At 72.5% G+C, this 115343-nt stretch carries 105 protein-coding genes and 1 riboswitch (2 of these 106 running past the window's edge); of the genes, 79 read left to right on the forward strand and 26 right to left on the reverse strand.

The features are described from left to right. Window positions 1-638, forward strand: the end of a protein-coding gene (gene aspS / locus ACTHAM_RS07275; RefSeq protein WP_440685858.1) for an aspartate--tRNA ligase. Its footprint begins 1135 nt before the window's first position; the window shows 638 of its 1773 coding nt (coding positions 1136-1773); its start codon lies beyond the left edge, outside the window; its stop codon occupies window positions 636-638. Then, complete coding sequence (locus ACTHAM_RS07280; RefSeq protein ID WP_440685860.1) at window positions 635-1417, forward strand: GNAT family N-acetyltransferase; 783 nt, start codon at window positions 635-637, stop codon at window positions 1415-1417. The genes aspS and ACTHAM_RS07280 overlap by 4 nt, the downstream gene beginning before the upstream one ends. Window positions 1418-1429: 12 nt before the next feature. Here ACTHAM_RS07280 and ACTHAM_RS07285 read toward each other — a convergent pair whose 3' ends face one another. Both ACTHAM_RS07285 and ACTHAM_RS07290 read right to left on the reverse strand, forming a co-directional pair. Then, window positions 1430-1780, reverse strand: coding sequence for a hypothetical protein (locus ACTHAM_RS07285; RefSeq protein ID WP_440685862.1), 351 nt, complete (start codon window positions 1778-1780; stop codon window positions 1430-1432). 4 nt (window positions 1781-1784) lie between these two features. Continuing rightward, window positions 1785-4028, reverse strand: coding sequence for an MMPL family transporter (locus ACTHAM_RS07290; RefSeq protein WP_440685864.1), 2244 nt, complete (start codon window positions 4026-4028; stop codon window positions 1785-1787). Window positions 4029-4113: 85 nt separating this feature from the next. Here ACTHAM_RS07290 and ACTHAM_RS07295 point away from each other — a divergent pair, with 85 nt between their 5' ends. The 30 genes from ACTHAM_RS07295 to nusB all read left to right on the forward strand — a co-directional run bounded on the left by ACTHAM_RS07295 (window position 4114) and on the right by nusB (window position 35981). Then, window positions 4114-5496, forward strand: a complete 1383-nt coding sequence (locus tag ACTHAM_RS07295; RefSeq protein WP_440685866.1) for a replication-associated recombination protein A — start codon at window positions 4114-4116, stop codon at window positions 5494-5496. A 165-nt stretch (window positions 5497-5661) separates the two neighbouring features. Continuing rightward, a complete protein-coding gene (gene rpsD / locus ACTHAM_RS07300) occupies window positions 5662-6288 on the forward strand; it encodes a 30S ribosomal protein S4 (RefSeq protein ID WP_440685868.1) in 627 nt (208 codons plus the stop codon). A 174-nt stretch (window positions 6289-6462) separates the two neighbouring features. After that, window positions 6463-6831, forward strand: coding sequence for a DUF948 domain-containing protein (locus tag ACTHAM_RS07305; protein WP_440685870.1), 369 nt, complete (start codon window positions 6463-6465; stop codon window positions 6829-6831). Then, the gene (locus tag ACTHAM_RS07310; protein WP_440685872.1) at window positions 6831-7193 is read left to right on the forward strand and encodes a hypothetical protein; all 363 of its coding nucleotides are present in this window, start codon (window positions 6831-6833) and stop codon (window positions 7191-7193) included. Before ACTHAM_RS07305 ends, ACTHAM_RS07310 begins: the two co-directional genes overlap by 1 nt. 39 nt (window positions 7194-7232) lie before the next feature. Next, a complete protein-coding gene (alaS, locus tag ACTHAM_RS07315; protein WP_440685874.1) occupies window positions 7233-9920 on the forward strand; it encodes an alanine--tRNA ligase in 2688 nt (895 codons plus the stop codon). A gap of 1 nt (window position 9921) precedes the next feature. Further along, window positions 9922-10512, forward strand: coding sequence for a Holliday junction resolvase RuvX (ruvX, locus tag ACTHAM_RS07320; RefSeq protein WP_440685876.1), 591 nt, complete (start codon window positions 9922-9924; stop codon window positions 10510-10512). Continuing rightward, complete coding sequence (mltG, locus tag ACTHAM_RS07325; RefSeq protein ID WP_440685878.1) at window positions 10509-11720, forward strand: endolytic transglycosylase MltG; 1212 nt, start codon at window positions 10509-10511, stop codon at window positions 11718-11720. Before ruvX ends, mltG begins: the two co-directional genes overlap by 4 nt. Continuing rightward, window positions 11717-12595: a shikimate dehydrogenase gene (locus ACTHAM_RS07330; RefSeq protein WP_440685880.1), complete on the forward strand. Its 879-nt coding sequence runs from the start codon at window positions 11717-11719 to the stop codon at window positions 12593-12595. Before mltG ends, ACTHAM_RS07330 begins: the two co-directional genes overlap by 4 nt. Before the next feature lie 167 nt (window positions 12596-12762). Next, a complete protein-coding gene (locus tag ACTHAM_RS07335) occupies window positions 12763-14436 on the forward strand; it encodes a GspE/PulE family protein (protein WP_440685882.1) in 1674 nt (557 codons plus the stop codon). Window positions 14437-14553: 117 nt separating this feature from the next. Beyond that, window positions 14554-16134, forward strand: a complete 1581-nt coding sequence (locus tag ACTHAM_RS07340) for a type IV pilus twitching motility protein PilT (RefSeq protein ID WP_440685884.1) — start codon at window positions 14554-14556, stop codon at window positions 16132-16134. Beyond that, window positions 16134-17363 carry a type II secretion system F family protein gene (locus ACTHAM_RS07345; protein WP_440685887.1) on the forward strand — a complete coding sequence of 410 codons (1230 nt, stop codon included), beginning with the start codon at window positions 16134-16136 and terminating at the stop codon, window positions 17361-17363. The genes ACTHAM_RS07340 and ACTHAM_RS07345 overlap by 1 nt, the downstream gene beginning before the upstream one ends. A 164-nt stretch (window positions 17364-17527) precedes the next feature. Beyond that, window positions 17528-18001 carry a type II secretion system protein gene (locus ACTHAM_RS07350; protein ID WP_440685889.1) on the forward strand — a complete coding sequence of 158 codons (474 nt, stop codon included), beginning with the start codon at window positions 17528-17530 and terminating at the stop codon, window positions 17999-18001. Between the two features lie 93 nt (window positions 18002-18094). After that, a complete protein-coding gene (locus tag ACTHAM_RS07355; RefSeq protein WP_440685891.1) occupies window positions 18095-20011 on the forward strand; it encodes a prepilin-type N-terminal cleavage/methylation domain-containing protein in 1917 nt (638 codons plus the stop codon). After that, a complete protein-coding gene (locus tag ACTHAM_RS07360; RefSeq protein WP_440685893.1) occupies window positions 20008-20760 on the forward strand; it encodes a PilW family protein in 753 nt (250 codons plus the stop codon). Before ACTHAM_RS07355 ends, ACTHAM_RS07360 begins: the two co-directional genes overlap by 4 nt. Then, window positions 20760-22649, forward strand: a complete 1890-nt coding sequence (locus ACTHAM_RS07365) for a pilus assembly PilX family protein (RefSeq protein WP_440685895.1) — start codon at window positions 20760-20762, stop codon at window positions 22647-22649. Before ACTHAM_RS07360 ends, ACTHAM_RS07365 begins: the two co-directional genes overlap by 1 nt. A 157-nt stretch (window positions 22650-22806) precedes the next feature. Next, a complete protein-coding gene (locus tag ACTHAM_RS07370) occupies window positions 22807-24498 on the forward strand; it encodes a hypothetical protein (RefSeq protein ID WP_440685897.1) in 1692 nt (563 codons plus the stop codon). Next, window positions 24491-25150: a PulJ/GspJ family protein gene (locus ACTHAM_RS07375; RefSeq protein ID WP_440685899.1), complete on the forward strand. Its 660-nt coding sequence runs from the start codon at window positions 24491-24493 to the stop codon at window positions 25148-25150. Before ACTHAM_RS07370 ends, ACTHAM_RS07375 begins: the two co-directional genes overlap by 8 nt. An 8-nt stretch (window positions 25151-25158) precedes the next feature. Beyond that, window positions 25159-26700: a hypothetical protein gene (locus ACTHAM_RS07380; RefSeq protein WP_440685901.1), complete on the forward strand. Its 1542-nt coding sequence runs from the start codon at window positions 25159-25161 to the stop codon at window positions 26698-26700. Window positions 26701-26716: 16 nt separating this feature from the next. Beyond that, window positions 26717-27526 carry a prepilin peptidase gene (locus tag ACTHAM_RS07385; protein ID WP_440685903.1) on the forward strand — a complete coding sequence of 270 codons (810 nt, stop codon included), beginning with the start codon at window positions 26717-26719 and terminating at the stop codon, window positions 27524-27526. A gap of 140 nt (window positions 27527-27666) precedes the next feature. Beyond that, window positions 27667-28731, forward strand: a complete 1065-nt coding sequence (gene pilM, locus ACTHAM_RS07390; RefSeq protein ID WP_440685905.1) for a type IV pilus assembly protein PilM — start codon at window positions 27667-27669, stop codon at window positions 28729-28731. Then, window positions 28728-29426 carry a PilN domain-containing protein gene (locus ACTHAM_RS07395; protein ID WP_440685907.1) on the forward strand — a complete coding sequence of 233 codons (699 nt, stop codon included), beginning with the start codon at window positions 28728-28730 and terminating at the stop codon, window positions 29424-29426. Before pilM ends, ACTHAM_RS07395 begins: the two co-directional genes overlap by 4 nt. Before the next feature lies 1 nt (window position 29427). Further along, on the forward strand, window positions 29428-30228 hold the full coding sequence (locus ACTHAM_RS07400) for a hypothetical protein (RefSeq protein ID WP_440685909.1): 801 nt from the start codon (window positions 29428-29430) through the stop codon (window positions 30226-30228). Between the two features lie 73 nt (window positions 30229-30301). Continuing rightward, window positions 30302-31492 (forward strand): chorismate synthase, encoded by a 1191-nt coding sequence (gene aroC, locus ACTHAM_RS07405; RefSeq protein ID WP_440685911.1) that lies wholly within the window; start codon window positions 30302-30304, stop codon window positions 31490-31492. Further along, the gene (locus ACTHAM_RS07410) at window positions 31489-32055 is read left to right on the forward strand and encodes a shikimate kinase (RefSeq protein ID WP_440685913.1); all 567 of its coding nucleotides are present in this window, start codon (window positions 31489-31491) and stop codon (window positions 32053-32055) included. Before aroC ends, ACTHAM_RS07410 begins: the two co-directional genes overlap by 4 nt. Further along, the gene (gene aroB / locus ACTHAM_RS07415) at window positions 32055-33182 is read left to right on the forward strand and encodes a 3-dehydroquinate synthase (protein ID WP_440685915.1); all 1128 of its coding nucleotides are present in this window, start codon (window positions 32055-32057) and stop codon (window positions 33180-33182) included. Before ACTHAM_RS07410 ends, aroB begins: the two co-directional genes overlap by 1 nt. A gap of 83 nt (window positions 33183-33265) precedes the next feature. After that, the gene (locus ACTHAM_RS07420; protein WP_440685917.1) at window positions 33266-33721 is read left to right on the forward strand and encodes a type II 3-dehydroquinate dehydratase; all 456 of its coding nucleotides are present in this window, start codon (window positions 33266-33268) and stop codon (window positions 33719-33721) included. 38 nt (window positions 33722-33759) lie between these two features. Then, window positions 33760-34404 carry a hypothetical protein gene (locus ACTHAM_RS07425; protein WP_440685919.1) on the forward strand — a complete coding sequence of 215 codons (645 nt, stop codon included), beginning with the start codon at window positions 33760-33762 and terminating at the stop codon, window positions 34402-34404. A gap of 54 nt (window positions 34405-34458) precedes the next feature. Beyond that, window positions 34459-34872, forward strand: coding sequence for a hypothetical protein (locus ACTHAM_RS07430; protein WP_440685921.1), 414 nt, complete (start codon window positions 34459-34461; stop codon window positions 34870-34872). Between the two features lie 127 nt (window positions 34873-34999). Then, window positions 35000-35563, forward strand: coding sequence for an elongation factor P (gene efp / locus ACTHAM_RS07435; protein ID WP_440685923.1), 564 nt, complete (start codon window positions 35000-35002; stop codon window positions 35561-35563). A 1-nt stretch (window position 35564) separates the two neighbouring features. Beyond that, window positions 35565-35981: a transcription antitermination factor NusB gene (gene nusB, locus ACTHAM_RS07440; protein WP_440685925.1), complete on the forward strand. Its 417-nt coding sequence runs from the start codon at window positions 35565-35567 to the stop codon at window positions 35979-35981. A gap of 98 nt (window positions 35982-36079) precedes the next feature. On the opposite strand, the gene ACTHAM_RS07445 is transcribed toward nusB, so the two are convergent. Further along, complete coding sequence (locus tag ACTHAM_RS07445; protein ID WP_440685927.1) at window positions 36080-38311, reverse strand: putative bifunctional diguanylate cyclase/phosphodiesterase; 2232 nt, start codon at window positions 38309-38311, stop codon at window positions 36080-36082. 238 nt (window positions 38312-38549) lie between these two features. Between ACTHAM_RS07445 and pyrR the strand changes: the two genes are divergently transcribed. From pyrR to ACTHAM_RS07565, 24 genes are all read left to right on the forward strand, one after another. Beyond that, complete coding sequence (pyrR, locus tag ACTHAM_RS07450) at window positions 38550-39173, forward strand: bifunctional pyr operon transcriptional regulator/uracil phosphoribosyltransferase PyrR (protein WP_440685929.1); 624 nt, start codon at window positions 38550-38552, stop codon at window positions 39171-39173. Then, a complete protein-coding gene (locus ACTHAM_RS07455; RefSeq protein ID WP_440685931.1) occupies window positions 39170-40219 on the forward strand; it encodes an aspartate carbamoyltransferase catalytic subunit in 1050 nt (349 codons plus the stop codon). The genes pyrR and ACTHAM_RS07455 overlap by 4 nt, the downstream gene beginning before the upstream one ends. After that, window positions 40216-41538 (forward strand): dihydroorotase, encoded by a 1323-nt coding sequence (locus ACTHAM_RS07460; protein ID WP_440685932.1) that lies wholly within the window; start codon window positions 40216-40218, stop codon window positions 41536-41538. Before ACTHAM_RS07455 ends, ACTHAM_RS07460 begins: the two co-directional genes overlap by 4 nt. Further along, a complete protein-coding gene (locus ACTHAM_RS07465; RefSeq protein ID WP_440685934.1) occupies window positions 41538-42089 on the forward strand; it encodes a PH-like domain-containing protein in 552 nt (183 codons plus the stop codon). The genes ACTHAM_RS07460 and ACTHAM_RS07465 overlap by 1 nt, the downstream gene beginning before the upstream one ends. Then, window positions 42086-43240, forward strand: coding sequence for a glutamine-hydrolyzing carbamoyl-phosphate synthase small subunit (gene carA, locus ACTHAM_RS07470; RefSeq protein WP_440685936.1), 1155 nt, complete (start codon window positions 42086-42088; stop codon window positions 43238-43240). Before ACTHAM_RS07465 ends, carA begins: the two co-directional genes overlap by 4 nt. Then, window positions 43240-46587, forward strand: a complete 3348-nt coding sequence (gene carB, locus ACTHAM_RS07475; RefSeq protein WP_440685938.1) for a carbamoyl-phosphate synthase large subunit — start codon at window positions 43240-43242, stop codon at window positions 46585-46587. Before carA ends, carB begins: the two co-directional genes overlap by 1 nt. Further along, the gene (gene pyrF / locus ACTHAM_RS07480) at window positions 46584-47498 is read left to right on the forward strand and encodes an orotidine-5'-phosphate decarboxylase (protein ID WP_440685940.1); all 915 of its coding nucleotides are present in this window, start codon (window positions 46584-46586) and stop codon (window positions 47496-47498) included. The genes carB and pyrF overlap by 4 nt, the downstream gene beginning before the upstream one ends. Window positions 47499-47781: 283 nt before the next feature. After that, complete coding sequence (gene mihF / locus ACTHAM_RS07485; protein ID WP_440685942.1) at window positions 47782-48093, forward strand: integration host factor, actinobacterial type; 312 nt, start codon at window positions 47782-47784, stop codon at window positions 48091-48093. A 72-nt stretch (window positions 48094-48165) separates the two neighbouring features. Then, window positions 48166-48735: a guanylate kinase gene (gmk, locus tag ACTHAM_RS07490; RefSeq protein WP_440685944.1), complete on the forward strand. Its 570-nt coding sequence runs from the start codon at window positions 48166-48168 to the stop codon at window positions 48733-48735. 102 nt (window positions 48736-48837) lie between these two features. Further along, window positions 48838-49104 carry a DNA-directed RNA polymerase subunit omega gene (rpoZ, locus tag ACTHAM_RS07495; protein WP_146951887.1) on the forward strand — a complete coding sequence of 89 codons (267 nt, stop codon included), beginning with the start codon at window positions 48838-48840 and terminating at the stop codon, window positions 49102-49104. 9 nt (window positions 49105-49113) lie between these two features. Next, complete coding sequence (coaBC, locus tag ACTHAM_RS07500; RefSeq protein ID WP_440685947.1) at window positions 49114-50331, forward strand: bifunctional phosphopantothenoylcysteine decarboxylase/phosphopantothenate--cysteine ligase CoaBC; 1218 nt, start codon at window positions 49114-49116, stop codon at window positions 50329-50331. Window positions 50332-50419: 88 nt separating this feature from the next. Beyond that, window positions 50420-51628, forward strand: coding sequence for a methionine adenosyltransferase (gene metK / locus ACTHAM_RS07505; protein ID WP_440685949.1), 1209 nt, complete (start codon window positions 50420-50422; stop codon window positions 51626-51628). Between the two features lie 11 nt (window positions 51629-51639). After that, the gene (locus tag ACTHAM_RS07510; protein WP_440685951.1) at window positions 51640-53742 is read left to right on the forward strand and encodes a primosomal protein N'; all 2103 of its coding nucleotides are present in this window, start codon (window positions 51640-51642) and stop codon (window positions 53740-53742) included. Window positions 53743-53764: 22 nt separating this feature from the next. Beyond that, on the forward strand, window positions 53765-54403 hold the full coding sequence (locus tag ACTHAM_RS07515; RefSeq protein WP_440685953.1) for an HAD family hydrolase: 639 nt from the start codon (window positions 53765-53767) through the stop codon (window positions 54401-54403). 35 nt (window positions 54404-54438) lie between these two features. Beyond that, window positions 54439-55434, forward strand: coding sequence for a methionyl-tRNA formyltransferase (gene fmt / locus ACTHAM_RS07520; protein ID WP_440685955.1), 996 nt, complete (start codon window positions 54439-54441; stop codon window positions 55432-55434). Beyond that, window positions 55431-56942 carry an RsmB/NOP family class I SAM-dependent RNA methyltransferase gene (locus ACTHAM_RS07525; RefSeq protein ID WP_440685957.1) on the forward strand — a complete coding sequence of 504 codons (1512 nt, stop codon included), beginning with the start codon at window positions 55431-55433 and terminating at the stop codon, window positions 56940-56942. Before fmt ends, ACTHAM_RS07525 begins: the two co-directional genes overlap by 4 nt. A gap of 30 nt (window positions 56943-56972) precedes the next feature. Further along, entirely contained in the window at window positions 56973-57632 is a 660-nt protein-coding gene (gene rpe, locus ACTHAM_RS07530) for a ribulose-phosphate 3-epimerase (protein ID WP_440685959.1), read from the forward strand. 99 nt (window positions 57633-57731) lie between these two features. Next, window positions 57732-57864, forward strand: a riboswitch (FMN riboswitch). Between the two features lie 206 nt (window positions 57865-58070). Then, complete coding sequence (gene ribD / locus ACTHAM_RS07535) at window positions 58071-59126, forward strand: bifunctional diaminohydroxyphosphoribosylaminopyrimidine deaminase/5-amino-6-(5-phosphoribosylamino)uracil reductase RibD (RefSeq protein WP_440686145.1); 1056 nt, start codon at window positions 58071-58073, stop codon at window positions 59124-59126. Further along, complete coding sequence (locus ACTHAM_RS07540; RefSeq protein ID WP_440685961.1) at window positions 59126-59749, forward strand: riboflavin synthase; 624 nt, start codon at window positions 59126-59128, stop codon at window positions 59747-59749. Before ribD ends, ACTHAM_RS07540 begins: the two co-directional genes overlap by 1 nt. Then, window positions 59746-61257: a GTP cyclohydrolase II gene (gene ribA / locus ACTHAM_RS07545; RefSeq protein WP_440685963.1), complete on the forward strand. Its 1512-nt coding sequence runs from the start codon at window positions 59746-59748 to the stop codon at window positions 61255-61257. Before ACTHAM_RS07540 ends, ribA begins: the two co-directional genes overlap by 4 nt. Beyond that, the gene (gene ribH / locus ACTHAM_RS07550; protein ID WP_440685965.1) at window positions 61254-61748 is read left to right on the forward strand and encodes a 6,7-dimethyl-8-ribityllumazine synthase; all 495 of its coding nucleotides are present in this window, start codon (window positions 61254-61256) and stop codon (window positions 61746-61748) included. The genes ribA and ribH overlap by 4 nt, the downstream gene beginning before the upstream one ends. After that, a complete protein-coding gene (locus ACTHAM_RS07555; protein ID WP_440685967.1) occupies window positions 61745-62008 on the forward strand; it encodes a phosphoribosyl-ATP diphosphatase in 264 nt (87 codons plus the stop codon). The genes ribH and ACTHAM_RS07555 overlap by 4 nt, the downstream gene beginning before the upstream one ends. Window positions 62009-62096: 88 nt before the next feature. After that, window positions 62097-62945, forward strand: coding sequence for an ATP phosphoribosyltransferase (hisG, locus tag ACTHAM_RS07560; protein WP_440685969.1), 849 nt, complete (start codon window positions 62097-62099; stop codon window positions 62943-62945). 51 nt (window positions 62946-62996) lie between these two features. Continuing rightward, window positions 62997-63449: a PH domain-containing protein gene (locus ACTHAM_RS07565; protein ID WP_440685971.1), complete on the forward strand. Its 453-nt coding sequence runs from the start codon at window positions 62997-62999 to the stop codon at window positions 63447-63449. A gap of 33 nt (window positions 63450-63482) precedes the next feature. Here the strand turns inward: ACTHAM_RS07565 and ACTHAM_RS07570 are convergent, their stop codons facing one another. After that, a complete protein-coding gene (locus ACTHAM_RS07570) occupies window positions 63483-64643 on the reverse strand; it encodes a DUF3866 family protein (protein ID WP_440685973.1) in 1161 nt (386 codons plus the stop codon). A gap of 33 nt (window positions 64644-64676) precedes the next feature. On the opposite strand from ACTHAM_RS07570, the gene ACTHAM_RS07575 reads away from it, so the two are divergent. From ACTHAM_RS07575 to ACTHAM_RS07620, 10 genes are all read left to right on the forward strand, one after another. Continuing rightward, the gene (locus tag ACTHAM_RS07575) at window positions 64677-65720 is read left to right on the forward strand and encodes a helix-turn-helix transcriptional regulator (protein ID WP_440685975.1); all 1044 of its coding nucleotides are present in this window, start codon (window positions 64677-64679) and stop codon (window positions 65718-65720) included. After that, window positions 65713-66690 carry a helix-turn-helix transcriptional regulator gene (locus ACTHAM_RS07580; RefSeq protein ID WP_440685977.1) on the forward strand — a complete coding sequence of 326 codons (978 nt, stop codon included), beginning with the start codon at window positions 65713-65715 and terminating at the stop codon, window positions 66688-66690. Before ACTHAM_RS07575 ends, ACTHAM_RS07580 begins: the two co-directional genes overlap by 8 nt. 9 nt (window positions 66691-66699) lie before the next feature. Next, complete coding sequence (locus ACTHAM_RS07585) at window positions 66700-67029, forward strand: hypothetical protein (RefSeq protein WP_440685979.1); 330 nt, start codon at window positions 66700-66702, stop codon at window positions 67027-67029. Between the two features lie 93 nt (window positions 67030-67122). Then, a complete protein-coding gene (gene tatA / locus ACTHAM_RS07590; protein WP_440685981.1) occupies window positions 67123-67386 on the forward strand; it encodes a Sec-independent protein translocase subunit TatA in 264 nt (87 codons plus the stop codon). A 44-nt stretch (window positions 67387-67430) separates the two neighbouring features. Then, window positions 67431-68246 (forward strand): twin-arginine translocase subunit TatC, encoded by an 816-nt coding sequence (gene tatC, locus ACTHAM_RS07595; RefSeq protein ID WP_440685983.1) that lies wholly within the window; start codon window positions 67431-67433, stop codon window positions 68244-68246. Then, entirely contained in the window at window positions 68243-69157 is a 915-nt protein-coding gene (locus tag ACTHAM_RS07600) for a diacylglycerol/lipid kinase family protein (protein ID WP_440685985.1), read from the forward strand. The genes tatC and ACTHAM_RS07600 overlap by 4 nt, the downstream gene beginning before the upstream one ends. Before the next feature lie 53 nt (window positions 69158-69210). Beyond that, window positions 69211-72093 carry a DEAD/DEAH box helicase gene (locus tag ACTHAM_RS07605; RefSeq protein WP_440685987.1) on the forward strand — a complete coding sequence of 961 codons (2883 nt, stop codon included), beginning with the start codon at window positions 69211-69213 and terminating at the stop codon, window positions 72091-72093. A gap of 63 nt (window positions 72094-72156) precedes the next feature. After that, window positions 72157-73809: an amidohydrolase gene (locus tag ACTHAM_RS07610; protein ID WP_440685989.1), complete on the forward strand. Its 1653-nt coding sequence runs from the start codon at window positions 72157-72159 to the stop codon at window positions 73807-73809. A 434-nt stretch (window positions 73810-74243) separates the two neighbouring features. After that, window positions 74244-75818, forward strand: coding sequence for an apolipoprotein N-acyltransferase (lnt, locus tag ACTHAM_RS07615; RefSeq protein ID WP_440685991.1), 1575 nt, complete (start codon window positions 74244-74246; stop codon window positions 75816-75818). After that, window positions 75815-76603 (forward strand): polyprenol monophosphomannose synthase, encoded by a 789-nt coding sequence (locus ACTHAM_RS07620; protein WP_440685993.1) that lies wholly within the window; start codon window positions 75815-75817, stop codon window positions 76601-76603. Before lnt ends, ACTHAM_RS07620 begins: the two co-directional genes overlap by 4 nt. Window positions 76604-76623: 20 nt before the next feature. Here ACTHAM_RS07620 and ACTHAM_RS07625 read toward each other — a convergent pair whose 3' ends face one another. Next, window positions 76624-76968, reverse strand: a complete 345-nt coding sequence (locus tag ACTHAM_RS07625; RefSeq protein ID WP_440685995.1) for an RNA polymerase-binding protein RbpA — start codon at window positions 76966-76968, stop codon at window positions 76624-76626. 234 nt (window positions 76969-77202) lie between these two features. Between ACTHAM_RS07625 and ACTHAM_RS07630 the strand changes: the two genes are divergently transcribed. Further along, window positions 77203-78150 (forward strand): aldo/keto reductase, encoded by a 948-nt coding sequence (locus ACTHAM_RS07630; protein WP_440686147.1) that lies wholly within the window; start codon window positions 77203-77205, stop codon window positions 78148-78150. A gap of 27 nt (window positions 78151-78177) precedes the next feature. Here the strand turns inward: ACTHAM_RS07630 and ACTHAM_RS07635 are convergent, their stop codons facing one another. Together ACTHAM_RS07635 and ACTHAM_RS07640 are read right to left on the reverse strand one after the other, a co-directional pair. Further along, window positions 78178-78663, reverse strand: a complete 486-nt coding sequence (locus ACTHAM_RS07635) for a hypothetical protein (RefSeq protein ID WP_440685997.1) — start codon at window positions 78661-78663, stop codon at window positions 78178-78180. 140 nt (window positions 78664-78803) lie between these two features. After that, window positions 78804-79271, reverse strand: a complete 468-nt coding sequence (locus ACTHAM_RS07640; RefSeq protein WP_440685999.1) for a heme-degrading domain-containing protein — start codon at window positions 79269-79271, stop codon at window positions 78804-78806. A gap of 99 nt (window positions 79272-79370) precedes the next feature. On the opposite strand from ACTHAM_RS07640, the gene ACTHAM_RS07645 reads away from it, so the two are divergent. The 4 genes from ACTHAM_RS07645 (at window position 79371) to ACTHAM_RS07660 (ending at window position 84998) form a co-directional block, all read left to right on the forward strand. Continuing rightward, window positions 79371-81755 carry an ATP-binding cassette domain-containing protein gene (locus ACTHAM_RS07645; RefSeq protein WP_440686001.1) on the forward strand — a complete coding sequence of 795 codons (2385 nt, stop codon included), beginning with the start codon at window positions 79371-79373 and terminating at the stop codon, window positions 81753-81755. 66 nt (window positions 81756-81821) lie between these two features. Continuing rightward, window positions 81822-82283 carry a MarR family winged helix-turn-helix transcriptional regulator gene (locus ACTHAM_RS07650; protein WP_440686003.1) on the forward strand — a complete coding sequence of 154 codons (462 nt, stop codon included), beginning with the start codon at window positions 81822-81824 and terminating at the stop codon, window positions 82281-82283. A 54-nt stretch (window positions 82284-82337) separates the two neighbouring features. Continuing rightward, a complete protein-coding gene (locus ACTHAM_RS07655; RefSeq protein ID WP_440686005.1) occupies window positions 82338-83333 on the forward strand; it encodes a hypothetical protein in 996 nt (331 codons plus the stop codon). Between the two features lie 651 nt (window positions 83334-83984). Next, on the forward strand, window positions 83985-84998 hold the full coding sequence (locus ACTHAM_RS07660) for a LacI family DNA-binding transcriptional regulator (protein ID WP_440686007.1): 1014 nt from the start codon (window positions 83985-83987) through the stop codon (window positions 84996-84998). An 11-nt stretch (window positions 84999-85009) separates the two neighbouring features. Here the strand turns inward: ACTHAM_RS07660 and ACTHAM_RS07665 are convergent, their stop codons facing one another. The 3 genes from ACTHAM_RS07665 to ACTHAM_RS07675 form a co-directional block, all read right to left on the reverse strand. Further along, window positions 85010-86962: an alpha-L-arabinofuranosidase C-terminal domain-containing protein gene (locus ACTHAM_RS07665; RefSeq protein WP_440686009.1), complete on the reverse strand. Its 1953-nt coding sequence runs from the start codon at window positions 86960-86962 to the stop codon at window positions 85010-85012. A 413-nt stretch (window positions 86963-87375) separates the two neighbouring features. Continuing rightward, complete coding sequence (locus ACTHAM_RS07670) at window positions 87376-88161, reverse strand: DUF4184 family protein (RefSeq protein ID WP_440686011.1); 786 nt, start codon at window positions 88159-88161, stop codon at window positions 87376-87378. A 178-nt stretch (window positions 88162-88339) separates the two neighbouring features. Beyond that, entirely contained in the window at window positions 88340-88933 is a 594-nt protein-coding gene (locus tag ACTHAM_RS07675; RefSeq protein ID WP_440686013.1) for a VanZ family protein, read from the reverse strand. 165 nt (window positions 88934-89098) lie between these two features. On the opposite strand from ACTHAM_RS07675, the gene ACTHAM_RS07680 reads away from it, so the two are divergent. Then, window positions 89099-89734 carry a maleylpyruvate isomerase family mycothiol-dependent enzyme gene (locus tag ACTHAM_RS07680; protein ID WP_440686015.1) on the forward strand — a complete coding sequence of 212 codons (636 nt, stop codon included), beginning with the start codon at window positions 89099-89101 and terminating at the stop codon, window positions 89732-89734. A gap of 51 nt (window positions 89735-89785) precedes the next feature. Here ACTHAM_RS07680 and ACTHAM_RS07685 read toward each other — a convergent pair whose 3' ends face one another. The 5 genes from ACTHAM_RS07685 to ACTHAM_RS07705 all read right to left on the reverse strand — a co-directional run bounded on the left by ACTHAM_RS07685 (window position 89786) and on the right by ACTHAM_RS07705 (window position 95253). Further along, on the reverse strand, window positions 89786-90238 hold the full coding sequence (locus ACTHAM_RS07685) for a MarR family winged helix-turn-helix transcriptional regulator (RefSeq protein ID WP_440686017.1): 453 nt from the start codon (window positions 90236-90238) through the stop codon (window positions 89786-89788). 148 nt (window positions 90239-90386) lie between these two features. Beyond that, on the reverse strand, window positions 90387-90875 hold the full coding sequence (locus tag ACTHAM_RS07690; protein WP_440686019.1) for an N-acetyltransferase family protein: 489 nt from the start codon (window positions 90873-90875) through the stop codon (window positions 90387-90389). Between the two features lie 35 nt (window positions 90876-90910). Further along, window positions 90911-91102 (reverse strand): hypothetical protein, encoded by a 192-nt coding sequence (locus tag ACTHAM_RS07695; protein WP_440686021.1) that lies wholly within the window; start codon window positions 91100-91102, stop codon window positions 90911-90913. 82 nt (window positions 91103-91184) lie between these two features. Next, window positions 91185-91835 (reverse strand): MBL fold metallo-hydrolase, encoded by a 651-nt coding sequence (locus ACTHAM_RS07700; protein WP_440686023.1) that lies wholly within the window; start codon window positions 91833-91835, stop codon window positions 91185-91187. Window positions 91836-91851: 16 nt separating this feature from the next. Further along, entirely contained in the window at window positions 91852-95253 is a 3402-nt protein-coding gene (locus ACTHAM_RS07705; RefSeq protein WP_440686025.1) for a pyruvate carboxylase, read from the reverse strand. A 170-nt stretch (window positions 95254-95423) separates the two neighbouring features. Between ACTHAM_RS07705 and ACTHAM_RS07710 the strand changes: the two genes are divergently transcribed. Then, on the forward strand, window positions 95424-96194 hold the full coding sequence (locus ACTHAM_RS07710) for a ParA family protein (RefSeq protein WP_440686027.1): 771 nt from the start codon (window positions 95424-95426) through the stop codon (window positions 96192-96194). 87 nt (window positions 96195-96281) lie between these two features. On the opposite strand, the gene ACTHAM_RS07715 is transcribed toward ACTHAM_RS07710, so the two are convergent. From ACTHAM_RS07715 to ACTHAM_RS07750, 8 genes are all read right to left on the reverse strand, one after another. After that, window positions 96282-96857 (reverse strand): MerR family transcriptional regulator, encoded by a 576-nt coding sequence (locus tag ACTHAM_RS07715; protein WP_440686029.1) that lies wholly within the window; start codon window positions 96855-96857, stop codon window positions 96282-96284. 202 nt (window positions 96858-97059) lie between these two features. Then, the gene (locus ACTHAM_RS07720) at window positions 97060-97572 is read right to left on the reverse strand and encodes a bifunctional nuclease family protein (RefSeq protein WP_440686031.1); all 513 of its coding nucleotides are present in this window, start codon (window positions 97570-97572) and stop codon (window positions 97060-97062) included. A gap of 78 nt (window positions 97573-97650) precedes the next feature. After that, window positions 97651-98436, reverse strand: coding sequence for a transcriptional regulator FtsR (ftsR, locus tag ACTHAM_RS07725; protein ID WP_440686149.1), 786 nt, complete (start codon window positions 98434-98436; stop codon window positions 97651-97653). A 43-nt stretch (window positions 98437-98479) separates the two neighbouring features. Continuing rightward, window positions 98480-98971 (reverse strand): FHA domain-containing protein, encoded by a 492-nt coding sequence (locus ACTHAM_RS07730; RefSeq protein ID WP_440686033.1) that lies wholly within the window; start codon window positions 98969-98971, stop codon window positions 98480-98482. Between the two features lie 149 nt (window positions 98972-99120). Continuing rightward, a complete protein-coding gene (locus tag ACTHAM_RS07735; protein ID WP_440686035.1) occupies window positions 99121-100314 on the reverse strand; it encodes a DUF881 domain-containing protein in 1194 nt (397 codons plus the stop codon). Continuing rightward, window positions 100311-100643, reverse strand: coding sequence for a small basic family protein (locus ACTHAM_RS07740; RefSeq protein ID WP_440686037.1), 333 nt, complete (start codon window positions 100641-100643; stop codon window positions 100311-100313). The genes ACTHAM_RS07735 and ACTHAM_RS07740 overlap by 4 nt, the downstream gene beginning before the upstream one ends. A 34-nt stretch (window positions 100644-100677) precedes the next feature. Next, window positions 100678-101598, reverse strand: a complete 921-nt coding sequence (locus tag ACTHAM_RS07745) for a DUF881 domain-containing protein (protein WP_440686039.1) — start codon at window positions 101596-101598, stop codon at window positions 100678-100680. Between the two features lie 62 nt (window positions 101599-101660). Next, window positions 101661-102218, reverse strand: coding sequence for a CDP-alcohol phosphatidyltransferase family protein (locus tag ACTHAM_RS07750; RefSeq protein ID WP_440686041.1), 558 nt, complete (start codon window positions 102216-102218; stop codon window positions 101661-101663). A gap of 155 nt (window positions 102219-102373) precedes the next feature. Here ACTHAM_RS07750 and ACTHAM_RS07755 point away from each other — a divergent pair, with 155 nt between their 5' ends. Further along, the gene (locus ACTHAM_RS07755; protein ID WP_440686045.1) at window positions 102374-102787 is read left to right on the forward strand and encodes a CoA-binding protein; all 414 of its coding nucleotides are present in this window, start codon (window positions 102374-102376) and stop codon (window positions 102785-102787) included. A 296-nt stretch (window positions 102788-103083) separates the two neighbouring features. Next, window positions 103084-104907: a DEAD/DEAH box helicase gene (locus ACTHAM_RS07760; protein ID WP_440686048.1), complete on the forward strand. Its 1824-nt coding sequence runs from the start codon at window positions 103084-103086 to the stop codon at window positions 104905-104907. Window positions 104908-104934: 27 nt separating this feature from the next. Here ACTHAM_RS07760 and ACTHAM_RS07765 read toward each other — a convergent pair whose 3' ends face one another. Continuing rightward, window positions 104935-107721, reverse strand: a complete 2787-nt coding sequence (locus tag ACTHAM_RS07765; RefSeq protein WP_440686050.1) for a substrate-binding domain-containing protein — start codon at window positions 107719-107721, stop codon at window positions 104935-104937. Between the two features lie 121 nt (window positions 107722-107842). Between ACTHAM_RS07765 and ACTHAM_RS07770 the strand changes: the two genes are divergently transcribed. From ACTHAM_RS07770 to ACTHAM_RS07780, 3 genes are all read left to right on the forward strand, one after another. Then, window positions 107843-108859 (forward strand): LacI family DNA-binding transcriptional regulator, encoded by a 1017-nt coding sequence (locus tag ACTHAM_RS07770; RefSeq protein WP_440686052.1) that lies wholly within the window; start codon window positions 107843-107845, stop codon window positions 108857-108859. Between the two features lie 187 nt (window positions 108860-109046). Continuing rightward, entirely contained in the window at window positions 109047-111368 is a 2322-nt protein-coding gene (locus ACTHAM_RS07775) for a glycoside hydrolase family 6 protein (RefSeq protein ID WP_440686054.1), read from the forward strand. Window positions 111369-111499: 131 nt separating this feature from the next. Further along, window positions 111500-113269, forward strand: a complete 1770-nt coding sequence (locus ACTHAM_RS07780; RefSeq protein ID WP_440686056.1) for a cellulase family glycosylhydrolase — start codon at window positions 111500-111502, stop codon at window positions 113267-113269. Window positions 113270-113369: 100 nt separating this feature from the next. On the opposite strand, the gene ACTHAM_RS07785 is transcribed toward ACTHAM_RS07780, so the two are convergent. Next, complete coding sequence (locus ACTHAM_RS07785; protein WP_440686058.1) at window positions 113370-114431, reverse strand: threonine aldolase family protein; 1062 nt, start codon at window positions 114429-114431, stop codon at window positions 113370-113372. 159 nt (window positions 114432-114590) lie between these two features. On the opposite strand from ACTHAM_RS07785, the gene ACTHAM_RS07790 reads away from it, so the two are divergent. Continuing rightward, window positions 114591-115085 (forward strand): DUF6328 family protein, encoded by a 495-nt coding sequence (locus ACTHAM_RS07790; RefSeq protein ID WP_440686060.1) that lies wholly within the window; start codon window positions 114591-114593, stop codon window positions 115083-115085. Between the two features lie 17 nt (window positions 115086-115102). Here the strand turns inward: ACTHAM_RS07790 and ACTHAM_RS07795 are convergent, their stop codons facing one another. After that, on the reverse strand, window positions 115103-115343 hold the final stretch of the coding sequence (locus ACTHAM_RS07795) for a TetR family transcriptional regulator (RefSeq protein WP_440686062.1). The gene runs 362 nt beyond the window's last position; only the last 241 of its 603 coding nucleotides appear in the window; its start codon lies beyond the right edge, outside the window; the stop codon is at window positions 115103-115105.

Consider the following 115343-nt stretch of genomic DNA (forward strand, 5'->3'; position numbering starts at 1 on the left):
GCGACGCGGTGTTCTTCGCGGCCGGTGCCACCGACGACGCCCGCGCCCTGCTCGGTGCCGCGCGCCTGGAGATCGGCCGCCGCGGTGGCCTGATCGACCCCGACGCGTGGGAGTTCGTGTGGGTCGTCGACGCACCCCTGTTCAAGCCGTCCGGCCAGGACGACGACGTGGACCTGGGCAGCTCCGCCTGGACGGCCGTGCACCACGCGTTCACCTCACCCACCCCGGACTGGCTCGACCGGTTCGAGGAGAGCCCCGGCGAGGCCCTGGCGTACGCGTACGACATCGTCTGCAACGGCAACGAGATCGGTGGCGGCTCGATCCGTATCCACCGACGTGACGTGCAGGAGCGGGTGTTCCGCGTCATGGGCATCGGACCGGACGAGGCGCAGGAGAAGTTCGGGTTCCTGCTCGACGCGTTCCAGTTCGGCGCCCCGCCGCACGGCGGGATCGCCTTCGGCTGGGACCGCATCCTGACGCTCCTGACCGGCTCGGAGTCGATCCGCGACGTCATCGCGTTCCCGAAGTCCGGTGGCGGCTACGACCCCCTGACCGGTGCCCCGGCGCCGATCACGGTCGAGCAGCGTCGCGAGGCCGGCGTCGACGCGAAGCCCAAGGCCCCCGCAGCCACCGCATGAGCCGCTGGTTCGACGTCCTGCCGCCCCGGTGGCGGCAGGACCGGCTCGTCGCGTCCGACCGCCAGCGGTTGACGGGCGCCCAGGTGCTCGAGGTCTCCGACGAGGTGCTGGTCCTGGCGCAGGCCAGGCGCCGGGGTGCCGCGGTGGTCGGCTACGGGACGGGCGGTGCGGCGGCGTCAGCCGTGGTCTCCCTCGTGGACGCCGGTCTGCTCGGCGCACCCGTCGACTGGTTGTCGCTGCCTCGTGATGTCGACCTGCCCGAGGCGACCGCGGCGCGGCTGCAGGTGCAGGCGCTGCCCGGCTGGGACTGGTGGTCCACGACCACCGTGCCCCCGGTACAGGGTCCGCAGGATCGGGTGGAGCGCCTGACCGACGCCGACGCGACGCTGGTCGTCGACTGCCTCGCCGAGGCCAACCCGGGGTCCGAGGCCGACCCGTCCGGCGCGGACGGTGCCGGCTGGTGGGGTGTGCGCGACGGTGACCGCCTGATCGGGGTGATCGGCGCCGCCGTGCGTGCCAGCGACGACCCGCAGCGCAGCACCTGGCACCTGCAGGGGCTGGGTGTCCGTGCGGAGGCCCGGGGTCGTGGTCTGGGACGGGCGCTGACGTCCGTGGCCACGCGTGAGGGCCTCGCCGCCGGCCTGCCGTGGGTGTCGTTGGGGATGTGGGCCGACAACGTCGCGGCCTCGGCCCTGTACGGCTCGCTGGGGTTCCGCACCGACCACCAGCGACGCTCGTACCGTCCGGTCAGCGGTCGGGAGTCCGCGCGGCCCGTGTGAGTCGCGGTCCGGTCACCACCGGGACGGTGGCTCCTGGTCGCCGCCGAGACCCAGGTGGCGCCCGGACGGTTCGTCGAGCTCGGGCACGCCGGCGGCCTGACCTGGTCCGGCGTCGACGGGCAGCACGTGCGGGCGCGCCGCGAACGACCGCTTCCACATCGCTGCGACGACCGCGCCGGCGCCGGCGACGACGAGGGCGAGGTTGAGCAGCCACAGCGCACCCGCCCGGTCCCCGCTGCGCGCGGCGCGCAGGACCTCGAGCAGGACGGGCGCCACCAGCAGGCAGGCCACCGCGGTGGCCGCGCGGGCCTGCCACCGCAGGCGCAGGTAGCGGGCGCGGTCGACGGGCAGTGGCGACGGCATGAGGTCAGTGGGTGATCGCGAGGCGTTCGTAGAGGCGTCGCAGCGGCCGCGGGGCCCACCAGTTGGCCCGTCCGAGGATGGTCATGGTCGCGGGGACCAGCAGCAGGCGCACGATGGTCGCGTCGATGAGGACGGCGACGGCCAACGCGAAGCCGACCTCCTTGATGACGAGCAGCTGGCCCGCGACGAACCCGGCGAACACGGCGATGATGATGGCCGCAGCCGAGGTGATGATGCGGCCGGAGCGCTGCAGGCCGAGCCGGACGGCCTCGTCGTTGCTGGCACCGGCGTCGTGCAGCTCCTTGATGCGCGACAGCAGGAACACCTCGTAGTCCATCGCCAGGCCGAAGCCGAAGGCGATGACCAGGGCCACGACGTACGTCTCGATGCCTCCGGTGGAGGTGAACCCGAGCAGCCCCGACAGGTGCCCGTCCTGGAACACCCAGACGAGCACGCCCAGCGAGGCCGCGAGCGAGACGACGTTGGTGAGCAGTGCCTTGATGGGGATCGCCACGGACCCGGTCATGAGGAACAGCAGGATGAGGGTGGCGGCGGCGACGATCCCGGCGGCCCAGGGCGCACGCTCCACGAGGGCCGCGGTGAAGTCGGTCTGGGCTGCGGCCGGGCCGGTGACCCAGTTCGGGAACCCGGGGTCGAGCGCGCGCACGGAGTCGACGACGTCGCGGGCGACGGCACCCCCCGGGTCGCTCGTCGCAGGGCGTACGCCGATCACGACGTACGAGCCGAGCACGGCGGGCGGGTCGACGGAGGTCACGTCGTCGAGCTCGGCGAGCTCGGCCGTCCACGCCGTCGCCTCCTCGAGGGTGGTCTCGGCCACGATCGTGACGGCGGCCGAGGAGGAGGCCGGGTAGTTGCGCTCGAGGGCTTCGAGGTAGTCGCGCTGCTGGGAGTCGGCGGGCAGCAGCTCGGTGGTGGAGTTGCGCAGCTCGAGGTGGGCGATGGGGGAGGCGAGGACTCCCAGCACGACCATGACCACGGTGACGACGAGCCACGGCCGGCGCTGCACCCGTGCGGCGAGGCGGGAGAACGCACCTTCCTCGGACTCCACGTCGGCCGTCCGGGCCAGCACGGCGCGCAGGCCCGGGATGCGGGAGATCAGGCCGGGGCGGGCGAGCCGGCGGCCGGTGAGCACGAGCAGTGCGGGCACGAGGGTGAGCGCCGTGGCTACGGCCACGACGATCACGGCGATCGCGGCGGCCCCGATGGCACGCAGGATCTGCGGTTCGAACACCAGGAGCCCGCAGATGGCCACGGCCACCGTGATCGCGGAGAACGCCACGGTGCGGCCGGCGGTCGCCATGGTGCGTTCGACGGCGCTGAGCACGGCGCCGTCGCCGCGTCGGCGGCGGGCCCCGGAACCGTCGTCGTCGTCGACCAGGTGGTGCAGCTCCTCACGGAACCGGGACACGATGAGCAGGCCGTAGTCGATGGACAGGCCCAGCCCGAGCAGCGTGACGACGTTGACCACGGAGGAGTCGAGCTCGGTGAGGTAGCTCATGGCCAGCAGGGCGCCCAGCCCGCCGGCGATCGAGGCGAGCGCCCCGGCCATGGGCAGCGAGGCGGCCAGGAACCCGCCGAAGACGAGCACCATGATGAGCAGGGCGACGGGCAGCGCGATCGTCTCGCCGATCCGCAGGTCCTCGGCCACCTGGGCGGTGATGTCGTCGACGATCAGGGTCTCGCCGCCGACGATCCCGCTCGCGGCGGGCGCGACCGCCTCGAGCTCGCCCGGCACCTGGCCGAGGCGCTGCGCGACGGCGTCCAGGGCGGCGTCGACGACCTCGGGGGATGCGGCGGGGTCCGTCTCCACCACGACGAGGAACCCTTGCCCGTCGGCGGCCAGCAGGGGTGCGGCGGCGGGGTTGGCGATCGTGTCGGGCAGGGCGTACGGGTCGATGACGGAGGCGACCCCGTCGATGGCGGTGAGGTCGTCGCGGGCCGGGGCCATGATGTCGGCGACGCCCTCGGTCTCGGGCGGGACGCCGTCGACCACGAGGGTGAGCGAGCTGCCGACCTGCTGGTTCTCGGCGAGGATCTCGTCGGCGATCGCGCTCTCCGAGCCCGGCACGGACGGTGCGCCGGTGGTGAGCCGGTCGAAGAGGGTCTCGCCGTGCACGCCGCCGACGGCCAGCGCGAGGCAGGCTGCGGTGAGGACGAGCCAGACGAGTGCGCTCAGGCGGGGGTGGTGGGCGACGGCGCTGCCGAGACGTGCGAACACGCCGGTCATCGTCGCAGGTCGTCCCCCTGGTGCGCACCAGGGGCCGCCCGGGTGGTCGTGGCGCTGTGGGTCGGGGTGCGTAGGCTCGGCCGTCATGGACCTGTTCGAGACGCTGACCACGACGACCGACGGTGTGCCCGCCGTGGTCGCCGGTGCGCCTCTCGCGGTCCGGATGCGTCCGCGGACGTTGGACGAGGTCGCAGGCCAGGAGCACCTGCTGGTCGCGGGCTCGCCCCTGCGTCGGCTGGTCGAGCCGGCCACCGAGGCGGCCCGTCGTGCGGCCCCGACCTCGGTGGTGCTGTGGGGGCCGCCGGGCACCGGCAAGACGACCCTGGCGTACCTGGTGGCGGCCACCTCCGGTCGTCGGTTCGTCGAGCTGTCCGCGGTGACGGCGGGCGTCAAGGACGTCCGCGCGGTGATCGAGGACGCGCGCCGTCGGCTGGCCGGTGACGGCACGGAGACCGTGCTGTTCGTCGACGAGGTGCACCGGTTCACCAAGGCGCAGCAGGACGCGCTGCTGCCCAGCGTGGAGAACCGGTGGGTGACGTTGGTGGCGGCGACCACGGAGAACCCGTCGTTCTCGGTGAACTCCCCGCTGCTGTCGCGTTCGTTGCTGCTGACGTTGCAGCCGTTGGGCACGGACGACGTCCGGCGCCTGGTGCGGCGCGCGGTGCAGGACGAGCGGGGCCTGGCGGGTGCGGTCCGGCTGGAGGTGGACGCCGAGGAGCACCTGCTGAGGCTGGCGGGTGGTGACGCCCGCAAGGCGTTGACGATCCTCGAGGCGGCGGCCGGGGCGGCACTGTCGGGCACACCGGACGGCGACCCCGCCTCGGGTCCCGCCGTGGTCGACCTTCCGACGGTGGAGCGGGCCATCGACGTCGCGGCGGTGCGCTACGACCGTGACGGCGACCAGCACTACGACGTGATCAGCGCGTTCATCAAGTCGGTGCGCGGTTCGGACGTGGATGCCTCGCTGCACTACCTGGCGCGGATGATCGCCGCAGGGGAGGACCCCCGGTTCATCGCGCGCCGCATCGTCATCTCCGCCGCCGAGGACGTCGGCATGGCCGACCCGTCGGCTCTGCAGACCGCGGTGGCGGCGGCGCAGGCCGTCGCGCTGATCGGCATGCCGGAGGCCCGGATCATCCTGGCCGAGGCGGTGGTGCACCTGGCCACGGCTCCCAAGTCGAACGCCGCGTACCTGGGCATCGACAGGGCGTTGGCGGACGTGCGGGCCGGTCGCATGGGTGCGGTGCCCGCTCACCTGCGCGACGCGCACTACGCGGGCGCCAAGGGGCTGGGCCACGGCGCCGGATACCTGTACGCGCACGACGAGCCGCACGCGATCGCCGCGCAGCAGTACCTGCCGGACGACCTGGTGGGCACCCGGTACTACGAGCCGTCCGACCGCGGTTACGAGCGGGCGGTGGCGGATCGCCTGGAGCGCATCCGTGCGGTGCTGGACGGACACGACTGATCCGGCGTGTAAGATCGAAGGGTTGTCCAGCCGCCGTGTGCCTTGCACCGGCACGCCGGACGATCCCCTGGGGCCCTAGCCGCACGAGTTCTCGTGCACATGGTCGGCCCCACGCCCGCCGGAGACCTTCGCGGGTGTGACGTCTACACGACAGGAAGTACAGCTGTGAGCAGTGTGACCCGCGCTCGTCGCCAGGTGCGCCTTTCCCGCGCACTCGGCCTCGCGCTGACGCCCAAGGCCGTCAAGCACTTCGAGAAGCGCCCCTACCCGCCCGGCGAGCACGGCCGTGCCCGTCGTCGCACCGAGTCGGACTACGCCGTCCGTCTGCGCGAGAAGCAGCGTCTGCGCGCCCAGTACGCGCTGCGCGAGAAGCAGCTCGCCCGTGCGTACGAGGACGCCCGCAAGGCCCCGGGCCTGACCGGTGAGGCGCTCGTCGAGGACCTCGAGACCCGCCTGGACGCGCTCGTGCTGCGCGCCGGCTTCGCCCGCACCATCCTGCAGGCGCGTCAGGTCGTGGTGCACCGCCACATCCTCGTCGACGGCAAGATCGTCGACCGTCCGTCCTTCCGCGTGAAGGAGGGCCAGACCCTGCAGGTCAAGCCCAAGTCGCAGACGACCGTGCCGTTCCAGGTCGCGGCCGCCGGCGCCCACCGCGACGTGCTGCCGGCCGTCCCGGGCTACCTCGACGTCCAGCTCGAGAAGCTGTCCGCCGTGCTGGTTCGTCGCCCGAAGCGCGCCGAGGTCCCGGTGACCTGCGAGGTCCAGCTGGTCGTCGAGTTCTACGCTCGCTGACCTGACCTCCCCGGGGGTCACCCCCAGGCCGTCGAACGCCCCGTGCTGCGCCCTGGCGCACGCGGGGCGTTCGCGTACGCGGACGCGTCGTCCCGCTCACCCTCCGGGTAGGGTTTCCACGCGGGTCGCTTCCGGCCCCGTTCCTCCAGGCAGCAGTCGAGAGAGAGGCGTCGTATGTCGCTCGGTGACGTCGCAGGCATGATCTCGGCCGTCGCGTTCGTGGCGCTCGTCGGCTTCCTCGCCCTGCCGCTGGTCAAGTTGGGCAAGGTGCTGGACGAGACACGGGCTTCCGTCAAGGAGCTCACCGACCACACGGTGCCCGTGCTCGACGAGACCGCCGCCGTGGTCGCCTCGACGGGCAGCCAGCTCGAGAAGGTCGACACGGTGACCACCGCGGCCGCGCAGGTCTCCGAGAACGTCTCGGCGTTGACGTCGCTGTTCGCGGCGACGGTCGGCTCGCCGATGATCAAGGTCGCGGCGTTCTCCTACGGCGTGCGTCAGGCGCTGAGCGGTGTCACCGCGCGCGGGGCGCGGAGGCGCTGATGCGACGGCTGCTGTGGGTGGGTGTCGGCGTGGCCGCGACGGTGCTCGTCGTGCGCAAGGGTCGGGCGCTGGTCGAGGCGTACGTCCCGGCGGGGGCGACGCAGGCCGTCGACGGCGCGGTCCGGTTCACCCAGGTGGCGCGCACCGCCCGTGAGGCGTTCACCGTGGGCATGGCCGAACGCGAGCAGCAGCTGCGGCACGACCTGCTGGGCGACGTCGACGTCGACGAGCTGCGCGAGCGCCGCGCGGCCACGCGCGCACGCCCGTCCGCCGATCGCCGCCGGTCGCCGGTGGTCTCGCCCACGTGGGCCGAGCACCCCGTCGAGGACCCGGACGACGACGACGGCTACACCTTCTTCTGATCTGCTGAACGTCACCACCACACGAACGACGAGGACGACATGCGTACCGCCGAGATCCGCCAGCGTTGGCTCGACTACTTCGAGGGCCAGGGTCACACCGTCGTGCCGTCGGCCCCGCTCATCTCGCCCGACCCGTCGACGTTGTTCGTCATCGCCGGCATGGTCCCGTTCATCCCGTACATGCTGGGTGAGCAGACCGCCCCGTGGCCGCGTGCCACGAGCGTGCAGAAGTGCGTGCGGACCCTCGACATCGAGGAGGTCGGCAAGACCACCCGGCACGGCACGTTCTTCCAGATGAACGGGAACTTCTCGTTCGGCGACTACTTCAAGGAAGGCGCCATCACGTACGCCTGGGAGCTCATCACGAGCCCGCAGAGCGCCGGTGGCTACGGCTTCGACCCCGACACCATCTGGGTGACGGTGTTCCACGACGACGACGAGGCCGTCGCGCTGTGGAAGAAGATCGCCGGTCTGCCCGACGAGCGCATCCAGCGCCGGGGCATGAAGGACAACTTCTGGTCGACCGGCGCCCGGGGGCCGGCCGGCCCGTGCTCGGAGATCTACGTGGACCGCGGCCCGGAGTTCGGTGCCGAGGGCGGCCCCGTCGTCGACGAGGACCGCTACCTGGAGATCTGGAACCTGGTCTTCATGCAGTACGAGCGGGGTGACGGGGGCGGCAAGGAGGACTTCCCGATCCTCGGGGAGCTCAAGCAGAAGAACATCGACACCGGCATGGGCCTGGAGCGGGTCGCGTACCTGCTGCAGGGCGTCGACAACATGTACGAGATCGACGAGGTGTTCCCCGTCATCGGCGCCGCGCAGGAGCTGTCGGGCCGGCGCTACGGCGCCAACCATGAGGACGACGTGCGCATGCGGGTCGTCGCCGACCACGTGCGTTCCGGCCTGATGCTCATGGGTGACGGTGTGACGCCGTCGAACGAGGGTCGCGGCTACGTGCTGCGCCGCCTGCTGCGCCGGTCCGTGCGGGCCATGCGCCTGCTCGGTGTGGAGGACCTGGCCCTGCCGTCGCTGCTGCCTGTCAGCAAGGACGCGATGGCGGCCTCGTACCCGGAGCTGGCGCGCGACTTCGAGCGGATCAGCCAGGTCGCGTACGCCGAGGAGGACACGTTCCGTCGGACGCTGGCCGCGGGTACGACGATCCTGGACACGGCGGTGCGCACCGTGAAGCAGGAGGCTGCGGCGGCGCCGGTGCTGTCCGGTGAGCAGGCGTTCGCGCTGCACGACACGTACGGGTTCCCGATCGACCTCACGCTCGAGATGGCCGCCGAGCAGGGTGTCTCGGTCGACGAGAAGGCGTTCCGCGACCTCATGCAGGCGCAGCGGGAGCGTGCGCGTGCGGACGCGCTGGCCAAGCGGGCCGGCCGCGCCGACACGCAGGCGTACCAGGAGCTGCACCAGACGCTCTCGGAGGAGACCGCCAAGCCGGTGACCTTCGTCGGCTACACCGACGCCTCGTCGCGCGGCCGTGTGGTCGGGCTGCTCGTCGACGGTGTGCCCGCGCCGGCGGCAACCGCGCCGGCGGACGTCGAGGTCGTGCTGGACGTGACGCCGTTCTACGCCGAGATGGGCGGTCAGCTGGCCGACACCGGCACGATCGTGCTCGACGGGGGCGCCCGGATCGAGGTCGACGACGTGCAGGCGCCCGTCAAGGGTCTGTCCGTGCACCACGGTCGTCTGGTCGACGGCACGGTGGCGTTCGGCGAGTCCGGTACGGCGACGATCGACATCGTGCGCCGTCGGGCGATCGCCCGCGCGCACACCGCCACGCACATGGTGCACAAGGCGCTGCAGGAGTCGCTCGGGTCGACCGCGACGCAGGCCGGCTCGGAGAACGCGCCCAGCCGCATCCGGTTCGACTTCCGGTCCGGCCAGGCCGTGCCGCAGGGCGTCCTGGGTGAGATCGAGGAGCGCGTCAACGTCCGCCTGCAGGACGACCTGGAGGTCACCGACCAGGTGATGCCGATCGCCGAGGCGCGTGCGCTGGGTGCGATGGCCCTGTTCGGCGAGAAGTACGGCAACGAGGTCCGCGTCGTGTCCATCGGCGGCGACTGGTCGCGCGAGCTGTGCGCCGGCACGCACGTGCAGCGCTCGGGTGAGCTCGGCCTGGTGACCCTGCTCGGTGAGTCCTCGATCGGCTCGGGCGTGCGGCGCGTCGACGCGCTGGTGGGCGACGGTGCGTACGGGTTCCAGGCCAAGGAGCGCGCGCTCGTCGGGCAGCTGTCCGGGCTGCTCGGCGCCCGCCCCGACGAGCTTGCCGACCGCGTGTCCTCGCTGCTGACCCGCCTGAAGGAGTCCGAGAAGGAGCTGGCCGGCATGCACCAGGCGCGGCTGCTGGCCGCGGCCGGTGAGCTCGCCGAGGGTGCCCGCACCGTCGGCGACGTCCGTCTGGTCACGTTCGACGCCGGGGATGTGGCCTCCGCCGACGACGTGCGCTCGCTCGTGCTCGACGTGCGCAGCCGGCTGGGGGAGTCCGCGCCCGCCGTGGTCGCCATCGGCGGCACGAGCAAGGGCCGACCGGTGGTCGTGGTGGCCACCAACGCGGCCGCCCGCGAGAAGGGCGTGCGGGCTGGTGCCCTGGTGCGGACCGCCTCGGGTGTGCTCGGCGGCGGCGGTGGCGGCAAGGACGACCTGGCGCAGGGCGGTGGCACGGACGCCGCGCGCCTGGGTGAGGCGCTCGAGGCGGTCGCGAACGGCGTGGGCGTCTGAGGTGGCCGGCTCGGTCGACGACGGCACCGTGACCCGCGGGTCGCGGCTTGCCGTCGACGTCGGCACCGTCCGCGTGGGGCTCGCCGCGAGTGACCCTGACGGGCTGGTGGCGACGCCGGTCGACACCCTCGCTCGCGTCAAGCCGTCCCGGGCGCGCCCGGTGCCGAGCGACGTGTCGCGGATCGTGGACGAGGTGCGCGAACGAGGTGCAGCACTCGTGTACGTCGGGCTGCCCCGTCACCTCTCGGGTGCCGAAGGGGCCTCCTCGGCGTATGCGCGCGCGTACGCTGTCCTCCTGGCGCAGGCCGTCGCACCCGTCCCGGTGCGTCTGGTCGACGAGCGGATGAGCACGGTGTCCGCCCATCAGGCGCTTCACGCGTCCGGACGGTCCGGACGTCAGCACCGGCAGGTCGTCGACCAGGCGGCCGCGGTGGTGATCCTGCAGTCCGCGCTGGACGCGGAGCGTGCGACGGGGCGTCGTCCCGGCGAACGGGTCGATGTCGACACGGAGCACGCCCGCCCGGTGCGCGGGGGGACCGCAGGTGACAGCACGCACGACGGCACGCACGACGCTGGAGAGACTTCGACGTGACGAACGGCAACACCCCCCGCTGGGCGACGACGCAGCGACCGCAGGAGGTCCACGACCTCTTCGGCGGTCCTCCCGCCGACCCCTCGACGCCGCCCCTGCCGTCTCGACGGGCCCGCAACCGTGGTGCTGCCCGGCAGGCGCGTGAGCGCAAGCAGCGCCGCCGCCGCTCGATCCTGGTGCTGCTGCTCGTGCTCGTGCTGCTCGGCGGTGCCGGTTACGTCGGTGTGAGCGTTCTCGGTCTCGACCTGGGCTTCGGCAGCAGCGGCGGCTCGTCGTCGGTCGAGGACTACCCGGGCCCCGGCCACCCGTCGGCCCAGGTCGTCATCCCGGCGGGTGCGACCGGTGCCGACATGGGCGCCGTGCTGGTCGACGCCGGCGTCGTGGCCACGCAGAAGGCGTTCACCAAGGCGTTCGCCGCGAACCCGGACGCCCCTTCCATCCAGCCCGGCACGTACAACCTGCTGCTGGAGATGAAGGCGTCCGACGCGGTCGTCGCGCTGCTCGACCCGGCCAGCCGGGCGACCATGAAGCTGACGATCGCCGAGGGGCTGACCGCGAAGCAGATCGCCGCGAGGATCACCGAGGTCACGCTCATCCCGGCGGAGGAGGTCGCGGCCGCCCTGGCAGACCCCGCGCAGTTCGGCCTGCCCGCCGAGGCCGGTGGCCAGGTCGAGGGTTGGTTGTTCCCGTCGACGTACGACGTCGAGCCGGGAGCCAACGCGGTGAGCGTGCTGCAGCAGATGGTCGCGAAGACGGTCGCGGTGCTCACCGCGAAGGGCGTTCCGAACGATCAGTGGGAGACGGTGCTGAACAAGGCGGCGCTGATCGAGCGTGAGGCCAAGCGTGACGAGGATCGTCCGGTGATCGCGGGGGCGATCAACAACCGCCTGGACATCGACATGCTGCTGCAGATCGACTCGACGATCTCCTACGGACTCGGCGTCACGACGGCTCCCACCCCAGAGCAGCGCCGAGACGAGAGCAACCCTTACAACACCTATGCGCACTTCGGACTGCCTCCGACGCCAATCGCGTCGCCTGGGGAGAAGTCGATCGACGCCGTGCTGGCACCGGCTGACGTCACCTACCTGTTCTGGTGCACCGTCAACTACGAGACCGGCGAGACGGTGTTCTCCGACACACTGTCCGAGCACAACGCGGCGATTGGCCAACTCGAGGAGTGGCTCGCCGCGAACCCCGGTTGGTGAGCGGCGGCCTGCGCGTGCGTCGTGCAGCGGTTCTCGGGCATCCGATCGCGCACTCGTTGTCGCCGGTGCTGCACCGGGCGGCGTACGCGGCGCTCGGGTTGGAGGGCTGGCGGTACGACGCGATCGACGTGACCGAGGAGCAGCTGCCGCAGTTCGTGCGGGAGCTGGGCGGGTCGTGGGTCGGGCTCAGCCTGACCATGCCGCTGAAGCAGACGGTGATCGGGTTGCTCGACCACATCGAACCGCTGGCTGAGGTGGTCGGTGCGGTTAACACGGTGCTGGTGCAGGCAGGTGGGTCGACGCCGGTGCTCACGGGGGCCAATACCGACGTGCACGGGCTGGTCACCGCCCTGGGCGAAGGCCTGGGGTCGACAGCGCCGGTCGCTGGCCGGACCGCGGCGGTGCTGGGTGCGGGGGCCACGGCGGCCTCGACGCTGGCGGCGTTGGCGCAGCTCGGCTGCGCGACCCCCGTGGTGCACGTGCGCGCGGTGTCGCGTTCCGGGAGCCTGCTGCGTGCCGCGCACCGGATGGGTGTCGAGCCCGTCGTCCGCACCCTCGACACGGCCCCGGCAGCGATTGTGCGCGCGGACGTCGTCGTGTCGACCCTGCCGCCGCATGCCGCTGACGCACTGGCGGTCGAGCTGCTCGCGGCAGGCGCCCGTCCGGCCGGGGTGCTGCTCGACGTGGCGTACGACCCACGCCCGACAGCCCTGCAGGCCGCCTGGGTGGCGCTCGGCGGTGTCGCCGTGCCGGGGGAGCGGATGCTGCTGCACCAAGCCGCCGAGCAGGTCCGGCTGATGACCGGTCGGCCCGGTCCGGTCGAGGCGATGTCCGCCGCACTCGAGGCGAGCCTGACGGACACCGCGCACGGCTGAGCCGCTCTGACCTGGCCCGACGCGTCGGGGTGAGGTCGGTGCTCGCCGGACCCGGACAACCCGGACCTCACCCGGTCGAATCGCCCAGACCCCTCAGGATGTGCCGTTCACCTGCCGATGCTCCCGACGACCCGTCCGTCGGGTCGGTGATCGGGAGGAGTGCACGCGTGAAGCAGCTCGGGGAGATCCTGCTCGAGGAAGGCCTCGTCACGGAGGGCCAGCTGTTGGCGGCCCTCGACGAGACCGTGGTGGGCGGGTCGTCGCTCGGACGCACGCTCGTCGAGCTGGGGGTGCTGACCGAGGGCCAGCTGGTCAAGGCGCTCGCGTCGCAGGTCGGCATGGACTACGTCGACCTCGACGAGTTCGCGGTGGACCGCGCCGCGGTCGCGATGGTGCCGGGCGCGTTGTGCCGTCGGTACACGATCCTGCCGGTGGCCATCGAGGGTGGTGCGCTGGTGCTCGCCACCGCCGACCCGGGCAACGTGGTGGCTGTCGACGACGTGCGCAGCATGTCGGGCATGTCGGTGATCTCGGTGGTCGCCACCTACGACAACCTGGTGCGCGCCATCGACCGGTTCTGCCGGGCCGACGACGAGATGGAGGACCTGTCCTCTGCGTTCGAGGACGAGACGGCGGCGGCCGACACGGACCTGTCGAAGATGGGCGAGTTCGTCGACGACGACGCCCCCATCGTGCGGTACGTGAACCTGCTGGTCACGCAGGCGATCACCGACCGTGCCTCGGACATCCACATCGAGCCGACCGAGAACGACCTGCGGGTGCGGTACCGGATCGACGGTGTGCTGCACGAGACGCAGCGGTCGCCGAAGCAGATCCAGGGCGGCGTGATCAGCCGCGTGAAGATCATGAGTGACATCGACATCGCCGAGAAGCGCAAGCCGCAGGACGGCCGCATGTCGGTGGTGCACAACGGGCGCAAGATCGACCTGCGCGTGGCGACCCTGCCGACCGTGTGGGGCGAGAAGATCGTCATGCGAATCCTCGACAACTCCACGGCGAGCCTGGACCTGCGGGACCTGTCGTTCCTGGACCACAACTACGAGACGTACCGCGAGGCGTACACCAAGCCGTACGGGATGATCCTGGTGACCGGGCCGACCGGTTCGGGAAAGTCGACCACCCTGTACGCGACGTTGAACGCCGTGTCGCGGCCCGAGATCAACGTCATCACGGTCGAGGACCCGGTCGAGTACCGGCTGGCGGGCATCAACCAGGTGCAGGTGAACCCGAAGGCGGGGCTGACCTTTGCCGGGGCGCTGCGCTCGATCCTGCGTTCCGACCCCGATGTGGTGCTGCTCGGTGAGATCCGTGACCACGAGACGGCGCAGATCGCGATCGAGGCGGCCCTGACCGGTCACCTGGTGCTCTCGACCTTGCACACCAACGACGCGCCCTCGGCGATCACTCGTCTGACGGAGATGGGCATCGAACCGTTCCTCGTGGGGTCGGCGCTCGACGCCGTGGTGGCGCAGCGGCTCGCGCGGCGGCTGTGCTCGAAGTGCAAGGGCGCGTACCAGCCGACGCCGGAGGAGATGGCCGCGGCACGGTTCCCGTGGATGGACGGCGAGCCGATCCCGGAGCTGTTCCGGCCGGTGGGGTGCGTGGCGTGCTCGAAGACCGGGTACAAGGGCCGGCTCGCGCTGCACGAGGTCATGCGGGTCACCGAGGACATCGAACGGCACGCGGTCGCGCACTCCTCGAGCGCCGACATCCAGGCGACCGCCGTGAAGCAGGGCATGGTCCCGCTGCGCGACGACGGCTGGCACAAGGTGGCGCTCGGGCAGACGTCCATCGAGGAGATCCTGCGCGTCGTCGCATGACGGACACCTCAAGTCGGGCGTCTGCCCGGCCGATGAGAGTGCAGAGCACCGGGCACGGGCGCGCCCAGCGTCCGGTCGGCACAGCAGGCCGCCGGATGACCACGTGGAGGAAATGACGTGAGCGAGTCCTACCAGCACCCCACGGGGGAGCCGACGCGGCCTCTGCCGCCGTACCGTCCCGCCGGACCGCAGGTGGGTGTGGGCGCCGCTCCCGGTGCGGGTCAGCCGGTGTTCTCGCCGGTGCCGTCGCAGAGCCAGGTGCCGCACCCGCAGCAGCCTCCGGCGCCCTCGCCCCAGGCCCCGCCTGCACCGCAGTACCAGGCCCAGCCGCAGTACCAGGCGCAGCCGCAGCCCGTGTACGGGGCGGGGATTCCGGGTGGTCCGTCGCCGGTGTTCCAGCCGGCACCTGCCGCTCCTCCGGCACCCCCCGCGCCTGCGCGTGCCGCCGCACCGCAGCAGTCGGTGCCGCAACCGTCCGGTGCGCCGAGTGCGCCGACGCGCGCCGCCGAGGCACCGCGTGGCGCGAGCCGTCCGGGGCGTCTGGGTCTCGGCCAGGAAGCCGAGGTCAGCGACCTGGTGATCGATGACGTGCTGGCCGAGATGGTGCGGTTGGGCGCCTCGGACGTGCACCTGACCTCGGGTGCGCCGCCGATGGTGCGCGTCTCGGGCTCGTTGCACCCGCTCGAGGGCTTCAAGCCGATGCTGCCCGAGCCGTTGCGTCGCACGCTGTTCGGGATCCTCACGCAGAAGCAGCGGGAGACATTCGAGGCCAACCTTGAGCTCGACCTGTCGTACGCGGTGCGCGGGTTGGCGCGGTTCCGCGTGAACCTGTACCAGCAGCGCGAGTCGATCGGTGCCGCGTTCCGTGTGATCCCGTACGAGATCAAGCCGCTCGAGGAGCTGGGTGTGCCGCCCGTCGTGGGCATGTTCGCCGGGATGCCGCGCGGGCTGGTGCTGGTGACCGGTCCGACCGGTTCGGGCAAGTCGACCACGCTGGCCGCGATCGTCGACTTGGCGAACCGCACCCGCGAGGACCACATCATGACGGTCGAGGACCCGATCGAGTTCTTGCACCGGCACAAGAAGTCGATCATCAACCAGCGTGAGGTGGGCGCGGACACGCACTCGTTCGCGAACGCGCTCAAGCACGTGCTCCGGCAGGACCCGGACATCATCCTGGTCGGTGAGATGCGTGACCTGGAGACGATCTCCGTGGCCCTGACCGCCGCCGAGACCGGTCACCTGGTGTTCGCGACCCTGCACACGCAGGACGCTGCGCAGACCATCGACCGTGTCATCGACGTGTTCCCCGCGCACCAGCAGTCGCAGGTGCGCACGCAGCTGGCCGGTGCGTTGCAGGGTGTGGTCTGCCAGACGTTGTGCAAGCGGTCGGACACGCCGGGGCGTGCGGTGGCCACCGAGGTGCTCGTCGCGACGCCGGCCATCCGGAACCTGATCCGTGAGGGAAAGACGCACCAGATCTACTCGTCCATGCAGGCGGGCGCCCAGCAGGGCATGCACACGATGGACCAGCACCTGGCGGACCTGGTGAAGACCGGGAAGATCTCGTACGAGGTCGGCCTGGAGAAGTGCCACCACGTGGAGGACTTCAACCGACTGACGGGCCGGTTCTCCGGTACGTCCCAGGGCGCCGCGGCGATGGCCGCCGGCGCGGGCTTCGGAGGGCAGGCGTTCTGATGGCGACCGCGGCGAAGACATACGAGTACGCGGTCCGGGACCGCGCCGGCAAGCTCGTCAAGGGCCGGGTCGAGGCCCCGAACCAGGCGGCGGTGGCCAACCGGCTGCGCGAGATGGGCCTGGCGGCGGTCTCGATCTCCGAGGTCAGCACGGGCGGCCTGAACGCCGAGATCAAGATCCCGGGCATGTCGGACAAGATCTCGCTGAAGGACCTGGCGATCATGGCCCGCCAGTTGGCCACCATGATCGACTCGGGTCTGTCGTTGCTGCGGGCGTTGGCGATCCTGGCCGACCAGACCGAGTCGAAGCCGCTGGCCAAGGTGCTCGCGCAGGTGCGCAACGACGTCGAGGTCGGTGTCTCGTTCTCGGCGGCGCTGCAGAAGCACACGGCCGTGTTCCCGCCGCTGATGATCAACATGGTCAAGGCCGGTGAGGTCGGCGGGTTCCTCGACGAGGTGCTGGTCTCGGTGGCCAACAACTTCGAGGCCGAGGTCAAGCTGCGCGGCAAGATCAAGTCGGCGATGACGTACCCGGTGGTCGTCTTCGTGATCGCCATCGTGGCCACCATCGGCATGCTGCTGTTCATCGTGCCGGTGTTCGCAGGCATGTTCACCAGCCTGGGCGGCGAGCTGCCGCTGCCGACCAAGATCCTCATGATGTGCGCCACGTTCGTGAAGTGGACGATCATCCCGACCATCGTCGGACTGGCGATCTTCTCGGTGTGGTGGGGAAAGCACAAGAACGACCGTGGAATTCGCGAGCGGGTCGACCCGCTCAAGCTGAAGCTCCCGGTGTTCGGCAAGCTGTTCCAGAAGATCGCGGTGGCCCGCTTCACCCGCAACTTCGGCACGATGATCCATTCGGGGGTCCCGTTGCTGCAGGCGCTGGACATCGTGGGGGAGACCAGCGGCAGCCTGGTCATCGAACGTGCCGCCAAGGCCGTGCAGGAGTCCGTGCGGCGCGGTGAGTCGCTGGCCGGCCCGCTGTCGCAGCACCCGGTGTTCCCGCCGATGGTGGTGCAGATGATGGCCGTCGGTGAGGACACCGGCGCCCTGGACACGATGCTCGGCAAGGTCGCGGACTTCTACGACCAGGAGGTCGAGGCGACCACCGAGCAGCTCACCAGCCTCATCGAGCCCCTGATGATCGTGGTCATCGGCGCGATCATCGGCACGATGGTCATCGCCATGTACATGCCGATCTTCGGCGTGTTCGACCTCATCCAGTAGCGGACGCTCCGGGCATTTCGGTAGGCCGTTCGGGTGATTGTGCACGTGTCCGATTCGTCCACTCAAGCCGGGTGTTCGGGCGGTCGATGAGACGAGTGCACCACTCGAACCGGCCCCGGCCGGACTGCTGTTGACACCGAACCGTACGAACCCCAGGAGCAGACGTGATCGCTCGTATCCGCAAGTCCATGAACGAGAAGGACCAGGGCTTCACCCTGATCGAGCTCCTCGTCGTCATGATCATCATCGGGATCCTCGCCGCGATCGCGATCCCGGTGTTCCTGAACCAGCGCAAGAAGGCCGAGGACTCCGCGGCCAAGGCCGACGTGTCGACCCTCGGCAAGGAGATCGCCACCTACTTCGTGGACTGGGATGGGACGACCACCCCGGTCGTCACGTCCTCTAGCGGCAAGTACGCAATCGCGGCGGGTACCGGTGGCACCGCAACGAACATCGGGAACGCGAGCAAGAAGGTCGTGCTTGGTGACGGCGTCGAGATCCTCGGTGCCGCAGCGGACACGACGTGGTGCATCGACGTGACCAACCCGTCCGGCGACAAGGCCGTTGTCGGCTTCAAGTACTCGGCCGCCGGTGGGCTCGAAGAGGGCATGTGCGCCGCCGCCGCACCCACCCCGTGATCTGAGTAGCTGAACAGCGGGGCGGGCGGGAGGACCCGCCCGCCCCGCTGTGCTTCGTAGCCCGATGCACACCCCCGACGCGAGGAGCGAGCAGTGAAGATCCGCAGGGACGAGCAGAGCCCCACCAGGCGGCCGCTCGACGCCGGCTTCACGCTCATCGAGATCGTCATCGCCATGGTGATCTTCGGCGCGATGGCCACGGCCGTCGTCGGGATCATCCTGCAGGCGCAGTCCCTCGGGGTGAGCAACCGCAACCGGGTGGCGGCATCGAACCTGGCCGCCCGTGAGCTGGACCTGGTCCGGCAGGAGTTCGCGGCCACCAAGACCGCGCCGGTCGCCCTGGCGAACGCCGGGTCGGTGACCAACCCGCATCCTCTGGCCGGCGGTACCGCCGGCAGCCCGTTGATCGTCGACGGCACCGCGTACACGGTCGTGCGCAGCGCCCAGTGGAACATCACGGGCACCGGCGCGTCGGCGTGCGAGGGCGGCTCGCTCGTCAGCTACCCGACCCTCGGTGTGACGGTGAGCGTCACCTGGCCAGGGATGGGGTCGGTGCAGCCGGTCGTGCAGACCGCGGCGCTCGCACCGGACAAGACCACGGGCATCCCGACCACCTCCTCGTTCATCGCGGCGAAGGTCGTCGACCAGGACGCGCAGCCGCTGGTGGGCGTGCCGGTCACGGCCACCGGGGGCAGCAGCACCACCGGCACCACGGACGCCACCGGGTGCGCCGTGATCCAGGTCGACCCCGCCGCCGACCCGGGGACCACGTACTCCGTGACGGTCGCCGACGCCTCGTACGTCGACATCTCCGGGGCCACGAACCCGAGCAAGTCCACCGGCCAGCTCAAGCGCGGGTCGCTGTACGCCGGTGCCGGTTTCGCCGTGGCGCACGGCGGGACCATCACCCTGAACCTGGTGCGTGCGGACGGGCAGCCGTTGTCCTCGGCGCAGGTCGCCGGGTCGACGGTGTCCCTCGTCGCTCCTGAGTTCTCCGGTTCGAGCAGCGTGAAGCAGTTCACCGTCACCGGGACGACGACGGTGCTGAGCGGGTTGTGGCCCACCAAGTACGGCGCGTTCTTCGGCACCACGGAACCGGCCGGTGGCTACACCGCGTACACGCTCGACCCGGGCGGGTCGTTGACCATCGACGTCGTGTTCGAGATGGCGTCGGCCCCGGTGGCGAACATCCCGGCGGGGACCTCGTCGATCGTCGCCGTGCCTGCCGGCACCGCCACGACCTGTGCCGTCGGGCAGGGGGTGACCCTGCCGGCCGGCTCGCCGACCGCCACCGTGTCGCTGCTGCCGGGCACGTACGACCTGTACGCGACGGGTCTGGGCTTCAGCTGCTCGCCCGGCCCCACCGCGGTGCCTCTCGCCGCAGGTCCGAACGACGAGGTCGCCTGGGGGTCGACGACCCTGCAGCTCTCGTCCGTGCCGTCCGGCGGCACCCTGTGGGCGCTGAACCGCGCCGCGTCGGGTGTCACGGCGAACACGTGCCCTGGTGGCGCGGGCGCCGGCGCGGTGAATATCGACGGTGCGCGCTCCGGCGCTGTCGCCCTGCCGGCGGGCAACTGGTGGGTCTACCAGACCGCCGGTGCTGCGACGGGTGCCTGCACCAGCTATCCCGACCTGATCAACCCGGTCCCAGTCGCGTACAACCAGGCGAACACCCGCGTGTGGACATCGACACCGCCTACGACGAACCTCACGCTCAAGAAGATGACCTCCGGCCGTCTCTTCGTCGTCAGCACCGCGACGGTGACCTGCACCGCGTCGAAGATCACCACCACCGGGCAGGCCTACTCCGTGGGGACGGCCACGAACTCGGTCACGAGCCTGACCCAGGCCGTCCCGCGTCCCTCGAGCGGAACCACGACCTACTACGCCTATCAGTGGAACACCGGCTCCTCGCAGTCGAACAAGTGCTCCGCCGTCGGCAGGTTCATCGTCGGCCCGTCCAGCGCCGACCTGTCCAAGGACGCGGACTCCAGCGTGGTGGGCCCGTGAACCGCCGGCTGCGCCGCGGCACGCGTGAGGACGGCATGTCGCTGCCCGAGCTGCTCATCTCGATGATCTTGCTGGGCGTGGTGCTGATCGCCGTCACGTCGTTGTCGATCGGGTTCATGCGCACCAACCAGCAGAGCATCAACCGCCAGGACCAGATCGACACGGCCCGCACGGCGACCGAGCGGATGAGCAAGACCCTGCGGACCGCGGTGATGCCGAGCCAGCTCAGCTCGGCGTGCGTAGGCACGTGCGCGGTCGAGGCGTTCGTCAAGGGCGAGGACTACGCCGTCCAGTTCTACGCGAACCTGAACAACGCCGGGAACACGATCGGGCCGAGCCGGGTCACCTACACCGTGGTGACCGACGGTGACGGTGTGCGCAGCCTCGTGGAGAAGGTCCAGCGGCCGGACTCGAACGTCCCGACGGCGACCGGCTACGCGTACTGCGACGCCGAGGCGGTCGGCGCGAGTGCGGACTGCCGCGAACGGCTGACCACACGGACGCTCGCCGAGGGGCTGGTCGAGGACACCCCGCTGTTCACCTACTACCAGGGGTCGAGCGCGACGCCGATGTCCCCGGCCGCGAGCGGCGGCAGCCTCACCGCGGCGAACCTCGCCAAGGTGCTCGCGATCGAGCTGCACGTGACGGTGCAGCAGCAGGGCTCGGTCGAGACCCGTCCGACGACGTACATCCAGAGGATCACCCTGCCGAACGCGCAGGCCGTGCTCCGCCAGAAAGAGGTTCCGTGATGCCTGGCTCCGGGGTGCTGCGCAGGGTCCGTGGTGACGGCGACGAGGGCATGGCCCTGGTGCTGGTCGTCGGGTCGATGCTGGTGCTGGCGATGCTCGCCTTCACCGCCCTGGCCTTCACGATGGCCAGCCAGCGGTTCGCGCGGTACGACCAGGACTACACGAGTGCGATGAGCGCGGCGCAGAGCGGCGTCGACGACTACATCTCGCGACTGAACAGGTCCGAGGCGTACACGGCCAAGATTGACTGCGCCAACCCGGCCATGCAGGGTCCGACCACCGCGACGAACACCTGCGGGTGGAATGCCGGCACCGCGCCGGGTTGGTCGCCGGTGGACGGCACCCGCACGGGCGAGCTGGATGCGTTCTTCCACTACACGGTCGACGCCTCGCGCGTGACGACCGAGGGCACCGTGACGCTCACGGTGACGGGCCGCGCCAACGGCGAGTACCGCACCATCGAGGCGGCTGTCGGCAAGGGCGGGTCGACGGACTACGTGTACTACACCGACTTCGAGTCGGCCGACCCGTCGAACGTGCAGGCGTACCCCAGTGGCACGTCGGCGGCGTGCGGTGGCAGCGGGTACGACGCGGCGAAGTACTGGTGGGAGGGTCGCAGCGGGGCCGGGTGCTCGGAGATCACCTTCGCCTCGGGTGACACGCTGCAGGGCACCGTGTTCAGCAACGACTCGGTGCTGGCTGCCGGGCCGAAGTTCACCGACGGGTTCCTCACGGCCAACCCGGAGTGCCAGACCGTCACGACCAGCACGGCCTCCAGCAACTGGAAGTGGTGCCTGCGCAAGGACTCCGGGACGTACAGCACCGCGGACTTCAACGGTGTGCTGCCGCAGTACCACGAGCCGCTCTACCTGGACGACACGTCGGCGGCCTTCGCCGGCTTCCCGGGCTGCCACTACTTCGGGTCCACGCGCATCGTCTTCAACTCCGACGGCACCATGACCGTGTGGAACAAGACGGTGAACAACGGTGGCACGGCTCCGACGGCGTCCGGCGCCAACGGAGGCACTGAGCCGTCGTGCGGATCGCTCGCGCAGCTCGACTCGGCCTCCGGTGCGACGGTGAGCGTCCCGACTGACCTGGTGATCTACGTGGGGTCGGCTCCCGCGTCGGTCGACCGCCGCAAGTGCTACGGCGGCGAGATCGGCGGGGCGACGGGTGCGACGCTGCCGCTCGGCTCGTACAAGTCGACGACCCCGGTCACGCCGGTGCAGTCGACAGCCTCGTACACCTACGACACGAACATGAACGAGACGACGAAGTACTGCGCCGAGGGCAACGTGTACGTCGAGGGCGTGCTCAAGGGCCGGGTCACCGTCGCCGCGGCCCAGTCCGTCGTCGTCACGGGTGACATCGTCCTCGCGGGTGGGCTGACCGGCACGGACATGCTCGGCCTGGTCGCGACCAACAGCGTCGAGGCGTTCCACCCGTGGGTGGCCACGTACAGCCCCACGAAGGTCAACCCGGGGTGCAGCTCGAACTGCGCCTACAAGTGGGCCGAGTCCACGGCGAGCACCACGAACAGCTCGGTCTGGCCGCGCCAGTACAACGACCCGACGGGCGCGACCTCGGTGTCGGGCCTGCAGATCATGGGCTCGATCCAGACCCTGCAGCACTCGTTCTACGTGCAGAAGTACAAGGAGGGCGCGTCGCTGGGTCTGCTGCAGGTCAACGGGTCGATCGCCCAGCGTTGGCGTGGCATCGTCGGCACGGGCTCCGGCGCGGTCTCCTCGACGGGGTACCTGAAGAACTACGTGTACGACACGCGGCTGAAGTACGCAGCGCCGCCGTACTTCCCGCGGTGGGTCAACGCCCAGTGGTCGCAGCGGTACTTCGGCGAGATCACCACGCCGCCGGAACTGCGGGGCTGACCGCGCGTCGGCGTGGAGAGTGAGAGTCGGGGGAGGCCTGCGGTCGTCGGGCCGCCCCCGACTCTCATCCGCTTCTCATCAAGTCGCAGGTCAGCGCTGTCGACACTCCTGATGGCCGGGTGCTCAGGGGGCATCCGCCGGACATCGGGGGGCGGCTGTGCGATTGCCGAAGTCACCATGGGAGCGTGTCCATGGTGCGCGGGAGGATGACGGGTTCACGCTCGTCGAGGTCCTGCTCGCGATGTTCCTGATCGTGGCGATGATGGTCGTGACGATCGGCGTGCTGCTCTCGTCGCTGGTGACGATCGCCGTGGCCAAGCAGCGGCAGTCCGGTGCGGCACTGGCCACCCAGTCCATCGAGTCGATGAGAGCGCTTCCGTACGCCACGGTCACCGCCGGGAGCGCTTCCGGGTGCGACGCGTCGCTGGGCCTGAGCGCGACCACGGACTACGTCGGCGGGTCAGGTGCCGGTGTCGTGTTCGCCCCGGCGCGCACGGTGCTCGACATCCCCGCCGAGACCCTCGTGGTCAACACGCAGTCGCCGTGCGCGTTCACCACCACGGTCGATGCCACCACCTACACGGTGCGGCAGTACGTCACACGGTCCGCCACCTCCGACGCGTTCGCCCTGACGGCCATCGCCACCTGGACCAAGAAGGACGGCAAGGCGGGCACCTCCGTCGAACGGTCGGAGACGTTCTCGCCGGGTGGGTGTCTGCAGGACTCGCTTCACCCGTTCTCGGGCCCGTGCCAGGCCGCGTTCTCGGCCCGTGGGGGCACCGACGCGATGAGCGTGAGCGTCACCCCCGTCGACGCCGCAGGCGTCCCGCAGACCCCGGACCCGACGCTCACGCTCGTGCTGCCCGCCGCCAGCAGCACGCTCGAGGTCGAGCAGTCCGTGGCCCTGACCTCGACGGCCGTCGCGGCCGGAGGTGTGGACTCGACGGGGGTCGCGAGTTCCCCGCCGCAGGTGCTCACCGCGGGATCCGACCCCACCTCCACCGTGCAGCAGACGTTCGCCGGCGTGGTGTCCGCACCCGGCCGCAGCACGACCTCCGCGCTAGGCCCCAGTGCGCTGACCGCCTCGACCGGCCCGACCACCGGTTCGCTCGGCGGCGCCGTGTCGGCCGGCAGCGGCACGTGCCTCATGCCGAACCTCGCCGGCTCCACCTCGGCCGTCTCGACGGGCCCCGCCGGTGCGCTGCGGCCCTGCGCCGTGACCAACCTGGTCAGCGGTGCCAGGGCGTCGCTGGACCTGGGCGGCACCGACCTGTTCACGGCCTCCGGTGTGCGCACGTCCGCAGGAGCCGCGCAGGTCTACAAGGGGACGAGCGCAGGGGTGTGCGGTGCGACGGCCCCCGGCTGCGCCCGGGCCAGTGCCGCACGGTCCATCGGCACAGCCCAGTTCCTGCCCACGATCGCCCCCGTGGGGCTGTGGCAGCTGACCGGCCTGAGCGAGGCCGCCGTGGCGGAGCGTGGTGCCCCCACGCCGACCCCGACCCAGGCGCGCACCGGCACGTTGCGGCTCTGGGACGGCGGCGGCTACACCGACGTGCCCCTGGCGGGCCTGAACGCCACGTACGTGTGGGACGAGACCGGCACCGGGTTCGCGCCCGTCACGGACGCCGGCCTGACGGTCACGGGCACGCTCGTGGTCACCGCCGGCGGCAGCACGCTGGGTGGCCCGACCGGCTGCGCCGACGAGGCCTGCGTCGTGCAGTCCGACAGCGGTTCGATCAGCGGCCGCTTCACGGTGACGGAGACGGCCACGGGGCAGGCCTGGGCCGTCGACGTCCAGCTCGGCGGGGCCACCGCCGTCGCCGCCTACCAGGAGGCCCCCGTTGCGTGACGCCCGCACCACCCGCGCCCGCGACGACGCCGGCTACACCCTCACCGAGCTGCTCGTGGCGATGGGTGTCTTCTCCGTCGTCATCGCGCTGGCCACCTCCGGGCTGATCTCGCTGCTGACCACCACCCGGGGTGCGACCGACCGCGCCGACGCGCAGGCCGAGATCCGCCTCGGGCTGGCCGACATCGGCAAGCAGATGCGCTCGGGCAACGTCCTGTTCAGCCCCAAGGACGAACCCGGTTACGTGCCCTCGTGCCAGAGCGCCGCCGACGGGTCGGACACCGGGACCTGCATGCGGATCTACACCCAGACGTTCGGCACACCCCGGTGCGTGCAGTGGCAGGTGCTGCAGGTCGAGCCCGGCGGCGGGGGAGCGCAGCTGCGCACCCGCAGCTGGTCGATCGACTGGCAGACCACCGGCGACGTCTCGGACTGGCGGACCGTGGCCCGCGGTCTGAGCCTGGACGCCGGCCACCTGCCGTTCACCCTGCAGGGCGCCGCGACGCCGTACGACCGCCGGCTCCTGGAGATCACCCTGCTCGCCCACGACGACGACAAGGACCGTGACGTGTCCATCGAGTCGTCTATCTCGGGACGCAACACCAGCTACGGCTACGACACCGGGCAGTGCGTCCCGGTCCCCGCGGAATGAGGACACCGATGACCAGCCTGATCACGCACGTGCGGCGGCGGCTGCACGCGCCCGGCGCGGGCGAGGACCGCGAGGCCGGCATCGCGATGGTCCTGGCCGTGGCCGTCATCGTGTTCGCCACGCTGGCCGTGGCCACCCTGGTCACCGTGGCGATCGCGGAGAACGGCATGAGCGGTCGTGAACGCCAGCGCGCGGTCTCCATCGCCAGCGCCGAGGGGCAGGTCGACAGCCTCGTGTCCCGGATCCACTACGCACCGCTGAGCACCCTGCAGGACGGTGTCCTGTGCGGGGCGATCCCGGCTTTCGTGAGCGACATCGGACCCGACGAGCTGACCATCGACTCCCAGATCACGTACTACGACGCCGCAGGTGCCCCCGTGGCCTGCGCGGCGGTGCGCACCGGTGCCGTCGAGGCGGCCACCGCCGCCGTCCGCGCCACCTCCACCTCGACTCCCGTGGCGCAGCAGATGCCGGCCGTGCGGACCTTCGAGACCGTCGTGCGCCTCAAGCTGCAGACCGACCTCAACAAGGCCGTGTTCGGCAACTCCTCCGTGGTGATCAACAACAACCTGACCGTGATCGCCGGCTCCTCCGGAAGCCAGAACGGCGACGTCTACTCCAACGGCGACCTGAGCTGCAAGGGCTACGTGTACGGCTCGATCTACGCCCAAGGAGCCACCACGCTCGAGCACGACTGCCGGTACGTGGCCGGCAACGTGATGTCGGTCGGGAACGTGCTCGTACAACCCAACGACAAGACCGTCATGGGCGACATCACCTCGTCCGCGGGCAACATCGCGCTGAACAACCTCGGCACCTCCAGCGGACGGGTGCTCAACGGCAAGGCACGGGCGTGGGGCTCCGTGACCGGCGACGTGTGCTCGGCGTCAGCCGTGCTCGACAAGTGCCACGGGTACCAGGTGGTCGACGCACCACCCACCGCCCCGTTCCCGCAGCTGCTCGGCGACTCCACCTGGACCACACCGGTCTCCTCCGGTGGTGCCGGCTACACGTTGCGGACCTTCGCCAGCTGCGACGCCGGGTACGACCAGGCGGGCTCCCTCGCACGGTGGCTTGCGACCAACGGGCCGACGCTGACCGCCCCCGTGCTCATCCGGATGCCCGCTGGCTGCGTGGTCAACTTCACCAACATGGCCGGGCACGAGATCGTCCTGGCGCAGGACGTCGCGATCTGGGCGGCCTCCGGCTTCAACATCAACGGCCAGCCGACCTTCTCGGGCGTGGCGGGATCGACGAAGAACCTCTACCTCATGCAGGACTACGCGACGCCCAACTGCTCCCGGACCGGCATCGAGATCAACAACGGGCTCATCGCGAAGAACAACATCCGGGTGCTCATGTACACGCCGCACAAGTTCTACTCGCCCTCCGGCACCAGCCAGCTCAACGGGCAGATCTACGCCGGCTGCGCCGTCGACATGAACAACAGCATGAACCTGACGTACGACAGCCTTCCCGTCTGGGGTGTGCAGAACAAGGACGCGCTGTCGTACAAGGTCGAGATCGTCGCGAAGCGTGAGACCGCATGACATAGTGGCGGGCGCCATGACGACGAACACCGATGCCGCCACCCTCGCCCTGACGGCGCTGCTGCTGCTCCCGCTCGGGCTGGCCGTCGGCTCCTTCCTCAACGTGGTGGTCTGGCGCGTGCCCCAGGGGATGTCGGTCGTCCGCCCGCCCAGCGCCTGCCCCCGCTGCCAGCACCCGATCCGCGGCCGCGACAACGTGCCGGTGCTCTCCTGGCTCCTGCTGCGCGGCCGGTGTCGCGACTGCCAGGCGCCGATCTCGATCCGCTACCCGCTGGTCGAGGCCGCCACCGGCATCCTGTTCGTCGCGACCGGCCTGTTCGCGGGGCCCACGTGGGTGCTGCCGGCCCTGCTGTACCTGGTGTCGATCTCGGTCGCCCTGGCGCTGATCGACATCGAGACCCGGCGACTGCCCGACGTGATCGTGCTGCCGTCGTACGTGGTCGCCCTCGCCCTGCTGACCCTCGCCTCGTGGAACCCGGGCGGCGAGGCCGACTGGGGCGCGCTGCTGCGTGCACTCATCGGCTGCGCAGCGATGTACACGCTGTACTTCGTCCTCGTGTGGGTGTATCCCGCGGGGATGGGCTTCGGCGACGTCAAGCTCGCAGGGGTGCTGGGCCTGTACCTGGGGTGGTTCGGCTGGTCCGCGCTCGCCTTCGGCTGGTTCGCCGCCTACCTGCTCGGTGGGCTGTTCTCCATCGGCCTGCTGGTCGCAGGGCGCGCCGGACGCAAGTCGGCGATCCCGTTCGGGCCGTGGATGCTGCTCGGGGCGCTCGTCGGCATCGCCGCCGGCGAGGCGGTCGGGCAGTGGTACCTCGGCCTGCTCTGACCGCCCGGGCGGCCACCCACGGTCCTGGCACCCACCGGTGACGACCTCGGCAGAAGTGCCCGCACAGGCCCCTCAAGTAGCAGGTCGGTACACCCGATAGGACGAAGGAACGTTCCCCCTCGTCTGTCGGAAGGACCTCCGTGGCCAGCTCACGAGTCATCGGCCTCGACATCGGCTCGACGTGCGTGCGCGCAGCCGAGCTCGAGTTCGGCAATGGCGGACCGGCCGGCAAGACGCCGGCGACCCTGGTGCGGTACGGACAGGTGCCGTTGCCGCTCGGTGCCGTGCGCGACGGCGAGGTGACGCAGCCGGAGACCGTGTCCAGCGCCCTGCGCCAGCTGTGGCAGCAGGCGAAGTTCGACTCCAAGGACGTCGTCCTCGGCGTCGGCAACCAGCGGGTCGTCGTCCGTGACCTGGACCTGCCGTGGATGCCGCTCCCGCAGCTCAAGGCGTCCCTGCCGTTCCAGGTGCACGAGATGCTCCCGATGGCCGCCGACGAGGCACTCCTCGACTTCTACCCGACCAACGAGTACGACGGCCCGCAGGGCCGCACCGTGCACGGCATGCTGGTCGCGGCGCAGCGCGACACCGTCAACGCCAACGTGCTCGCGGTCGAAGGTGCCGGCCTGCGCCCCCGCATGGTCGACCTCAACGCGTTCGCCCTCGTCCGCTCCCTCGCCCGTGGCGACCTGGGCCGGGCGACAGCCGCGTTCGTCGACATCGGCGCGAGCATCACCACCGTGGTCATCACGGCCCAGGGGACACCCCGCCTGGTCCGGTCGCTCGCGACCGGCGGGCAGAACGTCACCGCCGCCGTGGCCAGCACGATGGGCATCTCCGCCGCCGACGCCGAGGCCGTCAAGCGGGAGGTCGGCATCGGCTTCGCCACCGACCCCGAGCGCGCCGGTGCAGCCGAGGCGATCTCGGCCGTCGTGCGCACCCTCGTGGAGAGCGTCCGCAACACGTTCGTCTACTACTCCAGCAACAACGCCGGAGCAGCGATCGACGTGGTCGTCATGACCGGTGGCGGTTCGCACCTGCCCGGCCTCGGGCAGTACCTGTCCAGCGCGAGCCGGCTCCCGGTCACCCTCGGTGACCCGCTCGCCGGTCTCCGGTCGGCCAAGACCGTCCAGCGCGGCGCGCTGAACGGTCAGGAGTCGCTCCTCGCCCTGCCCGTCGGACTCGCCTATGGAGTTGCCGCATGAGTGCCGTGACCACGTCCCAGCGGCGCAAGGGAGGCGGGGCCCTCACCGGGACCGGCGCCTTGCCCCAGGTCAACCTGCTGCCGCCCGAGGTCAGGGCCGCGCGCGGGCTGCGCGCCACCAAGCGCTGGCTCGGGCTCGGGCTGGTCGCGACGCTCGCCCTGTGCGTCGCCGGTTACGGTGCCGCGCTGATCTCCGGCGGGCTGGCCGACGCCGAGCTCGTCGAGGCCCAGGCGGAGACCGCCCGACTGCAGTCCGAGCAGGCGCAGTACGCCGAGGTGCCCGTGGTGCTCAACGCGCTGGCGCAGGCCACCGCGGCACGCCAGCTGGGTATGTCGACCGAGGTCCAGTGGAAGCCGTACATCGACGCGATCGCCGCGGTACTGCCGGCGGGTGTCAGCATCGAGACGTTCACGGTGACGGCCGCGACCCCGATGGCAGCAGCCGCCGCCCCGTCGGACCCGCTGCAGGCCGCCGGGATGGGCTCCATCCAGTTCACCACGCGCTCGTCGACGGTTCCTGACGTCGCCGCCTGGGTCGACGCACTCAACTCGGTGCCCGGCTTCTCCTCGGCGTGGGTGGGTTCCTCGACGTTGACCAGTGACGAGTCCGGTGCCTACTACGCGGTGTCGTCGGCGGTCGTGGTGACCACCGACGCGTTCTCGCTGCGGTTCGCGCAGACCGAGGGGGAGGGCTGACATGGGCGGCGCCAAGAAGACCACCTGGATCGGTGGCACGATCGTCGTCGGACTGCTCATCGTCGTGGCCGCCTGGTTCCTGGCCATCTCACCGGCACTGACGTCGGCGGACGAGGTCCGGGCACAGGCCGAGCAGGCACGGCAGCAGAACGAGCTGCTCGAGCTGAAGCTCGTCCAGCTGAAGGCCGACTTCGAGAAGCTCCCCGAGTACAAGGCGGAGCTCGCGGGTCTGCAGACGCAGATCCCGACCGACGCCGCACTGGCGGAGTACTTCCGGCAGGTCGACCAGATCGCCACCGGCCACTCGGTGACCATCACGGCGTTGACGCCCTCGACCCCGACGGCGGTCACGCTCGCGGCCTCCACCGAACCGGCCCCGGCCGAGACCACCGAGGCGACGGAGACCACCGACGGCTCCACCGACGCGACCGGTACGGCCACCTCGACCGACACCACCACCGCCGCAGGGGCGGTCCCGACCGGGTTCGTGGCCATCCCGCTGTCGTTGACCGTGCTGGGCACGTACGACAACACGGTCGCCTTCCTCAACGACCTGCAGAACGCCACGCCCCGTCTCTTCCTGGTCTCCGGTCTGACCGGGACGTCGCAGAAGGAGGCAGAGGCCTCCGGCGGCAAGCCGGCGACCGCCCCGGGAGACCAGGAGCTCGTCGTCACGGGGTACGTCTACGTGCTCCCGGACGCGCTCGGCATGGCGGCAGCCCCGGCCACCGACGAGCCTGCTCCGGCTCTGCCCGGTGCCGTCGCGGGGAAGAACCCGTTGGTGCCGATCACCGGACGCTGATCGCACGACCGATCCAGGCCCACCTCCTGAGCACGAGCCCGGGAGGTGGGCCTCGTCATGGCAGGATCGGCCCATGCTGCGTTGGTTGACCTCTGGTGAGTCCCACGGCCCGGCACTGGTCGGCATCCTCGAGGGTGTCCCGGCAGGTGTGGAGGTCCGCACGACGGACGTGCAGGACGCCCTGGCGCGCCGTCGGCTCGGGTACGGCCGCGGCGCACGGATGAAGTTCGAGCAGGACGAGGTCCGGCTGCTGGCCGGTGTCCGGCACGGGTTGACGCAGGGCGGCCCGGTGGCGATCGAGGTCGGCAACACCGAGTGGCCCAAGTGGGTCGAGGTGATGTCGGCCGACCCCGTCGACGACCCCGAGGTCCTGCAGCGGGCCCGGAACGCGCCGCTGACCCGGCCGCGCCCCGGCCACGCCGACCTGGTGGGTATGCGCAAGTACGCGTTCGACGACGCGCGCCCGGTGCTGGAGCGGGCCAGCGCCCGCGAGACGGCCACCCGGGTGGCGCTGGGTGTCGTCGCGGCGCAGCTGCTGGAGCAGGCGGCGGGTATCAGGCTGGTCTCGCACGTGGTGGGCATCGGCCCTGTCGCGGTGCCCGAGGGTGCTGTGCTCCCGACCGCGGACGACGTCGCGGTGCTGGATGCCGACCCGGTGCGCTGCTTCGACCCGACCACGTCGGCGGCGATGGTCGCCGAGATCGACGAGTGCCACAAGGACGGCGACACGCTCGGCGGGGTCGTCGAGGTCCTGGTCTACGGGCTGCCGTCCGGGCTCGGCTCGTACGTGCACGCCGACCGGCGGCTCGACGCCCGGCTGGCGGGTGCCCTGATGGGCATCCAGGCCATCAAGGGTGTCGAGGTCGGTGACGGCTTCCGCACGGCGACGCGGCGCGGTTCCGCGGCGCACGACGAGATCGTCCGCGACGAGGCCGGACGGATCGTGCGGCGCACCAACCGTGCCGGTGGCCTCGAGGGCGGGATGACCAACGGCGAGATCCTGCGTGTGCGCGCGGCGATGAAGCCGATCTCCACGGTGCCGCGGGCGCTGGCCACGGTCGACACGGCGACGGGGGAACCTGCGCGCGCCCAGCACCAGCGCTCCGACGTGTGCGCGGTACCCCCTGCGGCCGTGGTGGCCGAGGCGATGGTGGCGTTGGTCGTCGCCGATGCCCTGCTGGAGAAGACGGGCGGTGACTCGGTGGCCGAGGTGCGCCGCAACCTGGAGGCGTTCCTCGCCGCCGTCCCCGAGCTGCTGCGGTGAGCGCGCCCCGCGTCGTCCTGGTGGGCCCTCCGGGTGCCGGCAAGTCGACGGTGGCCGCGGCGCTGGCCGACCGGTGGCACCTGCAGGTGCGTGACACGGACGCGGACGTCGAGGCGGTCGCCGGCAAGTCGATCGCGGACCTGTTCGTCGAGGACGGCGAGCCGCACTTCCGTGAGCTGGAGCGGGCCGCGGTGGCACGTGCGCTCGACGAGCACGAGGGTGTGCTGGCGCTGGGGGGTGGTGCCGTGCTCGACGAGTCGACGCAGGAGGCTCTGGGCCTCTACACGGCGGGCGGCGGGGTCGTGGTGTTCCTCGACGTCTCGCTCGCGCACGCCGCACCCCGGGTGGGGTTGAACCAGGCTCGTCCGCTGCTGCTCGGCAACCCGCGGGCCCGTTGGCAGGCGCTCATGGAGGCGCGGCGGCCGGTGTACGAGCGGCTGGCGACGCTGCGGGTGTCGACCGACGGTCTGCGGCCGGTGGATGTCGCCGAGCAGATCGAGCAGGGACTGGCCGCGCTGCGTCAGGGTGCGGCGGGCGACGACGAGCAGGGGAGCGGGCACTGATGAGCGGGACGACCCACCGGGTGACGGTGCACGGCGAGACGCCGTACGACGTGGTCATCGGGCACCATCTGCTCGGCGAGCTGCCGGCGGTGCTCGGCGAGGGCGTCCGCCGGGTGCTCGTGGTGCACCCGGCGGCGTTGGCCGTCTCGGCGGATGCGGTGCGGGCCGACCTGCTGGAGCACGGGTACGAGGCGTTCCTGGCCGAGGTGCCCGATGCCGAGGCGTCGAAGACCGCCCAGGTCGCAGCGTTCCTGTGGGGGGTGCTCGGTCAGGCCGACTTCACCCGCTCGGATGCGATCGTCTCCGTGGGCGGGGGTGCGACGACGGACCTGGCCGGGTTCGTGGCGGCCACGTGGCTGCGCGGCATCCGGGTGGTGCACCTGCCGACCACGGTGCTGGCCATGGTCGATGCGGCCGTGGGTGGCAAGACGGGCATCAACACAGCCGAGGGCAAGAACCTGGTCGGCGCGTTCCACCCTCCGGCCGCCGTGATCTGCGACCTGGAGACGTTGTCGTCCATGGCGCCGTTCGACTTCGTGGCCGGTCTGGCGGAGGTCGTCAAGGCGGGCTTCATCGCCGACACGCGGATCCTCGACCTGGTCGAGGCGAACGTCGAGCTGCTCAAGGATCCCGTGGCCGCGTCGGCGTCCCCGGTGCTGGCCGAGCTGATCGAGCGCGCCGTGGCCGTGAAGGCAGCGGTCGTGGGGGAGGACCTCAAGGAGGCGGGCCTGCGCGAGATCCTCAACTACGGGCACACGTTCGGTCATGCGGTCGAGCACGTCGAGCGGTACCAGTGGCGGCACGGCGCGGCCGTCTCGGTGGGCATGGTGTTCGCCGCCGAGCTGGCGCGGCTGGCCGGCCGGCTCAGCGACGACGTCGTCGACCGCCACCGCTCCGTGCTGACGTCGTTGGGTCTGCCGACCGCGTACCGGGGTGACCGCTGGGAGCGGCTGCTGACGGGCATGCGGCGCGACAAGAAGACCCGCGGCGACCTGCTGCGGTTCGTGGTGCTGGAGGACCTGGGCAAGCCCGTCCGGCTCGAGGGTCCCGACCCGACCTTGCTGGCGGCGGCGTACGCCGAGGTGAGCGAGGGCGCGGCACCGGTCGGGACGACGGTCTCTCTCTGACGCGCTCCGACGCGAGCTGACCCTCTGACGCGCCCGGCGTGCGCGCGCCGCAGGTGACGGGTGCCGCCGGTAGCCTTCGGGCCATGACGCGCGTGCTGGTCCTCAACGGTCCCAACCTCGGTCGGCTCGGTGTCCGTGAGCCCGAGGTGTACGGCTCTGCCTCGTACGCGGACCTGGTCGAGGCGGCGCGCACGTGGGGCGACGAGCTGGGGCTTGCTGTCGAGGTGCGCCAGACGGACGACGAGTCCGAGCTGGTCGGCTGGTTGCACGAGGCCGTCGACGCAGGGGTCCACGTGGTGCTCAACCCGGCGGCGTTCACGCACTACTCGTACGCGTTGCGGGATGCGGCGGCGCAGGTCACCACCGCGGGCCTGCAGCTGGTCGAGGTGCACCTGTCCAACCCGTACGCCCGGGAGGCGTTCCGTCACGTGTCGGTGATCGGTCCGGTCGCGACGGGCACCGTGGCGGGCTTCGGCTTCGAGTCGTACGCACTGGCACTCCGCGCGGTGGCGGCGCGTACGAGCGCGAACAGCCACTAAGGGTTGTTCTTGCCCGAACAACCTGACATGGTTGTGAAATGTTCGTCGTGACGATCGACCAGCAGGGAAGTCGCGTGGTCGGCGACCGTGTCGAGCCGTTCCTGGCCGACCTCGCCGCGACCACCGCCAGCAGTGACGGCATGCCTGGCGCCCGACCGGTGCGCGGGTTCGAGCGCACGGTCGGCGACGAGGTGCAGGCCGTCTTCGAGGACGCCGCCGCGGTGGTCGACCTCGTGCTGCGCGTGCTGCGCCGCGGCGGTTGGTCCGTCGGGGTGGGCGCAGGGCCCGTCGACCTGCCGCTGCCGGAGAGCACCCGGGCCGGCTCGGGTGCGGCGTTCGTCCTTGCCCGCGACGCCGTCGAGGCCGCCAAGAGCCGGGTCCGCACGGTGCCGCTGGCGGTGCGCGGCCGTGACGCGACCGCGGCGTTCGACACCGAGGCGCTGCTCGTCCTGACCGCAGCCGTCGCAGCGCGCCGCAGCGCCGAGGGGTGGCAGGTCGTCGACCTGCTCGACGAGCTCGGACGCGATGCACGCCAGGAGGACGTCGCAGCCCGCCTGGGCATCAGCCAGCAGGCCGTCAGCAAACGGCTGCGCGCCGCCTTGTGGGCCGAGGAGTGCGCGGCGCGCCCCGCCGCCGCGCGACTCCTGGAGCGGTCCGAGGCGCGCGAGCGCGAGGGGCGGTAGCGTGCACGCGCAGCCCTGCCGTCGGCGGGCGCGACGTCGTCCGCGGGAGGGTTCGTGACGCTGGGCCTGGCAGTGCCGGTCGTGATCCTGCTGCTGGCGGTCTCCACGCTGGGTGGCTGGCCCGTCACCCGGGCCGTGCTGCACCAGGCCTCCCGGTCCGCCGACGCGGGCGAGGCGCACGCCGCGGCGCAGGAGGCCGACGAGAGCGACGGGCCCGAGGGGGAACGGGCGCAGACCGTGCTGCGCGGCGGCACCTGGATCGGGTTCCTCGAACGTCTCGCGGTGACCGGCAGCCTGATGATCGGCCAGCCCGAGGTCGTCGCGGTGGTCGTCGCCGTCAAGGGTCTGGGCCGTTACCCCGAGCTGCGGCAGAACCCCGGTGCGTCCGAGCGGTTCGTCATCGGGACGCTCGCCTCGCTCGTCTGGGCGGCGGCCCTCGGGTACCTGGGTCGGTGGCTGCTGGTCTGACCGGTACGATGGTCGGCGGTTCGCTGACCGGTATCACCTGCTGCGCGCCGTGCGCCGCACGTGCACAGCGCCTCGCACCCTCGCCGGTCGGCACACAAGCCTCACACCTCGACAGGAAGCGACGATCGTGGCGACCACCAACGACCTGAAGAACGGCACCGTGCTGCGCATCGACGGCCAGCTGTGGACCGTCGTGGAGTTCCAGCACGTCAAGCCCGGCAAGGGTGGCGCGTTCGTCCGCACCAAGCTCAAGAACGTCCTGTCCGGCAAGGTCGTCGACAAGACGTTCAACGCCGGCCTGAAGGTCGAGACGGCGAACGTCGACAAGCGCGACATGCAGTACCTGTACAAGGACGGCACGGACTTCGTGTTCATGGACACGGACACCTACGACCAGCTGAACATCTCCGAGGCGGTCGTCGGCGACGTCGCGCACTTCCTGCTGGAGAACCAGAACGCGCTGGTCGCCACGAACGAGGGCGTCCCGCTGTACGTCGAGCTGCCGCCGTCGGTGACCCTGCTGGTCACCTACACCGAGCCGGGTCTGCAGGGCGACCGCTCGTCGGCCGGCACCAAGCCCGCCACGCTCGAGACCGGCTACGAGATCCAGGTCCCGCTGTTCCTCGAGGCGAACACCAAGGTCAAGGTGGACACGCGCGACGGCAGCTACCTGGGCCGTGTGAACGACTGAGGTGGGCGCCCGTACCAAGGCTCGCAAGCGCGCGCTCGACGTCCTGTTCGAGGCCGAGCAGCGCGAGGTCGACCCCGTCACCCTCCTGGCCCAGCGCATCGCCGAGCCGGGCACGCAGAGTGCGCTGCCCCAGTACGCGGTGGACCTCGTCGAGGGGGTCGTGGCGCACTCGGCACGCATCGACGAGGTGATCTCGACGCATGCGCACGGGTGGACGATCGAGCGGATGCCCGCGGTCGACCGTGCGCTGCTGCGGCTGGGCACCTGGGAGATCCTGTTCAACGACGAGGTTCCCGACGCGGTGGCGGTCGACGAGGCCGTCGAGCTGGCCAAGTCGCTGTCGACCGACGACTCGCCCACGTTCGTCAACGGTCTGCTCGGACGCATCGTCGACCTGAAGCCCACCCTGCTGGCCTGAGGTCGCCTGCGCCGCAGGAGAGCCCGCATCGACGCCGTCCACCCTCAGGTGGGCGGCGTTCGTGCGTTCCCCGGGGTCCGGGCGGTGCGCCCCGACGGTCAGAACGTCGAGCGCGGGACCAGCGCGCTCGGGCGGGGCCCGCGGATCGGCACCGTCGCCGCCGCCCGGCCCAGCATGTTGCCCTGCACGTGCGGCACGCCCAGCTCGACCAGCGCCGTGAGCTCCTCGACGCCCTCGACCCCCTCGGCCACGATGTCCAGCTCGTGCGCGCGCGCCAGGTCGACGATCGTGCGCAGCACCGCCCGACCGCGCTCGGTGCTGACCTCCTTGACGAACGAGCGGTCGATCTTGAGCACGTCGACGGGCAGGCGGGCCAGCCGGGCCAACGAGCTGTAGCCCGTGCCGAAGTCGTCGAGCGCGATGCGCGCCCCGCGGGCCCGCAGCGCCTCGAGCGCCGGGACGGCCGAGGAGGTCCGCAGGATCGTCGACTCCGTGATCTCCAGGGTGAGGTGCTCCCAGAACGCCTCGCCCCACGCCTCGGACACCTGCTCGAGGAAGTCCGGCTCGGCCAGCTGCCGGGCCGCGACGTTGACGGCCACGGGCAGCTGGAACCGCTCGAGCGCACGCCGGGCCTGGCGCAGCACCGACAGCCCGATCGGCACGATGAGCCCGGTGTCCTCGGCGAGCGGCAGCCAGTCGGCCGGCAGGAGCATGCGCCCGTGGTGGTCCCACCGAGCCAGGGTCTCCACGGCCACGACCTCGAGCGTCCGGGCGTCGGCCACCGGCTGGAAGTACGCGGTGAACCGCTCCTCCCGGACGGCGTCCTCGAGCTCCGTGCGCCGGTGCCGCTCGGAGGCGACCCGTCGGCGCAGTGCGCGGTCGAACACGCGGTACCCCGAGGCGGTGCGCTTGGCCTCGAGCATGGCCGTGTCGGCCTGCCGGAGCAGACCGTCGGGGTCGATCACGTCGCCCGGGTCCCAGGCCGCCACACCGACGGTCAGCTGCGCATCGAGGGTCTCGGCGGGGCCGAGGGCGCCGAAGTCGTGCCGCAGCGCGCGAGCCAGCGCGAGCAGGTCGTTGTCCGCCGGTGCGCGCGGGACCACCAGGACGAACTCGTCGCCGCCGAGGCGACCGACGAACCAGCCGTCCTGGCAGGCGCCCTGCAGGAAGTCGCCGACCCGCACCAGCAGGTCGTCCCCGCGGGCGTGGCCGTGCGTGTCGTTGACGCGCTTGAACCCGTCCACGTCGCTGTAGACGAGCGCGACCCGGGTGCGTTCGACGTTCGCCTGCTCGAGCGTCTCGGCCAGGTGCTGGTCGACCGCGTGCCGGTTGGGCAGCCCGGTCAGCGCGTCGGTGAACGCCGTGCGGCTCAACCGGTGCGCGAGTGCGTGCCGTTCGGCGGCGGCCGAGACGATCTGGGCGAGGTCGAGCAGGAACGACCGCGCGGCGGGGGAGCGGTGCGTTCCCTCGGCGGAGTGCAGCTCGGCGACGAACCGGCCGTGGGAGAGCGTGCGCAGCGACCCCTCGAGCGTGGGGTCACCCAGCAGCTCGCGTGCCGTGTCGACAGCTCGGGCCAGCAACGTCTCGGGTTCCTTGACGAACCAGGCCGTGTTGGACAGGCGCGCCACCGCCTCGTGCAGCTGGCGTTGGCGTACCGCGCGCCGCTGGGTCCGCCGCATACGGCGCAGCGCGAACACCTCGAGCACCACGGCCAGCGGGAGCGGCCACAACCCCAGCAGGGCAGGTCCCGCGGACGAGTCGGGCATCGCCGTGCCGAGCGTGAGCGCCACGACCGAGACCGTGCCGCCGATCACGAGCACGAGCCCGCGGGCGCTCATCGACCGGCTGCCGCTCGCGACGGCCAGGTAGCCCACGACGACCGCGATCGGGATGACGAGAGTGGCGACGCCGACCTCCGGGCGCAGCACCATGTCCGGCACCGCGCTGGTCGCCTCGGCCGGGAGGGCCGCGAGCGCCGACCAGGCCACGCGCACCACGAGCAGCGACCCGGTGACCAGCAGCCAGGCCCGCACCGGGGGACCCTCGGTGAGGGCGCGTGTGGTCGGCAGGGCGAGGAGCGCGATCGCCGCGACCAGCAGGACCCGCACGAGCTCGACGCCGGTGGTGAGGGCGGGTGAGTGGATCATCGGCAGCATGCCGCCGCGAAGCAGCTCCGCGGCGATGACGGCCGAGGAGCTCAGTGCGCCGAGGGCGCCGACGTCCCGCTGCTCGCCGCGCCACCACAGCCAGTGGGAGGCGCAGAAGCCGCTCACGACCCCGGCACCGAGCAGCTGGAGGATCGAGACCCACGTCAGGGAGGGTTCCAGCACGTCACTCTCATCGGTCGCTCGAGGGCCGGGGTGAAGGACTCGGCCGGGTGACGGGCTTGTCCGTCGGGGTTCGCGTGCCACGGTACCGGTCTGTCGGTCGTGACGATCGCGACTGCGCGGGGTGGGGGTGTCCACGTGGCGGGTCCTGGTCGGTGTGCGGGGGGCGGCGCGTTACTCTGAACGCCGACAGACATTCCTTTAAGGCCCGTCCAGTGAGGCGGGGAAGGAGGGTCGCCGGATGAGTTCTGGCACACCTGCACCTGGAGCACCCGTACCCGCGACCGCGTCGACCGTGGTTCTCGGTCCGCCGGAGATCGCCCGCGCACTGACGCGTGTGGCGCACGAGGTCCTGGAGCGCAACAAGGGTGCCGCTGACGTGGTGCTGCTCGGCATCCCGACGCGTGGCCTGCCGTTGGCTCGTCGTCTCGCCGAGCGTCTCGTGGCCGTGGAGCCGGGGCTGGCCGGTGTCGATCCGGCGTCGCTGGTCGGCAGCCTCGACGTCACGATGTACCGCGACGACCTGGCGTACCACCCGACGCGCAGCATCGGTTCGACCCAGGAGCCCGCCGGTGGCATCGACGGGAAGGTCGTCGTGCTGGTCGACGACGTCCTTTACTCCGGCCGCACCATCCGGGCCGCGCTCGACGCGCTGAACGACCTGGGTCGGCCGCGGGCGGTGCAGCTCGCCGCCCTGGTCGACCGGGGTCACCGTGAGCTGCCGATCCGTGCCGACTACGTGGGCAAGAACCTGCCGACCTCGCACAGCGAGCGTGTGCGGGTGCTGCTGGACGAGGTCGACGGGCGGGACGCGGTGCTCATCGAGGGCGAGCGTGCCGGTGTCGTCGAGGGGGGTGCGCGATGAGGCACCTGCTGTCGGCGGCCGACCTGGACCTGGCCGAGGCCGTGCGCGTGCTGGACACCGCGGGGCAGATGGCGGCGACCCAGGCGCGGGAGATCAAGAAGCTGCCGACGTTGCGTGGTCGCACGGTGGTGAACCTGTTCTTCGAGGACTCCACGCGGACGCGGATCTCGTTCGAGACGGCCGCCAAGCGCCTGTCCGCCGACGTCATCAACTTCTCCGCCAAGGGTTCGAGCGTGTCCAAGGGCGAGTCGCTCAAGGACACGGCTCTGACGTTGCAGGCCATGGGTGCCGACGCGGTCGTGATCCGGCACCAGTCCTCGGGTGCGCCGCACACCCTGGCCCGCTCGGGCTGGACGCACGGCGCGGTGGTCAACGCCGGCGACGGGACGCACCAGCACCCGACGCAGGCGCTGCTCGACGCGTTCACGTTGCGCCGGCACCTGGTGGGTGACGGCGGTCGGGCGGACGTGTCGGGCCGGGACCTGGCGGGTCTGAAGGTCGCGATCGTGGGTGACGTGCTGCACAGCCGGGTGGCCCGCTCGAACGTGCAGCTGCTGCACACGCTGGGCGCGCAGGTCACCCTGGTGGCCCCGCCGACCCTGGTGCCGGTGGGTGTGGGTGCGTGGCCGGCGCGGGTGTCCTACCACCTGGACGAGGTCGTCGAGGAGGTCCAGCCGGACGCGATCATGATGCTGCGCGTGCAGCGCGAGCGGATGTCCAGCGCGGGTGGCGGGTTCTTCCCGAGCCCGTTGGAGTACACCCGCGGCTACGGCCTCGACGCGCGCCGCCTGGCGGCCATGCCGCAGCACGCGATCGTGCTGCACCCGGGGCCGATGAACCGCGGGCTGGAGATCTCGGCGGATGCGGCGGACTCTCCGCGGGCGGTCATCGTGGAGCAGGTGGCCAACGGTGTGGCGGTGCGCATGGCGGTGCTGTACCTGCTGCTGGCGGGCGGTGGTGCCGGTGCTGGTGCGGTGACCGGCGGCGGTTCCGGGACGACGACGGGCAGCGGCCCGGTGGTGGACGAGACGAAGGTGGAAGCATGAGCACGAGGTACCTGCTGCGAGGGGTCGCGCCGCTCGGCGGGCCCGAGACCGACGTGCTGCTGTCCGACGGGGTGATCGCCGCGCTGGGCGCCGACGCCGGCGACCAGGCGCAGGACGCCACGGTGGTCGAGGGGGCCGGCCTGGTGCTGCTGCCGGGCCTGGTGGACCTGCACACCCACCTGCGCGAGCCCGGGCGTGAGGACGCCGAGACGGTCGAGTCCGGCACCCGTGCGGCCGCGCTGGGCGGGTTCACCGCGGTGCACGCGATGGCCAACACCGACCCGGTGCAGGACACCGCGGGTGTGGTGGAGCAGGTGTGGCGACTGGGTCGCGATGCGGGCTGGGTCGACGTGCACCCGGTGGGGGCGGTGACCGTGGGCCTCGGGGGTGAGCGCCTTGCCGAGCTGGGTGCGATGGCGCAGTCCGCCGCGCACGTGCGGGTGTTCTCCGACGACGGCAAGTGCGTGCACGACCCGGTCGTCATGCGCCGCGCCCTGGAGTACGTCAAGGCGTTCGACGGTGTGGTCGCCCAGCACTCGCAGGAGCCGCGGCTCACCGAGGGTTCCCAGATGCACGAGGGTGTCGTCTCGGCCGAGCTGGGGCTCGCGGGCTGGCCGGCCGTCGCGGAGGAGGCGATCGTCGCCCGTGACGTGCTGCTGGCCGAGCACGTCGGTTCCCGCCTGCACGTGTGCCACCTGTCGACCGCGGGCTCCGTGGAGATCGTCCGCTGGGCCAAGTCCCGTGGCATCGACGTCACCGCCGAGGCCACACCGCACCACCTGGCGCTCACCGACGAGGAGGTGCGCGGGTACGACCCGGTGTTCAAGGTCAACCCGCCGCTGCGGACGCAGGCCGACGTCGACGCGGTGCGTGACGGTCTTGCCGACGGCACGATCGACATCGTCGCCACCGATCACGCGCCGCACACGCGTGAGGACAAGGACTGCGAGTGGGCGGCGGCCGCGTTCGGCATGACCGGTCTGGAGACCGTGCTGTCGGTCGTGCAGCAGACCATGGTCGACACCGGGCGGTTCACCTGGGCGGACGTGGCTCGGGTGCTCTCGACCGCGCCGGCGCGCATCGGTCGGGTCACCGACCAGGGTCGTCCGATCGCCGTGGGGGAGCCGGCCAACCTGGTGCTGGTCGACCCGGCCGCGCGCCGGGTGGTGGTCCCCGAGGAGCAGGCCTCCAAGAGCGTCAACTCGCCGCTGCGCGGTCGTGAGCTGCCGGGCCGTGTCGTGGCGACGTTCCTGCGGGGACGCGCGACGGTGCTGGACGGCGTGGCCGTGCCCGCCACGAGCGCAGCAGGAGCCCGCTGATGCCCACCCCGGTCTCGATCACCCTGCTGGCGCTCCTGCTCGTGCTCGCCCTGCTGGGCATGCGTGCCGGGTGGCGTGCGCGGACCCGCCGCACGGCCGACCTGGTGGGCGCGCTGCCGAGCGCACCGGCTGATCTGGGCTCTGCCCGCACCGAGTCCGTCGAGGCCGTCTACGTGTCCTCGACCCGTGCCGGCGACTGGCTGGACCGTGTCACCGCGCACGACCTGGGGGAGCGCAGCAACGCCCAGGTGCAGGTGTGGGACGCGGGCGTGACGATCGCCCGCGAGGGCACCACCGACGTCTTCGTCCCCGCGGCCGCGCTGCGCGCCGTCGGCACGGCGCCTGGCATCGCCGGCAAGGTCGTGGGTCGCGACGGGATCGTGCTGCTGACCTGGCAGGGCGACCCGTCGGACGAGCGAGGGCTCGACACAGGCATCCACCCGCGCCACGCGGCCGACCGGGAGGTCCTGGTCGACGCGGTGCGCGCACTCATCGACGCCACGGCCGGTGCGCACGCGCCCGTGCCGACGCAGCAGGAGGAGACGGCATGACCGACGCAGTGCTCGTGCTCGAGGACGGCCGCACGTACCGGGGCCAGGCCTACGGTGCGGTCGGGACGACGCTCGGCGAGATCGTCTTCAACACCGGGATGACCGGTTACCAGGAGACGCTCACCGACCCGTCGTACCACCGGCAGATCGTCGTGATGACCGCGCCGCACATCGGCAACACAGGGGTCAACGACGAGGACCAGGAGTCGGCCCGCATCTGGGTGGCCGGCTACGTGGTGCGCGACCCCGCACGGCGCGCCTCGAACTGGCGCTCCGCACGCACGCTCGACGACGACCTGCAGAACCAGGGTGTCGTCGGCATCAGCGGCATCGATACGCGTGCCCTCACGCGGCACCTGCGTGAGCAGGGAGTCATGCGCGCCGGGATCTTCTCCGGTGAGGCGCTGCTGGTCGACGGTGAGCGGCGCAGCGACGAGGACCTGCTGGCCCACGTGCTCGCCGCGCCGCAGATGGCCGGTGCGGACCTGGCGGGCGAGGTCAGCACGCAGCAGCCGTACGTCGTGGAGCCGGCCGGTGAGCCGGTCGCCACGGTCGTGGCGGTCGACCTCGGCATCAAGGCGATGACCCCGCAGCGCATGGCCGAGCGGGGCATCCGCGTGCACGTGGTGCCCTCGACGGCGACGATCGAGCAGGTGCTCGCGCTCGCGCCGGACGGCGTGTTCTTCTCCAATGGTCCCGGTGACCCGGCGGCCGCCACGCATGAGATCGACCTGCTGCGCGAGGTGCTCGACCGACGCATCCCGTTCTTCGGCATCTGCTACGGCAACCAGCTGCTGGGCCGGGCGTTCGGCTTCGGCACCTACAAGCTCGGCTACGGGCACCGCGGCGTGAACCAGCCGGTGGTCGATCGTGCCACCGGCAAGGTGGAGATCACGGCGCACAACCACGGCTTCGCGGTCGACGCCCCGCTCGACGGGCCGACCACCGCACCGCACGACGGGGGCCGCTACGGCCGGGTCGTGGTCTCGCACGTGGACCTCAACGACGACGTCGTGGAGGGTCTGCAGGCGCTCGACCTGCCGGCGTTCTCGGTGCAGTACCACCCGGAGGCCGCTGCGGGTCCGCACGACGCCGCGTACCTCTTCGACCGCTTCCTCGACCTCATGAACGAGAAGAAGGGTGCCGCCTGATGCCCCGGCGCACAGACATCAGCAGCGTCCTGGTGATCGGGTCCGGCCCGATCGTCATCGGCCAGGCCTGCGAGTTCGACTACTCCGGGACGCAGGCGTGCCGCGTGCTGAAGGAGGAGGGCCTGCGGGTCGTCCTGGTGAACTCCAACCCGGCCACGATCATGACCGACCCGGAGTTCGCCGACGCGACGTACGTCGAGCCGATCACCACCGAGGTGCTCACCTCGATCATCGCCAAGGAGCGCCCCGACGCGCTGCTGCCGACCCTGGGCGGGCAGACGGCTCTCAACGCCGCGATCGCGCTGCACGAGGCCGGGGTGCTCGAGGAGTACGGCGTCGAGCTGATCGGGGCGAACATCGCCGCGATCCAGAAGGGCGAGGACCGCGAGCAGTTCAAGCAGGTCGTCGAGGTGTGCGGCGGGGAGTCGGCCCGCTCGGTGATCGTGCACGGTCTGGACGAGGCCCTGGCGGCCGTCGACGAGCTGGGCTACCCGATGGTGGTCCGTCCGTCGTTCACCATGGGCGGCCTGGGCTCGGGTATCGCGTACGACGAGGCGGACCTGCGCCGGATCGTCGGCCAGGGCCTGCACTACTCGCCGACCACCGAGGTGCTCCTGGAGGAGTCGATCCTCGGCTGGAAGGAGTACGAGCTCGAGCTCATGCGTGACAAGCACGACAACGTCGTGGTCGTGTGCTCGATCGAGAACGTGGACCCCGTGGGCGTGCACACCGGCGACTCGGTGACCGTGGCCCCCGCCCTGACGCTCACCGACCGTGAGTTCCAGAACCTGCGGGACATCGGCATCGCGGTCATCCGTGAGGTCGGCGTCGACACCGGCGGCTGCAACATCCAGTTCGCGGTCGAGCCGGACACGGGCCGCATCGTCGTCATCGAGATGAACCCGCGCGTGTCGCGCTCCTCGGCGCTGGCGTCGAAGGCCACGGGCTTCCCGATCGCGAAGATCGCCGCGAAGCTGGCCGTGGGCTACACGCTCGACGAGATCCCCAACGACATCACGGGGTCCACGCCGGCCTCGTTCGAGCCGACGCTCGACTACGTCGTGGTGAAGGTCCCGCGCTTCGCGTTCGAGAAGTTCCCGGCCGCGGACCCGACGCTGACCACCACGATGAAGTCCGTCGGCGAGGCCATGGCGCTGGGCCGCAACTTCACCGAGGCGCTGGGCAAGGCCTTGCGGTCGCTCGACACGAAGAACGCCTCGTTCCACTGGGACGGCGCCGCGGCCACGGGGGAGGAGCTCGACGCCCTGGTCGCCTCGATCGCCCGACCCACCGAGCGTCGCCTGGTCGACGTGCAGCAGGTGCTGCGGGCGGGCGTCCCGCTGGAGACCGTGTTCGACCGCACCAAGATCGACCCGTGGTTCCTCGACCAGATCCAGCTGGTCAACGAGGTCGCGCAGGCCACCGCGGACGCCGCCGCGCTCACGCGCGACGTGCTGATGCACGCCAAGCGGCACGGCCTGTCCGACGCGCAGATCGCCCAGCTGCGTGGCACCACCGAGGACGCCGTGCGTGGCGCCCGGCACGCCGTGGGCCTGCGACCGGTCTACAAGACCGTCGACACCTGCGCGGCGGAGTTCGCGGCCAGCACGCCGTACCACTACTCCTCGTACGACGAGGAGACCGAGGTCGCCCCCCGCGAGCGCCCCGCGATCCTCATCCTCGGCTCCGGTCCCAACCGCATCGGGCAGGGCATCGAGTTCGACTACTCGTGCGTGCACGCCGCCCTCGCCCTCAAGGGCGAGTTCGAGACCGTGATGATCAACTGCAACCCGGAGACCGTCTCGACGGACTACGACACCTCGGACCGTCTGTACTTCGAGCCGTTGACGTTCGAGGACGTGCTCGAGGTCTACCACGCCGAGCTGGCCGCCGGTCCGGTCGCGGGGCTCATCGTGACGTTGGGCGGCCAGACGCCGCTGTCGCTCGCGCACCGGCTCGAGGCGGCCGGCCTGCCGATCCTGGGCACGTCCCCGGCGGCCATCGACGCGGCCGAGGACCGTGCCGAGTTCGGCAAGGTGCTCGAGGCCGCCGGGCTGCCCGCCCCGGCGTTCGGCACGGCCACCACGCTGGCCGGTGCGCGCGACACCGCGCGCCGCATCGGGTTCCCCGTGCTCGTGCGGCCCTCGTACGTGCTGGGCGGACGCGGCATGGAGATCGTGTACGACGAGGAGCACCTGGCCGAGTACGTCCAGCGGGCGCTGGACAACGCTGCCGACGGGGGCAGGGCGGGCACCCTGCCGCCGCTGCTCATCGACCGGTTCCTCGACGATGCGATCGAGATCGACGTGGACGCGCTGTTCGACGGCGAGGAGATGTTCCTCGGCGGCGTCATGGAGCACATCGAGGAGGCCGGCATCCACTCCGGTGACTCGGCGTGCGCACTGCCGCCGGTGACCTTGTCGGTCGCCGAGCTGGAACGCATCCGCCTGTCGACCGAGGCGATCGCCCGCGGCGTCGGCGTGCACGGACTGCTGAACATCCAGTTCGCGCTGGTCTCCGACGTGCTCTACGTGCTGGAGGCCAACCCGCGCGCCTCGCGCACGGTGCCGTTCGTGTCGAAGGCCACGGGTGTCTCGCTGGCCAAGGCGGCGGCCCTGGTCATGGCCGGGCACTCCATCGCGGACCTGCGCGCCCGCGGGGTGCTGCCGACCGACGACGCGTCCGTGCTCGACCTGGACGCGCCCATCGCCGTGAAGGAGGCGGTGCTGCCGTTCAAGCGGTTCCGCACCGACGGCGGCGTGGTCGTGGACACGGTCCTGGGCCCGGAGATGCGGTCCACGGGCGAGGTCATGGGCTTCGACGTCGACTTCCCGACGGCGTTCGCCAAGTCGCAGTCGGCGGCGTACGGCGGTCTTCCGACGGGGGGCCGGGCGTTCATCTCGGTGGCCGACCGCGACAAGCGCTCGATCGTGTTCCCGGTCAAGCGTCTGGCCGAGCTCGGGTTCGAGATCCTCGCCACGGCGGGCACCGCCGCGGTGCTGCACCGCAACGGCATCGACTCGCGTGTGGTGCGCAAGTTCTCCTCCGGGCGTGGTGCGGACGGTGAGCCGACGATCGTGGACCTGATCACGGCGGGCGAGATCGAGATGGTCGTGAACACCCCCTCCGGGCAGGGTGCGCGCGCCGACGGCTACGAGATCCGTGCCGCGACCACGGCCGCCGACAAGGCCATCGTGACGACCGTGCAGCAGCTCGGAGCCGCGGTGCAGGCCATCGAGGCGGCCCAGGCCGGTCCGTTCCGGGTGACGAGCCTGCAGGAGCACGACGCGGCCACCGCGGCGCGTCGTGAGGTGCGCCGCGCCGCTCGCGCTGGGTCGCCGGCATGAGCGCGGCCGACCGCGCAGCCGCGGTCGCCGGCCCCTCGGGGGGCGCGGGGGAGCGGTCGACGTTCGGGGCGCGCCTGGCCGCGGCCATGGATTCTCACGGTCCTCTGTGCGTCGGCATCGACCCGCACCCTGGTCTGCTGGCGGCCTGGGGTCTCACGGACGACGCAGCCGGTCTGCGGCGGTTCGCGCTCGGGGTGCTCGACGCCCTGGGTGGGCGGGTCGCTGCGGTCAAGCCGCAGTCGGCGCTGTTCGAACGGCACGGCTCAGCGGGTGTCGCTGTGCTCGAGGAGGTCGTCGCCGCAGGTCGGGAGACCGGGACGTTGGTGATCGTCGACGCCAAGCGGGGCGACATCGGCTCGACGATGGCCGCCTACGCCGATGCCTACCTGCGGGACGGCTCGCCGCTGGCGGGCGACGCACTCACGGTCTCCCCGTACCTCGGGTTCGGTTCGCTGACGCCGGCGGTGGACGCGGCCGCGGCGAGCGGTCGGGGGCTCTTCGTCCTGGCGTTGACGTCGAACCCCGAGGGTGCCGCGGTGCAGCACGCCCGCGACGACCAGGGCATGGCCGTCGCCACCCGGATCGCGGCGGAGGCGGGTGCCCTCAACAGGGCCGAGACCCGCGCCAGCGGTGCCGCTCTCGGTTCTGTGGGCCTGGTCGTCGGGGCCACGATCGGTGACGCTGCCCGGCGGCTCGACCTGGACCTCGCGGCGGTCGACGGTCCGCTCCTGGCTCCCGGCGTGGGCGCGCAGGGTGCGGGTGCGGCCGAGCTCGCGGCGGTGTTCGGCTCAGCCCGACGTGCCGTGCTCGCCTCGTCCTCCCGGGGTGTCCTCGCGGCGGGGCCTGCCTCGCAGCGCCTGCGGGACGCCGCGCGGCAGGCGGCGGACGAGGCGGCCGCCGCGCTGCGCTGAGGGCCCGCAGGACGCATGCTGGACCCACCCGGCCGCGGGATTCGCGACCGGGTGGGCGGCGCAGCCCTGCTGCGCTCCTCGTGCGCGCCCACGGGGGTCGCCCCCTGCCCGTCCCGGCCGGCGATGGGCCCCGGTGCTGGCACCCACGGCGCGCTGACCTGCGGGTGCAGTCCGGCGCCGCCAGGCCTGTCGCGTTGCCGACGTCCCGGGGTGTCGCTAGTTTCTTAATCACGGTCGCGCTGCTCAGCGTGGTCGCCGGCCCACTGACGAGAAGGTGACGCGCGTGGCTCTCCCCCCGCTGACTCCCGAACAACGCGCCGCAGCGCTCCAGAAGGCCGCCGCCGCCCGGCAGGCCCGCGCCGAGGTGAAGAACCGTCTCAAGTACTCCCAGGGCACGCTGTCCGAGGTGATCACCCTGGGTCAGCAGGACGAGACCATCGGCAAGCTCAAGGTCCTCGCCCTCCTGGAGTCCTTGCCCGGTGTGGGAAAGGTCAAGGCTCGTGCGATCATCGAGGAGATCGGCATCTCCGAGACGCGTCGTGTGCGTGGCCTGGGTCCTCACCAGGTGAAGGCGCTCGTCGAACGCTTCGGCTGATCGCCCCGCCCGAGTCCCGGTCCGGCCTTCGCCGGGCCGGGACCTGCACGTCCGAGGAGCGACGCACCACCCATGACGACGACCCCAGCCCGGCTGACCGTGCTCGCCGGACCGACAGCCGTCGGCAAGGGAACGGTGTCCGCCGACGTCCGTGCCCGTTACCCGCAGGTGTGGCTGTCGGTGTCCGCGACGACGCGGGCCCCGCGGCCCGGCGAGGTCGACGGCGTGCACTACCACTTCGTGTCGGGCGAGGAGTTCGACCGGATGGTCGCGGGCGGCGAGCTGCTGGAGTGGGCCGTGGTGCACGGGCGCAACCGGTACGGCACGCCGCGCGGCCCGGTAGAGGCGCGCCTGGCGGCCGGTGAGCCGGCCCTCCTGGAGATCGATCTGCAGGGTGCGCGCCAGGTGCGCGAGACCATGCCCGACGCGCGGTTCGTCTTCCTGGCCCCGCCGTCGTGGGACGAGCTGGTGCGCCGGCTGGTCGGGCGCGGCACGGAGGACGCCGAGGAGCGCGAGCGCAGGCTGGCGACGGCCCGTGTCGAGCTGGCCGCCGAACCGGAGTTCGACCACGTGATCGTCAACGACGACGTGACGCGCGCCACGGACGAGCTGGTCCAGGTCATGGGGCTGTCGACCAGGTAGACTGTTCGGAGCATCCGCGCGCCCGCGGACGTCCGTGACCACTGTCGCGCACGTCGGGCGGTGCGAGGACCAGCCCCCAGACCCCTCACGTACGGAGACACCGTGTCCGGAACCGTCGCAGCCCCCACCGGCATCACCGACCCGCCGATCGACCAGCTGCTCGAGCGCGCCGACTCCAAGTACGCGCTCGTCCTGTACTCGGCCAAGCGTGCCCGCCAGATCAACGCGTACTACTCGCAGCTCAACGAGGGCCTGCTCGAGTACGTCGGCCCGCTGGTCGAGACCCGTCCGCAGGAGAAGCCGCTGTCGATCGCCATGCGCGAGATCGACGCCGGTCTGCTGACGGTCGAGGCCACCCCGGAGGACTGACCCGCACCCATGCGGATCGTCCTGGGCGTCGCGGGCGGCATCGCCGCGTACAAGTCCGTCCTGCTGCTGCGTCTGCTGCGGGAGGCGGGCCACGACGTACGCGTCGTGCCGACCCGGGCGTCCCTGGAGTTCGTCGGCCGCGCCACCTGGGAGGCCCTCTCCGGCCAGCCGGTGACGACGGACGTGTTCGAGGACGTCGACCAGGTGGCCCACGTGGCCGTCGGCAAGGGCGCCGACCTGGTCGTCGTCGCCCCCGCCACCGCGGACCTGCTGGCCCGTGCGGCATCGGGGCGGGCGGACGACCTCCTCACGGCAACCCTTCTGGTGGCGCGCTGCCCGGTGCTGCTGGCGCCGGCGATGCACACCGAGATGTGGGAGCACCCCGCGACCCGCGCCAACGTCGCCACGCTGCGTGCGCGCGGCGTGCACGTGCTCGACCCCGACTCCGGCCGGCTGACCGGTACGGACAGCGGGCCCGGGCGGCTGCCGGAGCCCGAGGCGATCGCGGCGGCGGCCCTCGCCCTCGTCGACAGGGCCGGCGGCACCGCCGACCTCCGAGGTCGTCGCGTGGTGGTGTCCGCCGGCGGCACGCGGGAGCCGCTCGACCCGGTCCGCTACCTCGGCAACCGGTCCTCGGGCAGGCAAGGGCTCGCCCTGGCCCGCGCCGCGCTGGCGCGTGGTGCGCAGGTGACGCTCGTCGCGGCGAACGTCGCCCTTCCTCTGCCCGCCGGTGTCGACGTCGTGCGCGTCGGCTCGGCCGCCGAGCTGCGCGACGCCGTCCGTCTCGCCGCACGCGATGCCGACGTGGTCGTCATGGCCGCCGCCGTGGCCGATTTCCGGCCGGCGACGACGGCAGAGACCAAGATCAAGAAGGACGACGACGGTTCCGTGCCCTCGATCACGCTCGTCCGGACCGTCGACGTGCTGGCCGAGCTCGCGCACGAGCGGCTGCGGGACGCTCAGGTGGTCGTCGGGTTCGCCGCCGAGACCGGGGACGGGGACGGGTCGGTGCTCGAGCACGGCCGGGCGAAGGCCCGTCGCAAGGGCGCCGACCTGCTGGTCGTCAACGCGGTGGGCGAAGGCAGGGGTTTCGGCACCGACGACAACGAGGTCACCGTCCTGGACGGCACCGGCGAGGTGGTCGCCAAGGCCGAGGGCACCAAGGACCAGGTCGCGCACGCGGTCTGGGACGCCGTCGCGGCGCTGGGACCCGCTGCAGTGCGCTGACCTGGGCGGCGGGGCCGCGTCGACACATCCGTCCTCGTCTCGGGACGGCTGCACGTCAGTGACGGTGCCGCGCACTAGGCTGTCCGCCATGAGTGACCCCGCGATGCGCCTGTTCACGTCCGAGTCCGTGACGGAAGGCCACCCGGACAAGATCTGCGACCAGATCTCCGACGCGATCCTCGATGCGATCCTCGAGCAGGACCCGCAGGCGCGCGTCGCGGTGGAGACCATGGTGACGACCGGCCTGGTGCACGTCGCCGGTGAGGTCACGACCAGCGCGTACGTGGAGATCCCGCAGATCGTCCGCCAGGTCGTCCGCGGCATCGGGTACACCTCCTCGCACATCGGGTTCGACGGCGACTCGTGCGGCGTGTCGGTGTCCATCGGCCAGCAGTCGCCCGACATCGCCGCCGGGGTGGACAAGGCGATCGAGGTCCGCGAGGACGCCGCCGACGTCGACCCGTTCGACCAGCAGGGTGCCGGCGACCAGGGCCTGATGTTCGGCTACGCCAGCGACGACACCCCGAGCCTGCTGCCGCTGCCGATCTGGCTCGCGCACCGGCTCGCCGAGCGCCTGACGGCCGTGCGCAAGGAGGGCGTGGTGCCCGGCCTGCGCCCCGACGGCAAGACCCAGGTGACCATCGGCTACGAGGGCGACCGCGCGGTCCGCCTCGACACGGTGGTGCTGTCCACGCAGCACGAGCCGGACCTGCGCCTGGAGGACCAGCTGCGCCCGGCGATCGCCGAGCACGTCGTCGTGCCGGTGCTCGACGCGCTCGGCCTGGAGCTCGACTCCTCCGACTACCGCCTGCTGGTGAACCCGACTGGCACGTTCGTCGTCGGCGGTCCGCAGGGCGACGCGGGCCTGACCGGGCGCAAGATCATCGTCGACACCTACGGCGGCATCGCGCGCCACGGTGGTGGCGCGTTCTCGGGCAAGGACCCCTCGAAGGTCGACCGGTCCGCCGCGTACGCCATGCGGTGGGTCGCCAAGAACGTCGTCGCCGCCGGGCTGGCCCGTCGCTGCGAGGTGCAGGTCGCCTACGCGATCGGCAAGGCGCACCCGGTCGGCCTGTACGTGGAGACCTTCGGCACGGAGACCGTGCCGGTCGAGCGTCTGACCGCGGCGATCCGAGAGGTCTTCGACCTGCGGCCCGCGGCGATCATCCGCGACCTGGACCTGCTGCGTCCGATCTACCAGCGCACGGCGGCCTACGGGCACTTCGGTCGCGAGCTGCCCGAGTTCACGTGGGAGCGCACGGACCGCGTGAGCCACCTGCAGTCCGCCGTCGGCTGACCGGAGCCCGCATGACGGGACCCGGTGAGCAGCTGACCCTCGCGGGTCTTCCTGCGCCGCGGGCGCGTCGACGCCCCCGGGCCACCACCGGGCCGGTCGAGGCGGCCGAGCGCGAGCCGGTGGCCCGCGTGGCGATCGACCTGCCACCGGCGCACCTGGACCGCACGTTCGAGTACCTGGTGCCTGCGGCGCTGGCCGACTCCGCCGTACCCGGCACGCGGGTGAAGGTGCGGTTCGGCGCGCAGGACGTCGACGGCTACGTGCTCGAGCGTGTCGAGGAGGCCGAGCACGACGGCGCGCTCGCCCCGCTGCGCAAGGTCGTGTCGACCGAGCCCGTGCTGACCCCGGCGGTGATCCGCCTGGCGCGCGCCGTGGCCGACCGGTACGCGGGCACACTCGCCGACGTGCTGCGGCTGGCGGTGCCACTGCGGCACGCGCGGGTGGAGGCCGAGGACACCGGTGTCGAGCCGGTCCCGCTCGAGATGCCGGTCCGGCCGTCCGCGAGCGCCTGGGTGGACTACCGCGGTGGTGCCGCGTTCCTCCAGCACCTGGGCTCGGGCGGGTCGCCGCGGGCGGTCTGGACGGCACTGCCCGGAACGGGGGAGCTGAGCTGGCCGCTGGCGGTCGCGCAGGCGGTCGCGGCGACGGTCCTGGGTGGTCGGGGCGCGCTCGTGGTGGTGCCGGACGCGCGTGACGTGGACCGTGTGTGCGCGGCGCTGACGGAGGTCGGGCTCGGGGCGTGGTCGCGGGGCACGCGTGGCGGGGTGGTGCGGCTGATGGCGGACGACGGTCCCGCGGCGCGGTACCGGGCGTTCCTGGCTGCGCGGCGCGGACTGGCGTCCGTGGTCGTGGGCACGCGCGCGTCGGCGTTCGCGCCGGTGGCCGACCTGGGGCTGGTGGTGTGCTGGGACGACGGTGACTCGCTGCACGCCGAGCCGCGTTCGCCGTACCCGCACGTGCGTGAGGTGCTGGCGTTGCGCGCGGACCTGGAGGGTGCGGCGTTGCTGCTGGCGTCGCACACGCGCACCGTCGAGGCGCAGGTGCTGGTGGAGAGCGGCTGGGCGCGTCAGGTGGTCGCCGATCGTGCCCAGGTGCGGGCGCGCACGCCTCGGGTGCAGGCGCTGACGGCGGTCGAGCTGGCGCGGGAGGGGGCGGCAGCGGCCGCCCGGCTGCCGGCACCGGCGTGGCGCGTGCTGCGTGACGCCATGGAGTCCGGGCCGGTGCTCGTGCAGGTGCCGCGGGCGGGTTACGTGCCGGCGGTGGCGTGCGGTCGGTGCCGGACGGTCGCGCGGTGCGGGACGTGTCACGGCCCGCTCGGGCTGGACCGGGCGGACGGCACGCCGACGTGCCGGTGGTGCGGTCGTCTGGCCACGGGGTGGCGGTGCGCGGAGTGCGGTGCGGGGGCGCTGCGGTCGGTGCGGGTGGGGTCGGAGCGGACGGCCGAGGAGCTGGGTCGCGCGTTCCCGCAGGTGCCGGTGCGGGTCTCGGGGGCGCGTGCCGCCGGGGGTGTGCTGGCCGGCGTGCCCGACTCCCCGGCGCTGGTCGTCTCGACGCCCGGTGCCGAGCCGGTCGCGCCGGGCGGTTACGCGGCCGCGGTGCTGCTGGACGCGGCTGTCGCGACGGCGGGGACCTCGCTGCGGGCGTCCGAGGACGCGTTGCGTCGGTGGATGGCGGCTGCCGCGTTGGTCCGTCCGATCGGTGAGGGTGGGCAGGTCGTGCTGGTCGGTGATGCCGCACCGCGTCCGACGCAGGCCCTGGTGCGGTGGGACCCGGTGGGTTTCGCGGCCCGGGAGCTGGCCGAACGCACCGAGCTGGCGTTGCCGCCTGCGGTGCGGACCGTGACGGTGCGTGGTCCCCGGGACGCGGTCGGCGCGGTGCTCGACCGGCTGGTGCTGCCCGAGGGTGCCGACGTGCTCGGTCCTGTCCCTGTCGACGGCGAGGCCGGCCGGTCGCCGGTGCAGGGCCTTGAGCCGGACGTGCAGGCGCTCGTGCGTGCCCCTCGGGGTGCCGGTGCGGCGCTGGCCCGGACGGTGGCGGCGTCGTTGGCGGTGCGCAGCGCCCACCGTGAGGGGGGCACGGTGCGCGTGCAGGTCGACGCCCCTGAACCCGTGTGACCCGTGTGCCCCGAGGAGCCCCATGACCGTCCGACCGTCCGTCCCGTCGACCGCTGCACCGCTGGCGGTCGTCTTCGACCTGGGCAACGTGCTCGTGCACTGGGACCCGTACGGCCCGTACGAGGGGCGGATGGACCGGGCGGAGGTCGAGGCGTTCTTCGAGGAGGTCGACTTCCTGGCGCTCAACCACCAGATGGACGCGGGGCGTTCGTGGCACACCGCGCGTGCCGAGCTGAGGGAGCGGTTCCCGCACCGGCTCGCCGCGCTGGACCTCTACCTGGAGCACTTCCCGGACGCGCTGCCCGGCCCGGTGGACGGTTCGGAGCAGCTGGTGCGGGACCTGCTGGGGCTCGGCGTGCGCGCGTTGGGGCTGACGAACTGGTCGAGCGAGACGTTCCACCACGCGGTGCCGGCGGCGCCGGCGATCGGTCTGCTGGAGGACGTGCTGGTCTCCGGGGTCGAGGGTGTCGCGAAGCCGGATCCGCGGATCTTCGCGCTCGTGGTGCGGCGTTTCGGGCTCGATCCTGCGCGCACGGTGTTCACGGACGACTCCGCGGAGAACGTCGCGGCAGCTGCGGCGGCAGGTTTCGACGCGCTGCTGTTCACCTCCACGGCGCAGCTGCGTGCGGATCTCGTGGCCCGGGGGCTGCCGCTCGGCTGAGGGGTGAGGTCCCGCGCGCACCTAGGATCGACCCCATGCGACTGCTCTTCGCCGGAACCCCCACGGCCGCGGTGCCGTCGCTCGAGGCGTTGCTCGCCTCCCGGCACGAGGTGGTCGCGGTGCTGACACGGCCGGACGCCCGGTCGGGGCGCGGGCGCACACTCGCGCCGAGCCCGGTCAAGGCGCTGGCGCTGGAGGCGGGTCTGGACGTGCTGACCCCTCGGCGGCTGCGTGACGAGGGGGTGCGCGAGACGCTCGCGGCCCTGGCCGTCGACGCCGCACCGGTGGTGGCCTACGGGAACCTGGTGCCGGCCGAGCTGCTCGACCTGCCGGTGCACGGCTGGATCAACCTGCACTTCTCGGTGCTGCCCGCCTGGCGTGGCGCGGCCCCGGTGCAGCAGGCGCTGATCGCCGGTGACGAGGTGACCGGTGCGACGACGTTCCGGCTCGACGAGGGTCTCGACACCGGCCCGGTGCTGGGCACCCTGACCGAGACGGTGCGCCCCCGGGACACGTCCGGCGATCTGCTCGGACGGCTCGCGGTCGCCGGTGCGGGGCTGCTGGTGCGCACCCTGGACGCGCTGGAGGACGGTGTCCTGCAGCCGGTGCCGCAGGGGCTGGACGGCGTCAGCCACGCGCCGAAGCTCGAGGTCGAGGATGCCCGCGTCCGCTGGGGTCACCCGACCCACGCGGTGGACCGGCGCATCCGCGGCTGTACGCCCGCCCCTGGTGCCTGGACGACCCTGCCGGACGGGTCACGGCTCGGCGTGGGCCCCGTGGTGCCCGTCCCTGAGGTGCGCGACCTGCACCCGGGGCAGCTGCGGGTGGGCAAGGGTGAGGTGCTCGTCGGGACGGCGGGTGGTGCGGTGCGGCTGGGCGAGGTGACACCGGCGGGCAAGCGGGCGATGGCGGCCGCCGACTGGGCGCGCGGTGCGCGGCTCGGTGCGGACGCGGTGCTCGGCGCCGACCAGGTGCAGGTCCTCGACGGGGGTCGTGGCAGCGACGCCGCCACGGACGGGGTGCGCGCATGAGCGGCGACGACCGTCGTGACGCACGCGGACGTGAGCGTGGTGCCGCCCGGGCCGAGGGCCGAGGTCAGCGTTCCACCGCCGCTCCCTCGCAGCGGCGTCGGGACTCCGACCCGGCGCGTGCGGTCGCGTTCGACGTGCTGCGTGCTGTCGACGGCTCGGACGCGTACGCGAACCTCGTGCTGCCGCCCCTCCTGCGCGAGCGTGGCATCCGCGGGCGCGACGCCGGGTTCGCCACCGAGCTGGCCTACGGCGCGTTGCGGCTGCGGGGGCGCTACGACGCGGTGATCGAGCAGGCGGCCGGTCGCGAGACGAACCGGATCGACCCCCCGGTGCTGGACCTGCTGCGGCTGGGTGTGCACCAGCTGCTGGGCATGCGGGTGCCCCCGCACGCGGCCGTCTCCGAGACGGTGGGCCTGGCCCGCTCGCGCACGGGCGCGGGCAGCGCGCAGTTCGTCAACGCGGTGCTGCGGGCGGTCTCCCGTCAGGACCTGCCGACGTGGCTGGGGCTGATCGGGGATGCGGTGGACCCGGCGCAGGACGACCCGGTGGCCCGGTTGTCGGTGGTGGAGAGCCACCCGCTGTGGATCGTGCGCGCGATGCGTGAGGCGCTCGTGGCCCACGGTCGGTCCGCGGACGAGATCGGGGACCTGCTGCGCGCGGACAACGCCGCGCCGCGGGTGACGCTGGTCGCCAGGCCGGGGCTGTCCACGCCGGAGGAGCTGCTCGAGGCGGTGCCGGGTGCGGCGGGGTCGTTGGCCCCGACGGCGGTCGTCCTCGACGGAGGCGACCCCGCGGGGGTGCCCGCGGTGCGCGACGGGCGTGCCGGTGTGCAGGACGAGGGCAGCCAGCTCGTCGCGTGGGCCCTGGCTGCGGCGCCGCTGGAGGGCCCCGACGTGCGGTGGCTCGACCTGTGCGCCGGTCCCGGGGGCAAGGCGAGCCTGCTGGCGGCCCTCGCGGGTGGTCGAGGGGCGCGGCTCGTGGCCAACGAGGTGCAGCCGCATCGGGCGCGTCTGGTCGAGCAGGCATTGCGGGCGGTCCCGGCGGAGGCCGTCGAGGCGGTGCGCACGGGTGACGGTCGACTGGTCGGCGAGGACGAGCCGGCCACGTTCGACCGGGTGATGGTCGACGCCCCCTGCACGGGTCTGGGTGCGCTGCGGCGGCGCCCGGAGTCACGGTGGCGACGCACACCGGCCGACCTGGCGACCCTCGGGGTGCTGCAGCGTGAGCTCCTCGGGTCGGCCCTGCGGGCGGTGCGCCCGGGTGGGGTGGTCGCGTACGTGACGTGCTCCCCGCACCAGGCCGAGACCCGGTTGGTGGTCAAGGACGCCCTGCGGGTCGCCGCGAAGCAGGGACTGCAGGCCGAGACGGTCGACGCGGTCGCGGTGCTGCGTGAGGTGTCGCCGACGATCGAAGGTCTGTCCACCGACGGCCGCCACGACGTGCAGCTGTGGCCGCACGTGCACGGCACCGACGCGATGCACCTGACGCTGCTGCGTCGGCTCGACTGACCTCATCCGAGGCGTCGCTAGGCTGGCCTGGTGCCTGCGCTGATCAACCCCAGCATCCTGTCGGCCGACTTCGCGAACCTGGAGCGTGACCTGGCGGCCATCGCGACCGCCGACTACGCGCACGTGGACGTCATGGACAACCACTTCGTGCCGAACCTGACGCTCGGCCTGCCGGTGGTGCGCCGGATCGCCGAGGTCTCGCCGATCCCGCTCGACGTGCACCTGATGATCGACGACGCCGACCGGTGGGCCCCGGCCTACGCCGAGGCCGGGGCGGCGTCGGTGACGTTCCACGCCGAGGCGGCCAAGGCGCCGGTGCGGCTCGCCCGCGAGCTGCGTCGGCTGGGTGCGCGGGTCGGCGTGGCGCTCAAGCCCGCCTCGCCCGTGGAGCCCTTCCTGGACCTGCTCGACGAGATCGACATGATCCTGGTGATGACGGTCGAACCCGGGTTCGGCGGGCAGTCGTTCATCGAGGGCACGCTGCCCAAGATCCGGCGGACGAGGGCGGCGGTCGACGCCGCGGGGACGGGTACCTGGATCCAGGTCGACGGGGGAGTGGCACGCGGCACGATCGGGGCGATCGCCCGGGCCGGTGCGAACGTCTTCGTCGCAGGCTCGGCCGTGTACGGGGCCCCGGACGTCCCGGGCGAGATCGCCGCGTTGCGTGCCCTGGCGGACCAGGCGGGCTGAGCTGTGTGCCCGATCACCGGCTCACCGGCCACCGCCGGTGCTGGTCACGGGCCGGTCGGGGAATGTGCCGTGTGGCATGATCGTTTGACGCAGCAAGAACACGTGCTCCGGGGTCGGTGAAAGTCCGAGCCGGCGGTGACAGTCCGCGACCCGCACGGTCCGCAAGGGCCGGACGGTTGACCTGGTGGAACTCCAGGACCGACGGTGAAAGTCCGGATGGGAGGCGTACGTGGCGTCGGTGCACCTGGCATCGACGTGGCTGCAGGGCCCTGCCCTGCGGTCGTACCCCCGGAGCCCTGACGGCACGGGAGGTGGGCGATGAGCACGACGGTGGACCCGACGGCCCCGGCGTCGGACCCGCGGGCCACCACGGCCGCACCCGCCAGCACCTCGCCGCGACCGGCACCGCCTGGACCCACGTCGCACGAGCTGGCCGCGATGGAGCACGCGTTCACGCTCGCCGCCCGCGGCCCCGCGCACGGGCCCAACCCGCGGGTCGGATGCGTGCTGCTCGCCTCGGACGGCACCGGCCTGGGTGCGGGGTGGCACCGTGGTGCGGGCACACCGCACGCCGAGGTCGCCGCCCTCGCCGACGCCCGCGAGCGCGGGCAGGACGTCCGCGGTGCGACTGCCGTGGTGACCCTCGAGCCGTGCAACCACACGGGCCGGACCGGGCCGTGCAGCGAGGCGCTGCTGGCGTCCGGCGTGGCCCGGGTGGTCGTGTCGGTGGTCGACCCGAACCCGCAGGCGGCCGGTGGTGCGGTGCGGTTGGGGGCGGCCGGCGTCGAGGTGCTCACCGGTGTGCTCGCCGAGCAAGGGGAGCGGGTGCTCGGGGCGTGGTTGCCCGCGGTGCGCCGGGCTCGGCCCTTCGTCACGGTGAAGATCGCCTCGTCGCTCGACGGCCGGGTGGCCGCCCCGGACGGGACGAGTCGCTGGATCACCTCCGACGTGGCACGCCAGCATGCGCACGACCTGCGGGCGGAGGTGGACGCGATCGTCGTCGGCACGGGCACCGCGCTCGTCGACGACCCGTCGCTGACGGCCCGGACCGCGTCCGGTGAGCTGCACCACCACCAGCCGTTGCGCGTCGTGGTCGGGTACAGGCAGGTGCCCGCCGGTGCGCGCCTGCACGGTCCGGGCGGCGAGCTCGTCGTGGTGCGCACGCACGACCCTGCGGTGGTGCTGGACGCGCTGCACGCGCGTGAGGTGCGGCACGTGCTCGTCGAGGGTGGTCCGACCGTGGCGGCGGCGTTCTTGCGGGCGGGCCTCGTGGACGAGGTGCACGCCTACGTGGCGCCCGTGCTGCTGGGGGCCGGGCGTGCGGCGATCGGCGACCTGGGTGTGGCCACGCTGGCCGACGCGGTGCGGCTCGTGCCGCGCGAGGTCGTGCCGCTCGGTCCCGACGTGCTCGTCGTGGCCACGCCCCAGAGGGCCGCGACCGCCGCGGCCGGTACCGCACGGATCACTACCACCAGCACGGACGAGGAGCGTTGATGTTCACCGGGATCGTCGAGGAGATCGGCACGATCGAGGCGTTGGAGCCTGCACGCGATGCGGGCGGTGCGGTCACCGACGCCCGCGTGCGGGTGCGCGGACCGCTGGTGGTGCAGGATGCCCGACCGGGTGACTCGATCGCCGTGTCCGGTGTGTGCCTGACGGTCACCGAGCTGCCGGGTGACGGCACGTTCGTGGCGGACGTCATGCCCGAGACGTTGCGCCGCACGGCGCTGGGTGACCTGGTCGTGGGCAGCCCGGTGAACCTGGAGCGGGCGTTGGCGGTCGGTGGGCGGTACGGGGGGCACGTGGTCCAGGGGCACGTCGACGGGGTCGGGCTGATCCGACGGCGCACGCCGGGTCCGCGGTGGGACGACGTCGAGGTCGAGGTGCCGGCCGAGCTGGCGCGGTACGTCGCCGAGAAGGGGTCGATCGCGGTGTCCGGGGTGTCGTTGACCGTCACCCACGTGTCCGACGACGCGTTCGGCGTCTCGTTGATCCCGACGACGCTGGCTGCCACGACGTTGGGAACGCTGCAGGCCGGGTCCCGCGTGAACCTCGAGGTCGACGCGTTGGCCAAGTACACCGAGCGGCTGCTGACGGCGGCGGGGGTGCTGCGATGAGCGGGCAGGTCGAGCAGGCCGGGCTGGTGGGGCACGCCGGGCTGGTGGAGCAGGGCGGGTCGATCCGGCTGGGCACGGTCGAGGAGGCGCTCGACGCGCTGCGCGCCGGCCGTCCGGTGCTCGTGGCCGACTCCCCGGAGCGGGAGAACGAGGCCGACGTGATCCTGGCGGCGCAGTCCGCTTCCGCGCAGTGGGTGGCGTGGACGATCCGGCACTCCTCGGGGTACCTGTGCGCCCCGATGCCGGCCGCCCGTGCCGATGCGTTGGACCTGCCGCTGATGGTGCCGCAGAGCGAGGACCCGCGTCGGACGGCCTACACGGTGACCGTGGACGCCGCGACGGGTGTCTCGACCGGCATCTCGGCCGCCGACCGCACCCGCACCCTGCACGTGCTGGCCGACCCTGCCTCGGGCCGTGAGGACCTGATCCGCCCGGGGCACGTGCTGCCGTTGCGCGCGGTGCCCGGGGGCGTGCTGCACCGGCCGGGGCACACCGAGGCCGCGGTCGACCTGTGCCGGCTGGCCGGTCTGGAGCCGGTGGCGGCGATCGCCGAGCTGGTCAACGACGACGGCACGATGACGCGGCTCGACGACGCGTCGGCGCTGGCGCAGGCCGAAGGGCTGGTGCTGCTGACCATCGCGGACATCGTCGCGTGGCGGACCGCGCACGACGACGTGGCGCCGACGGAAGGCAGCGGCGCGCCGGGGGCGTCGGGCCATCCGCGGGTGCATGCCACGCACACGGCGTACCTGCCGACCCGGCACGGCGACTTCCGCATCCACGGCTACCGTGACCTGCGGACGGGGGCCGAGCACGTGGCGCTGGTGTCGTCCGCGGGGCTGGCGGCACGGCCGGTGGTCCGGGTGCACTCGGAGTGCCTGACCGGTGACGCGTTCGGCTCGGCGCGCTGCGACTGCGGTCCGCAGCTCGACGCCGCGTTGGCCCTGGCGGCGGCCGAGGGCGGTGCGGTCGTGTACCTGCGGGGGCATGAGGGGCGGGGTATCGGCCTGCTGGCCAAGGTCGCCGCCTACGCGCTGCAGGACGACGGCCGCGACACCGTCGAGGCGAACCTCGACCTGGGGTGGCCGGCGGACCGGCGCGAGTACGGCGCGGCGGCGGCGATCCTGGCCGATCTGGGCGTCGAGGGTGTGACGTTGCTGACGAACAACCCGGCGAAGGTCGTCGGGTTGCGCTCGCACGGCATCGAGGTGGACGAGGTGCGCGGCCTGGAGGTCGGTCGCACCCCGCACAACGAGTCCTACCTGCGCACCAAGGCCACCCAGATGGGCCACGTGCTGCACCTGGGTGACGAGGCCGCGGCGATCCACGTCGACCCCGTGCTGGCTGCGATGCCCGCACCCGGCACCGACACCACCGACCATGCGTTCGACGCGGACCTGGGTCCGCTCGACCTGGGCTCCGAGCCCGACGCGACGCTGGACCCCGACACGCACCGGCAGCAGGACCGCGAGCCGGTGCACGAGCACGAGCAGGAGACCCGAGCATGAGTGGCGCAGGAGCCCCTTCCCTCAGCACCGACGGCCGCGGCCTGAAGGTCGTCGTCGTCGCCGCGAGCTGGCACACGCAGGTCATGGACGGTCTGCTGGACGGCACTCGGCGCGCCCTGGCCGAGGCGGGCGTCGAGGACGTCACCCTCGTGCGGGTGCCGGGCACGTTCGAGCTGCCGGTGGCGGCGCGCGCGGCCACGGAGGCGGGCGCCGACGCGGTCGTCGCGCTCGGCGTCGTGATCCGTGGGGGGACCCCCCACTTCGAGTACGTCTGCCAGGCCGCCACCAGCGGTCTGACGGACGTGGCGGTGCGCTCGGGCGTGCCGGTGGGTTTCGGCGTGCTCACGTGCGACGACGAGGCGCAGGCCCTCGACCGGGCCGGGCTGCCCGGTTCGCACGAGGACAAGGGCGCCGAGGCCGCGCAGGCTGCCCTCGCCACGGTGGTCGCCCTGCGCGCGCTGCCCGCCCGGCCGTCTAGGCTCCGCTCGTGAAGACCTTCGACCAGCTGTTCGCCGAGCTGTCCGAGAAGGCCGTGACCCGCCCCGCGGGCTCCGGCACCGTCGCCGAGCTGGACTCGGGTGTGCACGGCATCGGCAAGAAGATCGTCGAGGAGGCCGCCGAGGTGTGGATGGCCGCCGAGCACGAGTCCGACGAACGTGCCGCCGAGGAGATCTCGCAGCTGCTGTACCACCTGCAGGTGCTGGTGATCGCGCGCGGCCTCACGCTCGAGGACGTCTACAAGCATCTGTGACGGGTCGCCCACCACCGGCGCACCCCGGGCCCGCGCGGGCCCGCACCTGACCCGTCCAGCTTCTCCGAACGACACCGATGAGGACCCCGTGCTGAGGATCGCCGTCCCGAACAAGGGCTCGCTGTCCGAGCCCGCCGCCGACATGCTGCGCGAGGCGGGCTACCGCCAGCGCCGTGACAGCCGCGAGCTGGTGCTGCCCGACCCCGACAACGAGGTGGAGTTCTTCTTCCTGCGACCCCGCGACATCGCGGTGTACGTGGGGCAGGGGACCGTCGACGTCGGCATCACCGGACGTGACCTGCTGCTCGACTCCGCCTCGGCGGCCACCGAGCACCTGCCACTGGGCTTCGCCCGGTCCACGTTCCGCTTCGCCGCCACGGCCGGCTCGATGGACCAGGTCAGGCAGATCGACGGTCGGCGGGTCGCCACGTCGTACCCCGTGCTCGTCTCGGGCTACCTGCGCAGCCAGGGGGTGACGCCCGCGGGTGTCGTGCGGCTCGACGGTGCCGTGGAGACCGCGATCCGCCTGGGTGTGGCGGACGTGATCGCCGACGTCGTCGAGACCGGCACCACGTTGCGCGCGGCCGGTCTGGAGATCTTCGGCGAGCCGCTGCTGCGCTCGGAGGCGGTGCTCGTGCGCCGCTCGGACGGCGTCGAACCGGTCGGTCTCGACGTGCTGACGCGTCGGCTGCAGGGTGTGCTGACGGCCCGGGAGTACGTGCTGATGGACTACGACGTGCCGTTGAGCCAGGTCGAGGCCGCGGTGGCGATCACCCCGGGTCTGGAGTCGCCGACGGTCGCGCCCCTGCACAACCGCGAGTGGGCGGCCGTGCGGGCCATGGTCCGTCGCGCCGACACGAACAGGGTGATGGACGCGCTGTACGAGGTGGGTGCGCGCGCGATCCTCGTCACCTCGATCCACGCCTGCCGGCTCTGAGGATCGACCCGGACCGCTGGTTCCGGCCCGGTACCGGCCAGGGAGGGGCGCATGACTGACGCGACACTGCACGCTCCCTTCCGGCCGCGTCTGGCGCGCGCCGTCACGCTGGGTCTGGTCGTCGTCCTGACGGGCCTGACCGCGGTGCTCGTCGCCGTGCTCCCGCAGGTGGTGCCGGGGATCACGGCGTCCGACCGTGCGGCGTTCGCCGGGGTCGGGCTGCTGCTGGTGTGGTTCTGCTGGCGGCAGGCGAGCGTGAGTGCTCGGCCCGACGCCGACGGGCTGACGGTGCGCAACCTGCTGGTGACCCGCCGCCTGGCGTGGTCGCAGATCGTCTCGGTGCGGTTCGGTCAGGGTCGCCCGTGGGTGCAGCTCGACCTCGACGACGGCGACACGCTCGCCGTGATGGGCGTGCAGCGCGCCGACGGCGCCCGTGCCGAGCAGGAGGCGCGCCGGCTGGCCACCCTGGTCGCGCTGCACACGGCGACGCCACGCGACGACTGACCGCCAGGGGCGAAGCGGTCCCGCCTCGGCCGTTCAGCCCAGCAGGTCGGTGGCGTGCACCCCGGCGACGGCGGCGGCCAGGAATGCCGCCGGGTCCTGCTCGAGTCCACGGCCCATGGTCGACAGGCGCACCGGGGTGGCCGCGAGCGCGCTGAGCAGGTCCGCGTCGGCCGGCACGTCGACCAGCCGGTGCCGGCCGTGGGGTGCGGCGAGCGCGGCCACCTGGTCGGCGACCCGGTGCCCGAGGGCGTCCAGGCCGCCTTGCGGGTCCGGGTCGAACCGAGGGACGGGGACGTCGGCGCAGGCCAGGGCGACCCGCCCGTAGGCGGTCAGCGAGTGGTGCGACACACCGAGGTGTCGTTCGCGCTGGTCGGCGCCGGAGACGCGCAGCGAGGCGACGGGGCGACCGTGCAGGGTGGCGGCGGCGTTGACTGCCTCGCCGGCGGCCACGCCGGAGAACCCCCAGCGGGTACCCGTGCCGAGGTTGCCCGGGCCCTGGGCGACGACGACGAGCTCGGCGCCGACGACGTGCCGGGCGGTCAGCAGCCCGGTGTGCACGGTGACGGCCTCCAGGTCGCCGCCGAACGACTGGCCCGTGGTGATGCACGCCTCGATCCAGCCGGCGTCCCGCAGACCGGCGACGGTGCGGGAGAACCAGGCGGGCAGCGCGCCGCCGTCCGTCATGACGTACGCGACGCGCGGTGCGGGCCGACCGGCGCGGGCGGCGGCGAACCGGGCGCCGGCCACGATCGCGGGCAGCGCCGAGTGCAGGTCGGCGACGACCACCGGCAGGCCCTCGAGGTCGTCGGCGTCGCGCAGCGTGTCGTGGTGCGGTGACTCCTGGTCGTCGACACCCAGGACCATCGCCTGCAGCGGGGTGTACCGGGCCTTGACCAGGTGGCCCGGGCCGGCGGGCGGGTCGGCGGGCAGCGTGTCGGTGCGGGCGACCACCAGGGCGTACCCGCCGGTGCCCAGGCCGCGCGCCTGGGCAGAGACGTTGAGCAGCACGCGGGCACCCACAGCCATCTCACCGACGAGTCCGGGGTAGGCCAGTGCGCGCACGGTGGTCGGCAGCGCGGGGCCCGCAGGTGGCCCGTCGGCGGTGAGGGCGTCCTCGAGCTCGACGGTCAGCTCGGCGGCACCGGGCCAGGAGGCCCCGAGCGACACCACGACACCTGCACGCCACGTGATCACCCGGACACGGTACCGGCCGCTACGGTGGAGCCGATGGTCGCCCAGATCCCTCCCGCCGAACGCCTGCTGAACCTCGTGATCGCCCTGGTCAACACCGCGGGTCGGATGACGAAGGAGCAGGTGCGCACGAGCGTCGCCGGGTACGGGGACGCACCGACCGATGACGCGTTCGAGCGGATGTTCGAGCGTGACAAGGACACGCTGCGTGACCTGGGCGTCCCGATCCTCACGGTGACCGGTGCTCACGGCGACGACATCGGCTACCGCATCGACCAGGACGCGTACGCGTTGCCCCCGTTGGAGCTCACCCCCGCCGAGCTGGGTGTACTGGCGCTGGCCGCGCAGTTCTGGCAGGACCAGGCCCTGCGCACGGACACCTCGCGCGCCCTGACCAAGCTGCGGGCCGCCGGGGAAGGACCGGAGTCCACCGACCTGGTCGCAGGTCTGGCCCCGCGGGTGCGGGCCGCCGGTGGTGCGCTGACGCCGCTGGTCGACGCCGTGCAGGCCCGCCAGGCGGTGCGCTTCACGTACCGCGCGGCGAGCACCGGTGAGGTGCGTGACCGGACGGTCGAGCCGTGGCAGCTGCTGACGCGGCGCGGGGGCTGGGTCCTGGTCGGCTTCGACCGGGACCGGGGCGCGAGCCGCTCCTTCCGGCTGAGCAGGATCGAGGGCAAGGTCCGCCCGGTGGGTGCGCCCGGCCAGGTGGCCCCGCCGAGCCGTGAGGCGCTGGAGGCGGCACTGTCGTCGTGGACGTCGGGCGAGGAGCGTGTGGCGACCCTGGCGGTGCTGCCCGAGCGGGCCGGTGCTGCCAGGGCCCGCGCCGTCGCGGCGCCTGACGGGGTGCCCGGGCCCACTGCTGATCCGACTTTGGCGGGGGTGCTGGCGCACCGCGACGTGGTGCACGTGCCGTACCGGTCGACGTGGGAGCTGGCCGAGGAGCTCGTCGGTTACGGCGACGCGGTCGTGGTGCTGGACCCGCCCCCGCTGCGTGAGGCGGTGCTGCGGCTGCTGCGGGTCGCGGCGACGCTCGACGAACCTGGCGCGGGCCTCGTCGCAGGGCAGGTCGACCATGGCTGAGCGGGCCAGCGAACGGCTGCTGCGGCTGCTGGGCATGGTCGCCTACCTGGACGGGCGCAGCGGTGTGCCGGTCGAGGCGGTCGCCGAGCAGTTCGGTGTCAGCGCCGAGCAGGTGATGAGCGACATCGACACCCTGTGGGTGACGGGCACACCCGGGTACTTCCCGCACGACCTGATCGACTTCGACGCCGACTCCTACGAGCAGGGTGTCGTGCGGCTCACCGAGTCGCGCGGTCTGACGCGGCCGTTGCGGCTCGGGACCCGCGAGGCGGTCGCCCTGGTGGCGGCGCTGCGGGCCATGCAGTCGGTGCTGGCGCCCGGGCTCGACCCGGAGCGGGCCGCGGTGCTGGCCAGCGTCCTGGGCAAGCTGACGGCGGCCACCGGTGACGCGGCCGCGGCGGTCGACGTGCAGCTGACCCTCGACGGTGCCCCGCAGGTGGTCGCCGCCCTCGGGGCCGCGCTGCAGGGTCGGCGCCGGCTGCGGATCCGGTACGTGGACGCCTCCGACGTGACGACCGAGCGCGACGTCGACCCGCTGCGCCTGGTCACCGGCGACGAACGCTCGTACCTGCTGGCGTGGTGCCTGCGTGCGAACGGCGAGCGGATGTTCCGGGTGGACCGGATCGTCGCGGCGCACGTGCTGGACGAGCCCGTGCAGGAGCACGTCGTCGAGGACGACGCCGAACGGTTCCGGCCCGACCCGCGCGGTGAGCTCGTCACGGTCCACCTGCGCAGCCGGGGCCGGTGGGTCGCGGAGTCGACACCGGTGGAAGCCGTGCGCAACCACGGGGACGGGTCGTTCGAGGTCGACCTGCGGGTCACGCAGCCGGCGTGGCTGCGGCACCTGGTGCTGCAGGTGGCGCAGGACGTCCTGGCGGTGCGGCCCGAGCACGTGGCCCGTGAGGTCGCGCAGACCGCCCGGGCCGCCCTGGCGGCCTACGGCCCGCTGGCCGAGGGCCAGCCCGGCTAGGGTGGCGCCGTGCTCTGGTTCAGCGTGTGGACGGTGCTCGTCGTGGGCACCCTCGTCGGCGCGTGGTTCCTGCTGCGCAGCCTGTGGCGCTCGGCACGCGACCTGCTGACCGAGCTGGGCCGGGCCTCGCAGGTCGTGGCGGACCTGACCGAACAGGTCGAGGAGCTGCGTCGTCTGCAGGAGGCCGCCTCCTCGCCCGTGCGGCACACGTTGTTCGCCGACAAGGACGTGCTGCGGGCACAGCGGGCGCGGCTCCGTCTCGATCGTGACCGACGCCGCGAGCTGCGGTGGGAGCGCGACGAGGCGACACGCGCCCGGTGGCGCGCGGTGTGGCGCTGATCCTCGGCGAGCATCCGGCCGTCCGGACCCACGGCGCGGCTACTATCAGTCACCCGTCCGGTGTGGTGGGAGAACTGGGGAGAAGCGCAGCACATGAACGCACTCAAGCCGTGGCACATCATCGTCCTGCTCGTCGTGATCATCCTGCTGTTCGGGGCGAACCGGCTTCCTGACCTGGCCCGGAGCCTGGGGCAGTCGCTGAAGATCTTCAAGTCCGAGGTCAAGGACCTGACGGCCGACGACAAGCCCGCCGCACCCGGCACGCCCACGGCCACCCAGCCCCCCGTGCAGCAGCCGGGGACCACCGGCACGGACGACGCGTCCGGTGCCGGGAGCGGCACGACACCCCAGGCCTGACCCACGTGAGCAGCAAGCGCCGCGGGGGCGATCCCAGCGGTCGGATGCCTCTGCGTGCGCATCTTGTCGAGCTGCGGCGGCGGGTCTTCCTGGCCGCGCTCGGCATCGTGGTGGGCGCGGTGGTCGGCTGGTTCGTCTACGACCCGGTGTTCGCCGCGCTCCAGCGCCCGCTGAGGGTCGTGGCCGACGACCGGGACGGGCTGATCGCGCTCAACTTCGCCGGGGTCGCCACCTCGTTCGACATGCGTCTGAAGGTGTCGTTCTTCCTCGGTGTGCTGGTCTCCAGCCCGTGGTGGCTCTACCACCTGTGGGCGTTCATCACCCCCGGTCTGACCCGCAAGGAGCGCGGGTACGCGATCGGTTTCCTCGGCGCGGCCGTGCCGCTGTTCCTGGCCGGGTCCGCGATCGCCTGGTGGGTGCTGCCGAACGCGGTGGCGATCCTCACCGAGTTCACACCTGACGGGGCCACCAACCTCATCGACGCGCAGACGTACCTGAGCTTCGTGATGCGGATGATCCTCGCGTTCGGGTTGGCGTTCCTGCTGCCGGTGATCATGGTCGCGCTGAACCTCGCCGGCCTGGTCCGGGCCCGCACGTGGGCACGTGGCTGGCGATGGGCCGTGCTGCTCGCGTTCGTGTTCTCGGCGGTGATGACCCCCACACCGGACGCCATCACCATGATCGTCCTGGCCCTGCCCATCTGCGTGCTGTACTTCGCCGCACTGGGGCTGGCGTTCCTGCACGACCGACGTGTCGACGCCCGCCGGGTCGCGCAGGGGCTCCCGCGGCTGGACGGCACCGACCCGGGATCCGTGGCCCCCGTCGACAGCGGGACCGACGCACCCGGGTCGCACGGATGACCCTGCTCGGTCTGGTGGTCAACCCGGCTGCCGGTCAAGGGCGCGGGACGAGCGTCGGACGGCACGTGCGGTCGCTGCTCGAGGCCGAGGGGCACACCGTGCAGGACCTCTCGGCGCCGACGGTCACGCAGGCCGCGGAGCGCGCGCGGGCGGCGGCGGTGCACGGACTCGACGCGCTGGTCGTCGTGGGTGGTGACGGCATGGTGCACCTGGGGGCGAACGTGACCGCCGGGACGGATCTGCCCCTGGGGATCGTGCCGGCCGGCTCCGGGAACGACATCGCGCGGTCGCTGGGTCTGCCGCGCTCCGACGTGCGGGCGGCGGTCGCCCGGATCGACGCGGGTCTGGTCGGCGGTGCCCGCAGGATCGACGCGGTGCAGGTCGGTGCCCCGGAGCACGGGGCGCACGAGTGGTTCGTGGGGGTGCTCTCGTGCGGCCTCGACGCCGCCGTGAACGCCCGGGCGAACACGCTGCGCTGGCCGTCGGGCTCAGCCAGGTACGTGCGGGCGGTGCTGGGCGAGCTGCGCCGGTTCCGCCCGTACGGGTACCGGATCACGCTCGACGACCTCGTGTGGGAGTCCGCCGGGACGTTGGTGGCCGTGGCGAACGCGCCCTGGTTCGGTGGTGGGCTGCACGTGGCACCGGACGCGCGCCTCGACGACGGTCTGCTCGACGTCGTCGTGGCTGGGCCGTTCACCACCCCGGGCGCGCTGCGCATCTTCCCCGGGATCTACCGCGGACGGCACGTGCGCCATCCCGCGGTCGACGTGTTCCGTACGCGCTCGGTGCTGGTCGAACCCGTGGACGCCCTGGGTGCCGTGCCACCGGCGGCCTTCGCCGACGGCGAGCGCATCGGGCCGGTCCCGCTGCGCGCGCGGGTCGTGCCCGGCGCGCTGGCTGTGCTGGCCTGAGCCGCGCACGCCACCTCCGCGGTGCACGCCGCGCCGCGACCTAGGGTGAGCGTGTGGCACCGCGCACCCCGTCCAACCGCCCGTCCGACGAGCCGTCGCCCGCCGAGCGGTACGCGGCCTCACGTCGCCGTGCCGCCGGGGTCCGGCTCGAGGAGTTCCGCGACCTGCTGCCCTTCCCGCTGGACGAGTTCCAGGTCGAGGCGTGCGCCGCGCTCGAACGTGGCAGCGGCGTGCTGGTGGCCGCGCCGACGGGCGCCGGCAAGACCGTGGTGGGTGAGTTCGCGGTGCACCTGGCGCTCGAGACGGGACGCAAGGCGTTCTACACGACCCCGATCAAGGCGTTGTCGAACCAGAAGTACGGCGACCTGGTGCGCCGGTACGGCCCCGAGCGCGTCGGGTTGCTGACGGGGGACACCACGGTGAACGGCGAGGCGCCCGTGGTGGTCATGACCACCGAGGTGCTGCGCAACATGCTCTACGCGGGTTCCTCCACGCTGTCGGGCCTCGGGTACGTCGTCATGGACGAGGTGCACTACCTGGCCGACCGGTTCCGTGGTCCGGTCTGGGAAGAGGTGATCATCCACCTGCCCGACGACGTGCAGCTGGTCTCGTTGTCGGCCACGGTGTCCAACGCGGAGGAGTTCGGCGACTGGTTGGCGACTGTCCGTGGCGACACGCAGGTGGTGGTCAGCGAGCACCGACCGGTGCCGTTGGGGCAGCACGTGTACGCCCGCGGCGACCTGGCCGATCTGTACGCAGGGCACGTCGACCCGACCGACCCGGGTGTGGACCCGCCGATCAACCCCGAGCTGATGCACCTGCTGCGCCGCCGCGAGCGCCTCGACGGGCCGCCCTCGCGTGGTCGGCGCGGTCCCGGTGACCGTGGGTACCGAGGTGCCGGGGGCGGTCCGGGTGGTGCGCGGCGGGGCGGGGGGCGTTCGGCGTCGCGGTTCGCCGTGGTCGACGCGCTCGACGCCGAGGGGTTGCTCCCGGCGATCGTGTTCATCTTCTCCCGTGCCGGGTGCGACGGTGCCGTGCAGCAGTGCCTGGCGGCGGGCGTGCGTCTGACGAGCCCGGCCGAGCAGGCGCAGATCCGCCAGGTCGTCGAGGAGCGGTGTGCCTCGGTGCCGCCGGAGGACCTCGACGTGCTCGGGTACTGGCAGTTCGCCGAGGCGTTGACGCGCGGGGTGGCCTCGCACCACGCGGGGATGCTGCCGCTGTTCAAGGAGACGGTCGAGGACCTGTTCTCGCGCGGGCTGGTCAAGGTGGTGTTCGCCACGGAGACCCTGGCGCTGGGCATCAACATGCCGGCCCGGTCGGTGGTGCTGGAGAAGCTCGTCAAGTGGGACGGCTCGAACCACGTGGACATCACGCCGGGGGAGTACACGCAGCTGACGGGCCGGGCGGGTCGGCGCGGTATCGACACCGAGGGTCACGCCGTCGTGGTCGACCACCCGGGACTCGACCCGCTGGCGCTGGCGGGTCTGGCGTCCAAGCGCCTGTACCCGCTGCGCTCCAGCTTCCGTCCGACGTACAACATGGCGGTCAACCTGGTCGCGCAGGTCGGTCGTGAACGCGCGCGTGAGGTGCTGGAGACCTCGTTCGCCCAGTTCCAGGCCGACCGCGGTGTGGTGGGGCTGGCCCGCCAGGCCCAGGCGCACGCCGAGGCCCTCGAGGGCTACGCGCGGGCCATGACGTGCCACCTGGGGGACTTCAGCGAGTACGCGGCGCTGCGTCGGCAGATCTCCGATCTGGAGCGTGAGCAGTCGAGGGCGGCTGCCTCGGCCCGGCGCGCCGACGTGGCGCGCACGCTCGAGGGCCTGCGGGTCGGCGACGTGCTGGAGGTGCCCGTGGGGCGTCGGACGGCGCACGTGGTCGTCATCGACCCGGGTGGCAAGCCGGGGTTCGACGGTCCGCGCCCGACGGTCCTGGGCGTCGACCGGCAGGTGCGCCGGTTGACGGTGGCCGACGTCGGCACGGGTGCGCGGACCGTGGGGCGGTTGCGGGTGCCGGCGGGGTTCAACGGACGGGTGCCCGCTGCGCGGCGCGACCTCGCGGCGGCCCTGCGTGCGGCCGTGGAGCACGGCGACGGGATCGTGGCCGGCGGCGGCGGCGGTGGTGGTCGCGGCGCGGGTGGTCCTCGTGGTGGTCGACGTCGCGCACAGGCCACCGCCGCGCAGGACGATGCCCAGGTCGCGGCGTTGCGCCGCCGTCTGCGTGCCCACCCGTGCCACGCGTGCCCGGACCGCGAGGACCACGCCCGGTGGGCGGACCGGTGGCGCCGGCTGAAGTCCGAACACGATGCGCTGGTCACCCGCATCGCCGGTCGCACGGGGTCGATCGCCGCGGTCTTCGACCGCATCTGCGACGTGCTGGCCGAGCTGGGCTACCTCGAGTCCGACGGCAGCCCGGCGGCGGCGCTGCGGGTGTCGACCGCGGGCCAGTGGTTGCGTCGGCTCTACGCCGAGAACGACCTGCTGCTCGCCGAGTGCCTGCGGCGTGGCGTGTGGGACGAGCTGGACGCCCCGGCCCTGGCGGCTGCGGTGTCCACGGTCGTCTACCAGTCGCGCCGTGACGAGCACGGTGAGCCGCGGGTGCCCGGTGGTCCGCAGGGGCGGCTCGGGCGTGCGCTGGACGAGACGGTGCGCGCCTGGTCCGAGCTGGACGACCTCGAGCAGGCGCACGGGTTGTCGACGACGGCTCCGCTGGACCTCGGTCTGGTCGAGGCGATCCACCGGTGGGCGGCGGGACGCAGCCTCGACGCGGTGCTGCGGGGCAGCGAGCTGGCCGCCGGGGACTTCGTGCGGTGGTGCAAGCAGGTCATCGACGTGCTCGACCAGCTGTCGAAGGCCGCACCGCAGGAGCGGGTGCGGACCACGGCCGACAAGGCTGTCGACGCGCTCCGGCGCGGGGTGGTGGCCTACTCCTCGGTCTGAGCCCTGGCCGCGCCACTGCCATGACCCGCAGGTCACAGCGTCTGGGGCCTATCGTGGTCCGATGTGACCTCGACCCTGTACCGCCACGGTGTCATCCACTCACCCGCCGACCCGTTCGCGGAGGCGCTGCTCGTCGAGGACGGCACGATCGTCTGGATCGGCGCGGACGACACCGCCGACGGGTTGGCGTCCCGGGCGGACGAGGTGGTCGACCTCGACGGCGCACTCGTGGCACCCGGTTTCGTCGACGCCCACGTGCACGTGCTCGAGACCGGCCTGGCGCTCGAGAGCGTCGACCTGACGGCCGCGGCCGGTGTCCGGTCGTTGGCTGACGCGCTCGACGCCGTGCACCGCGCGGCCCAGGCACGCGACGGCCGCGCGGACCAGGGCCCCCTGCTGGGGTTCGGCTGGGACGAGCAGAGCTGGCCCGAGGGGCGCGCGCCGACCCGCGAGGAGGTCGACCGTGCGGCCGGGGGAGCGCCCGTGTACCTGGCGCGCGTCGACGTGCACAGTGCGGTCGTCTCGACGGCGCTGGCCGACGGTGCGGGGCTCGTCGGGCTGCCGGGCTGGTCCGACGACGGCCGGGTCGAACGCGACGCCCACCACGCCGCCCGTGACGCGGCACGGCGGATCGCGCCGGAACGCCGCACGCAGCTGTACCGGAGGGCGTTGCAGCACGCGGCCTCCCGCGGGGTGGTGTCGGTGCACGAGCAGAGCGCACCCTCGATCGACACGCGCGAGGGGCTGCTGGAGCTGCTCGCGATGACCGCGGACCCGTCGGGTGCCCTGCCCCACCTGGTCGGCTACCGCGGTGAGCTGTGCGTCACGGTGGACGATGCGCGCGAGCTGCTCGCGGCGATCCCAGGGCTGACGGGCATCGGCGGTGACCTCAACGTCGACGGGTCGATCGGCTCACGCACCGCCGCCCTGCGCAGCCCCTACGCGGACGCGCCGAGCGGTGCCGCCCACCCTGACGGGGTGCTGTACCTGAGCGCCGAGCAGATCTGCAACCACGTGACCGCGGTGACGCGCGCCGGTGTGCACGGTGGGTTCCACGTCATCGGGGACCGGGCGATGGACGAGCTGCTGATCGGTCTGGGTGCCGCCGCGGACGTGGAGGGCGTCGAGGCGATCGCGCGGGCCGGGCACCGCATCGAGCATGCCGAGATGATCGACGCACCGACGTTGGCGCGTCTGCTGCTGCTGGGCATCCGGCTGAGCGTGCAGCCCGCGTTCGACGCCGCGTGGGGCGGCCCTGGTGGCCTGTACGCGACGCGGCTGGGCGCCGGGCGGGGGGCGGGGCTCAACCCGATCGCCGACCTGGCGGCGGCCGGTGTGCCGTTGGCCTTCGGCTCGGACGCGCCGGTCACCGCGCTGGACCCGTGGGCGGCGGTCCGTGCAGCGGTGCACCACCACGCGGCCGATCAGCGCATCTCGGCGCGTGCGGCGTTCCGCGCGGCCACCCGGGGCGGATGGCGTGCGGCAGGTCTGGACCACACGGGCGCCGGAGAGCTGCGCATCGGGGCCCCGGCGCACCTGGCCGTCTGGCGGGCCGAGCACCTGGTGGTGCAGGCGGTCGACGCCCGGACCTCTGCCTGGAGCACCGACGCGCGCGCCGGGACCCCGTTGCTGCCGGAGCTCGGACCGGACCGCCCTGCGCCCGTGTGCCTGCGCACGGTGCGGTCGGGTGTCGTGCTGCACGACGCCATGGGCTGAACGTTCTCGGCGGGCCGAGACCGACGACGTGGCGGTTGTCACGTGGCGGTCGCGGGCGTGTGCGCCGCCGCGCAGCGGCGTGTCCGAGCGCGTGTCGCGACACGCCGTGCGACGCGCCGAGAACGCACCGATTCGGACACGTCGGACAATGCCGACATGGGCTGCGGAGACGTCGCGCGGGCGCTCCGAGCGGGCTTGACAGGCCCCTGCGAACCGGTAGGTTCGGCACGTGTTCCGCTCTCGCGGGCAGCTGCGGTCCGGCCAGCACGGCATGGGAACCCGGTCCGCGAGGGGGAACGACGGCTCCGGCCGGGCCCGCGTGTTCAACAGACAACGGGGGTGCGCGCGAGCGCACCGCTCGGTACGAAGTTCACGCGGGCCGGTCGGTCGGAGACCGCGCCGGTTCTCCTGGTTCCCTGACGTAGTCTGCGTGGGTGCCCGCCCCCGAACCGTCCCGCTGGTGGGTGCTCGTCCTGGCCGTGGCCGGCGGCTACCTGACGCGGATCGCCTTCCCTGACCCCGGCTGGTCGGTCCTCGCACCCGTCGGTGTCGCCCTGCTGTTCCTCGCACTGCTGCGTGACAGCGCCCGGTGGAACGCCCTGGTCGGCTTCCTGTGGGGCCTGGCGTTCTTCGTGCCGCTCATCACCTGGGCGGGGGAGGCCGTGGGCCTGGTCCCGTGGTTCGCGCTGAGCGTGCTGGAGGCCGGTTTCGTGGCACTGTTCGGCGCCGCGTGGGCGTGGGCGCGGCGCGGCAACGCGGTGTGGCGCAGCGGAGGGCTGCAGCTCGTCGTGTTCGTCGTGCTGTGGGTCGCGGTCGAGGAGCTGCGCTCGGGTCAGCCGTTCGGGGGGTTCCCCTGGGGTCGGCTGGCCTTCTCCCAGGCGGGGTCGCCGTTCGTGTCGTTCGCCTCGCTGGGGGGAACGCCCCTGGTGAGTGCCGTCGTGGCGGCCACGGGTGTGCTGCTGGCCCTCGCGTGGCTGTCCGCACGACGCCTCGCCCTGGGGCGGTTGGCGGCCGAGGTCGGGCTGGTCGTGGCGCTGGTCGTCACCTCGCTGCTGATCCCCCTGGACTCGCGGGCGCAGACGGGTGAGCTGCAGGTCGGTGCCGTGCAGGGCAACGTGCCCACACCCGGTCTCGATGCGTTCTCCCAGCGCCGGCAGGTGCTCGACAACCACGTGGCCGGCACCTTCGCCCTGCTCGACCAGGTCGAGCCCGGCGAGCTGGACCTCGTGCTCTGGCCCGAGAACGGCACGGACGTGGACCCCCAGGTCGACGCCGAGGCGGCACGGGTCATCGATGAGGCCGCCCGCGCGGTGGACGCACCGATGCTCGTCGGGACGGTGCAGTACCCGAGCAGCGGGGGCCGGTACAACACCGCCGTGCTCTGGGAGCCGGGGCAGGGCGTCGTCGCCACGTACTCCAAGCAGCACCCCGCGCCGTTCGCCGAGTACATCCCGATCCGCGAGTGGGTCCGGCCGTTCTCCAAGGCCGTCGACCTGGTCACCGCCGACATGATCGCCGGGACCGAGGTCGGCCTGGTGCCGCTGGAGTCCGAGCGGCTGGGGAGGACCGTCGGCATCGGCGACGTCATCTGCTTCGAGGTCGCCTACGACTCGCTGGTGCGCGAGTCGGTGCGCGCCGGGGCCGAGGTCCTCGTCGTGCAGACCAACAACGCCTCGTTCGGGTACACCGACGAGTCCACGCAGCAGCTGGCCATGTCCCGCCTGCGGGCCGTCGAGCACGGCCGGGCCACGGTGCAGATCTCGACCGTGGGCGTCAGCGCCGTCATCGCACCCAACGGTGCGATCGTGCAGGACTCGGGTCTCTTCACGGCCGAACAGCTCGTCGCTAGTCTGCCGCTGCGGGAGTCCACCACGCTGGCCACACGGCTCGGGGGGTGGCCCGCCTGGGTCGCCGACGCCCTCGCCGTGTGCGTGGTCGTCGCGGGCATGGCCGGAGCACGTCGCGTCCGTCGCGCGCAACGCGACGCCAGCCGGAACGAGGGTGCATGAGCCAGACCGCCGACCGAGTTCTCGTGGTCGTCCCCACGTACAACGAGCGCGAGAGCATCCCCGGTGCGTTGGCACGGCTGCGGGAGCACGTGCCTGCGGCGGACGTCCTCGTGGTCGACGACGGGTCGCCTGACGGCACGGGTGCCCTGGTGGAGGAGTTCTCCGCCACGGACGCCGTCGAGCGGGGCCGGCAGGCCGTGCACGTGATGCACCGCACCGGCAAGCAGGGCCTGGGCACGGCGTACATGGCGGGTTTCGCCTGGGGCCTCGAACGTGGCTACGACGTCATCGTCGAGATGGATGCCGACGGCTCCCACCGTGCGCAGGACCTGCCGTCGCTGCTGGCCGCGCTGACGGACGCGGACCTGGTGCTCGGGTCACGCTGGGTGCCGGGGGGCTCGGTCGTGAACTGGCCCGCGAACAGGCTGTTCCTGTCGCGCGGAGCGAACCTGTACACCCGCCTCGTGCTCGGGTTCCCGATCAAGGACGCGACGGGCGGGTTCCGCGCCTACCGCGCCGAGCTGCTGCGCACGATGGCGCTGGACGAGGTGGCCTCGCAGGGCTACTGCTTCCAGGTCGACATGACCTGGCGCGCGGTGCGCGCCGGTGCGCGTGTGGTCGAGGTGCCCATCACGTTCGTGGAGCGGGAGCTGGGCCGTTCGAAGATGAGCCAGGGCATCGTCGCGGAGGCTCTGCTGCGTGTCACCTGGTGGGGGATGCAGGAACGCTCCCGCCGTGTGGCGGGAGCGTTCCGTGGAAAGCGGGGAACCACGCACGAGGCGTGAGGCCCGGTGGTGCGGCGCCGTCAGGCGCTGCGGCGCAGCTTGCCTGCGCGCAGCAGGTCGAGCCGCTCGTCGAGCAGCTCCTGCAGCTCGCCGACCGTGCGTCGCTCGAGCAGCATGTCCCAGTGGGTGCGCGGCGGCTTGCCGGCCTTCACCTCGGGGCGGGACGCGTCGCGCAGCAGCGCCTCGGCACCGCAACGGCACTCCCACACGACCGGGACGTCGGCCTCGACCGAGAACGGCAGGATGATCGTGTGCCCGTTCGGACAGTCGTAGTTGGCCTGCAGACGGGGCGCGAAGTCGACGCCGTCCTCCGTCTCCATGCTGTGGGACCCGATGCGCATGCCGCGCAGGGACCGGTTCGCCATGAGGGGACCTCCGTGCCGATGATCGGCCGTAGATAATGAAGAACTGCCACCGCTTCCAACGGTGGACGACCCTCGAGTGTTCCAGACGTGCGTGAAGGTCTCGTGAACGCGTCGCACGGGCGAGACGCCGAACGCGGTACGGGGTGCGACGGCGGTGCGCGGCGTCGTGGCTAGGGTGGCACGGTGACGACCTCCACGCCCCTCGAGACCCCGACGGTTCCCGCCCCACCGGAGATGTCCTTCCGGCAGCTGGGGGACAGCGGGCTGACCGTCTCGGTGGCAGGGCTCGGCTGCAACACGTTCGGCGCCACGCTCGACCCCGACGGTGTCGCCGCGGTGGTGCACGCAGCCCTGGACGCCGGGGTGACGTTCTTCGACACGGCCGACGTCTACGGCTCGGTGCCCGGCCAGAGCGAGGAGCTGCTCGGTGCGGCGCTCGGATCCCGCCGCGACGACGTGGTCGTGGCCACGAAGTTCGGCATGGACGTCGCCGGCCTCAACGGTCCGGACTGGGGTGTGCGCGGGTCGCGGCGCTACATCCGCCGAGCCGTCGAAGGTTCGCTGCGCCGCCTGGGCACCGACCACATCGACCTGTACCAGATGCACGCGCCCGACCCGGTGACCCCGTTGGAGGAGACCCTCGGTGCGCTGCACGAGCTGGTCCTCGAGGGCAAGGTCCGCTACCTCGGCTCGTCGAACTTCGCCGGGTGGCAGGTCGTCGACGCCGACTGGGCCGCGCGGTCCGCCGGCCTGACGCCGTTCATCTCGGCGCAGAACCGGTACAACCTGCTGGCCCGCCAGGCCGAGGCCGAGCTCGTCCCCGCGCTCGAGCACGTCGGCGTGGGCCTGCTGCCGTACGTGCCGCTCGCCTCCGGTCTGCTCACCGGCAAGTACTCCCGCGGCCAGGCGGCACCGGCCGGTTCGCGGTTGACGCGCATGCCGCTGCGCCTGCAGCACGCCGACTTCGACCGCATCGAGGGTCTGGCCGCGCTGGCGTCGACCTGGGGCATCGACCTGCCGACGCTGGCTCTGGGTGGGTTGGCGGCCCAGCCGGCGGTGGCCTCGGTGATCTCCGGTGCGCGCACCCCCGACCAGGTCCGCGCGAACGTCACCTCGGTGGCCTGGGAACCGTCCCTCGACCAGCTCGCGGCGATCGACGAGCTGACAGGGGGCGAGGCCTGACCGGCCCGGGGTCCAGGTGCCGGCGGCTCACCACTCCAGCACGCGGGCACGGTTGCGGCCGATCGCCGCGATCAGGGTGATCTGCACGTCGGCGTCGTCGGCCGCGACACGTAACGCGTGCGACCACGCGGTCTCCTGAGCGCCTCGGTCGCCGCCGGCCTCGCGCACCAGGGCGAACGCGACACTGCCCCCGGCCGGCTGCTCCTGCAGCACCGAGACCACGATCTGCAGCAGGGCGTTCACCAGGCCGGGGTGCGGCAGGGCGGGGAGGTCGTCCACGGGCAGGACGGCCGGGAGCAGCCGTCGCTCGTGGTCCAGGAACAGCACCCAGAGAGCCGGGCCTCCGGCCCGTTCCGGCCCGACGAGGTCCAGCACGGTCGCCAGCACGTCCTGCGGCGACTCGAGCGGCGGCGTCGGCTCGCCCAGCCCACCGTCGGGACGGGCGCTGTCGTCCGGCGTCGCGCTCTCGGGTGTGCTGACGGGGGCGGTCGGGGGAGTCTGCTCGCTGGTCATGCCCCGACCATGGCTCGCGGCGGCCGACGACGAGCAGCCGCGGGCACCCCGCCGGGTGAGGCGCCCGGCGAGCGAGGCGCTGTGGTCGGATCGACCTCCGGCAGGCGTCCGGCGCGCAGGCAGGGTGCCGGGTAGACGCGTCAGGCGAGGAAGGACCGGATCGCCTCGACGACCAGGGCGTGGTCGTCGGCCTGGGGGAGCCCGGACACGGTCACCACGCCGACGACACCCACCCCCTCGATCTGCACCGGGAACGCGCCACCGTGCGCCGCGTACTCGGCAGAGGGCAGGCCCAGCTTCTTCAGGCTCGTGCCCTTGTCCCGCAGGCGCAGACCGATGAGGTACGACGAGGCGCCGAACTGCTCGACGACCCGCACCTTGCGTTCGACCCACCTGTCGTTGTCGGCGGCGGTCCCGGGGCGCGCGGCGTGGAAGACCTGCTGGCGCCCGCGACGCACGTCGATGGTGACCGGCAGGTCGCGCTCCGTGGCCAGCTCGACCAGCAGGCAGCCGAGCTGCCAGGCGTCGTCGTGCGTGAACCGACCGAACAGCAGGTCGTGCTCCTGCTGCTCGACCTGGGCGATGGTGGCGGTGAGGTCCTCGGACATGCTGCCATCGTGTCACTGCAGTGCACTGGCGGCGCGGCGGCGTAGCACCGCGGCCGGCCCGGTCGTGGAGCGCCACCTGATCGAGGGAGACGGATCAGCATGACTAGCAGCACCGACCCGCAGGCGGCCGCCCGGCACGTCGCCGACAGCCACGACCTCATCCGCGTCCACGGCGCACGGGTGAACAACCTCCGCGACGTCGACGTGGTGCTGCCCAAGCGCCGGCTGACGGTCTTCACCGGCGTCTCCGGCTCGGGCAAGAGCTCGTTGGTGTTCGGCACGGTGGCCGCGGAGTCCCAGCGGATGATCAACGAGACGTACAGCGCGTTCGTGCAGGGATTCATGCCCACGTTGGCCCGCCCCGACGTGGACGTGCTCGACGGGCTCACCACGGCGATCATCGTCGACCAGGAGCGCATGGGTGCGAACGTGCGGTCGACGGTGGGCACGGCGACCGACGCGAACGCGATGCTGCGGATCCTGTTCAGCAGGCTGGGGGAGCCGCACATCGGCTCGGCCCAGGCGTTCTCGTTCAACGTCGCCTCGATCTCCGGGGCGGGCGCCGTGACGATCGAGCGGGGCGGCACCACGACGAAGGAGCGCCGGTCGTTCTCGATCACGGGCGGCATGTGCCCGCGCTGCGAGGGCCGCGGCGCGGTGACTGACTTCGACCTGACGCAGCTGTACGACGACAGCAAGTCGCTCAACGAGGGTGCGTTGACGATCCCCGGGTACAGCGTGGACGGCTGGTACGGCCGGATCTTCTCCGGCTCGGGGTTCTTCGACCCGGACAAGCCGATCCGCGAGTTCACCGCGCGCGAGCTGGCGGACCTGCTGCACAAGGAGCCGACCAAGATCAAGGTCGACGGGATCAACCTCACCTACGAGGGGCTGATCCCCAAGATCCAGAAGTCGTTCCTGGCCAAGGACATCGACACGCTGCAGCCGCACATCCGGGCGTTCGTCGAGCGCACGGTGGTGTTCACCACGTGCCCCGACTGCGACGGGACCCGGCTGAACGAGGGTGCCCGGTCCTCACGCATCGGCGGGGTGAACATCGCCGATGCGTGCGCGATGCAGATCAGCGACCTGGCGCAGTGGGTGCGGGGGCTGGACGAACCGTCCGTGGCGCCGCTGCTGACCTCGCTGCGCGAGACGCTCGACTCGTTCGTGCGCATCGGCCTGGGCTACCTCTCGCTGGATCGCCCGTCGGGCACCCTCTCGGGGGGTGAGGCGCAGCGCACCAAGATGATCCGGCACCTGGGGTCCTCGCTGACCGACGTCACCTACGTGTTCGACGAGCCGACCGTGGGCCTGCACCCGCACGACATCCAGCGGATGAACGACCTGCTGCTGCAGCTGCGCGACAAGGGCAACACCGTGCTGGTGGTGGAGCACAAGCCCGAGGTCATCGCGATCGCGGATCACGTCGTCGACCTGGGTCCGGGTGCGGGTGCGGCCGGAGGGACCATCTGCTTCGAGGGCACCGTCGAGGGGCTGCGGACCAGCGACACCGTCACCGGGCGCCACCTCGACGACCGAGCCGCACTCAAGCCGTCCGTGCGCGCACCGCAGGGACACCTGGAGATCCGCGGGGCGCGCACCCACAACCTGCGCGACGTGGACGTCGACATGCCCCTGGGCGTGCTGGTGGTCGTCACCGGTGTCGCGGGCTCCGGCAAGAGCTCGCTGGTGCACGGGTCGATCCCCGGCGGGGCCGGTGTGGTGTCGATCGACCAAGGGGCCATCCGCGGTTCGAGGCGCAGCAACCCGGCGACCTACACCGGACTGCTGGAACCGATCCGCAAGGCCTTCGCGAAGGCCAACGGCGTCAAGCCGGCACTGTTCAGCGCCAACTCGGAGGGCGCCTGCCCCACATGCCACGGCGCAGGCGTGATCTTCACGGACCTGGCGATGATGGCCGGTGTCGCGACCCCGTGCGAGGTGTGCGAGGGCAAGCGGTTCGAGGCGTCGGTGCTGGAGTACCGGTTCGGCGGGCGTGACATCAGCGAGGTGCTGGCCATGCCGGTCACGGAGGCCGAGCAGTTCTTCGGAGCCGGCGAGGCGCGCACCCCGGTCGCGCACGCGATCCTGACGCGCCTGGTCGACGTCGGGCTGGGGTACCTGAGCCTGGGGCAGCCGCTGACGACGCTGTCCGGCGGCGAGCGGCAGCGGCTCAAGCTCGCCACGCACCTGGGGGAGAAGGGTGGGGTGTACGTGCTCGACGAGCCGACGGCGGGCCTGCACCTGGCGGACGTTGCGCAGCTGCTTGGCCTGCTGGACCAGCTCGTCGACGCGGGCAAGTCGGTGATCGTCGTGGAGCACCACCTGGCGGTCATGGCGCATGCGGACTGGATCATCGACCTGGGCCCCGGTGCCGGGCACGACGGTGGCCGGGTCGTGTTCGAGGGCACCCCGGCGTCGCTCGTGGCTGACCGTTCGACCCTCACCGGGCAGCACCTGGCGGCCTACGTGGGTGCCTGAGGCGCGGCGCTGCCGCCGAGGCAGGGCGTGACGTGAGTTCCTTCAGCAGTGAAGTACTCTGACGGGATGCGCGACGATGCGGGGGAGCGGGACCCGGTGCTCAGCGACACCGAGGAGGACTTCATCCGCGCGCTCGTCCGCACCTTCACCGCCGTCCCGCGCGCCCTTGACGCCGATCTGCAGCGAGACGCCGGCATCACCAGCAGCGCCTACCTGACGTTGCTGTACCTGGCCGAGGCGCCGGACCGCCGGCTGCGCATGGGTGAGCTCGCCGCGATCAGCGGGTTGAGCCTCAGTGCCGTCACACGCGTGGTGACGCTGCTGGAGGCCGACGGGCATGTCGAGCGGCAACCCTGCGCCAACGATGGCCGAGGACTGGATGCCGTGCTGACGGACGCCGGCCACGAGCGATTCCTCGCCGCCTGGCCCACGCACATGGCGAGCCTGCGCAGGCACGTCTTCGACCGGCTCGAGGGTCTCGACCTCGAGCACTCCACCGCGGTGCTGCGTCGCATCGCGACCGGCTGAGCAGACCGACTCGAGCACACCCGCTCGAGCACCAGGACAGGACGGGGAACGTCGATGGCGACCACCACCGCCAGCACCACCGAGTACGACCGGTTCGGACCCTGGATCGACGAGGTCCGCACACCCGAGGACGTGCCGCGGCTCTACCGCGACCACCCGATCGACCTGGTGGGCGCCAGGCTGGTGCTCAAGGTGCCGCGCAACATCACGCGGCGTGACGCGACGCCCGACATGGACCTCTACGACCACCTGCTCGTGCTCCACGCCACGAGCCTGACGGTGCTGTCACGGCGGACGGCCGGGGGAGCAGCACGCGCGGCCGCGCCGGGCGACTACGACGCGCGCGAGATCCCCTGCGGGGACATCACCGCGATCCACGACGTCGTCAACCTGCTGGACGGCTCGCTGACCGTCCGCACGCGGGACGGCGAGGCGCTGACCGTCCGGTACAACGGCTCGGCCCGCGAGAGCGTCCGTGGGTTGGTCGACGCGCTGCGCAGCAGCGGCGAGGTGCCCAGCGCCGCCGGGCAGGCGCTCATGGCGGCCGGCCGCGTGCACGGGCAGGCGGCCGCCGCCCTCGACCTGGGCCGGGACGACCTGTCGCTCGCCGGCGATGTCCGCGAGGTCGTCCGGCAGGCGCCGACGCTCAAGCCGTGGGTCGGCCACGGTCGTCGCCGCGTTGCTCGCCGACGACGCGATACTGCCGCCGTGCTCGACATGCTCTCGCCGACGACGCTGCACGGTGCGGTGCTCGCGGCAGACACGCTGGCGTTCGAGGTGTTCGGACGTCACGAGTGGCTGCTGCGCGGCAAGAAGCCCGTGCACTCGTCCTCGCGGCTCGTCGTCCCGTTCGCGGCACTCGACGCCATCGAGCCGACACCACACCCGACGTTCGAGGGCGTCGTGGTGGTGGGCCTGGTGTCAGGTGCATCGACGGTCGAGCTGGCCGTGCCGGACGACTCGGCGGCGCACCAGGTGCTCGTGGAGGCTGCGGCACGGCTGGCCCGAACCGAGCCGGTCGTGCAGGACGGATCCGGTGTCGCGCTCTGACGCCCGAACCTCTTCCAGGACGCGCACATCGAATCTGCTCATGACGGAGCGCCGAGCCGACCGGGCGTCGGGTGCGCGCTGCACACGCGTCGACACGGGGCCTCAGAACCACAAGTGGTTTCGAGGCCCCTTCTGGGCCGCGGGCGCGAAAGGGGCTGGCGAGCGGTCCGCACGGGCCTCACCGAGAGCCCTGCCAGTTACGCCGATAATGCACATTATGACAGATCGCCGCTTGCCCAAGGCATCTGATGCAACCGCCGTGATGGGCCACCGCTCCCCGGCGGTCAGGCCGATCCCCGCTCTGACCAGCCACGCATGCCCGCGCGGCGTCGCCAGACGCTCCCGTCGACGCTGCGCAGGTCGGACAAGCAGGGCCGCCCGCGCTGCAGCGCCCGGGAAACCGGGCTGAGAAGGTGGGTGGATGCGCCGACCGTGCCACGAGGTCCCTGTCCGAGTGCGCCACTGTCCCCCACGCGCGCGACGCCGGCACAGCAGTCGTCGGAGCCCGACCAACCTTGATACACAGAGGTGCCAGTAGACGTCGGTGTATCTCGCTGGCCAGCAGGTTCGTCGCGGTCGGGCGGTTCGAGTGCGGCACCTCCCGGGACGGCAGCCATCCCCTGTTCGGAGGTTGTGACGAGGTGCGCGTGCGTGCCGCGAGGTCCACCAGGCTGTGCCGGGGCCGCACTAGTATCGCTGGACCAGGCCGAGCGGAGAGGAGGCATGTTGGCGTCCGAGCGAAGGCCTACGATGACCGACGTCGCACGCCGCGCCCGCGTTTCGCAGGCCACGGTGAGCTACATCGTCAACAACGTCACGAAGTACTCGATCACTGACGAGACTCGGGCGGCCGTCGAGCGTGCGATCGCCGAGCTCGGCTACCAACCGAACGCGCAGGCTCGTTCCCTTGCTTCAGGAACCAGCGGCGTCGCGGTGTGCGTCATCCCGCCTGTGCCGCTCGGCGAGCCGGTTCTCCGACTGCTCGGCGCGCTGACGGTCGAGTTCGCCCGGCGGGGGCTCACGATGACCGTCCACTTCGAGCGGTCGGGCGACCAGAGCTTCCGCGACATGGTGCGCGCACTCAAGCCGCAAGTGGTCTTTTCTCTGTTTGGTTCAGATCCTCGTGCGGGCATGGTGGACCTCGGGTCGAGCTCGCTGATCGACCCCGGGTGCGCACTGCAGGTCGACCACCTGGTGACGATGGGCCACTCCCAGCTGGCCTTCATCGGCTCCGCGGAGCCCGAGCTCGCCCGACAGTCCGGCGCGCGCGAGGCGTCGGTCCTGCACCACGCGCAGGCGCGGCGGCTGCCGCCCGTCCGTACCGCCGCGATGCCCACCGCACCCGAGGAGGCCGCCGCGCTCGTCCGGGACTGGAGTGATGCCGGTGTCACCGGTGTGTGTGCGAACAACGACGAGGTCGCTCTCGGCCTGGTGCGGGCGATCAGGGACGCCGGTCTCAGCTGCCCTGGCGACATGTCCGTCGTCGGCTATGACGCCAGTGCCGTCGGAGCCGTCAGCCTGCCGGCCCTCACGTCGATCGCCTGGGATGCCGATCGAGCGGCGCCGATCGTCGCCGCTCTCGCAGTGGGCGAGCAGCCGTCGGTCTCGCCTGCCGAGGTGCTGAACGTCCACCTGGTCGAGCGCGAGTCGGTCGCCCGCCGCTGAGGCGCGCGCGCTCAGGCGGCCTGAGCCTCGACCCTGGTGACCGAGTAGGGAGGCAGAGTGATGCTCAGCGACCCGTCCCGGATGTCGACGCGCGACGAGTTCCGGCGCACGGGCGTGCTCGCGCGGTCGAGCGAGATGACCGAGCGCTCGTCGGCGCCGGCGACGAGCTGGGTCACGTCTGCCTGACCGCCGGCAGCGATGTCGTCGATCGTCAGCACGACTCGCGTGGCATGTCGCGCCGTGTTCACGAGCTTGATCACCGTCGTGCCGTCATCGGCCGTCGCTGCGGCGCGCACGTCCGAGGTGCCCGCGACCTCGACCTGCCGTGTCTCGGTGCCGACGACCTCGCCGAACAACCGCTGCACCTCGTAGTTGACCGTCGGCTGGACGGTCAACGCGGAGAACTCGATGAGGTTGTGCCGCCACTGCTTGGCGTCCACGTGGGCGAACAGCGGGGCGTAGCACGTCATCTCGACGACGTCGGCGTTGCGCTCGGCCCCGGTGAGGAACGCCGCCTCCGCGACGGCGCTCCGCCACCGGTTGGTCACGTAGCGGCCGACTATGGCCAGCGGCGACTTCACCGGGTACGCGGCGTACTCGCCGACCATGACGCGCGAGGCGCGGCGGGGGTAGCTGTCGTACCGCGTGCTCTGGTCGAGGAACCACCGCGGGGTCGCGTAGGCGTGCTCGTCGACGATGACGCGCTCGGTGTCTGCCGCGTGCGCGTGGCTCAGGTCGAACGCCTCTCCCTTGGGCCAGGCGCCCGAGGCGAGCACGAGCCGCATCCCCGGCCGGCGCTCGTCGACCGCCGCCTTGATGCGGTCGAAGTTCGCGAGGTACTCGTGGCCGTGGTTCTCGTTCCCGATCCCGAGGTAGTTCAGCTCGAAGGGCTCGGGGTGGCCCGCCTCCGCGCGCAGCGCGGCCCAGCGGCTCGTCGCGGGGTCACCGGTTGCCCAGTCGATGAGGTCGAGAGCGCTCTGCACGACGTCCTGGAACTCCGGGCTCGTCGCGCTCGTGCACTCGCTCGACCGGAACTGGCACGACAGGCCGGCCCACACGACCGGCACGGGCTCCATTCCCAGGTCCTCGCACAGCAGGAAGTACTCGTAGAACCCGACCTGGTTGGACTGGGAGTAGTCACCGTCGCGGCGCCCCTCCGCCCACAGGCTGTACTTGCTCCGCCGGTGCACGAGCGGGCCCACCGTGTCACGCCAGTCGTACTGGTTGCCATCGCCGACCCCTTCGACGATGCACCCCCCCGGGAAGCGCATGAAGCCCGGCTTGAGCTCCGCCAGCGCCTCGACGAGGTCGCGACGCAGGCGACCCTGCGTCCAGCGCGGGTCGCCTGCCTTCCAGTGGTCCTGGGCCACGAGGCTGACCTCGTCGAGATCGAGGTCCCCCGCACCCGTCGCGCTGATCCGCAGCGAGCACAGCGCGGTCCGGTCGGGCGTCAGGACCGCCTGCACCTGCTGCCAACCATCGGAGGGCGCCTCGAGTGACGCCTCCGCCACGACCACGCCGTCGGCGGACACCAGCGCGACCGTCAGGTCCCCGTCGAACCGGTCCGCACGCACGAGCGCCGAGAACTCGTGTCCGACGCCCGCCCGGCACCCCATCGACGCCCCGTCGTCCCCGGGGTACCCGTGATTGACGAACTCGACGGCGCCCTCCACACCGAGACGGGCGTACTGCGCACCCGGAGCAGGCCCGTCTCCGACGCGCGACTCCAGGCGCGAGGTGGCTGACCAGTGTCGCAACGGGTCGTACATCGCCCTGGCCTTCTTCTTGAACATCACCGCGCCCAACTGGCTGTACCCGTTGGAACGGTCCAGGTAGGCACCGTCGAACGTGTAGTTGTTCACCAGGTTCGCGTTGAGCCCACCATCTGCTGCGAAGTTGATGTCCTCGAGGAACAGCCCATACAGCACGGGGCTGACCGGCGCCGGGGCCTCGGGGCGGCGCACGCGGACACGAGCCCGCCTCGTCGAGGTGGAGTGCTCGCGGGTGGGTGCAGGGCCGGTTGACGACATGACACTCCTTTGTGCTGCTTCGGAGCCGACTCCAAGAGGGGTCGACCGAGGCACCTTATGCGCATAAGTTGACACGTGCAACACTCGTGACCATCACCCGGGCCCGGGCGGGCGCTCGGCGCTCCCACCCGGCGTGGCGGCTCATCACGGGGTCCCCGCCCCGGTCGGGAGCGACTCGGAGGCCGGCCGCGCCGCGACGACGCGCGTGCCCGGTACGAGGGCCCGCGGACCGCACGACCGGTCAAGCTGGCCGAGTGCGACCGATCTCGATACGCAGAGGCGCCAGTGACGTGCGGATCGGCCCTGAACGCGCCCGATCCGGCAGCTCGCAGGCTCCCCTGGGCGGCTCAGCGCTGACGAACGCGGTGACGCGCGGACGGTACGAGCCGCGCGACCCACCACGTCGCGGCCGCCAGCATCCCGGCCGCGACGACCACGGTGCCGCCGTCCTTCGCCGCGGCAGACAATGACGCCTCCCACCCGGCGCCGCGCACGCCGGCGCTCCCGACGACGGCTCCCAGGATGCCCAGCACGAGGAGCGCACCCGCGACGGCGAGCCGACGCCGGTCGAGGCGCAGGCGCCCCCCGTCGCGCCGCCACACGGCCCATGCCCGCGCCGCCCAGACGGTCAGCACGGCCAGCCCCGCCGCCGTGCTCAGGTGCTGCAGCACTCGCCCGGCCGGCACCGCGCCGATCAGCGGCTCACGAAGCCACGCCACGTGCTGCACCACCACGCCGTCGCCGTGCGTGAACGCGTCCCAGGCCACGTGCGTGAGCATGCCGAGCACCAAGGAGACGGCGCCCCACAGCACCCGCCGCGCACTCCCCGGCGAGCCCGCGCGCCCCACCTGGGGCGCCTCCTCCCCCATGACCAGTGCGCGCAGTGGCGGGCTGACCAGCCACCAGAGCCCGAGCAGCACCGCGGCGGTCGGCACCGCCACCAGCAGCATCCCGGGCCACGTGTGGGTCGTCGTCGCGTTGACGAACGGCTCGTACCAGGCGTCTGCGGAGCGGGGAACCGGGACGAAGTACGGCACGTCAGGGCTCAGGGAGCCTGCGACCAGCGCGGCCGGCACGAGCGGACCACGCACCAGGGGCAGCACGGCGGCGGGATGGGCGAGCGTGAACGGCACCGGGTCATGGTTCCCGCCCGCTCCCGGACCGGGCATCCCCCTGTGGTCGGACTCTCGCCGACGTCGCTGCCCGTCGGGCATGGCTCAGCGATCAGGCGGGCTGCCAGAGCTCGACGTGGTTGCCCTCCGGGTCGGTGACCCAGCCGAAGCGCCCCGGGCCGGTGCGCTCACGTGGCGATCAACTGCCGGGAGCAGGGTGCTGCCCGACGAGCACGTCGGAGCCGTCCGCCCTGGCGCCGCGCCACCGGACCTGGTCGACGACCCGGCCGATCGCAGGCACGCGCTCGGCAGACGCGATGAGCGCGACGCCCACCACCCCGCCGATCACGTTGAAGATCAGGTCGTTCACGTCGGCGATGTGGCCGCCGCCCAGCAGGTGTGCCGTGGCCCACTGCGTGACCTCGATCGTCAGGCTGAGGGCGCCGGCCGCGACGACGGCGCTCCCCCACGACGTCCCGGCGATCACCAGCGGCACGAGCACCCCGACGGGGACGAACACCAGGACGTTCATGACGGCATCGGCGACCTCGTAGTCGACGAGCGGCACGAGCGCGAGGTGGTCGGCCCACGGGCCGCCTGCCGTGGGCTTGTCCCGGTAGATCGGGAAGACGGTGTTGGCGACCACACCGGCGACGTACACGGCCAGCGCCAGGGCTACGACGATGCGCGGCCACGACAGGCGCCCCCGGCGGTGCAGGAGCCAGAGCAGCCCTCCGAGCACCGCCGCACCCAGCGGGAGGACGACCGGGAGCACCGGGACGGGGTCGAACACGAGCAACGTCTCCTTCACCTGGGGTGGGCGCCGCCCGCAGGGCTCGCCGTCGGCCACCCTGCCTGCCGATCGGCTGCCGCGGCATCCGCCCCCGGTCGGACACGTGGGGCCCGAGGTGTCCGGTTGCACACGCCATCACGAGGAGGTTCCCCTACGGTGCTCCGCATGGACTCCTGGACGCCCGAACGCTTCTGGTCGGCCATCGCCGCCGAGCGCGCCGCCCTCGTCACCGACCTCGAGAACCTCTCCCCGGACCAGTGGTCCCACTCGACGCTCTGCGCGGCATGGTCGGTCGAGGACGTCGTGGCGCACCTGACCGCGGCCGCGAGTACGGGGCGCTGGGCGTGGCTGCGCAGCATCGTCGGGGCACGGTTCGATGCCGACCTGCACAACGAGCGTCGCCTCGCCGAGCACCGGGGCACGAGCCCGGAGGCGACCCTCACGGCATTCAGGGCTGTCGTCGACGCCCGGATCGCCCCCACGCGCGACCTGTGGGCGTGGCTCGGCGAGGTGGTCGTGCACGCCGCCGACATCCGCGAGCCGCTCGGGCTGGCTTCGTGGACGCCGACAGACGTCGCTGCGGCTGTGGCCGAGGGGTATGCGCGCAAGGACTTCGCCGTGGGCTCCCGGACGGCGGTCAAGGGGCTGCGGCTGATTGCCTGTGACAGCGCGTTCGACGTCGGTACCGGTCCGGTGGTGGAAGGTACGACGCTGGATCTCGTGCTCGCGATGGCAGGACGCGCCACGGCGGCAGCACGCCTCACCGGTGAGGGAGCCCCGCAGCTGGCCAGTGCGACCTGAGCGTCCCGCGCGGGCGACCGGAGGACGTCGCCCGCGCGGGCGTCAGCACCGTCACCGCGCTGTGGCGTGCGTGCCGCCGAGTGCGTCGGTGAGTCGGGCCAGCGCCGGCAAGGCCGCACGCAGCGCCACCTGGTCGCCCTCGGAGAGCGTGGCGAGGTAGGTCCCCAGGACGCGTGCGGCGTGGGCGTCGTGGTGTCGCAGGGCGGCGCGGCCGCTGCTGCGCAGGCTCACCACCACTCGCCGCTGGTCGTCGGGCACCCGGGCGCGCTCCACCAGGCCACGCCCTTCCATGTCGCGCAGCAGGTTGCTCAGTGTGGAGGCGGCGAGCTCGAGCCGTTCGGCCAGCGCGCCGGTCGACCAGCTCCCCCCGCCGGCCAGCAGGCGCAGCACCTCGACCTGGGGTGGGGGTGGCAGCGGTTCGTCGGCGGGTGACCCGCTCCCGTCGGCGCGGGTCACCCGGTGGATGCCGCGACGCAGCGGTCCGAGCAGCTGGACGAGCGCCATCGACTCCGATGCGTTCGGCGGGACAGTGCTTCGCGAGGGGATGGTATTGCTCCACAATAGTTTGGCGACAAAACGGACTGACGGAGCATACCGCCCTCATCAGTCTCGATGCACCCCTGAGCAGCGGCAGCACCTTCGCCGCGGCGGCTCAGGTGAGCGTGCGGACGTACCGCTCCTCGACCCTCGACGGGTCACGCGTCAGCTGATGCCGTTCGCTGGTGCGCGTGAATCCGGCCCGCACCGACAGGTCCACCGCGCCGTGGTTGGAGTCCTCCAACCACAGCGAGACCGTTCGTGCACCCTCCGCCTGCGCCGCCTCGCGCACGACGTCCAGCAGCGCCCAACCGACGCCGCGACGACGCACCTCCGGCGCCACCCACAACGCCACCACATGCCTGTCGTCCGCCGGTGAGCCGGGCTCCTGGATCATCGACACGCAGCCACGCACGGCACCGTCGTCGTCCAGGGCGATCCAGGTCGGGCTCGAGCGCAGGCGCATGCGCCAGTGCGACTCCTTGAACATCTCCTCGCGCGCCAGGGATGCGCCGAACACGTCGTCGTCCTCGCGCAGGGAGCGCAGCCGCACCTGCTGCACGAGCGCCCAGTCGTTCTCGTCGGCCTTGCGGATCTGCACCACGCGTCCAGCATGCCCCACGCGATCGCGGGAACCCGTCAGGCCTCGGACGCCGACGTGTCGCCCACGCCGCCGACCGGTGCACCCGGCACCGCAGCCCCGGGGTTGCCGCCGTGCCCCGCCGGGTCGGGGCGCGAACGAGCGACGTCGGCGACCTCTTCTTCCGGGCGCGGCGGGATCGTCTCGTCGTACTCCAGCACGGGTACCTCGTGGTCCCCCGGAACGCTCATGGTCGCGCCTCCCGACTCGTGGTCGCCTCGACGCCTCACCGTACGACGCCTGGGGCGCCGCGGCACGGGCGCGACCGGCAGCTCAGACGTCGAGGTCCAGCGACTGACCCGGTGCCAGCCGCCACGGAGCGCCCGCGCCACCCAGCCGTGCCACGAGGTTCTCCATCAGGGTCCGGCCCGTCTCGCTGAGCAGCGCGTCATGGAGGGGTACCACCCGGCGCGGTGCGAGCGCGCGCACGAGCTCGATCACGTCAGCCACCCGCAACCACGGACCGGACACCGGCGTCAGCAGCACGTCGACACCGGTGACGTCGGGAGGCACCAGGCTGTCGCCCGGGTGCAGCACCCGTCCGTCGACCAGATAGCCGACGTTGGGCACCAGCGGGACGTCGGGGTGGATCAGCGCGTGCCACTCCCCCATGACCCGCACGTGCCGGCCGGCGGCCCGGAACTCGTCGCCGGCACGCACCACGTGCAGGTGCTCCGGGTCGGCTCCCGCGTGCACGAGCGCCTCGACGACGGAGGCGGGGCCCCACAGCGGCAGCCCGGCACCCAGCCGCGGCACCAGGGCGTCGACGGCGACGTGGTCGCCGTGCTCGTGGGTGACGAGCACGGCGCGCGCACCGTCGAGCGCCGCGTCGAGGTCCGAGAAGGAGCCGGGGTCGACGACGAGTCCGCCCTCGTCGCCGTCGAACCGGACGCAGGCATGGCCCCAGAAGGTCAGGGTCGTCATGCGCCCAGCATGCCCGTCAGACGATGACCATGACCAGGTCGCCGCCCTCGAGCTGCTGCACGGCGCCGATGGCGACCCGCTGCACCTTGCCGGCCACCGGTGTCGTGATCGCCGCTTCCATCTTCATCGCCTCGACCGTGGCGACCGTCTGGCCGGCCTCGACCTTCTGGCCCTCGAGGACCACCGGGGTGACTGCACCCGCGAACGGCGCAGCGATCTGACCGGGTGCGCCGGGGTCGGCCTTCTCGGCCGACTGCACATCGACCTGCACGTGCCGGTCCCGGACCGACAGCGGACGGATCTGCCCGTTGAGCGTGAACATCACGGTGCGCATGCCGCGCTCGTCCGGCTCACCGATGGCCTCGAGGCCGACGAGCAGGCGCACACCCTTGCCGATCTCGATGTCCGCCTCGTCGCCGGTCTGCATGCCGTACAGGTACGCGGAGGTGTCCAGCACGCTCACGTCGCCGAACGTGCCCTGGAAGGTCTTGAAGTCCTTCGTCGGGCCGGCGAACAGCAGGTGGTTGAGCCGGTTGCGGCGCGTGGCCGAGTCGGCGGCCAGGTCCGCACGGTCCTGGTCGGACAGCGGCGTGAGGCCCGTGCGCACCGTGCGCCCGGCGAGCGCCTTGGTGCGGAACGGCTCGGGCCAGCCGCCGGGCGGGTCGCCCAGCTCACCGGCCAGGAACCCGACCACCGAGTCGGGGATGTCGAACTGCTGCGGGTTCTCGGCGAACTGCGCCGGGTCGGCGCCGCGCGCCGCCAGGTGCAGTGCGAGGTCGCCGACGACCTTCGACGACGGCGTGACCTTGACCAGTCGCCCGAGGATCCGGTCGGCGGCGGCGTACATCGCCTCGATCTGCTCGAACTGCCCGCCCAGACCCAGCGCGATGGCCTGCTGCCGCAGGTTCGACAGCTGACCACCGGGGATCTCGTGCTCGTATACGCGCCCCGTCGGACCGGGCAGGCCGGACTCGAACGGGCGGTACACGCGACGGACCGCCTCCCAGTACGGCTCCAGGTCGCACACGGCCTGCAGGTCCAGCCCGGTGTCCCGCTCGGTGTGCTCCAGGGCCGCGACCAGGGCCGACATGGGCGGCTGGCTCGTGGTTCCGGCCATCGCGGCGCTGGCGACGTCGACCGCGTCGACCCCGGCGGCCGAGGCGGCCAGCAGGGTGGCCAGCTGCCCGCCGGTGGTGTCGTGCGTGTGCAGGTGGACCGGCAGGTCGAACCGCTCGCGCAGCGCGGTCACCAGTCGCGCCGCCGCCGCGGGGCGCAGCAGCCCCGCCATGTCCTTGATGGCCAGCACGTGCGCCCCGGCCTCGACGATCGAGTCGGCCAGCCGCAGGTAGTAGTCGAGCGTGTAGAGGTCCTCGGCCGGGTCGAGCAGGTTGCCGGTGTAGCACAGGGCCACCTCGGCCACGGAGACCCCACCCTCACGGACGGCCTCGATGGCCGGGCGCATCTGCTCGACGTCGTTGAGTGCGTCGAAGATCCGGAAGATGTCGATGCCGGTGGCCGACGCCTCGCGCACGAACGCCGCGGTGACCTCGGCCGGGTACGGCGTGTAGCCGACGGTGTTGCGGCCGCGCAGGAGCATCTGCAGCGCCGTGCCGGGCAGGGCCTCACGCAGTGCGGCCAGGCGGTCCCACGGGTCCTCGCCCAGGAACCGCAGGGCGACGTCGTAGGTCGCCCCTCCCCACGCCTCCACCGACAGCAGCCCCGGCAGCAGGCGCGACTGCGCCGGGGTGATGCCCAGCAGGTCGTGCGTGCGGACGCGGGTGGCCAGCAGCGACTGGTGGGCGTCGCGGAACGTGGTGTCGGTGACTGCCAGCGCGGTCTGCGCCCGCAAGGCTGAGGCGAAGCCAGTCGGGCCCAGCTCCAGCAGTCGCTGTCGGCTGCCCGCCGGCGCCGGGACGCTCATGTCGACCGCCGGCAGCTTGGTGCGCGGATCGACGACGTCGGCCGGGCGTCCACCGTGCGGACGGTTGACGGTCACGTCGCCCAGGTACGCCAGCAGGCGCGTGCCACGGTCGGCGCTCTCGCGGGCGGCGAGCAGCTCGGGCCGCTCGTCGATGAACGAGGTCGAGACCTGGCCGGCGACGAACTCGGGGTCGGCGAGCACGGCCTGCAGGAACGGGATGTTCGTCCGCACGCCGCGGATACGGAACTCCGCCAGTGCGCGCCGGGCTCGACGCACCGCGCTCGGGAAGTCCCGGCCACGGCAGGTGAGCTTGACGAGCATCGAGTCGAAGTGGCCCGAGATCTCCGAACCGGCGGTCGCCGTGGCGCCGTCGAGCCGGACGCCCGCACCGCCCGGGGAGCGGTAGGCGATGATCCGGCCGGTGTCGGGGCGGAACCCGTTGGCCGGGTCCTCGGTGGTGATGCGGGTCTGCAGCGCGGCGCCGTTGATGCGCACGTTCTCCTGGCTGATGCCCAGGTCGGCCAGCGTCTCCCCCGCCGCGATCCGCATCTGGGAGGACACCAGGTCGATGTCGGTGACCTCCTCGGTCACCGTGTGCTCGACCTGGATCCGCGGGTTCATCTCGATGAACACGTGCTGCCCGGCCCGGTCGCCGACCGTGTCGAGCAGGAACTCCACGGTGCCGGCGTTCTGGTAGCCGATGCTGCGGGCGAACGCCACGGCGTCGCGGCACAGCGCGTCCCGGATCGCCGGGTCGAGGTTCGGGGCCGGTGCGATCTCGATGACCTTCTGGTGGCGACGCTGCAGCGAGCAGTCACGCTCGAACAGGTGCACCACGTTGCCGGCGCCGTCGGCCAGGATCTGCACCTCGATGTGCCGCGGCCGCAGCACGGCCCGCTCGAGGAACACGGTCGGGTCGCCGAACGCGGCGTCGGCCTCGCGCATGGCCGCGGCGAGGGCCTCGGGCAGCTCGTCGCGGGTGTTGACGCGGCGCATGCCACGGCCACCGCCCCCGGCGACGGCCTTGACGAAGATGGGGAATCCGACCTCGTCCGCGGCGTGCAGCAGCTCCTCGACGTCGGCGGAGGGCGCCGAGGAGGGCAGCACGGGGATCCCGGCGTCCCGCGCCGCCTGGAGCGCACGGACCTTGTTGCCGGCCAGCTCGAGCACCTCGGGCGGCGGACCGACGAATGTGATGCCCGCCTCGGCGGCGGCGCGCGCCAGCTCGGGGTTCTCCGACAGGAACCCGTACCCGGGGTAGATCGCGTCGGCACCGGCGTCCTTGGCGACGCGGATGATCTCGGCGATGTCCAGGTAGGCGCGCACCGGGTGCCCGGGCGTGCCGATCGGGTACGCCTCGTCGGCCTTCAGCCTGTGCTCGGAGTTGCGGTCCTCGTGCGGGAACACCGCAACGGTGCGGGCCCCCAGCTCGTAGGCGGCACGGAACGCCCGGACGGCGATCTCGGCCCGGTTGGCGACGAGTACCTTCGAGAACACGGCTCACTCCATCCTTCGGGTCTCCAGAGGTGTGACCGGGGCACCGTGCCCGCTGCGTCGCACGCGGGCCCCCCTGCCGCGGTGCAGCAGGCCCCGTCACACCACCCCGGGCGCGATCCTGCCACGTGCACGTTTCGTGCGCGCTCGTGCCCGCCGATACGGTAAGGCCCGTGCTGGTCCTCGGGGTGTGCAGTCTCAAAGGTGGTGTCGGGAAGACGTCGGTGACCCTCGGCCTGGCCTCGGCCGCGCTCGAGCGGGGGCTGCGGACGCTCGTGGTCGACCTGGACCCGCAGGGTGACTCGACGATGGCGCTCGGGGCCGGTGCGGCACCCGGTGGTGGAGACGTCGCCTCCGTGCTCGACGACCCGACGCAGGCCGCGGTCGAGGCCGCGACGATGCCCAGCGGTTGGGCCGACACCGGCCTGGACGTGCTGGTCGGCTCGGAGCGCACCGTGCTGCACGACCGGCTCGACGACGCCGACATCGACCGTCTGCGGTTCGCCCTGTCGTGGGTGGGTGGCTACGACCTGGTGCTCGTCGACTGCCCGCCGTCCCTGGGTGGTCTGACACGCACCGGTCTGACGGCGTGCGACCGCGCGCTCGTGGTGACCGAGCCCGGGCTGTTCGCCGTCATGGCGGTCGGCCGGGCCATGCGCACCATCGACGAGCTGCGCCGCGGCCCGGCGCCGGCGCTGCAGCCGCTGGGGATCGCGGTGAACCGGGTGCGTGCGCGGTCGGTCGAGCAGGCGTTCCGTCTCGAGGAGCTCGCCAAGCTGTACGGCCCGCTCGTGCTGACGCCCCATGTGCCCGAGCGTGCCGCGCTGCAGCAGGCGCAGGGCGCTGCCCAACCGGTGCACGCGTGGCCCGGGGCTGCCGCCGGCGAGCTGGCCGGGGTGTTCGACGCCCTGCTCGAGCGGGCGCTGCGGGCCCCTCGGCGCTGACGCCGCCTGCCGCCCCCGCTCGAGGGCGCCCCGTACGCCGAGAGGCCCCGTGCCCGGCGGGCAGGGGGCCTCTCGGCGTGGCATGGGTCAGCCGGCGCTGCGCGCCTGACGGCGGACGGCGAGCTCGTCGTGCTGCGGTGCACCGTCGGCGTCGGCACGTTCGCTCGGGAGCTCGGCCAGGCTGCCCTCGACCTCACGCCACACGCGCCCGACGGCGATGCCGAAGACGCCCTGGCCACCCTGGACCAGGTCGATGACCTCGTCGGCCGAGGTGCACTCGTAGACGCTGGCACCGTCGGACATGAGCGTGATCTGCGCCAGGTCGTCGACACCGCGCTCGCGCAGGTGGCTGACGGCCGAGCGGATCTGCTGGAGCGACACACCCGTGTCGAGCAGCCGCTTGACGACCTTGAGCACGAGGATGTCGCGGAACGAGTAGAGCCGCTGCGTGCCGGAGCCCGTGGCGCTGCGGACCGACGGTTCGACGAGGCCGGTGCGGGCCCAGTAGTCCAGCTGGCGGTAGGTGATCCCGGCCGCGCCGCAGGCGGTCGTCCCGCGGTAGCCGGTGCTCGTGTCAAGGTCGGGGAGGTCGTCGTCGAACAGGAGACCCTGTGCGCGTTGCGGGATCCCGCCGGCGCTCTCGGCGCCCTCGTTGCTGGCCACGGGTCCTCCGCTCTCCGCACGCACCAGGTGGCGCGTGGTGTTCATCCACCGGCAACGCTAAGCCTGTGCCTGGGCCGGTGCAACGACGTCGGCCGCGTGTCGGGGGCGGCGTGTCTCACGTTCGACCTGAGGTCGAGGGTTCACCCGTCGAGTTCACCCGAACGGCCCTGCCACGCACTTGCGGAACTCGTGGTGAGGTGCGCTACCGCTCCCCCGGATCGGGGTCGCCGCTGGTCCCGAAGTCCTCCGGCTCGACGTGGTCGAGGAACTCCCGGAACCGCTCGAGGTCCTGCTCCGACGGCCCGGTGCGCACCTCGATGCCGGCGACCGCCACGACCTCGGCCGCACACAGCACCGGGCACCCGAAGCGCAGCGCCACGGCGATCGCGTCCGACGCACGCGAGTCGACGCGCCGACCGGTGCCCAGCACCAGGGCCGCATGGAACACCCCACCCTCCAGCCGCAGGATCTCCACCCGGCTCACCGTGGCTCCCGCCGCCAGCAACGCATCGCGCAGCAGGTCGTGCGTCATCGGGCGCGGCGGGACGATGCCGGCCTGCGCCGAGGCGATCGCGGAGGCCTCCGCGGGACCGATCAGGATCGGCACCAGCAGCTCGGCGTCCGGGTCCAGCAGCAGCACGACGACCTCGGCGTCCGCCAGGTTCTGGCGCACTCCGACGACCTCGACCGGGACCAGCTCGTCGCCCTCACCCACGACCCCACGCTACGACGGCACGCACGCTCGGGCGCCCCGAGGGCACCGCACGGCGAACCGGACAGGTCAAGGGCAGGCTCACGGAGCCAGATCGGCGACCGCGGCGCGCACCAGAGCAGTGTGCATCTGCGTGCACAGCTCCCCCACCTCGGCCGCGAGGGTGCCCGCCCGCGCCCGCGAGGACGCGCTGCGCTGCCCGCGCCACGGCGCCACGACCTGCTCCACGAGGTCCGCCTGACGGTCGGCCGCCGCGCGGAACTGCCGCAGGTGCCGGGCGTCGATGCCGTGCTCGGCCAAGGCCGCGGCGGCCACGACGACCTCGCGCGCCCACGGCTCGAACACGCCACGCGCCCCGGGGCGCAGCACCGAGGCCCGCACGAGGTCCTCGACGAAGTCGCGCGGCACACCGGCCTCGTGCGCGAGACTCTCGGCCGTCCACCGCGCCGCCGCCGAACGGACGCCGTCGCTCGTCGCCAGCCGCGCGCGAGGAGCCGGCTCGTCCTCCTCGCCCGCGTCGAGCGCAGCCAGGTGCTCGCCGATGACCTTCAACGGCATGTACCGGTCACGCTGCTGGCGCAGCACGTAGCGCAGGCGCTCGATGTCGGCGGGCGAGTACTGCCGGTAGCCCGCCGGGGTCCGCACCGGTTCGACGAGCCCCTGCTCCTCGAGGAACCGCAGCTTCGAGGTCGTCACCGCGGGGAACTCGATCCGCAGCGCCGCCAGCACGTCGGAGATCCGCATGCTGGCCCGCCGGGAGATGCCCCGCGGCCACGGCTCGGTACCGTCTGCGTCCGCCGGCTCGGCCTGCTGCTCGTCGACCAGCAGCGTGTCCAGGCGTCGTCGCGCGCCCGCCCCCGCACTCACCACGTCCTGCTCCCCTTCGTCACCCCGACCACGACCGGACCGCTCACGCGGGCGGCGACTCGCGGTGCGGGCTGGGGTGGAACGTGAGCCGGTACTTGCCGATCTGCACCTCGTCGCCCGCCCGCAGCTGGGCCTGGTCGATCCGGGTGCGGTTGACGTACGTGCCGTTGAGCGAACCGATGTCGCGCACGACGAAGCCCTGACCCTCGCGGACGAACTCGGCATGCTTGCGCGAGACCGTGACGTCGTCCAGGAAGATGTCGGCGTGCGTGCTGCGCCCCGCGACGGTCCGCTCGGCGTCGAGCAGGAATCGTGCACCAGCGCTCGGACCTCGCTGCATGACCAGCAGCGCCGAGGTCGGCGGCAACGCCTGGACCGCGGCGGCCTCGTCGGCGGTCAGCCCGACCGGGGTGTTGCCCTGCGCCTCGAGATCCACCTGCTCGATGGCGCCGAAGACCATCGTGGTGTCGACCCCGGGTGCGGGGTGGGCGGCGTCCGTGCCGAAGGGCCCGGGCACCTGCCGATCGTCGCTCATGCCGCCTCCCCAGGGGCTGTTCGTCCGGCCACGTCCCGCAGCCGTGCGGGCGTGGTCCCCACACCCTATGCGGAGGCGCACCCCCGGTGCAGCACCCGACGCGCAGGTCGCGTGCGCGTCGGGTGCCGCCGGTGCGCGCAGGTGCTCGCTCAGCCCGCCTCGGGCGGTACCGGTGTCGCGTACGCGGGATCGGGCGCCGAACGCAGTGCGTCGATGGTGACCAGCTCCTGCCGGTCCACCGAGGCGGAGCCGCCGTTGCCGCGCACCGTCGCCACGGCGCCACCCGGCATCTCCAGGGCGGGGGCGATCGTGTCCGGGTCGCCGATGGCCTTCCACCGGTAGGGCGGGGAGATCGTGACGCCGTCCAGCACGACCGAGCCGGGCGATCCCGTGAACGCACTGCTCGCCGTGACGCGCTGCCCGTTCAGCTCGATCGCCTCTGCCCCGGCATTGCGCAGCTCCTCCATGAAGTTCAGCAACGTGACGGGCTTGACCGTGCCCTCCGGGTCCAGGATGGTCGCGGTCACGCCGGGCCCCTGCGCGGGCAGGCGGCCGGTGAGGATGCCCTGGGCGATCGCCGTGCGGCGGGCGGCGTCCCGTGCGGCCTGACGCGTGTCGTCGTCCGAGAGCAGCTGGTCGCGCTCACGTTCCAGGGCGGTCACCTCCCGGGCGAGGTCGTCGCTGCGGGTCGTGGCCTCGTCCAGGATGCGCAGCAGGTCCTCCTGGCGCATCGAGGACAGGCTCACGCTGGCGGTCTGGCGGACCTGGACGACCAGCGCGAAGCCCAGCACCGCGCACAGCACTCCGGCGAGGAGCTGGCCCTTGGTCGCCCGAGGACGCAGACCGCGGGCCAGCGTGCGCCAGCCCTCGGCGACGGACCGCGCTTCCCTGCCCCCCGCGGCCCGGGCCGCGGCGATCTCGGCCCTCCGGGCCGGGTCGTGCGGGAACGGCTCGGACGAGGCGAGGTCGCCGCGGGGCGTCTCCTCGAGCGGGTCCGACCTCTCGGCGGGGACCACGTCCTGGGGTGCGTCGGGGTCTTCCGGAGAGAGCGGGACGACGGTCGTCGGGTCGAGCATCCGGGCCAGGCGCGCCAGCTCCTGCTCTATGCCCTCGGAGGAGCCCTCGGACGAGCCCTCGGGGTTCGGGGTCTGCGTGGCGGGCAGGCCGTCCTGGTCGTCCGGGTCGTCGTCCCCGGGCGCGTCACGCTCGACGAGGTCGACCGGGCCGAGCTCCTCGTCGGACGGCCCGGTGACGGGGACGTCGACGTCGTCCACGCCGCCGCCACCGGCCGCGGCAGCCTCGCCTGCGGGGCGGTTGGCGGTGCTGTCGTCAGGCACGCTCATGCCTTGAACAGGTGCCGTCGGATCGCCGCGGCGTTGGAGAAGATCCGGATGCCGAGCACGACGACCACAGCGGTCGACAGCTGCGTGCCCACCCCCAGCTGGTCACCGAGGAACACGATGAGAGCGGCGACGACCACGTTCGAGAGGAACGAGATCAGGAACACCCTGTCGTCGAAGATCCCGTCGAGCATCGCGCGCAGACCGCCGAACAGCGCGTCGAGGGCTGCCACGACCGCGATCGGCAGGTAGGGCTGCAGCTCGACAGGCACGGTCGGCTGGACGACGAGACCGACGACCACCCCGATGACGAGCCCGATGACGGCAATCACGCACGTGCTCCTTCCGACAGACGTGCGGACATTCTCACAGGTGCTCCCGCGTCGTGGCTCCGAGTGCCGCCTCGTCCGTGGACGGCGCGCTCTGCGCAGGTGCCGTCGGCTCCGGCGACGACTCGTCGGCGGTCGGCGCCTCGAGCACCCCCAGGTCGGTGCCCGGCGGCACCGACGCGTACCGCAACGTGACCTGCCCCGAGCCGGGCAGCTCGAGGTCCTGCACGGACTTGAGCTGCACGCCGATGCGGTACATCGAGCGCAGCGACGCCAGGTGCGTGCCCGCGCTCGACTGCGCCAGGCGGGTCTGCAGGTCCGCGGGGTCGCCGATCGCCTCCACCGTGTACGGGCTGGACAGCGGGACCAGGTCGACGTGCACGGCGCTGCCGGCCGTGCGGATGGCCGACGTGGCGGTCAGGCGCACGCCGTTGATGGCGACGGCCTCGGCCCCGGCCGCCCACAGGCCGTTGGCCAGGACCTGCAGGTCGAAGTCCTGCACGCGCTCGTTCGGGTCCTGGGTGTCGGGGTCCGTCGTCGAGGCGTCGGAGAGGACCACGCGCAGGCCCGTCCCGGTCACGGCACTCGTCCCGGCACTGACGGCGTCGCGGTTCAGGGCGGCCAGCAGCTCCGGGTCGTCGCTGGCCAGGGCCTGGTTCTGCAGCGAGGCGATCTCGGTGCTCAGGTCCGTCAGCTGGGTGGCCAGCGTCGCCGCCGACTCGGTACGGGTGGTGATCTGCTCCTCGAGCAGCCTGCGGGTCGCCGCCAGGTCCTCCGTGGGGCGGCGCAGGGCGACGGTGGCCGAGGTGACCCCCAGCCCCAGCAGGACGGCCAGCACGGTCAGTGCCGCGGCGCCCGCACGTCCGCGCGGTGCCGCCTCGCCGGCCCGGCGCCGATCCGCGACGAGCTGGTACCCCGGGTCGAGCGGACGCTCCTGCACCTCGATGAGCAGCGTCATCGAGGCGTCCGGCCGGCGTGCGGGGCCCGCCGGTGCCACCCCAGGGGTGCCGTGCCGCGCCGTCACACGGTCCTCGGGCTCCGCGAACGGAGCAGGTCGCGCGCCTGCGTCAGGTAGAGACCGGCGGAGAACCAGTACAGACCCACACCCCACAGGGCGAAGGCCCACCCCACGACGCCGCACACGACTCCGACCGGGTCGGCCCACTCCGACAGCAGCAGCAACGGGAAGGCATACAGCAGCGCGAACGTGCCGGCCTTGCCCGCCAGGTGCACCGGCAGCGGTCCGAACCCGGCGCGCCGCAGCACCACGAGCATCACCGTCAGCACCACGTCGCGCAGCACCAGCACCACGACCAGCCACCACGGCACCGCACCGCGCCAGGCCAGCCCCACGAGCGTGACCAGGATGAACAGGCGGTCCGCGGCGGGGTCGAGCAGCTGCCCCAACCGCGAGACCTGGCCCAGGCGACGCGCGAGCACGCCGTCGAGCCAGTCGGTCGCACCGGAGAACGCCAGCACCAGGACAGCCGTCGCATCGCGTCCGGCGTAGATGAGCACGGCGAACACAGGCACCAGCAGCAGCCGTACGAGGCTGATGAGGTTCGGAACGGTGAGCACGCGCTGCGTGACCACCTCACTTCGCGGCACGGCTCCCCCGGCTCCCCCCGTGTGTCCACTGCCGGTCGTCCTGACCTGCGGGCACCGATACTAGGCGCCCGCCCGCGCCCGCAGGGCCCCACACGCGTGGACGGACCGCGTGGCAGGCTGCTCAGGTGACCTCTCGCAACGACCCCGACGTGATCGCGCGCCTGCTGGGGACACCCGGCCGGTGGGCCGTCGTCGGGCTGTCCACCAGCACCACCAGGGCCGCGTACGGCGTCGCGGGCTTCCTGCAGCGCAGCGGTCACACGATCGTCCCCGTGCACCCGTCGGCGTCCACCGTGCACGGCCAGACCGGGTACCGACGGCTGGCCGACGTCCCCGGGCCGATCGACGTCGTCGACGTGTTCGTCAGCTCGTGGCGCGCCGGCGCCGTCGTCGACGAGGCGATCGCCGTCGGGGCACGCGCCGTGTGGCTCCAGATCGGGGTGATCGACGAGGCTGCCGCCACGCGGGCGCGCGAGGCCGGGCTCGACGTGGTGATGGACGCCTGCCCCTCGATCGAGGCGATGCGCTCCGGCCTCTGACGGCACGCGATCCCGGGCCTTCCCGCAGCCAGGGACCGAGACGCACCCGTGTGGGCGACGTCACCCGGCCCCTCGGCACCGTGCAGGCGGCGGACCCCGTAGACTGTCGGACGAATCTGGAGTTCGTCGCGTCCCCCTTGGGCGCGCCACCGGGGCCGTGAGGCCGTGCGGGGCGCGCGTGCGAGTCGTCGAGGCACCGGGAGTTCCCGGAAGCCGCTTGGGTGTGCTGGGGCTGCGACCCACCGTCACCGTCCTGGTGCTCGGTCAGGCTCCCCCGCGATGAACGGTCATCTGTCTTGAGCTCTGTGCTGCCCTCGTCCACGCCTGCCCCGGCTCCCACGGCCGTCTTCGCCGACCTGGACCTGCCCGCCCCGCTCGCCGCAGCGGTCGCCGACCTCGGCTTCGTCACCCCCTCCGCGATCCAGGAGCAGGCCATCCCGGCGCTCCTGTCCGGCCGCGACATCGTCGGCGTCGCCCAGACCGGGACCGGCAAGACCGCCGCCTTCGGGCTGCCGCTGCTCGCCGCGATCGACCCGTCCGTGCACGGTGTGCAGGCGATCGTGCTGACGCCCACCCGTGAGCTGGCCATGCAGGTCGCCGACGCGATCAGCTCGTTCGCCACGCACCTGCCCGGCGTCGACGTCGTCGCCGTGTACGGCGGCGCGCCCTTCCTGCCCCAGCAGCGTGCGCTGCAGCGCGGCGCCCAGGTCGTCGTCGGCACCCCCGGGCGCATCCTCGACCACCTCGACCGCCGTACCCTGCGCCCGGACAACGTCCGGTTCCTCGTGCTCGACGAGGCCGACGAGATGCTGCGCATGGGCTTCGCCGAGGACGTCGACCGCGTGCTCAGCTCCACGCCGTCCGACCGCCAGGTCGCCCTGTTCTCCGCCACGATGCCCCCCGCGATCCGCCGGGTCGCCGAGCAGCACCTCAACCGCCCCGTCGAGGTCACCGTCGCACGGCAGTCCTCCACCGTCACCACGGTGCGCCAGACGTACGCGGTCGTGCCGCACCGGCACAAGACCGGTGCGCTGGCCCGGGTGCTCGCGGTCACCGAGGCCGACGCCGCGATCGTCTTCGTCCGCACCCGCGGTGCCGCCGAGGAGATCGGCAGCGCCCTGGTCGAGCGCGGCATCTCCGCGGCCTACATCTCCGGCGACGTGGCGCAGGCCGACCGCGAGAAGATCGTCGACCGGCTGCGCTCGGGCGCGCTGGACGTGCTCGTCGCGACGGACGTGGCCGCGCGCGGGCTCGACGTCGAGCGCATCGGCCTGGTCGTCAACCTCGACCTGCCCCGCGAGCCGGAGACCTACGTGCACCGCATCGGCCGCACCGGTCGCGCCGGCCGTGAGGGTGAGGCCCTCACGTTCGTCACGCCCAGCGAGCAGACGCGACTGCGCCAGATCGAGCGCACCACACGCCACCAGCTGACCGAGGTCACCATCCCCTCGCCCGGGCAGGTCTCGGCGCACCGCGCCTCCGCCCTCCTCGGCCGGGTCGAGGAGCGCGCCGCCCGCGGTCGCCTCGACACCGCCCGCACGGCCGTCACCGACTACCTGGCGCAGCACCCCGAGACGGACCTCGTCGACCTGCTGGCCGTCGTGACCGCGCTCGCGGTCGGCGACGAGGGCCCCCAGGCCAAGCCCGAGCTCGGCGACGACCTCGACGACGCGCTCAGCCGCGCGCATCTGACGCCCGAGCGGGGCGGCCGGTACGAGCAGGGTGACCGCCCCGAGCGTGGCGGCCGCGACGTGCGCGACCGCGCCCGTGCCGGGTCGTCCTCCGGCGGACCGCGCTACCGCGTGGCCGTCGGGCACCGCGACGGCCTCCAGCCCGGTGCCCTGGTCGGCGCACTGACCGGTGAGGGCGGCCTGACCGGCAAGGACGTCGGCAAGATCGACATCTTCGGCAGCTTCGCGCTCGTCGACATCCCCAACGGGCTGACCCCTGAGGTCGTCGACCGCCTGGCACGCACCCGCATCGCCGGGCGCCCGCTGCACATCCGCATCGACGCCGGTCCGCGGCCGGGGCACGGCGCCTCCCGCCCTGCCGGTGGCCCGCCGCGCACCCCCCGTCACGGCGCGCACCCGAGCGAGGGTGCCCCGGCCCGTCGTCGCTGACGGCGCTCGACCGGCGAGCGCCTGAGATCACCCCGGAGCCCCGCCCGACCACACGGTCCGGCGGGGCTCCGGTCGTGGTGGCTCAGCGCGCAGCGGGCGACGGGTGGCCTCGTCCAGTGCCTGGCCGCGGCGCACCGCGATGTCGGCCTCGCGCAGCACGGCACCGACATCGCGCATCCCCCGCACGCCGTCCACCAGGCCGATCGCCACGCGCGGGCCGAGCTCGGTGCGCAGCTCCTCCAGCAGCTGCCGGACGCGGGCGGGCACACCGGCGGCATGGGTGTCGTCCAGGAGCAGCACGAAGTCGTCCTCCCCCAGCCGTGCCGCGGTGTCGCCCTCCCGCAGCGCTCGTGCGAGGCGGTGCACGACGATCTGGTGCGCGTCCGCGGGTCGCGCCGTGCGGTGCTCGGCGTCCCGCTGCACCAGCGAGTCGAGCACGCCCCGCGCACGGACGGCGTCGGGCAACGCGCGGAGCCCGGCGGATGCCGGCCCGGGGATCAGACGCACCAGGGCGACGGCGGCGTCGTAGGTCGCGGTGCGCCGGGTGCGGGCCAGCGCTGCACCGAGCCGGTCCTCGAGCAGCAGGCGGTTGGCCAGGCCCGTGCGCGGGTCACGCAACGCGTCCCGTTGCCGGGCCAGCTCGCCCTCCTTGCGTTCGGTGATGTCGACCAGGGCCCCGACCAGGCGCGCCGGGCACCCCGCCTCGTCGAGCACCGACACGGCGCGGCAGGCCATCCAGCGGTAGTCACCGGCGGCCGTGCGGATGCGGTGCTCCACCTCGAACGGTGAGGGCGACCCCGCCAGCTGGCCGGCGATCGCGGCCGAGACCTCCTCCCGGTCGGCCGGGTGCACGCGGTCGAGCCACTCGCCGGGCGACGAGCCGATCTCGTCCTCGCGGTATCCCAGGGTCTGCTTCCACCGCGTCGAGAAGTACACCGTGCCCGCCGAGACGTCCCAGTCCCACGTCCCGTCCTGCGCGGCCAGCGCGGCCAGCGCGTACCGCTCCTCGCTGGCCCGCATCGCATCGGCCAGCGCGCGTTCCCGGGCGGCAGCCTGCTCGAGGGCTCGCCGCTGCTCGCGCAGCGAGGCCAGCAACCTGTCCTGGTCGAGCGCGACGGCCAGCAGGGCCGCCCAGTGGTTGAACCGGTCACGGGCGCTCGTCGAGCGGGTCTCGACCGGGCCGTCCACGGCCAGCAACCCCCAGTCGCTGTCGCCGAAGGTGACCGGCAGCACGAACGTGACGTCGCTGGACCCCACCACCCCGGCGCGGGTCAGGGCGACGGGCGGGAACTGGCTGGCGGTGCTGCGCGCACCGATGAGCCGCGTCAACGAACCCGTGGGGTCGTGCACGCCGACGACCTCGAGCTCGGGGTCACCGGCGCCGCGGTCGCTGTCCAGCCACAGGGCCAGGCAGGCCGGGCCGCGCATGCCTCGGGGCAACCAACCCAGCGCACGGGGACTGGTCCCGACGCCACGCAGCAGGTCCATGTCGACCTCGTACTGATCGACGATCGTGCGTTCCAGGCGGCCGCTGCGCACCAGCAGCGCCCGGGTGCAGCCCTGTGCGAGCGCCTGCAGGACGTCGGTCCCCGCCCGTGAGACCGCGTCGGCGTGTCCCGGGGGTGGCTGCGTGGCGCTGACAGCCCGTTCGAGCTCACGGACCGCCACGACGACCTGCTCGAGCGCCTCGGGGTGCGGCTGCAGCGCCACCGTGAGGTCCGCCAGCCGGGCCATGGCGCTGACCTGGGTCGCGGTGCCGCGCTCGGCCGCGGACTCGAGGGGGTCCAGCACGGCCCGCCACCACGCCTCGCGGGCCTCGGCGCCGATCCGTCGCAGGGTGCTGCCTGCCGCGGGACCGGCGAACGCCGAACCGGCCAGCACGTGCAGCCGCTCCCGTGCGTCCTGCACGTCACCCCCGGGCGTCGTGTTCGGCACCCCGGCCTCGGTGCAGCCGCACGACTCGCGCAGCACCAGGCGCGAGGGCGGGCACAGGTCGCCGGGCTCCTCACCGCGCAGGTTCGCGAGCAGTGCGGCCACCGCCAGCTCGCCGACCTGCTCGTAGTGCGGGTCCACCGTCGACAGTCGCGGGACGACCCGGGCGCCGGAGTCCGTGTGGTCGAACCCGACGACCGCCTGGTCACGCGGCAGCAGGAACCCGCTGGCACGCAGCGCACGCTGCAGACCGACGGCGTTGCGGTCCGTGGCGACGACCACGGCGGTGGTCGGGGTGCCGGCGGCGACCAGGCGGGCCGCGGCGTCCGCGCCCCCCTGCTCGTGGTTGTCGCTGGCCTCGTAGCACCACGCCTCGAGGGGGTCGATGCCGTGCGCGGCGAGGGTGTCCCGGTAGGCGGTGTGCCGTTCGCGCATGTCCCGCTGACCCAGGTGGCCGACGAAGCCGATCGCGGTGTGCCCGTGCTGCAGCAGGTGCTCGACAGCCGAACGGACACCGCCGGCGTTGTCGGGGGCGACGACCGGCTCACCGCCTCCGGCGACGGCGTCCTCGCTGACCAGGACGAACGGCACGCCCCAGTCGCGGATCGAGGCCAGCCGGTCGTGCCGCACCGCGGAGCCGACGACGACCAGGCCGTCGACCGCACCCAGGCCGACGGGGGTGTGCAGGGCGGGCTCGTCGGGGTAGCGCTCCCGGTCGAGCCCGGCGGGGAACGTCTGCACCGCCACGACCCGGTGACCTGCGGCTCGCGCCGCACGGGCGATGCCGGCGATGAGAGCACCGAAGTAGAAGCCGCCGACGACGGGTGAGAGCACACCGATGGTGTGCCGGGCCGTCGCCTGTCCGTGCCGAGCAGTGCCCATGGACCGCCTCTCGCCTGCGCCGTCGGAGCCGAGACGATGCGCGCTGGCGCATCGGGCGACACACTAGGCGATCGTGGTCACTCCTGCACATGACGCCAGTCGCACGGTCGGTTCACGCCCGGTGACCGCGCGACGGCCGACCATCACGGACGTCGCCCGCGCCGCCGGTGTCTCGATCGCCGTGGTCTCCTACGCGCTCAACGACCGGCCCGGCGTCTCGGCTGCCACCCGGGAACGAGTCCTGCGCGTGGCCGACGAGTTCGGCTGGCGACCCAGCGCGGCGGCACGTTCCCTGCGGACCGGCCCCCGGGCCGTGGGACTCGTGGTCGACCGTGTCGCTGCCTCCTCCGCGCACGCGACCGCCCTGCTCGACCTGGTGACAGCCCTGCAGGACGTCATCGCCGCGCGCGGGCTCGCCCTGCTGATGCAGGTGGTCGACGACCCGCAGGCCGCCGTCGCGCTGTACGGCTCCTGGTGGGCCGAACGCCGTTTCGACGTCATGGTCGTCACCGACGTGCTCGCGCAGGACCCGCGCGTCGACGCCCTGCGCCGACTCCGGGCGCCCGCGGTCGTCGTGGGCCCACCGCAGTCGGTGCACGAGCTGGCCTGCGTTCACCTCGACGAGGACGACGCCTACCGGCGGGTCGGCCGGTACCTGCTCGAGCTCGGCCACCGGGACGTCGCCGCGATCACCGGACCGGGCGCCCTGCTGCGGACCCGGTCACGGGTGGCCGCGCTGCGCGCAGTCGTCGAACCCGCAGGCGGTCAGGTCCTCCACGAGACGACGACGTCGACCCCGGAGGACGCCGCCGTGGCCACACGTCGGCTGCTGACCTCGCCCACACCCCCCACGGCCCTGGTGCACGACAGCGACCAGATGGCCCTCGCCGCACTCGACGTCGCGCGCCGCACCGGGCGCGCGGTGCCGTGGGACCTGTCCGTCGTCGCAGGTGCCGACTCGGCGCTGTGCCACCTGTCCACACCGGCGCTCACGACGCTGCCGTCCGCGCAGGCCGAGGTCGGCACCGCCACGGGACAGGCGGTGCTCGCGGTGCTGGACGGCGAGACGACCGCGGCCCGGACGGTCGTGACGGGCGCCCTGGCCATCCGCGGCAGCACCGGGCCGCGTGCCCGCTGAGCACGCCCCGTGGACCCGCTGTGAAGATCACGATCCGGTCACGGCGCAGGCCCTAAACGTTTCACGGCGTGCCCACCCCGCCACACCGCGTGATCAGGTGCGAACCGGTCGCCGTGGACCCTCTCCAGGCGACCCGCGGGCGCCCGGGACCCGGACGTCCGCGCCGAACGAGACCCGGAGGACACACGTGTCCGAACACGGCAAGAGCAGGGTCAGGCGACGCGTCCGCGCCGCAGCGACCGCGGTGGGCGCGTTCGCGCTCGTCGCGGCACCGCTCACGCTGACCACGACCGCGAGCGCGGTCGAGGCGCACGTCGACAACCCCTACGCGGGTGCGACGCAGTACGTGAACCCCAGCTGGTCCGCCAAGGTCGAGGCGGCCGCGTCCCGGCAGAGCGACGCGGGTGTGGCCGCGCAGATGCGGGCCGTGAAGGATCAGCCCACCGCGGTGTGGATGGACCGGATCAGTGCCATCGCCGGCAACGTGGACGGTAATGGTCTGCAGTTCCACCTGGATGAGGCGTTGGAGCAGAAGCAGGGCGCGACGCCGATCGTGCTGAACCTGGTCATCTACGACCTGCCGGGGCGTGACTGCTTCGCGTTGGCCTCCAACGGTGAGCTGCCGGCCACCGATGCGGGGCTTGCGCGGTACAAGAGCGAGTACATCGACGCGATCGTGGACCTGCTCGCCCAGCCGCAGTACGCGGACCTGCGTATCGCGGCGACGATCGAGCCGGACTCGTTGCCCAACCTGGTCACGAACATCTCCGAGCCGCTGTGCCAGCAGGCCGCGCCGTACTACCGCGCCGGTGTGAAGTACGCGTTGGACGAGCTGCATGCGCTGCCGAACGTGTACACGTACCTGGATGCGGGGCACTCGGGCTGGCTGGGCTGGGACAGCAATGCCGGGCCCTCGGCCAAGCTGTTCGCCGAGGTGGCCCGCACGACGAGCGCGGGTCTGGCGTCGGTGGACGGGTTCGTCACCAACACCGCGAACTCGACTCCGCTGGTCGAGCCGTTCCTGACGGACTCCTCGGCGCAGGTCGGTGGGAGCCCGGTGCGTTCGGCGAGCTTCTACGAGTGGAACTACGACTTCGACGAGATCGACTGGACGGCGCACCTGTACCGCCTGCTCGTCGCGGAGGGGTTCCCGGCGAGCACGGGCATGCTGATCGACACCTCGCGCAACGGCTGGGGTGGCACCGACCGACCCACCGCCGCGTCCACCAGCACCGTGCTCAACACCTACGTGAACGAGTCCCGCGTCGACGGCCGTGTGCACCGTGGCGCCTGGTGCAACCCGCTGGGCGCAGGCATCGGTGAGCGGCCGCAGGCCAGCCCGGCCGGCTACGCCAGCTCGCACCTGGACGCGTTCGTGTGGATCAAGCCTCCGGGTGAGTCCGATGGCGCCTCGAGCGACATCCCCAACGACGAGGGCAAGCGGTTCGACCGCATGTGCGACCCGACGTTCGTGTCGCCGAAGCTGGCCAACCAGCTGACGGGTGCGACCCCGAACGCCCCGCTGGCCGGGCAGTGGTTCGAGGAGCAGTTCGTCACGCTGGTCAAGAACGCCTACCCGGCCATCACGGGGGGGACGACCCCTGGTGACACCACCGCACCGTCCGTCCCGACCGGTCTGAGCGCCGGTACCCCGACGGCGACCACGGTGCCCCTGAGCTGGTCGGCCTCCACCGACGAGGCGGGCGGTTCCGGTGTCAGCGGCTACCAGGTGTACCGCGGGACCACGCTGGTGGCGACGACCGCCTCGACGAGCTACACGGTGACCGGTCTGACGGCCAGCACCGCGTACTCGTTCACGGTGCGCGCCAAGGACGTCGCCGGCAACGTCTCGGCGCCCTCGTCGGCGCTCGCGGTGACGACGGCGGCGGGTGGGCCGGTCGACTCGACGGCTCCGTCGGTGCCGACCGGTCTGACGGTGGGCACGGTCACGGCCTCGAGCGTGCCGTTGACGTGGAACGCCTCGTCCGACGGGGTCGGCGGTTCGGGTGTGGCCGGGTACGACGTGTACCGCGGCACGACCCTGGTGGCCTCGACGACGTCGACGAGCTACACGGTGACGGGTCTGAGTGCGGGGACGACGTACTCGTTCGCGGTGCGGGCCAAGGACGTGGCCGGGAACGTCTCGGCGTTGTCGGCGGCCGTGTCGGCGACGACGACGACGGTTCCTGCGGCGGGCTGCACCGTGACGTACACGGCGAACAGCTGGAGCTCGGGCTTCACCGGGTCGGTGCGGATCACGAACACGGGGACGAGCACGCTGAACGGGTGGAGCCTGGGCTTCGCGTTCACGGGTGGTCAGCAGGTGACGCAGGGCTGGAGCGCCGCGTGGTCGCAGACCGGTGCGGTGGTGACGGCCACGAACCTGGCCTGGAACGGCACCCTCGCTCCGGGGGCGTCCACCGACATCGGGTTCAACGGTTCGCACAGCGGGTCGAACCCGAGCCCGACCGCGTTCACGCTCAACGGCGCCTCCTGCACCGTGGCCTGATCGCTCCTCGCACCCGTCGGGTGCGTCTGGCGGGGTCCCCCGGGCTCGTCCCGGGGGACCCCGCTCCCCCTCTGCCGATCCGGGAGGTTCCCGTGCCCCTGTTGTCCTTCCTCCGTTCGTCCCATGTCGCTGTGAGCGGCTCCTCGTCGGCGCAGCCTCGCCTCGGCCCGCAGCGTGTGCTGCGTCGCTGGGTCACGGCGGTCGTGGCTGCCGCGGCCGTGGCCACGTCGTTGACCCTCGTCCCGACGTCTGCGCATGCTGACGCGACACCCGACTGGCTGCACACCGACGGCGCCAGGATCGTCGACGAGAACGGTCAGGAGGCGTGGCTGACGGGCACCAACTGGTTCGGCTTCAACGCCACCGAACGGGTGTTCCACGGCCTGTGGACGGCCAACATCCGCACGGTGACGAAGGGCATGGCCGACCGCGGGATCAACGTGGTGCGGGTGCCGATCTCCACACAGCTGCTGCTGGAGTGGAAGGCCGGGACCGTCGTGACGGCGCCGAACGTGAACACGTACGCGAACCCCGAGCTGACGGGCATGAACAACCTGCAGATCTTCGACTACTGGCTCTCGTTGTGCGACGAGTACGGGTTGAAGGTCGTGCTGGACGTGCACAGCGCCGAGGCGGACAACGCGGGCCACTTCGCACCGATGTGGTTCAAGGGGTCGATCACCACGCAGGACGTGTACGCCGGGTGGGAGTGGGTGACGGCCCGCTACAAGGACGACGACACGATCATCGGCGCCGACCTGAAGAACGAGCCGCACGGCACGGCCGGTGCCACGCCTCGCGCCAAGTGGGACGCCAGCTCCGACGTCGACAACTTCCGGGCGTTCGCCCAGGAGACCGCCCGGCGGATCCTCGCGATCAACCCGCACCTGCTGATCCTGGTCGAGGGCATCGAGGTGTATCCGAAGGCGGGGGTGTCCTGGTCCTCGACGAACGGGGCCGACTACGACGGCACGTGGTGGGGTGGGAACCTGCGCGGCGCACGCGACCTGCCCATCGACCTGGGTGTGCACCAGGACCAGCTGGTGTACTCCCCGCACGACTACGGTCCGTTGGTCTCCGCGCAGCCGTGGTTCACCGGCGACTGGAGCCGCGCCACGCTCGAACGCGACGTGTGGGACCCGAACTGGCTGTACCTGCACAAGCAGGGCACGGCACCGCTGCTCATCGGCGAGTGGGGCGGCATCCTCGACGGTGGCCCCAACCAGCGGTGGATGACAGCTCTGCGCGATCTGATCGTGGAGCGGCGGATCTCGCACACGTTCTGGGTGCTGAACCCGAACTCGGGTGACACCGGCGGGCTGCTGCTCGACGACTGGGTCACGTGGGACGCCGCCAAGTACGCCCTGCTCAAGCCGGCACTGTGGCAGTCGGGCGGCAAGTTCGTCAGCCTTGACCACCAGGTGCCCCTCGGCGGGGTGGGCAGCACCACGGGGACGACGATCGCAGCGGTGGGCACCGGGACACCGACGGCGACGCCCACCACCACACCGACCCCGACCCCCACACCGACGCCCACCGTCACGCCCACGCCCACCCCGACGCCCACCCCGACCGTGCCGGCGGCGACCTGCTCGGTGCGCTACACCGCATCGAGCTGGAGCTCGGGCTTCACGGCGTCGGTGCGGATCACCAACACCGGCACCACGACACGGTCCGGCTGGAGCCTGGGGTTCACGTTCCCCAGCGGGCAGACCCTCACGCAGGGCTGGTCGGCCACCTGGTCGCAGACCGGCACGGCCGTGCAGGCCACCCACCTCGCCTGGAACGGCACCCTGGCACCGGGGGCCTCGACCGAGATCGGGTTCAACGGAACGTTCACCGGGCAGAACGACGCCCCGACGGCGTTCACCCTCGACGGCGCGACCTGCACGACGGGATGAGCCACGACGCGTGAGGCGCGGGTGGCGGTGCGCACCGAGGGTGCAGCGCCGCCACCCGCCGCTGCTGCAGCTGCGCTCGCGGGCGGCGGGCCTGCCGGGACTACCCGTCGGAGCGGGCGGCGAGGGCAGAGGCGACCTCCGCCACGAACGCGTCAACGTCTTCCTCGGTGGTGTCGAAGGCGCACATCCAGCGCACCTCGCCCGTGGCCACGTCCCAGTCGTAGAAGCGCCGGTGCGCCCGCAGCGTGTCGGCGACCCCGGCGGGCAGCACCACGAACACGGCGTTGGACTGCGTCGGCTGGGTGACCTGCACCCCGGGCAGGGCCTCCACCCCGGCGCGCAGCCGGGCTGCCATCGCGTTGGCGTGCTGGGCGGAGCGCAGCCACAGGTCACCCTCGTAGAGCGCGACGAGCTGGGCGGAGATGAAGCGCAGCTTCGAGGCGAGCTGCATGTCGACCTTGCGCAGGTACTCCAGGCCGCTCGAACGCGCCGGGTCGAGCACCACGACGGCCTCGCCGAACAGCAGGCCGTTCTTGGTGCCGCCGAACGAGACCAGGTCGACGCCGACGTCGGTGGTGAACGCCCGCAGCGGGACCTGCAGGGTGGCGGCCGCGTTGGACAGGCGCGCCCCGTCGACGTGCAGCGCCAGGCCGAGCCCGTGCGCGTGCTCGGCCAGTGCACCGATCTCGGCGGGCGTGTACACGGTGCCGACCTCGGTGGTCTGCGTGATCGACACGACACCAGGCTGCGCACGGTGCTCGTCGCCGAAACCCCAGGCCTGCCGGTCGACCAGCTCAGGGGTCAGCTTGCCGTCCGGGGTGGGCACCGTCAGGAGCTTGAGCCCGCCGATGCGTTCGGGGGCCCCGTTCTCGTCGGTGTTGATGTGTGCCTGCTCGGAGCAGATGACCGCACCCCACCGGGGCAGCGCCGACTGCAGCGCCAGCACGTTCGCGCCGGTGCCGTTGAAGACGGGATACCCGACGGCCTGCTCACCGAAGTGCGCCCGCAGCACCTCCTGCAACCGGGCGGTGTACACGTCGGCGCCGTACGCGCTCTGGTGGCCCTCGTTGGCCTCGACCAGGGCGGTGAGCACCTGCGGGTGCGCTCCGGCGTAGTTGTCGGAGGCGAAGTCACGGCGGGAAGGATCATGCAGTCGGGTCACCGGGCCAGTCTGACGCACGGCAGGGCGCGCACGGGTGCGGTCGGGCCAGCGTGCCGCGGCCGTGCGGGTGGACCCCGGATCAGCGAGGATCGGCGAGGGTCGACGGCGACCGTCGGCCCAGGTGCCCGACCTCGTCGGAGGCGGCGGGAGGTGAACGACGTGGTCCAGCACGGACGGCGACCCGCCGAGCGGCACGAGACCCCGGCCGAGCGGATGGACCGCAACTGGGACGAGCTGATGCAGGAGCTGCGGGTCACGCAGACCGGCGCGCAGATCCTCGTCGGGTTCCTGCTGACCATCCCGTTCCAGCAGCGGTTCGCCGACCTGGACGACTACCAGCGCACGCTCTACCTGACGTTGGTGGTGGTGGCGGCCGTCGCGACGGTGCTCATCGTGGCCCCGGTGAGCCTGCACCGGCTGCTGTTCCAGCGGGGGCTCAAGGGCGAGCTGGTCGGCGCGGGCAACCTGTTCGCCCGCGCGGGGCTGGTGGCCCTGGCCGTCGTGATGGTCGGTGTGCCCATGTTCCTGTTCGACGTCGTCGTCTCGAGGTCCGCCGGGCGGGTGGTCGGTGGATCCGTGCTGGTGCTGATCGTGGCGGTGTGGTGGGCCGTGCCGTGGGTGATCGAGGTGCGCAGCGCCCGACGCGGCCTGTGAGCGGGCGGTGCCGCCGCTCAGGTCGTGGGGTTGAGGGTGGCGAAGGCGATGCCGAGGATCGTGCGCGGTGAGCGGGTCTCGTGCGGCTGGGACCAGGTCAGGAGTGCCACGTCGAGGCACGCCAGGCCGGCTTGCACGAGGGCCTCGGCGCGCAGCGTCGCGTCGTGCCCGTCCAACCGTTCCGCGACGAGCGGGACGAGCTGCTCCGCCCAGGCGAGGTGCTTCTCGAGGTTGCGGGCCCGCAGTGTGGGTGCGCTG

This window comes from Cellulomonas soli (genome assembly GCF_052036975.1).
GTDB lineage: Bacteria > Actinomycetota > Actinomycetes > Actinomycetales > Cellulomonadaceae > Cellulomonas > Cellulomonas soli_A.

Bases quoted from the DNA above. Each gene is read 5' to 3' on its own strand.
- ACTHAM_RS07280 (WP_440685860.1), top strand. From the start codon at position 635: ATGAGCCGCTGGTTCGACGTCCTGCCGCCCCGGTGGCGGCAGGACCGG.
- ACTHAM_RS07285 (WP_440685862.1), bottom strand. From the start codon at position 1,780: ATGCCGTCGCCACTGCCCGTCGACCGCGCCCGCTACCTGCGCCTGCGG.
- ACTHAM_RS07290 (WP_440685864.1), bottom strand. From the start codon at position 4,028: ATGACCGGCGTGTTCGCACGTCTCGGCAGCGCCGTCGCCCACCACCCC.
- ACTHAM_RS07295 (WP_440685866.1), top strand. From the start codon at position 4,114: ATGGACCTGTTCGAGACGCTGACCACGACGACCGACGGTGTGCCCGCC.
- ACTHAM_RS07305 (WP_440685870.1), top strand. From the start codon at position 6,463: ATGTCGCTCGGTGACGTCGCAGGCATGATCTCGGCCGTCGCGTTCGTG.
- ACTHAM_RS07310 (WP_440685872.1), top strand. From the start codon at position 6,831: ATGCGACGGCTGCTGTGGGTGGGTGTCGGCGTGGCCGCGACGGTGCTC.
- alaS (WP_440685874.1), top strand. From the start codon at position 7,233: ATGCGTACCGCCGAGATCCGCCAGCGTTGGCTCGACTACTTCGAGGGC.
- ACTHAM_RS07345 (WP_440685887.1), top strand. From the start codon at position 16,134: ATGGCGACCGCGGCGAAGACATACGAGTACGCGGTCCGGGACCGCGCC.
- ACTHAM_RS07365 (WP_440685895.1), top strand. From the start codon at position 20,760: ATGCCTGGCTCCGGGGTGCTGCGCAGGGTCCGTGGTGACGGCGACGAG.
- ACTHAM_RS07380 (WP_440685901.1), top strand. From the start codon at position 25,159: ATGACCAGCCTGATCACGCACGTGCGGCGGCGGCTGCACGCGCCCGGC.
- ACTHAM_RS07385 (WP_440685903.1), top strand. From the start codon at position 26,717: ATGACGACGAACACCGATGCCGCCACCCTCGCCCTGACGGCGCTGCTG.
- ACTHAM_RS07395 (WP_440685907.1), top strand. From the start codon at position 28,728: ATGAGTGCCGTGACCACGTCCCAGCGGCGCAAGGGAGGCGGGGCCCTC.
- ACTHAM_RS07400 (WP_440685909.1), top strand. From the start codon at position 29,428: ATGGGCGGCGCCAAGAAGACCACCTGGATCGGTGGCACGATCGTCGTC.
- aroC (WP_440685911.1), top strand. From the start codon at position 30,302: ATGCTGCGTTGGTTGACCTCTGGTGAGTCCCACGGCCCGGCACTGGTC.
- aroB (WP_440685915.1), top strand. From the start codon at position 32,055: ATGAGCGGGACGACCCACCGGGTGACGGTGCACGGCGAGACGCCGTAC.
- ACTHAM_RS07420 (WP_440685917.1), top strand. From the start codon at position 33,266: ATGACGCGCGTGCTGGTCCTCAACGGTCCCAACCTCGGTCGGCTCGGT.
- ACTHAM_RS07425 (WP_440685919.1), top strand. From the start codon at position 33,760: ATGTTCGTCGTGACGATCGACCAGCAGGGAAGTCGCGTGGTCGGCGAC.
- pyrR (WP_440685929.1), top strand. From the start codon at position 38,550: ATGAGTTCTGGCACACCTGCACCTGGAGCACCCGTACCCGCGACCGCG.
- ACTHAM_RS07455 (WP_440685931.1), top strand. From the start codon at position 39,170: ATGAGGCACCTGCTGTCGGCGGCCGACCTGGACCTGGCCGAGGCCGTG.
- ACTHAM_RS07460 (WP_440685932.1), top strand. From the start codon at position 40,216: ATGAGCACGAGGTACCTGCTGCGAGGGGTCGCGCCGCTCGGCGGGCCC.
- ACTHAM_RS07465 (WP_440685934.1), top strand. From the start codon at position 41,538: ATGCCCACCCCGGTCTCGATCACCCTGCTGGCGCTCCTGCTCGTGCTC.
- carA (WP_440685936.1), top strand. From the start codon at position 42,086: ATGACCGACGCAGTGCTCGTGCTCGAGGACGGCCGCACGTACCGGGGC.
- carB (WP_440685938.1), top strand. From the start codon at position 43,240: ATGCCCCGGCGCACAGACATCAGCAGCGTCCTGGTGATCGGGTCCGGC.
- pyrF (WP_440685940.1), top strand. From the start codon at position 46,584: ATGAGCGCGGCCGACCGCGCAGCCGCGGTCGCCGGCCCCTCGGGGGGC.
- gmk (WP_440685944.1), top strand. From the start codon at position 48,166: ATGACGACGACCCCAGCCCGGCTGACCGTGCTCGCCGGACCGACAGCC.
- coaBC (WP_440685947.1), top strand. From the start codon at position 49,114: ATGCGGATCGTCCTGGGCGTCGCGGGCGGCATCGCCGCGTACAAGTCC.
- metK (WP_440685949.1), top strand. From the start codon at position 50,420: ATGAGTGACCCCGCGATGCGCCTGTTCACGTCCGAGTCCGTGACGGAA.
- ACTHAM_RS07510 (WP_440685951.1), top strand. From the start codon at position 51,640: ATGACGGGACCCGGTGAGCAGCTGACCCTCGCGGGTCTTCCTGCGCCG.
- ACTHAM_RS07515 (WP_440685953.1), top strand. From the start codon at position 53,765: ATGACCGTCCGACCGTCCGTCCCGTCGACCGCTGCACCGCTGGCGGTC.
- fmt (WP_440685955.1), top strand. From the start codon at position 54,439: ATGCGACTGCTCTTCGCCGGAACCCCCACGGCCGCGGTGCCGTCGCTC.
- ACTHAM_RS07525 (WP_440685957.1), top strand. From the start codon at position 55,431: ATGAGCGGCGACGACCGTCGTGACGCACGCGGACGTGAGCGTGGTGCC.
- ribD (WP_440686145.1), top strand. From the start codon at position 58,071: ATGGAGCACGCGTTCACGCTCGCCGCCCGCGGCCCCGCGCACGGGCCC.
- ACTHAM_RS07540 (WP_440685961.1), top strand. From the start codon at position 59,126: ATGTTCACCGGGATCGTCGAGGAGATCGGCACGATCGAGGCGTTGGAG.
- ribA (WP_440685963.1), top strand. From the start codon at position 59,746: ATGAGCGGGCAGGTCGAGCAGGCCGGGCTGGTGGGGCACGCCGGGCTG.
- ribH (WP_440685965.1), top strand. From the start codon at position 61,254: ATGAGTGGCGCAGGAGCCCCTTCCCTCAGCACCGACGGCCGCGGCCTG.
- ACTHAM_RS07565 (WP_440685971.1), top strand. From the start codon at position 62,997: ATGACTGACGCGACACTGCACGCTCCCTTCCGGCCGCGTCTGGCGCGC.
- ACTHAM_RS07575 (WP_440685975.1), top strand. From the start codon at position 64,677: ATGGTCGCCCAGATCCCTCCCGCCGAACGCCTGCTGAACCTCGTGATC.
- ACTHAM_RS07580 (WP_440685977.1), top strand. From the start codon at position 65,713: ATGGCTGAGCGGGCCAGCGAACGGCTGCTGCGGCTGCTGGGCATGGTC.
- tatA (WP_440685981.1), top strand. From the start codon at position 67,123: ATGAACGCACTCAAGCCGTGGCACATCATCGTCCTGCTCGTCGTGATC.
- tatC (WP_440685983.1), top strand. From the start codon at position 67,431: ATGCCTCTGCGTGCGCATCTTGTCGAGCTGCGGCGGCGGGTCTTCCTG.
- ACTHAM_RS07600 (WP_440685985.1), top strand. From the start codon at position 68,243: ATGACCCTGCTCGGTCTGGTGGTCAACCCGGCTGCCGGTCAAGGGCGC.
- ACTHAM_RS07620 (WP_440685993.1), top strand. From the start codon at position 75,815: ATGAGCCAGACCGCCGACCGAGTTCTCGTGGTCGTCCCCACGTACAAC.
- ACTHAM_RS07625 (WP_440685995.1), bottom strand. From the start codon at position 76,968: ATGGCGAACCGGTCCCTGCGCGGCATGCGCATCGGGTCCCACAGCATG.
- ACTHAM_RS07630 (WP_440686147.1), top strand. From the start codon at position 77,203: ATGTCCTTCCGGCAGCTGGGGGACAGCGGGCTGACCGTCTCGGTGGCA.
- ACTHAM_RS07635 (WP_440685997.1), bottom strand. From the start codon at position 78,663: ATGACCAGCGAGCAGACTCCCCCGACCGCCCCCGTCAGCACACCCGAG.
- ACTHAM_RS07640 (WP_440685999.1), bottom strand. From the start codon at position 79,271: ATGTCCGAGGACCTCACCGCCACCATCGCCCAGGTCGAGCAGCAGGAG.
- ACTHAM_RS07645 (WP_440686001.1), top strand. From the start codon at position 79,371: ATGACTAGCAGCACCGACCCGCAGGCGGCCGCCCGGCACGTCGCCGAC.
- ACTHAM_RS07650 (WP_440686003.1), top strand. From the start codon at position 81,822: ATGCGCGACGATGCGGGGGAGCGGGACCCGGTGCTCAGCGACACCGAG.
- ACTHAM_RS07655 (WP_440686005.1), top strand. From the start codon at position 82,338: ATGGCGACCACCACCGCCAGCACCACCGAGTACGACCGGTTCGGACCC.
- ACTHAM_RS07680 (WP_440686015.1), top strand. From the start codon at position 89,099: ATGGACTCCTGGACGCCCGAACGCTTCTGGTCGGCCATCGCCGCCGAG.
- ACTHAM_RS07685 (WP_440686017.1), bottom strand. From the start codon at position 90,238: ATGGCGCTCGTCCAGCTGCTCGGACCGCTGCGTCGCGGCATCCACCGG.
- ACTHAM_RS07695 (WP_440686021.1), bottom strand. From the start codon at position 91,102: ATGAGCGTTCCGGGGGACCACGAGGTACCCGTGCTGGAGTACGACGAG.
- ACTHAM_RS07700 (WP_440686023.1), bottom strand. From the start codon at position 91,835: ATGACGACCCTGACCTTCTGGGGCCATGCCTGCGTCCGGTTCGACGGC.
- ACTHAM_RS07730 (WP_440686033.1), bottom strand. From the start codon at position 98,971: ATGAGCGACGATCGGCAGGTGCCCGGGCCCTTCGGCACGGACGCCGCC.
- ACTHAM_RS07735 (WP_440686035.1), bottom strand. From the start codon at position 100,314: ATGAGCGTGCCTGACGACAGCACCGCCAACCGCCCCGCAGGCGAGGCT.
- ACTHAM_RS07745 (WP_440686039.1), bottom strand. From the start codon at position 101,598: ATGACGCTGCTCATCGAGGTGCAGGAGCGTCCGCTCGACCCGGGGTAC.
- ACTHAM_RS07765 (WP_440686050.1), bottom strand. From the start codon at position 107,721: ATGGGCACTGCTCGGCACGGACAGGCGACGGCCCGGCACACCATCGGT.